General features: G+C 62.1%; 71 protein-coding genes and 3 pseudogenes (2 of these 74 cut by a window edge). 46 read left to right on the top strand and 28 right to left on the bottom strand.

Annotated elements, in window-relative coordinates; translation table 11 throughout:
• From HU752_RS18355 to dctM, 4 genes are all read left to right on the top strand, one after another.
• Positions 1 to 582, top strand: the 3' portion of a protein-coding gene (locus HU752_RS18355) for an HpcH/HpaI aldolase/citrate lyase family protein (protein WP_186683495.1). 231 nt of this gene lie to the left of the window's left edge; 582 of the gene's 813 nt are visible here — the last part of the coding sequence; its start codon lies off the left edge, out of view; it ends in the stop codon at positions 580 to 582.
• A 236-nt stretch (positions 583 to 818) separates the two neighbouring features.
• Positions 819 to 1,805, top strand: a complete 987-nt coding sequence (locus tag HU752_RS18350; protein WP_186683496.1) for a TRAP transporter substrate-binding protein — start codon at positions 819 to 821, stop codon at positions 1,803 to 1,805.
• 546 nt (positions 1,806 to 2,351) lie between these two features.
• On the top strand, positions 2,352 to 2,990 hold the full coding sequence (locus HU752_RS18345; protein ID WP_186683497.1) for a TRAP transporter small permease: 639 nt from the start codon (positions 2,352 to 2,354) through the stop codon (positions 2,988 to 2,990).
• The gene (dctM, locus tag HU752_RS18340; RefSeq protein WP_186683498.1) at positions 2,990 to 4,273 is read left to right on the top strand and encodes a C4-dicarboxylate TRAP transporter large permease protein DctM; all 1,284 of its coding nucleotides are present in this window, start codon (positions 2,990 to 2,992) and stop codon (positions 4,271 to 4,273) included. The genes HU752_RS18345 and dctM overlap by 1 nt, the downstream gene beginning before the upstream one ends.
• 98 nt (positions 4,274 to 4,371) lie before the next feature.
• Here dctM and HU752_RS18335 read toward each other — a convergent pair whose 3' ends face one another.
• From HU752_RS18335 to HU752_RS18325, 3 genes are all read right to left on the bottom strand, one after another.
• Positions 4,372 to 4,821 (bottom strand): hypothetical protein, encoded by a 450-nt coding sequence (locus HU752_RS18335; protein WP_186683499.1) that lies wholly within the window; start codon positions 4,819 to 4,821, stop codon positions 4,372 to 4,374.
• A gap of 374 nt (positions 4,822 to 5,195) precedes the next feature.
• Complete coding sequence (locus HU752_RS18330; RefSeq protein WP_186683500.1) at positions 5,196 to 5,615, bottom strand: cupin domain-containing protein; 420 nt, start codon at positions 5,613 to 5,615, stop codon at positions 5,196 to 5,198.
• A 45-nt stretch (positions 5,616 to 5,660) separates the two neighbouring features.
• Positions 5,661 to 5,939, bottom strand: a complete 279-nt coding sequence (locus tag HU752_RS18325) for a putative quinol monooxygenase (protein ID WP_186683501.1) — start codon at positions 5,937 to 5,939, stop codon at positions 5,661 to 5,663.
• Between the two features lie 283 nt (positions 5,940 to 6,222).
• Between HU752_RS18325 and HU752_RS18320 the strand changes: the two genes are divergently transcribed.
• The gene (locus HU752_RS18320; protein ID WP_186683502.1) at positions 6,223 to 6,855 is read left to right on the top strand and encodes an FMN-dependent NADH-azoreductase; all 633 of its coding nucleotides are present in this window, start codon (positions 6,223 to 6,225) and stop codon (positions 6,853 to 6,855) included.
• A gap of 8 nt (positions 6,856 to 6,863) precedes the next feature.
• Here the strand turns inward: HU752_RS18320 and HU752_RS18315 are convergent, their stop codons facing one another.
• Positions 6,864 to 7,187, bottom strand: coding sequence for a hypothetical protein (locus HU752_RS18315; protein ID WP_186683503.1), 324 nt, complete (start codon positions 7,185 to 7,187; stop codon positions 6,864 to 6,866).
• 171 nt (positions 7,188 to 7,358) lie between these two features.
• Between HU752_RS18315 and HU752_RS18310 the strand changes: the two genes are divergently transcribed.
• The 3 genes from HU752_RS18310 to HU752_RS18300 are packed head-to-tail and all read left to right on the top strand — an operon-like array spanning position 7,359 to position 9,599.
• The gene (locus HU752_RS18310; RefSeq protein ID WP_186683504.1) at positions 7,359 to 8,069 is read left to right on the top strand and encodes an STN domain-containing protein; all 711 of its coding nucleotides are present in this window, start codon (positions 7,359 to 7,361) and stop codon (positions 8,067 to 8,069) included.
• Entirely contained in the window at positions 8,066 to 8,611 is a 546-nt protein-coding gene (locus HU752_RS18305) for a sigma-70 family RNA polymerase sigma factor (RefSeq protein WP_186683505.1), read from the top strand. The genes HU752_RS18310 and HU752_RS18305 overlap by 4 nt, the downstream gene beginning before the upstream one ends.
• A 37-nt stretch (positions 8,612 to 8,648) precedes the next feature.
• Complete coding sequence (locus tag HU752_RS18300) at positions 8,649 to 9,599, top strand: FecR family protein (protein ID WP_186683506.1); 951 nt, start codon at positions 8,649 to 8,651, stop codon at positions 9,597 to 9,599.
• A gap of 111 nt (positions 9,600 to 9,710) precedes the next feature.
• On the opposite strand, the gene HU752_RS18295 is transcribed toward HU752_RS18300, so the two are convergent.
• The gene (locus HU752_RS18295; protein ID WP_186683507.1) at positions 9,711 to 10,319 is read right to left on the bottom strand and encodes a PulJ/GspJ family protein; all 609 of its coding nucleotides are present in this window, start codon (positions 10,317 to 10,319) and stop codon (positions 9,711 to 9,713) included.
• Positions 10,316 to 10,771, bottom strand: a complete 456-nt coding sequence (gene gspH, locus HU752_RS18290; protein ID WP_186683508.1) for a type II secretion system minor pseudopilin GspH — start codon at positions 10,769 to 10,771, stop codon at positions 10,316 to 10,318. Before gspH ends, HU752_RS18295 begins: the two co-directional genes overlap by 4 nt.
• Positions 10,772 to 10,952: 181 nt before the next feature.
• On the opposite strand from gspH, the gene HU752_RS18285 reads away from it, so the two are divergent.
• The gene (locus HU752_RS18285; RefSeq protein WP_186683509.1) at positions 10,953 to 11,384 is read left to right on the top strand and encodes a type II secretion system protein N; all 432 of its coding nucleotides are present in this window, start codon (positions 10,953 to 10,955) and stop codon (positions 11,382 to 11,384) included.
• Here the strand turns inward: HU752_RS18285 and gspI are convergent.
• Complete coding sequence (gene gspI / locus HU752_RS18280; protein WP_186683510.1) at positions 11,344 to 11,757, bottom strand: type II secretion system minor pseudopilin GspI; 414 nt, start codon at positions 11,755 to 11,757, stop codon at positions 11,344 to 11,346. The genes HU752_RS18285 and gspI overlap by 41 nt on opposite strands.
• 408 nt (positions 11,758 to 12,165) lie before the next feature.
• On the opposite strand from gspI, the gene gspG reads away from it, so the two are divergent.
• From gspG to gspF, 7 genes are all read left to right on the top strand, one after another.
• Complete coding sequence (gene gspG, locus HU752_RS18275; protein WP_186683511.1) at positions 12,166 to 12,615, top strand: type II secretion system major pseudopilin GspG; 450 nt, start codon at positions 12,166 to 12,168, stop codon at positions 12,613 to 12,615.
• Positions 12,616 to 12,623: 8 nt separating this feature from the next.
• Positions 12,624 to 13,598 carry a type II secretion system minor pseudopilin GspK gene (gspK, locus tag HU752_RS18270; protein WP_186683512.1) on the top strand — a complete coding sequence of 325 codons (975 nt, stop codon included), beginning with the start codon at positions 12,624 to 12,626 and terminating at the stop codon, positions 13,596 to 13,598.
• Positions 13,595 to 14,749 (top strand): type II secretion system protein GspL, encoded by a 1,155-nt coding sequence (gspL, locus tag HU752_RS18265; RefSeq protein WP_186683513.1) that lies wholly within the window; start codon positions 13,595 to 13,597, stop codon positions 14,747 to 14,749. Before gspK ends, gspL begins: the two co-directional genes overlap by 4 nt.
• Positions 14,742 to 15,284, top strand: coding sequence for a type II secretion system protein M (locus tag HU752_RS18260; RefSeq protein WP_186683514.1), 543 nt, complete (start codon positions 14,742 to 14,744; stop codon positions 15,282 to 15,284). Before gspL ends, HU752_RS18260 begins: the two co-directional genes overlap by 8 nt.
• Complete coding sequence (gene gspD / locus HU752_RS18255) at positions 15,281 to 17,677, top strand: type II secretion system secretin GspD (protein ID WP_186683515.1); 2,397 nt, start codon at positions 15,281 to 15,283, stop codon at positions 17,675 to 17,677. Before HU752_RS18260 ends, gspD begins: the two co-directional genes overlap by 4 nt.
• A 205-nt stretch (positions 17,678 to 17,882) precedes the next feature.
• Positions 17,883 to 19,289: a type II secretion system ATPase GspE gene (gspE, locus tag HU752_RS18250; protein ID WP_186683516.1), complete on the top strand. Its 1,407-nt coding sequence runs from the start codon at positions 17,883 to 17,885 to the stop codon at positions 19,287 to 19,289.
• A complete protein-coding gene (gspF, locus tag HU752_RS18245; RefSeq protein ID WP_186683517.1) occupies positions 19,289 to 20,500 on the top strand; it encodes a type II secretion system inner membrane protein GspF in 1,212 nt (403 codons plus the stop codon). Before gspE ends, gspF begins: the two co-directional genes overlap by 1 nt.
• 323 nt (positions 20,501 to 20,823) lie before the next feature.
• Here the strand turns inward: gspF and HU752_RS18240 are convergent, their stop codons facing one another.
• Together HU752_RS18240 and HU752_RS18235 are read right to left on the bottom strand one after the other, a co-directional pair.
• Entirely contained in the window at positions 20,824 to 23,916 is a 3,093-nt protein-coding gene (locus HU752_RS18240; RefSeq protein WP_186683518.1) for a multidrug efflux RND transporter permease subunit, read from the bottom strand.
• 2 nt (positions 23,917 to 23,918) lie between these two features.
• Positions 23,919 to 25,076 (bottom strand): efflux RND transporter periplasmic adaptor subunit, encoded by a 1,158-nt coding sequence (locus HU752_RS18235; RefSeq protein ID WP_186683519.1) that lies wholly within the window; start codon positions 25,074 to 25,076, stop codon positions 23,919 to 23,921.
• 154 nt (positions 25,077 to 25,230) lie between these two features.
• Between HU752_RS18235 and HU752_RS18230 the strand changes: the two genes are divergently transcribed.
• Together HU752_RS18230 and HU752_RS18225 are read left to right on the top strand one after the other, a co-directional pair.
• Positions 25,231 to 25,932, top strand: coding sequence for a response regulator (locus tag HU752_RS18230; RefSeq protein WP_186683520.1), 702 nt, complete (start codon positions 25,231 to 25,233; stop codon positions 25,930 to 25,932).
• Between the two features lie 4 nt (positions 25,933 to 25,936).
• Complete coding sequence (locus tag HU752_RS18225) at positions 25,937 to 27,235, top strand: ATP-binding protein (protein WP_186683521.1); 1,299 nt, start codon at positions 25,937 to 25,939, stop codon at positions 27,233 to 27,235.
• A 180-nt stretch (positions 27,236 to 27,415) separates the two neighbouring features.
• On the opposite strand, the gene HU752_RS18220 is transcribed toward HU752_RS18225, so the two are convergent.
• Positions 27,416 to 28,273 (bottom strand): LysR substrate-binding domain-containing protein, encoded by an 858-nt coding sequence (locus tag HU752_RS18220; RefSeq protein WP_186683522.1) that lies wholly within the window; start codon positions 28,271 to 28,273, stop codon positions 27,416 to 27,418.
• Between the two features lie 245 nt (positions 28,274 to 28,518).
• Here HU752_RS18220 and HU752_RS18215 point away from each other — a divergent pair, with 245 nt between their 5' ends.
• The 7 genes from HU752_RS18215 (at position 28,519) to metC (ending at position 35,820) form a co-directional block, all read left to right on the top strand.
• Positions 28,519 to 29,352 carry a transporter substrate-binding domain-containing protein gene (locus HU752_RS18215; RefSeq protein WP_186683523.1) on the top strand — a complete coding sequence of 278 codons (834 nt, stop codon included), beginning with the start codon at positions 28,519 to 28,521 and terminating at the stop codon, positions 29,350 to 29,352.
• Positions 29,353 to 29,548: 196 nt separating this feature from the next.
• Positions 29,549 to 30,271, top strand: a complete 723-nt coding sequence (locus tag HU752_RS18210) for an amino acid ABC transporter permease (RefSeq protein WP_186683524.1) — start codon at positions 29,549 to 29,551, stop codon at positions 30,269 to 30,271.
• Complete coding sequence (locus HU752_RS18205; RefSeq protein ID WP_186683525.1) at positions 30,261 to 30,950, top strand: amino acid ABC transporter permease; 690 nt, start codon at positions 30,261 to 30,263, stop codon at positions 30,948 to 30,950. The genes HU752_RS18210 and HU752_RS18205 overlap by 11 nt, the downstream gene beginning before the upstream one ends.
• Positions 30,937 to 31,755, top strand: a complete 819-nt coding sequence (locus HU752_RS18200) for an amino acid ABC transporter ATP-binding protein (protein WP_186683526.1) — start codon at positions 30,937 to 30,939, stop codon at positions 31,753 to 31,755. Before HU752_RS18205 ends, HU752_RS18200 begins: the two co-directional genes overlap by 14 nt.
• Positions 31,756 to 31,784: 29 nt before the next feature.
• A complete protein-coding gene (locus HU752_RS18195; protein ID WP_186683527.1) occupies positions 31,785 to 32,381 on the top strand; it encodes a cysteine dioxygenase family protein in 597 nt (198 codons plus the stop codon).
• Positions 32,381 to 33,037 (top strand): glutathione binding-like protein, encoded by a 657-nt coding sequence (locus tag HU752_RS18190; RefSeq protein ID WP_186683528.1) that lies wholly within the window; start codon positions 32,381 to 32,383, stop codon positions 33,035 to 33,037. Before HU752_RS18195 ends, HU752_RS18190 begins: the two co-directional genes overlap by 1 nt.
• Before the next feature lie 26 nt (positions 33,038 to 33,063).
• Positions 33,064 to 35,820, top strand: a complete 2,757-nt coding sequence (gene metC, locus HU752_RS18185) for a cystathionine beta-lyase (RefSeq protein ID WP_186683529.1) — start codon at positions 33,064 to 33,066, stop codon at positions 35,818 to 35,820.
• 142 nt (positions 35,821 to 35,962) lie between these two features.
• On the opposite strand, the gene HU752_RS18180 is transcribed toward metC, so the two are convergent.
• The 3 genes from HU752_RS18180 to HU752_RS18170 all read right to left on the bottom strand — a co-directional run bounded on the left by HU752_RS18180 (position 35,963) and on the right by HU752_RS18170 (position 44,903).
• Positions 35,963 to 40,018: an immunoglobulin-like domain-containing protein gene (locus tag HU752_RS18180; protein ID WP_186683530.1), complete on the bottom strand. Its 4,056-nt coding sequence runs from the start codon at positions 40,016 to 40,018 to the stop codon at positions 35,963 to 35,965.
• Positions 40,019 to 40,078: 60 nt separating this feature from the next.
• Positions 40,079 to 41,023 (bottom strand): YncE family protein, encoded by a 945-nt coding sequence (locus HU752_RS18175; protein ID WP_186683531.1) that lies wholly within the window; start codon positions 41,021 to 41,023, stop codon positions 40,079 to 40,081.
• A 340-nt stretch (positions 41,024 to 41,363) separates the two neighbouring features.
• Positions 41,364 to 44,903: a YncE family protein gene (locus tag HU752_RS18170; RefSeq protein ID WP_186683532.1), complete on the bottom strand. Its 3,540-nt coding sequence runs from the start codon at positions 44,901 to 44,903 to the stop codon at positions 41,364 to 41,366.
• Positions 44,904 to 45,518: 615 nt separating this feature from the next.
• On the opposite strand from HU752_RS18170, the gene HU752_RS18165 reads away from it, so the two are divergent.
• From HU752_RS18165 to HU752_RS18155, 3 genes are all read left to right on the top strand, one after another.
• The gene (locus HU752_RS18165) at positions 45,519 to 47,228 is read left to right on the top strand and encodes a hypothetical protein (protein WP_186683533.1); all 1,710 of its coding nucleotides are present in this window, start codon (positions 45,519 to 45,521) and stop codon (positions 47,226 to 47,228) included.
• Positions 47,229 to 47,586: 358 nt separating this feature from the next.
• Positions 47,587 to 49,524, top strand: a complete 1,938-nt coding sequence (locus HU752_RS18160) for a hypothetical protein (protein WP_186683534.1) — start codon at positions 47,587 to 47,589, stop codon at positions 49,522 to 49,524.
• 219 nt (positions 49,525 to 49,743) lie between these two features.
• A complete protein-coding gene (locus tag HU752_RS18155; protein WP_186683535.1) occupies positions 49,744 to 52,017 on the top strand; it encodes an autotransporter outer membrane beta-barrel domain-containing protein in 2,274 nt (757 codons plus the stop codon).
• Positions 52,018 to 52,568: 551 nt separating this feature from the next.
• Here the strand turns inward: HU752_RS18155 and HU752_RS18150 are convergent.
• Complete coding sequence (locus HU752_RS18150) at positions 52,569 to 56,393, bottom strand: hypothetical protein (protein WP_186683536.1); 3,825 nt, start codon at positions 56,391 to 56,393, stop codon at positions 52,569 to 52,571.
• 125 nt (positions 56,394 to 56,518) lie between these two features.
• Entirely contained in the window at positions 56,519 to 57,442 is a 924-nt protein-coding gene (locus HU752_RS18145) for a hypothetical protein (protein WP_186683537.1), read from the bottom strand.
• A 333-nt stretch (positions 57,443 to 57,775) separates the two neighbouring features.
• Between HU752_RS18145 and HU752_RS18140 the strand changes: the two genes are divergently transcribed.
• The gene (locus HU752_RS18140; protein ID WP_186683538.1) at positions 57,776 to 60,685 is read left to right on the top strand and encodes a hypothetical protein; all 2,910 of its coding nucleotides are present in this window, start codon (positions 57,776 to 57,778) and stop codon (positions 60,683 to 60,685) included.
• Positions 60,686 to 60,901: 216 nt separating this feature from the next.
• Here HU752_RS18140 and rarD read toward each other — a convergent pair whose 3' ends face one another.
• Positions 60,902 to 61,783, bottom strand: coding sequence for an EamA family transporter RarD (rarD, locus tag HU752_RS18135; protein ID WP_186683539.1), 882 nt, complete (start codon positions 61,781 to 61,783; stop codon positions 60,902 to 60,904).
• Positions 61,784 to 62,720: 937 nt separating this feature from the next.
• Positions 62,721 to 63,671, bottom strand: coding sequence for a class I SAM-dependent methyltransferase (locus HU752_RS18130; RefSeq protein ID WP_186684746.1), 951 nt, complete (start codon positions 63,669 to 63,671; stop codon positions 62,721 to 62,723).
• A gap of 391 nt (positions 63,672 to 64,062) precedes the next feature.
• On the opposite strand from HU752_RS18130, the pseudogene HU752_RS18125 reads away from it, so the two are divergent.
• The 9 genes and pseudogenes from HU752_RS18125 to drt2 form a co-directional block, all read left to right on the top strand.
• A pseudogene (locus HU752_RS18125) lies at positions 64,063 to 64,644 on the top strand (DNA/RNA non-specific endonuclease); the annotation flags it as partial.
• Between the two features lie 158 nt (positions 64,645 to 64,802).
• Entirely contained in the window at positions 64,803 to 65,534 is a 732-nt protein-coding gene (locus HU752_RS18120) for a DNA/RNA non-specific endonuclease (RefSeq protein WP_186684748.1), read from the top strand.
• Positions 65,535 to 65,544: 10 nt separating this feature from the next.
• The gene (gmtY, locus tag HU752_RS18115) at positions 65,545 to 66,969 is read left to right on the top strand and encodes a gamma-mobile-trio recombinase GmtY (protein WP_186684750.1); all 1,425 of its coding nucleotides are present in this window, start codon (positions 65,545 to 65,547) and stop codon (positions 66,967 to 66,969) included.
• Positions 66,970 to 66,986: 17 nt separating this feature from the next.
• Positions 66,987 to 70,046 carry a gamma-mobile-trio integrase GmtZ gene (gmtZ, locus tag HU752_RS18110; protein ID WP_186684752.1) on the top strand — a complete coding sequence of 1,020 codons (3,060 nt, stop codon included), beginning with the start codon at positions 66,987 to 66,989 and terminating at the stop codon, positions 70,044 to 70,046.
• On the top strand, positions 70,043 to 70,720 hold the full coding sequence (gene gmtX / locus HU752_RS18105; RefSeq protein ID WP_186684754.1) for a gamma-mobile-trio protein GmtX: 678 nt from the start codon (positions 70,043 to 70,045) through the stop codon (positions 70,718 to 70,720). Before gmtZ ends, gmtX begins: the two co-directional genes overlap by 4 nt.
• Before the next feature lie 356 nt (positions 70,721 to 71,076).
• On the top strand, positions 71,077 to 71,715 hold the full coding sequence (locus HU752_RS18100; protein WP_225920018.1) for an antitoxin Xre/MbcA/ParS toxin-binding domain-containing protein: 639 nt from the start codon (positions 71,077 to 71,079) through the stop codon (positions 71,713 to 71,715).
• Positions 71,716 to 71,955: 240 nt separating this feature from the next.
• Positions 71,956 to 76,989 (top strand): AAA domain-containing protein, encoded by a 5,034-nt coding sequence (locus tag HU752_RS18095; protein ID WP_186684756.1) that lies wholly within the window; start codon positions 71,956 to 71,958, stop codon positions 76,987 to 76,989.
• Positions 76,989 to 78,428 (top strand): hypothetical protein, encoded by a 1,440-nt coding sequence (locus tag HU752_RS18090; RefSeq protein WP_186684758.1) that lies wholly within the window; start codon positions 76,989 to 76,991, stop codon positions 78,426 to 78,428. The genes HU752_RS18095 and HU752_RS18090 overlap by 1 nt, the downstream gene beginning before the upstream one ends.
• 680 nt (positions 78,429 to 79,108) lie before the next feature.
• Positions 79,109 to 80,392, top strand: coding sequence for an antiviral reverse transcriptase Drt2 (drt2, locus tag HU752_RS18085; RefSeq protein WP_186684760.1), 1,284 nt, complete (start codon positions 79,109 to 79,111; stop codon positions 80,390 to 80,392).
• A 184-nt stretch (positions 80,393 to 80,576) separates the two neighbouring features.
• Here the strand turns inward: drt2 and HU752_RS18080 are convergent, their stop codons facing one another.
• On the bottom strand, positions 80,577 to 81,557 hold the full coding sequence (locus tag HU752_RS18080; RefSeq protein WP_186684762.1) for a hypothetical protein: 981 nt from the start codon (positions 81,555 to 81,557) through the stop codon (positions 80,577 to 80,579).
• Positions 81,558 to 81,756: 199 nt separating this feature from the next.
• On the opposite strand from HU752_RS18080, the gene HU752_RS18075 reads away from it, so the two are divergent.
• The 4 genes and pseudogenes from HU752_RS18075 to HU752_RS18060 all read left to right on the top strand — a co-directional run bounded on the left by HU752_RS18075 (position 81,757) and on the right by HU752_RS18060 (position 85,261).
• Positions 81,757 to 82,005, top strand: a complete 249-nt coding sequence (locus HU752_RS18075) for a hypothetical protein (protein WP_186684764.1) — start codon at positions 81,757 to 81,759, stop codon at positions 82,003 to 82,005.
• A 20-nt stretch (positions 82,006 to 82,025) separates the two neighbouring features.
• Positions 82,026 to 82,361 carry an IS66 family insertion sequence element accessory protein TnpB gene (tnpB, locus tag HU752_RS31790; RefSeq protein ID WP_186684766.1) on the top strand — a complete coding sequence of 112 codons (336 nt, stop codon included), beginning with the start codon at positions 82,026 to 82,028 and terminating at the stop codon, positions 82,359 to 82,361.
• A 61-nt stretch (positions 82,362 to 82,422) separates the two neighbouring features.
• Positions 82,423 to 83,796, top strand: a pseudogene (tnpC, locus tag HU752_RS18065) (IS66 family transposase).
• 319 nt (positions 83,797 to 84,115) lie between these two features.
• Positions 84,116 to 85,261 (top strand): YiiX/YebB-like N1pC/P60 family cysteine hydrolase, encoded by a 1,146-nt coding sequence (locus tag HU752_RS18060; protein ID WP_186684784.1) that lies wholly within the window; start codon positions 84,116 to 84,118, stop codon positions 85,259 to 85,261.
• On the opposite strand, the gene HU752_RS18055 is transcribed toward HU752_RS18060, so the two are convergent.
• Positions 85,258 to 85,671 (bottom strand): hypothetical protein, encoded by a 414-nt coding sequence (locus tag HU752_RS18055; protein WP_186684786.1) that lies wholly within the window; start codon positions 85,669 to 85,671, stop codon positions 85,258 to 85,260. The genes HU752_RS18060 and HU752_RS18055 overlap by 4 nt on opposite strands.
• Before the next feature lie 123 nt (positions 85,672 to 85,794).
• Between HU752_RS18055 and HU752_RS18050 the strand changes: the two genes are divergently transcribed.
• The 3 genes and pseudogenes from HU752_RS18050 (at position 85,795) to HU752_RS18040 (ending at position 87,687) form a co-directional block, all read left to right on the top strand.
• The gene (locus HU752_RS18050; protein ID WP_186684788.1) at positions 85,795 to 86,220 is read left to right on the top strand and encodes a hypothetical protein; all 426 of its coding nucleotides are present in this window, start codon (positions 85,795 to 85,797) and stop codon (positions 86,218 to 86,220) included.
• Between the two features lie 499 nt (positions 86,221 to 86,719).
• Positions 86,720 to 87,022, top strand: a pseudogene (locus HU752_RS18045) (DNA/RNA non-specific endonuclease); the annotation flags it as partial.
• A gap of 326 nt (positions 87,023 to 87,348) precedes the next feature.
• Positions 87,349 to 87,687 carry a hypothetical protein gene (locus tag HU752_RS18040; protein ID WP_186684790.1) on the top strand — a complete coding sequence of 113 codons (339 nt, stop codon included), beginning with the start codon at positions 87,349 to 87,351 and terminating at the stop codon, positions 87,685 to 87,687.
• A gap of 60 nt (positions 87,688 to 87,747) precedes the next feature.
• On the opposite strand, the gene HU752_RS18035 is transcribed toward HU752_RS18040, so the two are convergent.
• The 8 genes from HU752_RS18035 to HU752_RS18000 all read right to left on the bottom strand — a co-directional run bounded on the left by HU752_RS18035 (position 87,748) and on the right by HU752_RS18000 (position 114,067).
• Positions 87,748 to 92,826, bottom strand: a complete 5,079-nt coding sequence (locus HU752_RS18035; protein ID WP_186684792.1) for a dermonecrotic toxin domain-containing protein — start codon at positions 92,824 to 92,826, stop codon at positions 87,748 to 87,750.
• 112 nt (positions 92,827 to 92,938) lie between these two features.
• Positions 92,939 to 93,850 (bottom strand): M35 family metalloendopeptidase, encoded by a 912-nt coding sequence (locus HU752_RS18030; RefSeq protein ID WP_186684794.1) that lies wholly within the window; start codon positions 93,848 to 93,850, stop codon positions 92,939 to 92,941.
• Complete coding sequence (locus HU752_RS18025; RefSeq protein ID WP_186684796.1) at positions 93,837 to 98,093, bottom strand: dermonecrotic toxin domain-containing protein; 4,257 nt, start codon at positions 98,091 to 98,093, stop codon at positions 93,837 to 93,839. Before HU752_RS18025 ends, HU752_RS18030 begins: the two co-directional genes overlap by 14 nt.
• A gap of 127 nt (positions 98,094 to 98,220) precedes the next feature.
• Positions 98,221 to 103,434, bottom strand: a complete 5,214-nt coding sequence (locus HU752_RS18020) for an NEL-type E3 ubiquitin ligase domain-containing protein (protein ID WP_186684798.1) — start codon at positions 103,432 to 103,434, stop codon at positions 98,221 to 98,223.
• A gap of 123 nt (positions 103,435 to 103,557) precedes the next feature.
• The gene (locus HU752_RS18015; RefSeq protein ID WP_186684800.1) at positions 103,558 to 107,421 is read right to left on the bottom strand and encodes a dermonecrotic toxin domain-containing protein; all 3,864 of its coding nucleotides are present in this window, start codon (positions 107,419 to 107,421) and stop codon (positions 103,558 to 103,560) included.
• A gap of 1 nt (position 107,422) precedes the next feature.
• Positions 107,423 to 112,399 carry a dermonecrotic toxin domain-containing protein gene (locus HU752_RS18010; protein ID WP_186684802.1) on the bottom strand — a complete coding sequence of 1,659 codons (4,977 nt, stop codon included), beginning with the start codon at positions 112,397 to 112,399 and terminating at the stop codon, positions 107,423 to 107,425.
• Between the two features lie 121 nt (positions 112,400 to 112,520).
• Positions 112,521 to 113,195, bottom strand: coding sequence for a polysaccharide lyase family 7 protein (locus HU752_RS18005; protein WP_186684804.1), 675 nt, complete (start codon positions 113,193 to 113,195; stop codon positions 112,521 to 112,523).
• A 206-nt stretch (positions 113,196 to 113,401) separates the two neighbouring features.
• On the bottom strand, positions 113,402 to 114,067 hold the full coding sequence (locus HU752_RS18000) for an O-methyltransferase (RefSeq protein ID WP_186684806.1): 666 nt from the start codon (positions 114,065 to 114,067) through the stop codon (positions 113,402 to 113,404).
• Positions 114,068 to 114,148: 81 nt separating this feature from the next.
• Between HU752_RS18000 and HU752_RS17995 the strand changes: the two genes are divergently transcribed.
• Complete coding sequence (locus HU752_RS17995; protein ID WP_186684808.1) at positions 114,149 to 114,790, top strand: TetR/AcrR family transcriptional regulator; 642 nt, start codon at positions 114,149 to 114,151, stop codon at positions 114,788 to 114,790.
• A gap of 3 nt (positions 114,791 to 114,793) precedes the next feature.
• On the opposite strand, the gene HU752_RS17990 is transcribed toward HU752_RS17995, so the two are convergent.
• Positions 114,794 to 115,343, bottom strand: partial view of an MFS transporter gene (locus tag HU752_RS17990; protein WP_186684810.1) — the final stretch only. 980 nt of this gene lie beyond the right edge of the window; 550 of the gene's 1,530 nt are visible here — the last part of the coding sequence; its start codon lies beyond the right edge, outside the window; it ends in the stop codon at positions 114,794 to 114,796.

The raw sequence follows: 115,343 nt of genomic DNA, 5'->3' as shown, positions 1-115,343 counted from the left end.
GACCTGGCCTTCTGCAAGCAGCATCCCGGTGTGGTGGGGGTGCTGCTGCCGAAGGTTGAGAGCGCGGTTCAGGTCGAGGCGGTCGCCGCGGCCGGCAAACGGGTCTGGCCGATCATCGAAAGTGCGCGTGGGCTGCTGGCCCTGGCCGAGATCGCCGGCGCCAGGGGCGTCGAGCGCCTGTCCTTCGGTGGCCTCGACCTGGCCCTGGACCTCAACCTCCGCAGCGGCTCGGAGGCGGCCCGGTTCGCCCTCGACCAGGCTCGCCTGGCCCTGATCATCCATTCCCGGGGCGCCGGGCTGGTGGCGCCGCTCGACGGCGTGCACCCGGCCATCGACGATCCCGAGGGGCTGCAGCGCTCCATTCGCCATGCCTATGAAATGGGCTTCGCCGGTGCCCTGTGCATACACCCCCGGCAAGTCCCGGTGATCCATGCCGCGCTGACGCCCAGTGCCGAAGACCTGGCCTGGGCCCGGCGGGTCGTCGACGCCGGCAGTGATGGGGCCGGGGCTTACCAGGTCGATGGACAGATGGTCGATGCCCCGGTGCTGTTGCGCGCTCGGCGCCTGCTGGGGTTGTTGTAGGCGCCATCCCTGCCGATCGGCGGTGTCTGCCTACCGGTGAATGAGAGGGCACCGCACCGACGTTGGCCGGTCACGACCCCTAAGATGCAGATTCCCCAGGCATCCGCTGTTTGCGTACGGCGTCTATCCGGGTGGCGTTCGGCCTGGCCGAACGCAGGTACTCAAAATTCGAAATTCACGACACGCGTTGCTTTAGGCAACCTGCGATGAAAGACAACAATAAGAAGGTAACCCCAATGCTCAAGCTCACACGGGCGCTGTTCTGCGCCGCTACCCTGATGACCGCCAGCCTCGCCCAGGCGGCCGACCCGATCATCATCAAGTTCGCCCACGTGGTGGCCGAGAACACCCCCAAGGGGCAGGGCGCGCTGCTGTTCAAGAAACTGGCCGAGGAACGCCTGCCGGGTCGGGTCAAGGTCGAGGTGTACCCGAACTCGTCGCTGTTCGGTGACGGCAAGGAGATGGAGGCGCTGCTGTTGGGCGACGTGCAGATGCTGGCGCCGTCCCTGGCCAAGTTCGAGCAGTACACCCGGCAGGTGCAGATCTACGACCTGCCGTTTCTGTTCAATGACCTGGCCGCCGTCGACCGCTTCCAGGCCGCCCAGGGCAAGGCGTTGCTGACCTCGATGCAGGACAAGGGCATTCTCGGCCTGGCCTACTGGCACAACGGGCTGAAGCAACTGTCGGCGAACAAGCCGCTACGGGTGCCGGCTGACGCCCGTGGGCAGAAGTTTCGTGTCCAGGCTTCCAGCGTGCTGGAAGAGCAGTTCAAGGCGATCCGTGCCAACCCGCGCAAGATGAGCTTTGCCGAGGTCTACCAGGGCCTGCAGACCGGCACCGTCAACGGTACCGAAAATACCTGGTCGAACTACGAGAGCCAGAAGGTCAACGAAGTGCAGAAGTACTTCACCGAGTCCAACCATGGCCTGATCGACTACATGGTCATCACCAACAGCAAGTTCTGGGGTGGCCTGCCAGCGGATGTGCGCAGCGAGCTGGAAAAGATCATGGGTGAAGTCACCGCCGAGGTGAACCGCCAGGCCGAGGAGCTGAACCAGGGCGCCAGGCAGAAGATCGTCGACGCCAAGACCAGCGAAATCATCACCCTCAGCGCGGAGGAACGTGGCCAGTGGCGCGAGGCGATGAAGCCTGTGTGGAAGAAGTTCGAAGGTGAGATCGGGGCCGACCTGATCGAGGCGGCGGACAAGTCCAACCGGCCCTGATCACCGTTCGGCGACGCGGAGCGTCACCGGATGCATCCCCACGCGGAGCGTGGGGACGATCCAGCCAGGGGCCACGCTCCACGGGGCCGGCTGCTCCGGTGGCCCCACGCACTGCAAGGGCCGGCTGCTTCGGTGGCTCCCGCGCACTGCAAGGGCCGGCTGCTCCGGTGGCCCCACGCACTGCAAGGGCCGGCTGCTCCGGTGGCCCCCGTGCACTGCAAGGGCCGGTTGCTTCGGTGGCTCCCACGCACTGCAAGGGCCGGCTGCTCCGGTGGCCCCCATGCACTGCAAGGGCCGGCTGCTCCGGCGGCTCCCACGCACTGCAAGGGCCGGCTGCCCAGGTGGCCCCCATGCACTGCAAGGATCGGTTGCTCCGGTGGCTCCCATGCACTGCAAGGGCCGGCTACTTCGGTGGCTCCCCCGCACTGCAAGGGCCGGTTGCCCCGATCGTTCCCACGCTCTGCGTGGGAATGCAGCCCGTGACGCTCCGCGTCACCGTAACGCGATACCCGATCCAATCCCTTTTTCTCTTGCGGAGTCCTGTCTATGCCAACGCAATCCCTGCGGCGCATCTGGGAGCATTTCGAGGAGGGCCTGATCGCCTTCCTGCTGGCCGCCATGACCCTGGTGACCTTCGTCTACGTGATGGCCAACAACGTCTATACGCTGTTCTTCAACCTGGCCGACCGCTGGGCCTGGAGCAGCGGCTTCTTCAACACCCTGGGCGACGCGACCATGACCGTGGCCCAGGACATGACCTGGAGCGTGGCCCTGACCAAGGCCATGTTCGGCTGGCTGATTTTCTTCGGCATTTCCTATGGCGTGCGTACCGCCGGCCACCTGGGGGTGGACGCGCTGGTCAAGCTGACGCCGCGCCCGGTGCAACGCTACCTGGCGCTGCTCGCCTGCACCTGCTGCCTGGCCTATGCCGGGCTGTTCATGATCGCCAGCTACAAGTGGCTGAGCGCGGTGCTGATGGCCGGCATCGGCGCCGAAGACCTCGACCAGTTCGGCATCAAGGTCGGCTACATCGTGGTGATCGTGCCCATCGGTTTCGCCCTGGTGCTGATCCGTTACCTGGAAATCTTCTACCGCATCTTCACCCGCCGCCAGAGCGGCCTGGGCCTGGCCGATGAGGCCGGCGAGGCCAGCAAGCTGGCGAATGAGCACAAGGAGCAGCACTGATGACGGTTCTCTGCCTGTTCCTGCTGCTGTTCACCTTCATGTTCCTCGGTGTGCCGATCGCGATTTCCCTGGGCCTGTCAGGCGCCGTGTCGATCCTGCTGTTCAGCCAGGACTCCCTGAGTTCGTTGGCGATCAAGCTGTTCGAAACCTCCGATGCCTACACCTTCCTGGCGATCCCGTTCTTCCTCCTGTCGGGGGCGTTCATGACCACCGGTGGGGTGGCCAAGCGCCTGATCGACTTCGCCAACGCTTGTGTCGGACACATTCGCGGGGGCCTGGCGATTGCCGCAGTACTGGCCTGCATGCTGTTCGCCGCGCTGTCCGGTTCGTCACCGGCGACGGTGGCGGCGGTGGGCTCGATTGCCGTGGCCGGCATGGTGCGTTCCGGTTATCCAAAGGAATTCGGTGCCGGGATCATCTGCAACGCCGGGACCCTGGGGATCCTGATTCCGCCGTCGATCGTGATGGTGGTGTACTCGGCCGCGACCGAAACCTCGGTCGGCAAGCTGTTCATGGCCGGGGTGATTCCCGGGTTGCTGCTGGGCCTGATGCTGATGGTGGCGATCTACATCGTGGCGCGGATCAAGAAACTGCCGGCCCAGCCTCGGGCCACGTTCCGCGAGTGGCTGACCGCTGCCCGCCGCGCGTTCTGGGGCCTGCTGTTGCTGTTGATCATCCTCGGCGGGATCTACAGCGGCCTGTTCACCCCGACCGAAGCGGCGGCGGTGGCGGCGGTGTATTCGGCGTTCGTCGCGCTGTTCGTCTACAAGGACATGAAGCTCCGCGACTGCCCGAAAGTGCTGATGGAGTCCGGTCGGCTGGCGATCATGCTGATGTTCATCATCGCCAACGCGATCCTGTTCGCCCATGTGCTGACCACCGAGCAGATTCCGCAGCAGATCACCAACTGGGTGGTGTCCGAGGGCCTGACGCCGATCGGCTTCCTGCTGATGGTCAACGTGGTGCTGCTGGTGGCGGGCAGTTTCATGGAGCCGTCGGCCATCGTGCTGATCCTGGCGCCGATCTTTTTCCCGATCGCGATGAAGCTGGGGATCGATCCGATTCACCTGGGGATCGTCATGGTGGTGAACATGGAGATCGGCTTGGTGCATCCGCCGGTGGGACTGAACCTGTTCGTCACTTCGGCAGTGACCGGGTTGAGCCTGGGGCAGACCATTCGGGCGGCGTTGCCGTGGTTGATGATTCTGCTGGCGTTCCTGATCCTGGTGACTTACGTGCCGGTGATTTCGTTGGCCTTGCCGCACTGGTTGGGGATGCCGTAGGGCTGTCGGAGCCATGCCCGTCATCGAGGACTGCGGACCTTGATGACGGTGCTTTTCGATCGTACAACAGGGGTGTTCAGGGCCAGGAAGGCACGGTTTCAATCTTTCCCTCGGACTTCGAAAGGCCTGATTTCGACCCGGTATTCCTCACCGCCCACGGCTTGTGTTTCGAATATCAGGTCACCGGAGATGAAAGGGGCGGGGGTGTTTTCATAGATGACCAGATGGGCACGTCTTGCCGGATAAACCCACTCGGGTTGGCCCGGGATGACGACCATGTAGTGGATGTCCCTGATCCGGTCTCCGGGAAAGTCGTATTGCCCGGCTGGCAGGAACTCCTCGCTCATTGTGAAGCTTACGGTGTAGCGGATTCCATTTTCCGTGGCGTTGCCCGTGATACGGGTTCCTCCCATATCCCGGTGAATCTGGTGGATGTTGAGCAGTATCCTGTTTCCGCTGAGTGCGATGACTTCGACATGCATGAATCCCGTGGCTTTGTGGGGGTTTGGCGAGGTGTGGTCGTGAGAGGTCTTTTGAGTGGTGGGCATGTCGGTTTCTCGGAAGCTGAGGTGGTGAGGGGACTGCCTGAGGAGTCAGCTTCCGATGCTTTGCCTGGGTTGACTACTGTCAGAAATGACAGTTTTGGTGACCGTTGGTCGGAGGCGGGGCTTTAATGGGGGATAGCTGTACATCTCCATTTGCGTGTTCAGCCGATGGGGTGGTTTCGCCCCTCCACCCAGCCTGCCGGGAACGGCGCCGGTAGATCAAGAGCAAGATCAAGCGCTTCGCGGGCAAGCCCTGCTCCTGCAGGTTGGCGTCGTACCCAGAGACGGCATACGGTACCGATGTTTAGGGGCAGGGTTGGTCGGAACGCCGCATCGCCGCGAAAGCGATATGACGTTCACCGCAACACTCTCGGGGCTTACGGGTTCAGTGGGGTCAGCACCGCATCCTTTTCATCCATGAACATGAAGACCAGCAGTTTGGCCGGCTTGCTGTTGCTGGCGTTCTTCGAGACCAGGTGCTCGGAGCCCGCCGGTTCGTACCAGGACTGGCCGGCCTTGTAGGTGATCGCCGGACCGCCCTTGACCTGGGAGGTGATTTCACCCTCCAGCACGTAGGCCATGGCCGTGCCCTGGTGGCGGTGGGCGGCGGAGGCCTGGCCGGGCAGGTAGTCGACGGTGAGCATCATGGCTTTCTTGCCAGGGGCGTTGAGCAGGGCCTGGTCCTGCAGGACGGTGATCTTTTCCTGGCTGGCGCCGGCTTCATGCGCCAGAGCGCCGAAGCTGGTCAGCAGTACGGCAGTGGCCAGGGCGGTACGGAGGACTTCAAGGGTTTTCATGGTCGTTCTCGCAAGCTTCAGTGAAAAAGGGAGCTGTCAGGGCGTTCAGTGCTGCAGGTCGATACGGCAAGCCAGCCTTGCGCCGAGCAGGTCGATGAAACCCTGCAGGGCCGGTAGCTGGAAGTGCGCCTGCAGCGCAGCAGGGGATTGCCAGCGGCCGGTGACGGTCCACTCGCCAGGTGTGTCGGCACAGGTCACCACGTAGTCCACGCAACCGTTAGCCTGGCGCAGGTTCTCGACCAGTGTGCCCAGGCGCTGCCCGAGTTCATCGCTGCGTCCCGGGACGGCCTTGAAGTGAATGATGTTGATCACCTGGACTGACATTGCCGAATCTCCTGTGTCACGAGCACCCCGACAGCGGGGTGGCGTGAACAAGAGTAGGGGCGGCAGGCGAGGGGGCCTATAGCCAATTTCCGGCAAAAACCACGGGCCAATCGCCGTGGCTTTGGCCTGCAAAAAAAAGCCCGAATTGGCTACCTGAAATTGTCTGGCGAGGCTTTAGGCTGCACGCCGTTCCGGTTCGACTCACCGCGGCTCGACCTTAGGCTTTCGCCAAGGGGCCGGATCGAGTCAAACCCATCCCGTCTGTCCCGAGAGGTCAATCGCCATGAAACTGATGCACGTAGACGCCAGCGCCAAGGGCGACTGGTCCAACTCCCGCACGCTGTCGCGCTTTTTCATCGAGCAACTGCGCGAGCAGGGTGTCGACCTGACGGTCGATTACCTGGACCTGAACATCGATACCCCGCCGCATGTCACCGAGGCGTTCGCTGCGGCCACCTATACCCACCCGGACGCCCGTACTGACGAGATGAAGCAGACCCTCGCGGCTTCGGATGCCCTGTGTAAACGGGTGATGGACGCCGACGCCTGCCTGTTCGCCATGCCGATGTACAACTGGTCGATGCCTTCGACCTTCAAGACTTTCATCGACAGCATCACCCGCACCGAGTTGACCTACCTGAACACCCCGGAGGGCATCGTCGGCCAGTTGACCCGGCAAAAGGTGCTGTTTCTGACCAGTCGCGGTGCCGACCTGCGTCCGGGCAACCCGATGGCCTGGATGGATGCCCTGACCCCGGCGCTCAAGGCCGCCTTCGCCTTCATCGGCGTGCAGGACCCACAGTTCGTCGATGCCCAGCCGCTGCTGTTCTCCGCCGCCGAAGCCCGCCTGGAAGCCCTGGAGCGGGCACGCATGGAGTTGGCACAGGTCGCCCGGCAGTGGGCCCAGCCGGCCTGACGGTCCGGTTACTGACCCGAGACCGGACGCTGGGGCTTGACCGAACTGCCGAAGGTATTGCCCATGCGGATGCGGGTGGCGGCCGGCGTGGCCAGGCCCGCCTGGTTCGCTGGCTTCCTGGTGATGTCCGGGTTCATCGCTGCCTGATTGCGACGCTTGGCTTCGGTGTTTTCCGGACTGCTCATCTGCTGGCTCAGGCAGTGGTAGTCCGGCGCCTTGTAGCCGTCGACGCTGACTTCGACGCAGCCGCTCGGTTCGCCCTGTGCGGCGTGAACCAGGCCGGGCAGGGCGGCGAGCAGAAGAACACTGGATAGACGTGAAAGAGCTTTCATGAGGGCCTCCTGGCTGACCTCGCGACTGAGGTTCTGGTGCCCTGGAGTCTAGTGCAAAGCCCGTCCTGCCTGGGTGATGGTTTTTTTGCGACGTCCGTCATATCAGATTCATAAACAGCCCTCAGGATGACGGTTTTCAGGGATACGTCAGCCGTGCAGGGACTTCGATCCGTGACCGTGAGTCTGTCGTTTTTTCGCCTGGTTCTGAGGGGGATCGCCCTGGTGGTGCTGCTGGTTGGCCAGTGGCCGGTCTGCTTGGCAGCCGAGCCACTGAAGGTCGACCCCCAGGCCCGTGTTGACCTCGATATCGCCGCCCAGGACCTGGCCGGTGCGCTGGATGCCTTCAGCCGCCAGACCGGGATGGCGGTGCTGGTCGACCGCGACCTGACCCGTGCCCGCCGTTCCCTGGCGGTGCACGGCCGCTATCGGGCCGGCGAAGCCTTGGCCCTGTTGCTCACGGGCAGCGGGCTGATGGCGCGTTATGCCCGGGCCGATGCCTTTACCTTGCAGGTGGCCCAGGTCAGTGAGTCGCCGACCAGGGGTGCGCCCGGCAAGGGCGGGGCGCTGGCCGGTAGTTATGCACGAGCGATCCAGCAGGCCATCGAACAGGCCTTGTGCGCCGTGCCCTTGACCCGCCCCGGCACCTACCGGGCGGTATTGCAGGTCTGGATCGGCCATGACGGTGCCCTGCAGCACAGTCGACTGGTCAGTTCGACCGGGGATGTTCAGCGTGATGGGGCGCTGGTCGAGCGTTTGCGTACGGTGCGGGTCGATCGCTCGGCCCCGTCGTCGCTGCGCCAGCCGGTGACCCTTCTATTAATGCCGGATTCAGCAGGAACGAGCATGGATTGCACAGAACGAAAGGGAGCCGCTGGGGTATGAAGAATATCGGGCACAGTCCGATGGTCCGGTTGTTCCTGACCTCCTACGACGATTTCAAGCTGCGCCTGCGCCGCCGCCTGGGGTCGGAGGAGTTGGCCAATGACGTTCTGCATGAAACCTACCTGCGGGTCGACCGCATGGAAGCGCCGCTGAATCTGACCCAGCCCAATGCCTATCTGTATCGGATGGCCCTGAACATCGCCGCCGACCGGCGCCAGGCCGATGCGCGCCTGCTCACTGGCGAAGAGGTCGAAGAATTGCTGCAACTGAGTGACGAGGCCCTCGACCCGGAACGGGTGGTCGGTGGCCAGAAGGAAATCCAGTCGTTGCTCAGCGCGTTGTACGAACTGCCGGCCCGGCGCCGGCGGATCTTTATCGCCGCCCGCCTGGAGGAGGCGCCACACCTGGAGATTTCCCAGCGTTTCGGTATTTCCACGCGCATGGTCGAGAAGGAACTGAAGGCCGCCCTGGGGCATTGTGCTGCCCGTCTTGAAAGAAAAGTGATTCAGCGGTTCGGTCCCGGGGCGGGAAAACAGTCTTAGTCATACATCAGCGAAATCTTCGTGAGTACCTGTGCGCTTGAACACGACTTCCATTACCCCATTGCGGGTCGGCCCGACCGCCCGCTTGCAGAGCGAAGCCCGGGATTGGCTGATTCTTCTGACCTCTGGCCAGGCCACCGTCGCCGATGCGCGGGCCTTGCGCCAATGGTGCGAACAGAGCCCCGAGCACGCCCAGGCCTTTGAGCAGGCCAAGCTGCTGTGGCAGTCGCTCAAACCGGCGCTCGAACAACTGCAGCATCCACCGCGTGCCCGTCATTTCGGGCGCCGCGCATTCCTGGGCGGGGCGATTGCCGCGTCGGCGGCGTTTTTCCTGGTGCGAGCCACCGTGCCGGGTGGTTTCTCCGGTCTGGGTGCGGACTACAGCACCGAGGTGGGGGAGCAACGCCGCATCGACCTGGCCGCTGGCGTCAGCCTGGAACTGAACACGCAGACCCGGATCAATCGGCTGCCGTCGAGCGATGGTGACGCACGGATCGAGCTGGTCAGCGGTGAGGTCGAGGTGCTGGCGCGGGCCCAGGCCCCGGTCAAGGTGCAGGCCGGTGGTGGTCTGTTGACCGCCGAGCAGGCGCGCTTCAACCTGCGCAACCTCGATCAGAGCGTCTGCGTCACCTGCATCGAAGGCAGCCTCACGGTGGACGTGCTGGGTCGCCGTTTCCGCCTGGAAGGCGGCCGGCAGCTGGTGTACGACTCCCGCCAGGCCAGTGAGCCGCAAAGCGTCGACCCGAGCGCGGTGATCGCCTGGCGCAACAAGATGCTGGTGTTCAACGATGCGACCCTGGCGACGGTGATCAGTGAGATCAACCGCTACCGGCCGGGGATGCTGGTCCTGCTCAACAGCGAGTTGGGCAAGCGCAAGGTGCAGGCGCGCTTCAGCCTGGATCAGCTGGCCGGTGTGGCGTTGCTGATTCGTGATGCCTACGGGGCCAAGTGCACCGAGTTGCCGGGTGGGGTGGTGTTGCTCAGCTGAGTCCGCTGCTCTGATGTGGGAATCACGCAATCCATTGTAGGAGCCAGCAAGCCGGCTCCTACAGGTGCTGTGTTCAGCTCCAGTTCCAGGTCTCAGGTGCTGGGTATCGATTCACTCCAACGGTCCTAGCACCTGCCGATAGCGCTCCACACCTTGCGGCGTGTTACGCACCAGGCTGATCTCCAGCCCGGTCGGATTGTCCCGGTGATTGCCACTCAGTTGTCGCCAGCCCTTGCCCGGCTGCCACACCCGTAAATCCATCGAAGTCACCTGCTCCAGAACGGCCACGCCGTCCTTCGGCGCCGGAAGCGGAAACGTCGTGCGCGCCGCCGCCACGGAGCGGTACAGGGTTCCGCCTTTCAACCACCAGCGGACCCGCTGCAGGCGGCCATCCTGCTCGGGCGAGGTGCGAATCAGGTCCAGCCGAAAGCCCTTGCCCTCGGCGCTGCGCACGCTCAGCGCGGCCGGCGCGCCCGAGGGGCGCGGTTCCTGGTCGGGGCGGGGTGGCTCCACCAGTTCGATGCTGGCGCGCAGCGCCACATCGCGTTCCAGTTGGCCCAATGCGGCCAGCAACTGATGGGTCTGCCCGCTGCTGCGCCTGAGGTGTTCGTCGGTACGATTGACGCTGTCCAGGCCACGCCAGGCAATGATGCTGACCACCGCCATCAGCATCAGGGCGATCATCACCTCGATCAGGGTAAAGCCGGCCTGGCGCTTCATTGCACGCGCACCTCGCCGTTGGCACTGCGCACCACGCCGATGCTGTGCTGGCCGTCCGAGAGCGACAGGCGCATGGGCGGGGCAATCCACTCGGCGTCGAGCACCAGGGTCTTGCCCCGGTCCAGTTGCACCTGCATCGGCGTGCTCTGCCAGCGGGTCGGGCGCAATTGGGCGTCGCCGTTGAACTGCTCCTTGCCGCCCTGGCCATCGGTGCGGATGAACTTGTAGCCCTTGCTGTCACTCAGCCAGAGGATCGGCCGGCCATCGGCCCGGGCCTCGGCCTGGGCCACCTGGATCGCCTGGGCCAGGCGTTCTGCATCCTTGCGCAGCAATTGCAGCGGGTCGGGCCTGATGCTCAGGCTGATGGCGGCGCTGGCGATACCGACGATCACCAGCACCACCATCAGCTCGATCAGGGTGAAACCCGCCTGGGCGGGGTGTGGGGCATCCATTCGACAGACTCCTTGTGTCTGGCTTCATGCTGCATGGCAAAGATGATGAGCGTGTGAAATAAAAACGTGAGAATTGCCAGGTAGGCTGGTGGGGTCGTGGCCGGGCTCGCCCTTGCGCACGGCCTGTGGACTGCTGTCCGCCAACCCTGTTGCGCCGATCGATGAAAAAGGAGCCTCAAGCATGCAATGGACCCCGCGCTTCGCCCCTGTGCAGATTGTCCAGTCGGCCGCCTTGCTCGCCGCCCTGGCCGGTGTGCTGGTCTGGTCGACGCTGTTGCTGACCCCGGCGGTGTCCCAGGTCCCCGAGGCCCAGTTGCCGGTGGCCGCGGCACGTAGTGACAATCCGGCCCTGCAGTGGTTTTCCAACCAGCCGGCGCGACTCGACATCAAGGTCTCCGGAGTGATGGCCAGTTCCCGTGGCGCGGTGGCGATCCTCAGTCTCAACGATGGCCCGCCCCGCAGCTTCCTGGCTGGCGAGCGGTTGGGGCAGGGGGTAAAACTGCTGTCGATCGAGCGTGACGGCATCCTGATCGAGCAGGGTTCGCAGAAGCTGCACCTGGCGGTGACCCGGCTCAGCGAAGTGCCGTTCCTGCCGAAACTGACCCGGCCTTGAGGGCCGGCGGGCTCATCAGGGTTTCCAGGCGCGCCAGCGGCGGACCTTCGTGGCGCCGGTCCGATACCAGGATCTCGACCCGTAACAGCCCTGGGTTTCCACCTGGGCCGATGGTCTGGTCGCAGCGCAGGGCCAGGCGGCCCTGATCGCACTCGAAGGATTGGCGGCCATTGCCCAGCCGGCCCTCCAGGCGCAGTTCGGCCAGCCGGCTCTGGGCGGCCAGCAGGGCCACGGAGCGGTCGCGCAGCATGCCATTGCTCTGGGTCATCAAACCGGCCACCCGCACCGCGGCGGACATCGCCACGGCAATGATCGTCAGCGCCACCAGCACTTCGATCAGGGTGAAACCTTGTTGGCGGGAAGGGCGCTGCATGGCGGTCTCGAAGCCGGGAATCGAGTCAGGACACTAGCGCGCTTGTTTGACCGCTTGCTGACCAAAGCTCCCGAGCTTTTCGCCTGGCGGGGTGTTCCAGGGGGCTTGCGAGCCCATTCGCGGGTAAGCCGCGCTCCTACGGATATTGGCAAGGGTGTTGTGGCGAGCGGGCTCGCCCGCGCCGGGGCGCGCAGTGCCCCTGAAACCTGCCAGTGCGTTGCATCAGGGCTCATGCGATCGCAGGGTTTGCGTCTGCTTTGCAGCCGAGCGCCAGCCAGCCCGTTCGCCACGACGCCTGCACATTCATCAGCGTGACCGCCATCGGATTCACCCGAGGATTTTCAATATCGGTGACATATCTTCTTGCAACAATCCGCCGCGAATCGAATCAAGCCAAGGACTGTCGAGATGGATATCGCGCGCATCAATTCCCGTTCCAGAGGTCGCCGGGCTCAGCAGGGATTCACGCTGATCGAGATCATGGTGGTGGTGGTCATCCTCGGGATTCTCGCCGCCATGGTGGTGCCCAAGGTCCTCGACCGGCCTGACCAGGCGCGGGTCACCGCGGCCAGGCAGGACATTGGCGGGTTGATGCAGGCGCTCAAGCTCTACCGCCTCGACCACGGCAGCTACCCGAGCCAGAACCAGGGCCTGAAGATCCTCGCCGAGCGTCCGGCCAACGCCAAGGACAGCAACTGGCGCTCCTACCTGGAGCGCCTGCCCAACGACCCGTGGGGGCGTCCCTATCAGTACCTGAACCCGGGCGCCAACGGTGAAGTCGACGTGTTCTCCCTGGGCGCCGACGGCAAGCCGGAAGGCGACGGGGTCAATGCCGATATCGGCTCCTGGCAGTTGTAGTCGCGGCCATGAAGGCGCGTTCGCCGAGAGCGGCGAAGCAGGAGGGCATGGCGATCATCAGCGCGCTGCTGATTGCCGCGGTGGTGGCGGTGATTGCCGCCGGCATGCTGAGCCGCGAAACCGTGTTTACCCGCAGCCTGGAAGCCGAGCAACTGCGTGTCCAGGGTTCCTGGCAGTTGCGCGGTGGTCTTGAGCTCAGTCGCCAGGTGCTCTGGGAGGCGCGCCAGCGCGACCCCTTGACCCATCAGGCCCAGGCCTGGGCGCAACCGATCCAGAGCGCGCGCGGCGGCCGGTTCGACGGGCGCCTGGAAGACGAACAGGGCAAGTTCAACCTGCGCAACCTGGTGAGTGATGAGCGCATCGATGCCGAGCAGATGGAGGGCTTTGCCCGTCTGTGCGAGATGATCGGTGTCAAGTCGGTGGTCGCCCAACGCATCGCCCAGCGGGTCATCAGCTCCTACCCACGCCTGCAGAACCCCGAGCGCCAGGCCAGCGGCGCCTTGCAGGGCACCTTCGACAGCGGTCGCCTGACCTCGCCGGGGGCTGCCGACAAGCCGCTGCCCGCTACCCGGCCGATGCTGCGCAGCCTGGATGACTTGAGAAGCGTCGACGGCGTGGACGACGAAACCCTGGCCCGCCTGGCCCCGCATGTGACCATCCTGCCGGCCAATACCTGGATCAACGGCAACACCGCCACCGCCGAAGTGCTGGCCTCACAGGTTCCCGGGCTGTCGCCGCAGCGCGCCCGGGGCCTGATCAGCGAGCGTGACTCCGGGCAGTGGTTCATCAACCGGGGCGACTTCGTCAACCGCCTGCGCATGCCGCAACTGGTGGTCGCCGACATCAAGGTCGGTATCACCAGCGAGTGGTTTCTGTTGCTCGGCCAGGCGCGCAACGATCGTCGCCGGGTCAACCTGACCGCCTTGCTGCATCGCAGTGAGCTGGACATGCCCCAGGTGATCTGGTCACGGGTGGGCGTATGAGTCTCTTGCGTATTGCCTTGGCGCCGCTTGCGGCGCTGGACCTCGACAGTCCGCTGGCGTTCGCCCGACTCGACCGTCAGGGCCAGCTTGGCGAAACCGGCCGTGCCAGCCTGGCCCGGTTGGGGCAGGCCAACAAGGGTGGCACTGTGGAGTGCTACCTGCATCCGCAGGACAGCCTGTTGGCCAGCCTGGAATTGCCGGCATTGCCGCCGGCGAAGATCCGTGCGGCGGTCGACTGTGCAGCCCAGGCGCTGATCCTTGGTACCAGCGACTCGATGCACATCGCCCATGGTCCAAGGGATGCCGACGGTCGCGTACCGGTCGCCTGGTTGCCGCGCGAGGCTCTGGAGCGACTGGGTGCCTTGCTGCGCCAGGCCGGTTTGTCCCTGCGCGGCCTTTACCCGGCGGCCTATTGCCTACCGGTGATTGGCGCCGAACCGGTACTGGAGGTGCGTGACGAGCATCTGCTGATTCGCCTCGGGACGGACCTGGCCGAAGTGCACCCGGATGTTGAACAGGCCCTGGCGCAGTTACAGGCGCGTGGCGAAGTGCTGCATTGGCTCGGCGAGCCGCCCTCGACGCATCCGCTGCTGCAGGCCCTGCCGGCCGATCGCCGCTGGACCGGCAAGGTGCCGGCATGGGGTCTGCACCGTGCGCTGCGCCAGCCGGGCGCAGCCTCCGGCAAATGGGGCCGGGCAATCGCTTGCTGCGCGCTGGCCGTGCTGGTCTGGGGCGTGGGCCTGAACCTCTATGCGGCGCGGCAGGCCGAGCAGGGCGAACAACTCAAGGCGTGGATGGTCCAGCGGGTCAAGCAGGCATTCCCGGCCTTGCCGGTGGTGCTCAATCCCCTGCAGCAGGCTCGCCAACAACTGGCCCAGAGCCAGGCCGGTGGCGACAGCGATTTCTCCCGGCTGGTGCGCCAGGCCGGCCTGTTGATGCCGTTCGTGGTCGGTGGGGTGCAGGGCCTGGCGTTCGAAAAGGGCGAGTTGCACCTCAAACTGCTGCCGGATAACCGCAAGCCGGGCGCCGCTGCCACCTGGCAGGCCGAACTGGCTCAGGCCGGGGTGCTGGCGAGTGCGTCGGCCGAGGGCTGGACGCTCAAGGCCCAGGCCGAACAGGGACAACCGGCGGCGGAGGCTGAAAATGAGTAACTCCAGGTTGGTTCATTACCGGGCCCGCTGGCAGGCGCTGTCAGCCCGGGCGCAGGGGTACTGGCGCGGTCTGGTGCCCCGGGAAAAACGCATGGTCATCGGCATGGCCATCGGTGTTTCGGCACTGCTGGTCTGGACCGTACTCATCCAGCCGCCGCTGAAGAAGCTTGATTACTGGGCGGCCGAGACGCCCAGGCTCAGGACCCAGGCCCAGACACTCGAGGGCCTGCTGCAGGGCATTGCCCGGCCGGCCGGCGATGACCTCGAGGCGGGGCTGCGCGCCAGTCTCGAAGCCGGCGGGTTGTCCGGGCATTACCAGTTGCAGGGTAGTGGGGAAGGCTGGTTGTTGACCGTCGAGGATGCCCCGGCCGATGCGCTGCTGGACTGGCTGCTGGGCAAACCCCGTTCATTCACCCTGGATGTGGTCGAGGCCCGCCTGCAACGGACGGCCGCGGCCGAACCCGAAGGCTCGGCGGGCAGACTGTCGGGAACCGTTCGCATGGATCAGGCGCTTGGCGCTAAGGAAGCTTCATGAAGTGGTCAGGCTCGTTGTATGGGTTGCGCTGCCGGCAGGCGGCGGCGCCGTGGTTGCTGTTGGCATTGACCGCCTGCAGTAGCGGCATGACGCCGCAGGCGCCGTTGCTGGCCGAAAGCGAACTGGGACGGCCATTGGGCTCGACCGGCAACAGTGGCGATGTCGTGGCGGACCGGCAGCGTGCCCAGGCCCAGGTCGAACAGCATCGGCGTGTGCTGCATCCGGTCGGCAGTTCGGCACGTGCCGGCAGTACGACGAGCAAGACGATCGCGGCCAGCAATCCGTTGGGCGACCAGCCGGTGCAACTGAATTTCGTCGACGCCGATATCCAGGCGGTGGTGCGCGCCCTGTCGCGGTCCACGGGGCGCCAGTTCCTGGTCGACCCGCGGGTCAAGGGCAACCTGACCCTGGTCTCCGAAGGTGAAGTGCCGGCGCACCGGGCCTACGACATGCTGCTGTCGGCCCTGCGCATGCAGGGTTTCAGTGTGGTCGACGTCGGCGGTGTCGCCCAGGTGGTGCCGGAAGCGGACGCCAAGCTGCTCGGCGGTCCGGTCTATAGCGCCGACAAGCCGGCGGAAAACGGCATGGTGACGCGAACCTTCCGCCTGCAATACGAGAACGCGGTCAACCTGATCCCGGTACTGCGCCCGATCGTCTCGCCGAACAACCCGATCAACGCCTACCCGGGCAACAACACCGTGGTCATCACCGACTACGCGCAGAACCTGCAACGGGTCGCCAGCCTGATCGCCAGCATCGATACTCCGAGCGCCATCGACACCGATGTGGTGAGCATCCAGAACGGCATTGCCAGCGATATCGCCAGCATGGTCTCGGAGTTGCTGGAGAACCAGGGCAATGACCCGACGCAGAAGATCAGCGTACTGGGTGATCCCCGCTCCAACTCGGTAATCATCCGCGCCAGCAGCCCGGAGCGCACGCAATTGGCGCGGGAGCTGATCTACAAGCTCGACAACGCCCAGAGCAACCCGAGCAACCTGCACGTGGTCTATCTGCGCAATGCCCAGGCCGGCAAGCTGGCCCAGGCCCTGCGCGGCCTGCTCACTGGCGAAAGCGACAGCAGCGGCGAGGGCGACCAGACCCGGGCCATGCTCAGCGGCGGTAGCAATAACAGCAACAGCCAGAATAGCCAGAGTGGCAGCCAGACCAACAGCACCAGCCAGACCGGTAACAGCGCCAGCGGTAGCAACTCGCTCTACGGCCAGTCCGCCCGCAACGGTTCCAGCCAGGCTTCCGGCACGGGGCAGGGTAACGAGCAGAACGTGGCGTTTTCCGCCGGCGGCGTGACCATCCAGGCCGACGCCACCACCAACACCCTGCTGATCTCCGCCCCGGAGCCGCTGTACCGCAACCTGCGCGAGGTCATCGACCAGCTCGACCAACGCCGCGCACAGGTGGTGATCGAGAGCCTGATCGTCGAGGTCAGCGAGGACGAGGCCAACGAGTTCGGTGTGCAGTGGCAGACCGGCAACCTCGCGGGCAATGGTGTGTTCGCCGGGGCCAACCTGGGCAATACCGGCATCGTCACCACGGCCAAGACCAGTATCGATGCCTTGCCCCAGGGCCTGAACATCGGGGTGGTACGCGGCGCCGTGGACATTCCCGGGATCGGTCGGGTGATGGACCTCAAGATGCTGGCCCGGGCCCTGAAGAGCAAGGGCGGCTCCAACGTGCTGTCGACACCGAACCTGCTGACCCTGGACAACGAAGTGGCGAGCATCTTCGTCGGCCAGACCATTCCCTTCGTCAGTGGCAGCTACGTGACCAACGGCAGCAATTCGAGCAACAACCCGTTCCAGACCATCCAGCGCGAGGAAGTCGGGCTCAAGCTCAACGTCCGGCCGCAGATTTCCGAAGGCGGTACCGTCAAGCTCGACGTGTACCAGGAAGTCAGCAGTGTCGACGACCGCGCCACCGTGACGGCGGCTGGTACCGTGACCAAGAAGCGGGCGATCGACACCAGCATCCTGCTCGACGATGGGCAGATCATGGTCATGGGCGGCCTGCTGCAGGACGGCTACACCCAGAGCAATGACGGCGTGCCGTTCCTGTCGAGCATCCCCGGGATCGGCGCACTGTTCCGTCATGAGCGGCGCGACAGCAACAAGACCAACCTGATGGTGTTCCTGCGGCCCTACATCATCCGCGACGGTGCGGCCGGGCGGGCGATCACCCTCAACCGCTATGACTTCATCCGCCGTGCCCAGGGCAGCCTGGTGCCGGAACGCAGCTGGATGATGCCGGACATGCAGGCCCCGCAGCTGCCGGCCGCCAGCGAAGCGATCCCCGGCTCACGACCTGTGCCGGTGCCGCAGACCCCCAGGCCGATCCGTGCGGTGCCGGTGTCGCTGAACGAGCGGCAGCAGCCATGAGCCCCCTTCAAACCGCAACGGCCAGCCCCACTGTGTGGCGAGCGGGCTTGCCCGCGCTGGGGCGCGCAGCGGCCCTCAAACCAGCGAATGCGGTGTGCCAGACAGGGCTCGATTGCTGGGTTTACGGCTGCTCTGCAGCCGAGCGCGGGCAAGCCCGCTCGCCACAAGGGTGTGATAGCGTCGTTCAACAGCGGGAGGCTTCACAATGAGTGCGTTGCCGTACGCCTGGGCCAAGGCGCAGCGGGTGGTGCTGGCCGACGGTGTGCTCACCGCCTGTCCCTCGACCCCTGGCTGGGCCATCAGCGAGGTGCGGCGGCAGTTCGGCCCGGCGCGGCTGGAACGGGTGCGTGACGAGGAACTCGACAGCCTGCTGACCAGCGCGTATGCCGACACCGGCAGCGCCGCGGCGGTGGTGGGGGCGGCGGAGAACGAGGTGGACCTCGACCGGCTGATGCAGGACATGCCGGAAGTCACCGACCTGCTCGACACCCAGGACGGCGCCCCAGTGATTCGCATGATCAACGCCTTGCTCACCCAGGCGGCGCGTGACGAGGCCAGCGATATCCATATCGAGCCGTTCGAGACCCATTCGGTGGTGCGCTACCGCGTCGATGGCACGCTGCGCGACGTGGTTTCGCCGCGCAAGGCACTGCACGGCGCGCTGGTGTCGCGGATCAAGATCATGGCGCAACTGGACATCGCCGAAAAGCGCCTGCCCCAGGATGGGCGTATCGCCCTGCGGGTCGCCGGCCGGCCGATCGACATCCGGGTTTCCACCGTGCCCACCGGCCACGGCGAGCGGGTGGTCATGCGTCTGCTGGACAAGCAGGCCGGGCGCTTGCAGCTGGAAACCCTGGGCATGGACCCGGACGTCCTGGCCCGGCTCGACCACCTGATCCGCCAGCCCCATGGCATCGTGCTGGTCACCGGTCCCACCGGCAGCGGCAAGACCACCAGCCTCTACGCGGCGCTGGCTCGGCTCGACGCCAGCACCAGCAATATCCTCACCGTCGAGGACCCGGTCGAGTACGACCTGCCGGGCATCAGCCAGATCCAGGTCAACGCCAAGATCGACATGACCTTCGCCCTGGCGCTGCGGGCGATCCTGCGCCAGGACCCGGACATCATCATGATCGGCGAGATCCGCGACCTGGAAACCGCGCAGATCGCCGTGCAGGCCTCGCTGACCGGTCACCTGGTGCTGGCGACGCTGCACACCAACGATGCGGTGTCGGCGGTCAACCGCCTGATCGACATGGGGGTGGAGCCGTTCCTGCTGGCTTCGTCGATGCTCGGCGTGCTGGCCCAGCGGCTGGTACGGCGACTCTGCCAGCACTGCCGTCAACCCGACCCGGCCGCGCCCGGCACCTGGCGTCCGGTCGGCTGCAGCGCCTGCAACCACACCGGCTACAGCGGCCGGACCGGCATCCACGAACTGTTCTGCATCGACGATGACGTGCGCACCCTGATCCACCAGGGCGCTGGCGAGCAGGCGCTGCGCCAGGCGGCACGTGCCGCCGGCATGCTGAGCATGCGTGAAGATGGTGAGCGCTGGGTTCGTGCGGGGGCGACGGCACCGGAAGAAATCCTGCGTGTGACGAGGGATGCCTGATGAATCGCTATCGCTTCGAAGCCGCCGATGCCCAGGGCAGGATCGAGTCCGGCCACCTGGAGGCCGACAGCCAGGGCGCGGCCATGGCCACCTTGCGCGGGCGCGGGCTCACCGCACTGTCGCTCAAGGCCGAGGGTGGCGACAGTGGCGAGACGGCCGCCGGGCTGTTCAGCGCGAAGCTGTCGGACAACGACCTGGCCTGGGCCACCCGCCAACTGGCCAGCCTGCTCGGCGCCAGCCTGCCGCTGGAGGCGGCCCTGAGCGCCACGGTCGAGCAGGCTGAACGCAAGCACATCGCCCAGGCCCTGAGCGCGGTACGCGCCGACGTACGCGGCGGCATGCGCCTGGCCGAGGCACTGGCCAAGCGGCCCAGGGACTTTCCCGAGATCTATCGGGCGCTGATCGCCGCGGGCGAGGAGTCCGGCGACCTGGCCCAGGTCATGGAACGCTTGGCCGACTACATCGAGGAACGCAACAACCTGCGCGGCAAGGTGCTCACGGCGTTCATCTACCCGGCGGTGGTCGGGCTGGTGTCGGTGGGCATCGTGATCTTCCTGCTCAGCTACGTGGTGCCACAGGTGGTCAGTGCCTTCTCCCAGGCCCGCCAGGACCTGCCGGGGCTGACCCTGGCGATGCTCAATGCCAGCGATTTCATCCGCGAGTGGGGGGTGTTGTGCTTTGGCGGGTTGGCGGGGGCGTTCTGGGGCTGGCGCCTGTATCTGCGCAAACCCGAAGCGCGGCTGGGCTGGCACAGCCGGATCCTGCGCCTGCCGATGGTCGGGCGCTTCGTGCTGGGGCTCAATACCGCACGGTTCGCTTCGACCCTGGCGATTCTCGGTGGTGCCGGCGTGCCCTTGTTGCGGGCGTTGGAAGCGGCGCGGCAGACGGTCTCGAACGAGCGCTTGAGCCTGAGTGTGAGCGAGGCCACGGCACGGGTGAAGGAGGGCGTGAACCTGGCGGCGGCGCTGAAGGTGGAGAAGGTGTTTCCACCGTTGCTGATCCACCTGATCGCCAGTGGCGAGAAGACCGGGGCCTTGCCACCGATGCTGGAGCGGGCGGCGCAGACGCTGTCGCTGGATATCGAGCGGCGGGCGATGGGCATGACCGCGCTGCTCGAACCGTTGATGATCGTGGTGATGGGTGGGGTGGTGCTGGTGATCGTGATGGCGGTGTTGTTGCCGATCATCGAGATCAACCAGCTGGTGCAATAGCCGGGATGGGTGGTGCCTGGGTGGGCCTCTTCGCGGATAAACCGGAGCGCCGGACCGCCGGCTCCCACGGGTTTCGTGTAGTACACAAAACAGGCGTACGACTCGATCCACTGTGGGAGCCGGATTTATCCGCGAAGGGGCCCTCGGATTCAGCGAGAGATCATCCGATCGTTCCCATGGGTACTGCGGGAACGCGAAGAGGCGCGGATAAACCGGAGCGCCGGCTCCCACAGTGTCAGCGCCGTTCGCAGGATCCATGCACTGCGCGAGCGCTTGTGGGAGCCGGATTCATCCGCGAAAGGGCCCTCAAGTTCAGCGAAGGATCAGGATGCCTTGCGCCGAACCCGCTTCATCACCACCACAAAGAACACCGGCACGAACACCACCGCCAGTGTCGCGCTGATCATCCCGCCGATCACCCCGGTGCCGATCGCCTGCTGGCTCGCCGAGCTGGCCCCGGTGGCGATCGCCAGCGGTACCACGCCGAGAATGAATGCCAGCGAGGTCATGATGATCGGCCGCAGGCGCAGGCGCGCCGCCTGTACCGTCGCTTCCAGCAGGTCATGCCCCTCGTCGTACAGGCTCTTGGCGAACTCGATGATCAGGATCGCGTTCTTCGCCGACAGGCCGATGATGGTGATCAGGCCGACCTTGAAGAACACGTCGTTGGGCATGCCGCGCAAGGTCACCGCCAACACCGCACCGAGTACCCCCAGCGGTACCACCAACAGCACCGAGGTCGGAATCGACCAGCTCTCGTACAGCGCCGCCAGGCACAGGAACACCACCAGCAGCGACAGTGCCAGCAACATCGGTGCCTGGGCGCCGGACAGGCGCTCCTGCAGCGACAGGCCGGTCCATTCCATGCCCAGGCCCCGCGGCAGTTGCTGCACCAGGCGCTCCATCTCTTCCATGGCCTGGCCGGTGCTGTAGCCCGGAGCCGATTCGCCGGAGATGGAAATCGCCGGGTAGCCGTTGTAGCGGGTCAGTTGTGCCGGGCCCTGGGTCCAGCGGGCCTGGACGAAGGCCGACAGCGGGACCATCTTGCCGCTGCTGTTGCGCACGTGGATCTTCAGCAGGTCCTCGACCTGGGCGCGCTGGTCGCCCTCGGCCTGGATCACCACCCGCTGCATGCGGCCCTGGTTCGGGAAGTCGTTGACATAGGTCGAGCCGAGGGCGGTGGAGAGAATGCCACCTATGTCGGCGAACGACACCCCCAGGGCATTGGCCTGCTTGCGGTCGACTTCCAGTTGCACCTGTGGCGCTTCGGCCAGGGCGCTTTCACGGACGTTGGCCAGTACCTTGCTCTTCTTCGCCGCATCCAGCAGTTCGGTGCGCGCCTGCATCAGCACCGGGTGGCCGACGCCGCCGCGGTCCTGCAGGCGGAACTCGAAGCCGCTGGAGGTACCGAGGCCATCCACCGGGGGTGGCAGGATGGCGTAGGCCACCGCGTCCTTGAGCTCGGTGAAGGCATAGTTCGCCCGCTCGGCGATCGCGGCCGCCGAATCCTCGGCGCTACGCTGCGACCAGTCCTTGAGGGTGGTGAAGGCCAGCGCGGCGTTCTGGCCACTGCCGGAGAAGCTGAAGCCGAGGATCATGGTGGTGTCGCCGACACCCGCCTCGGTGGCATTGTTGGCCTCGATCTGTTCGACCACCTTGACCGTGCGGTTCTTGCTCGCACCCGCTGGCAGCTGGATATCGGTGATGGTGTAGCCCTGGTCCTCGACCGGCAGGAACGAAGCGGGCAGGCGGCTGAACAGCAGGCCCAGCAGCGCCACCAGGAGGCCGAACAGCAGCATGTAGCGGCCGCTGCGCTTGAGCGCACTGACCACCCAGCCCTGGTAGCCGTCGCTCATCTGCTCGAAACGGCGGTTGAACCAGCCGAAGAAACCGCCCTTGGCATGGTGCTCGCCCGGGGCGATCGGCTTGAGCAGGGTGGCGCACAGCGCCGGGGTCAGGGTCAGGGCGAGGAACGCCGAGAACAGGATCGAGGTCGCCATCGACAACGAAAACTGCTGGTAGATCACTCCCACGGAGCCTGGCATGAAGGCCATCGGGATGAACACCGCCACCAGCACCAGGGTGATGCCGATGATCGCGCCGCCGATCTGGCCCATGGCCTTGCGGGTGGCTTCCTTGGGCGGCAGGCCTTCATGGGCCATGATCCGCTCGACGTTTTCCACCACCACGATGGCGTCGTCCACCAGGATGCCGATGGCCAGCACCATGCCGAACATGGTCAGCACGTTGATCGAGAAGCCCAGGGCCAGCATGGTGGCGAAGGTGCCCATCAGCGCCACCGGCACCACCAGTGCCGGGATCAGCGTGTAGCGGATGTTCTGCAGGAACAGGAACATCACCGCGAACACCAGCGCCATCGCCTCGAGCAGGGTGTGGACCACCTTGGTGATCGACACCTTGACGAACGGCGAGGTGTCGTAGGGGATCTTGTACTCCACGCCGGCCGGGAAGTAGCGCGCCAGTTCGTCCATCTTCGCCCGCACCAGGGTCGCGGTCTTCAGGGCGTTGGCGCCGGGCGACAGCTGTACGGCGAAGGCCGTGGTCGTCTTGCCGTTCAGGCGCGTCGAGAACTGGTAGTCCTGGCTGCCGATTTCCACCCGGGCGACATCGCCGATGCGCACGGTGGAGCCGTCCGGGTTGGCCCGCAGGACGATGTCGGCGAACTCCTGGGGCGTCGACAACTGGCCCTTGACCAGCACCGCCGCGGTGATTTCCTGGGTCGACGGGCCCGGCAGGTCGCCGATGCTGCCGGCCGAGACCTGTGCGTTCTGTGCCGCGACGGCGGCGTTGACATCGGCGGCGGTCAGGTTGAAACCCACCAGCTTCTGCGGGTCGATCCAGATCCGCAGGGCACGTTCGGCCCCGTACAGCTGGGCCTTGCCGACACCGTCGAGACGCTTGATCTCGTTCATCACGTTACGCGCCAGGTAGTCGCTCAGCGCAGTTTCATCGTACTTGCCGTCAGTGGAGGTGAGGGTTGCCAGCAGCAGGAAGCCGGCGGAAACCTTCTCCACCTGCAGGCCCTGCTGGGTCACGGCGGCGGGCAGGCGCGGCTCGACCGCCTTGAGACGGTTCTGCACGTCGACCTGGGCCATCTCCGGGTTGGTGCCGGGCTGGAAGGTGGCGCTGATGGTGGCCGTGCCCAGGCTGCTCTGCGACTCGAAATACAGCAGGTGGTCGGCGCCGTTGAGCTCCTGCTCGATCAGGCTGACCACGCTCTGGTCGATGGTCTGGGCCGAGGCGCCGGGGTAGGTCGCGACGATCTCGATCTTCGGCGGTGCGACGTTGGGGTATTGCGCCACCGGCAACTGCGGGATGGCGAGGATGCCGGCCAGCAGGATGAACAGGGCGACCACCCAGGCGAAGACCGGGCGGTCGATAAAGAAGTGCGGCATGCTCACTGTCCTTTGGACTGGGCGAGGGAAAGGGGGCTGTCATCGATCTCGACCGGCTCGCCGGGACGGGCGTGCTGCACGCCCTCGACGATGACCCGGTCGCCGGGCTTGAGGCCTGCGTTGACGATCCAGCGGTCGTTTTGCGCGGCGCCGAGGTCCACCGTCTGCAGGCTGACCTTCATCTGGGCGTCGACCAGCAGCACCTGCGGTACGCCGGCGCTGTCGCGCTGGATCGCCCGCTGCGGGATGCTGATGCCTTCCCGGTTGACCGCCTGCTCGACGCGCACCCGCACGAAACTGCCCGGCAGCAGGTCGAGTTCCGGGTTGGGGAACTCGCTGCGCAGGATCACCTGGCCGGTGCCCGGATCGACGCTGATGTCGGTGAACAGCAGCTTGCCCGGCAGCGGGTAGGCGCTGCCATCGTCCTGGATCAGCGTGGCCTTGGCCTGGTTCTGCCCGACCTGTTGCAACTGGCCGGCGCGGAAGGCGCGGCGCAGGTCGTTCAGTTCGCGGGTCGACTGGGTCAGGTCGGCATGGATCGGGTTCAACTGCTGGATCAGCGCCAGGGCGGTGGTCTCGTTCTGGCCGACCAGCGCGCCTTCGGTGACCAGCGCGCGGCCGATGCGCCCGGAGATCGGCGCGGTAACGGTCGCGTAGCCCAGGTTCAGCTTGGCCCGTTGCACCGCAGCCTGATTGGCCGCCACATCGGCGGCTGCCTGGCGCGCGGCACCCTGGGCGTTGTCGTAGTCCTGGCGGCTGATGGCATTGCTCTCCACCAGTTCGCGGTAGCGCTGGTGCTGCAGCTTGGCCTGGAACGCGTTGGCCTCGGCTTTCTGCAAGGCGGCGACGGCGCTGTCGAGGTCGGCCTTGAACGGCGCCGGATCGATCAGGAACAGCACATCGCCCTGTTTGACGTCGCTGCCTTCCTGGAACATGCGCTTGAGCACCACGCCGGCAACCCGGGCACGAACCTCGGCGATACGCGGCGCGGCAATGCGCCCGCTCAGCTCGCTGCTGATCGACAGGGGTTGGGTGTGGATGGTCTCGACCCGGACCTTGGGCGCAGGCATGGCCTCGGGCTCGCCGGCAGACTGGTCGCAGGCGGCCAGCGCCAGGGTCAGTGCCGACAGGCAAAGCGGGGCAAACAGCTTCTTCAACATAATCAAGTCCCAATGATGACCCCGGCATGCTACGGGTGGCCGTCAATGGCCGCTGTGAAGCAATGTAGGAGGTTGGTGAAAAAGTGTGAAGCATATGCTCGCGCACGCGTAAGGGCGTATATCCTTTACCTTTTCCTCCATTTCGTAGTTATTTATGCCGACGATTCTCCTGGTCGAAGACGACACCGCGCTTGCCGAATTGATTGCCAGCTATCTGGAGCGCAATGGCTATCAGGTCAATGTGCTGGCCCGTGGCGACCAGGTGCGCGAGCGTGCCCGGCAGAATCCGCCGGACCTGGTGATCCTCGACCTGATGCTGCCGGGCCTCGATGGCCTGCAGGTGTGCCGCTTGCTGCGCGCCGACTCGGCGAGCCTGCCGATCCTGATGCTCACCGCCCGCGACGACAGCCATGACCAGGTGCTGGGCCTGGAAATGGGCGCCGACGACTACGTCACCAAGCCCTGCGAGCCACGGGTGTTGCTGGCGCGGGTGCGGACCCTGCTGCGCCGCAGCAGCCTGAGTGAGCCGCAGGTGGCCAGCGACCAGATTCTCATGGGCAACCTGTGCATCGACCTGTCCGAGCGCACCGTGACCTGGCGTGACCAGCAGGTGGAGCTGTCCAGCGGTGAGTACAACCTGCTGGTGGTGCTGGCCCGGCATGCTGGCGAAGTGCTCAGCCGCGACCAGATCCTGCAGCGCCTGCGCGGTATCGAGTTCAACGGTACCGATCGTTCGGTGGACGTGGCGATCTCCAAGCTGCGGCGCAAGTTCGACGATCACGCCGGCGAGGCGCGCAAGATCAAGACCGTCTGGGGCAAGGGCTACCTGTTCAGCCGCTCCGAATGGGAATGCTGAGTCGATGTTCAAGATCCTCATCCGGCTGTACCTGATCACCATCGTCACCTTCAGTGCAGCGATCTACCTGGTACCCGACCTGGTGGTCGGTCTGTTTCACCAGCGCTTCATGGACTACAACATCGACCAGTCCCGCGGCATGCAGAGTCTGCTGGTCAAGCAGTTCCAGGCCGTCCCCAACGAGCGCTGGCCGGCGCTGGCCGTCGAGCAGGACAAGAGCTTCGCACCGTTGCGGGTGTCGCTGATCCGCATCGATGACATCAGCTTCAGCGAGCCGGAGCAGAAACGCCTGCGCCGTGGCGAGAACGCCATCCGCATCGGTGACTGGGGCGCACCGGACCTGGTGGCTTCGCCGCTGGATGGGCAGTTGGCGGTCCAGGTGCAGATACCGCCGGACCCGATGGACGTGAAGCTGCTGTACTGGAGCATGAACGTACTGGTCGGCGCGGCGCTGCTCGGTTGCCTGCTGTTCTGGCTGCGCCCGCACTGGCGTGATCTGGAGCGTCTCAAGCAGACCGCCCGATACATCGGCCAGGGCCAGTTGCACGAGCGGACGCGTATCTCGCCGCGCTCGAACATCGGTGAGCTGGCCCAGGTGTTCGACACCATGGCCAACGACATCGAATGCCTGCTCAACCAGCAGCGTGACCTGCTCAATGCCGTGTCCCATGAGTTGCGTACACCGCTGACCCGGCTCGACTTCGGCCTGGCCCTGGCGCTGTCCGACGACTTGCCGCCGGCGACCCGTGAGCGTCTGCAGGGATTGGTGGGGCATATTCGTGAGCTGGATGACCTGGTGCTGGAACTGCTGTCCTACAGCCGCCTGCAGAGTCCCGGGCGTACGCCGGAGCGGGTGCTGGTGCCACTGCACGAGTTCGTCGACAGCATTCTGGGCAGCTTCGATGAGGAGCTGGAAGCGCCGGAAATCGTGCTCGATGTGCTGATGCAGGGCCCCCAGGAGCATTTCTCGCTCGACCCGCGGCTGACCGCCCGGGCGGTGCAGAACCTGCTGCGCAATGCCATGCGCTACTGCGAGCGGCGGATCCAGGTGGGTATCCAGGCAACGGCCGAGGGCTGCGAGTTCTGGGTCGATGATGATGGGATCGGCATCCCCGAGCAGGAGCGCGAGCGGATCTTCGAGCCGTTCTACCGCCTGGACCGCAGCCGCGACCGAGCCACGGGTGGTTTTGGCCTGGGCCTGGCGATCAGCCGGCGCGCGGCCGAGGCCCAGGGTGGGACGTTGACGGTCGAGCAGTCGCCGCTGGGCGGAGCCCGATTCCGCCTCTGGCTACCCGCAACCTGATCGCTCCCACGCCCCGCGTTTGATCGTTCCCACCCTCCGCGTTTGATCGTTCCCACGCTCCGCGTGGGAATGCCTCCCCGGACGCTCAGCGTCCGCCCCTGGTGACGCGGAGCGTCACGGGCTGCGTTACCACGCGGAGCGTGGGAACGATCGGTGGTGGAGGGCAGGTCGGAATGAAACCTAGCGTCCCTGGCTCGCGCGGATCAGGTCATAGGCCCGGCGCACCAGCGGGTTGACCGTATTCGGCCGGATCCACAGGTGGTAGGTCACGTCCGGCAGGCGTGGCAGCCCGTCCTTTTCACCCAGCACCCGCATGTCCGGCCCCAGCAGCTCCATGCTGCGCGGCGTCACGCCCAGTCCCGCGCGGATCGCTGCCTTGATGCCGATCAGGTTCGACGCCAGGTACGCCTGGCGCCAGGCAATCCCCTCGCGTTCCAGTGCCTCCATGGCATAGCGCCGATAGATGCTCGGTTCCTCCACCAGGATCAATGGCAACGGCTCGCTCGGGACATGGATGTACTGCGCCGAGCAGATCCACCAGACCGGCGAGGTACGCAGGGCAAAGCCCTGCAGGCGCGAATCCTCGCGGGTGGAAATGACCATGTCGATCTTGCCCCGGTGCAGGTCCTCCATCAGGTACGGACTGCGACCCACGTCGATCTCCAGGCGCAGGCGCGGGGCCGAGCGGGCGATGTGGCTGAGGATCGGCGGCAGGATGGTGTCGGCGATGTCATGCGGCGAGCCGATCCGCAGCACCCCGCTCAGATGGCTTTCCTGCAGTGAGTTGAGTACCTCATCGTTGAGCGACAGCATCTGCCGGGCATGGCGCAGCAACTGCCGGCCGGGCTCGGTGAGCTGTTTCTGCCGCCCCTGTTTCTGGAACAGGCTGACCCCGACCTGATGCTCCAGGCGCTGCATCTGCTGCGTCACCGACGACTGGGTACGGGCCAGGTGCTGGCCGGCTTCGGCGAAGGTGTGATGGTCGACCACCGCGACAAAGGTGCGCAGCAGTTCCAGATCGAGGGTGGGCGAGGGCATGGGGCGGCTCGGAATCATATCAGGGGCTATTTGCAATAGATTACGGATTCTTATGTGTATGGCGAGATAAAAATCTCTTTCCCTCGCTGAGTGCCTGTAAACAGGGGTTATTCCATTTTTTAAGAAAATTAATAACCAGAAAGTTATAACAATATTAGATATTTGAATTTCCGTTCGCCGAGGCCGCTCCCTAGCATGCGGGGCAACGAGGTCGGGAGACGCCGACCGCCACCGAGGGGAAATCCATGCCATTGTCGCGCACACCGATCCAACGCTTCCTGCCCACCGTGCTCGGGGCCCTGCTGGCCTTTGGCGCGAGCGCTGCCGCCCAGGCCGACGCCACCCTCGACAAGATCCAGCAGCGGCACAAGCTGGTGGTCGGCGTGGTGCTGTCCGGCGGGCCGTTCGGCTCGATCGATCCGGCGACCCAGGACCCCAGGGGCCTCAATGTCGACCTGGCCAACGCCCTGGGCAAGGATCTTGGCGTAGCGGTCGAGCTGATACCGGTGCTGCCGGCCAACCGCGTGCAGTTCCTGCAGCAGGGCAAGGTTGACCTGTTGATCGCCAACATGGAGTGGACCCAGGAGCGTGATGCGCTGCTCGGCCATGTCCCAACGCCGTTCTACAAGATCGGTGGCACGGCGGCGTTGCCCAAGGACAGCAGAATCACCCGCTGGGAGGACCTCAAGGGCCAGTCGGTGTGCACCTCCCAGGGCAGCAGCTACGTCAAGCCGCTGAGCGAGTTGGGTGCGGACATCAAGGCGTTCAAGAGCTCCTCCGAATCACTGCTGGCCCTGCGTGGCAACAACTGCGTGGCCGCCGTGCATGACTCGACGCTGATCAACCCGTTGCTGGCGAGCAACCCGGAGTGGAAGGACTATCGCGCGCTGACGCCGGATCTCAACCCGGCGCCGTCGGTGATCTGGACCCGCACCGGCGAGACCGACACCCAGAAGCGTCTGGACAGTGTGGTGCAGGGGCTGCATCGCAGCGGCTGGCTGATCGAGGCCGAGACCCGCAACCACATCGCCCCGGCGTCGCCGGCGCTGGTGGAGTTGCATGACAAGTTCAAGGGTTGAGTCATTCAGTTAAAGGCTGGGGAGTTTGCGGGCCTCTTCGCGGATGAATCCTGCTCCCACAGCCTTGTGGCGCTCACAAGAGTTGTGAACACCGCTAAACCTGTGGGAGCCGGATTTATCCGCGAAAGGGCCATCCCTGCCATCCCATACCCCAAGGACACGCCCTAATGCCCACATCCCCTGAGCACCATCCCTGATGGAAATCTTCGTACAGTGGGCCGCCACCCTCGGCCTCAACTACCGCTTCCTGCTCGACGCCTACCAGCGCGGCAGCCTGGTCGACGGTGCCTGGACCACCTTGCTGCTGTGCGGCTTCACTCTCATCGGCAGCCTGCTGGCCGGCTTCGTGCTGGCGGCCATGCTCACCAGCGGCAACCGCTGGCTGGCCCGGCCGGCGCGGATCTTCGTCGAGGTGACGCGCAATACGCCGACCCTGGTCCAGCTCTACTGCGCCTTCCTGGTGCTGAACATGCTGTTGACCCAGGCCGTGGGCGCGGCCAACCCGCTGACACCGTTCGCCTGGGTGGTGATCGTGATTTCCCTGCACAAGGGCGCCTTTCATGCCGAGGCCCTGCGCGCCGGGATCGAGGCGGTACCGCCGGTGACCCTGGAAGCGGCCAGCTCGCTGGCCTTCAGCCGGCGCCAGCTGTTGTGGAACGTGCAGTTGCCGCTGGCCCTGCGTTTCGCCTTGCCGGCGCTGGTCAACAATCTGATCGACCTGGTGAAGATGACGGCCGTGGCTTCGGCCATTGCCGTGGGCGACATCACCTACGCCTCGATCATGATCTGGACACAGAGCGACAACGTGCTGGAACTGATGATCCTGATCCTGGGTTTCTTCGGCCTGCTGAGCTTCATCGTCAACTGTGTCGGCCGCTACCTCGAAGCGCGCCTGAGGATGCCCGGCTATGGCCATTGAAACATCACTGGCGGAATCGCTGCTGCGCTGGACCCCGGCGCTGGTCACGGGTTTTGGCCAGAACATCCTGATCAGCCTGCTGGCGATCGCCCTCGGCTCGCTGTTCGGCCTGCTGATCGGCGCCCTGGGCCTGTCGCCCCTGCGCCTGTTGCGGCTGCCGGCGCGGCTGTGGGTGCAACTGTTCCGCAATGCGCCGTGGCTGGTGCTGATCTACTTCACCACCTACGTGTTCCCGTTCGAAATCCACCTGGGCAGCTACTACGTGCCATTTCCCGACTGGGTGAAGGTCACCCTCGGGCTGGCGTTGCCGGCCAGTGCCAACGTGGCCGAGATCTTTCGCGGAGCGATCGGCTCGATCCCGTCGACCCAGTGGGAAGCTGCGCGGTCGCTGGCGTTCAGCCGCGCCCAGCTGTTTCGCTCGATCATTCTGCCGCAGTGCTTCAAGCGCATGCTGCCGCCGTGGATGAACCTCTACGCCGTGATCACCATGGGCACCGCCCTGGCTTCGCTGGTGGGCGTGCATGACCTGATCGACACCGCGCAGATTGCCAGCAATACCATCAACCGCACCGCGTTCACCGTCGTGATCTACTTCAGCGTGCTGGCGCTGTTCTTCGCCTATTGCTACCCGATCTCCCGCCTGACCCAACGCCTGGAGCGCCGTTATGCCTTCTACTGAAACCCTGGTCAGCCTGCGTGACCTGCACCTGTCGTTCGGCGCCAGCCCGGTCCTCAAGGGCATCGACCTGGATGTGCAGCGCGGCCAGGCGGTGTCGATCATCGGCCCGTCCGGCTCCGGCAAGTCGACCATCCTGCGGTGCATCACCGGGCTGCTCAAGCCCCAGCGCGGCAGCATTCGCGTCGGCGATACCGAGGTGCACCGCCTGCAGCGCGAGGCCGAGCTGATCGAGTTGCGCAAGCGGGTCGGTTTCGTTTTCCAGCAATACAACCTGTTCCCGCACCTGTCGGTACTGGAGAACCTGCTGATCGCCCCCTGCAAGGTGCTCGGTCGCAGCCGCGCCGAGGCCGAGCAACAGGCCCGGCAACTGCTGGCCAAGGTGCGCATGGAGCACAAGGCCGATGCCTATCCCGGCCAGCTGTCCGGCGGCCAGCAGCAGCGCGTGGCGATCGCCCGCACCCTGGCGATGCGCCCGGAGCTGATCCTGTTCGACGAGGTGACGTCGGCCCTTGACCCGGAAACCGTCGGTGAAGTGCTGACGGTGATTCGCGAGTTGACCGAGGAGGGGATGACCTGCGTGCTGGTCACCCACGAAATGCGCTTCGCCGAGGAGATCAGCGACGTGGTCTATTTCACCGAGAACGGTCGTATCGTCGAGTCCGGCAGCGCCGGGCAGATCTTCCAGCAGCCGCAGAGCGAACGGACCCGCGAATTCCTCCGGCATGCCCTCGGCGACAACCGTCGCCCGCCAGCGGCCGACCCGTTCCGCCTGACCAATATCAGCCCCTTCAGCCTGTCCATCTGACCGTGATCCACCCTATAAGGAACTTGCCCATGAGCACTACCGAACGCGCCCACGTGATCGAATCTTTCCTGGTGAAGATCCGCGCCATCCACCAGCGCGGCGTCGACCGCGCGGCCCTGGAGCAGATCGTCGCGCTGCTGGAGGAACTGGCCGAGCGCCGTGACCTGTTCAACTTCGACAGCTTTCCTGCGCCGGTGGCGGGCGAGGGCAATACCGCGTTCCGCTACCGCCTCAACGACGACGGCGAAACCCCGACCCTGTACCTGAATTCGTTGTTGCCAGGCAAGAACACCGTCGCCCACAACCACGAGACCTGGGCGGTGATCAGCGCCATCGAGGGCCAGGAGCTGAACCGCGTCTATGCCCGCCGCGACGATGGCAGCGATCCGACCCGCGCGGTGCTGGAGCTTGCGCGCGAAGTGGTGGTGCAGCCGGGTACCTCGATCGCCTTCCTCGGCGAAGACCTGCACAGCATTCGTGTCGATGGCGAGCAGGCGACCTTGCACTTCCACCTGTACGGCCGGCCGCTGGAGTCCCTGGAGGGCCGCTACGGGGTACAGGACGATGGCACGGTGCTCAACTACAACAAGTCGCAGATGGCGCCTTCGATCAAGGCCTACGCCTGATGATCGACCTCTACTACTGGCCGACCGCCAATGGCCTCAAGGTCGGCATCCTGCTCGAAGAACTGGGCCTGGAGCATCGCCTGCAGCCGGTGAACATCCGCACGGGAGAACAGCGTGAGGCGGGCTTCCAGCGCATCAGCGCCAATGGCCGGATTCCGGCGATCGTCGACCACGCGCCGACCACCGGCCGCGAGCCGCTGAACCTGTTCGAATCCGGGGCTATCCTGACTTATCTGGCGGACAAGGCCGGGCGTTTCCTGCCGGCGGCCGGCAGTGTCGAGCGCCAGCGGGTACAGGAGTGGCTGTTCTGGCAGGTCGGGCACATCACCCCGTACCTGAGCCAGTGGCAGCTGTTCCGGGAAAAGGCCCCGGAGCCGATTCCCTTCGCCCTCGACCTGCTGCAGGCCGAGGCGGCGCGACTGTACAACGTGCTGGAACGGCGCCTGGGCGAGTTCGACTACGTGGCCGGCGACTACGGCATTGCCGACATGGCGATCTTTCCTTGGATCCAGCCGAGCCGGCAGGGCTTCGACCTGGCCGACTACCCGGCGATCGCCGCCTGGCGCGAGCGGATCAAGGCCCGCCCGGCGGTCCAGCGCGCCTATGCCCGTGGCCGCGAGCTGGCATCGGCTGAGCGCTCGCTGGTGCTGGAATGACTTCACTAACCCGAGACGAGGCTTTCGTGAGCACAACCCTGACTCCGGCGCAGTTGCAGACGTGGCTGTTCGATGGCCGGGAAATCGCCCTGTTCGACATCCGCGAGCACGGCCAGTACGGCGAGGCGCACCTGTTCCACGGCGTGCACCTGCCCTATAGTCGCCTGGAACTGGAGGTTCGGCGCCTGGCCCCGAACCCGGCGGTGCGCCTGGTGATCTACGACCAGGACGGCGGCGAGCTTTCGCTGCGCGCGGCGCAGCGCCTGGCCGAGCTGGGCTACAGTCAGGTACACCGCCTCGAAGGCGGCGCCAACGGCTGGCAGGCGGCCGGCCTGCAACTGTTCGCCGGCGTCCACGTGCCATCCAAGGCCTTTGGCGAGCGGGTCGAAGAGGCGTGCCACACGCCGCACATCGGCGCCGCTGAACTGGCGGCCTGGCAGGCCGACGGCCGGCCGCTGGTGCTGCTCGATGGCCGGCCGTTCGACGAATACCGCAAGATGACCATTCCCGGTTCGATCTGCTGTCCCAATGGCGAACTGGGCTATCGCCTGCATGACCTGGTACCGGACGAGTCGACGCCGGTGGTGGTCAACTGCGCCGGCCGCACCCGCAGCATCATCGGCGCGCAGACCCTGATCAACCTGGGCGTGAAGAACCCGGTCTATGCCCTGGAGAACGGTACCCAGGGCTGGTACCTGGCTGACCTGCCACTGGAACACGGCAGCACTCGGCGCTACCGTGACGAGCAGGCGCCGGCAGGTGTCGAGCAACAGCGCGCTGCCGCGCGGAACCTGGCCCGGCGCGCCGCCGTGCCGAACGTCAGTGCCGAGCAGGTCGCCGCCTGGGCTGAAAGCGCCGAGCGCAGCCTGTTCCTCTGCGACGTGCGCAGCGCCGAGGAATTTGCTCTTGGCAGTTTGCCCGGCGCGCAACACACGCCGGGTGGCCAGTTGATCCAGGCCACCGACCTCTACATCGGCGTGCGCCAGGCACGGTTGGTGCTGTTCGATGGCGATGGCGTGCGTGCGCCGATCGTCGCCAGCTGGTTGCGGCAACTGGGCCATGACGCCCAGGTGCTGGAAGGTGGCTTGCACAGTGGCTTGCGCTTGCCGCTGCCGGTCACTGCGCCGGCACCCGAACTACCGACCATCAGCGCCGCCGAACTGTTGGACGCCCTGACTGAAAATGCCGTGGCGCTGATCGACCTGCGTCCGGGCATGAGCTTTCGCAGGCAGCATGTAGCCGGCTCGCAATGGTCGATCCGTCCCTTGCTGGCAGCCCAGGTGGCAGAAGAAACCCGGCCGCTGGTGCTGCTGGCGGATGATCCGGCGGTCGCCCGCCTGGCGCTGCAGGAGCTGCCGCCGGCGCAACAGGCCACCGCGCGACTGCTGGCGGGGGACCTCGCCAGCTGGCAGGCGGCCGGGCTGGCGCTGGTCAGCGACGCGGCGGCCTTGCCCGATGAACGTTGCATCGACTTCCTGTTCTTCACCCACGACCGCCATTCCGGCAACAAGGACGCGGCACGCCAGTACCTGGCCTGGGAAACCGGACTGCTGGGGCAGATGACCGAGGCCGAGATCGCCAGCCTGAGCCCGTTGCAACCGGCTGCCGCCGTCGATGTGCGCACCCGCCTGGTCCAGGCTGCCCGCACCACCGGTGGCAATGGGGCACGGGCGGTCAACGTGCCGGTAACGCGCCTGAGCACGGTGCTGTTCGACAACGTTGCGCAGATGCGCGAAGCCCGGCGCCGACGCGACCACGAGCAGGTCCTGAGCTACGGCGCCCGCGGTAATCCCACGGCCTTTGCCCTGGAAGACCTGGTGACCGAACTGGAAGGCGGCCACCGTACCCGCCTGTTCAGCACCGGACTGGCGGCGGTGGCGCAGGCCCTGTTGGCCTACCTGCGTCCGGGCGACCATGTGCTGATCACCGATGGCGTGTACGGACCGGTGCGTCAGCTGGCGAGGGAGTTTCTCGGACCGTTCGGTATCGAGGTCGAGTACTTCCCGGCTGATGGTCAGGACCTCGAAGCCCGGCTGCGGACCAACACACGGATGGTCTATTGCGAGGTACCGGGTTCGTTGCTGTACGAACTGGCCGACCTGTCGGCGATCGTTGCCCTGTGCAAGCCGCGCAACATCCTGGTGGCGGTCGACAACACCTGGGGTTCGGCCTACCAGTACCGGCCGCTGGCACTGGGCGCGGACATCTCGATCATGGCCCTGACCAAGTACCTGGCCGGCCACAGCGATGTGGTGATGGGTAGCGTCTGCACCACCGAGGCCGCCTGGCCGGCACTGGCACGGATGAGCGACAGCTTCGGCAACACCGTCAGCCCGGACGATGCCTACCTGGTGCTGCGTGGGGCGCGGACCCTGGCGGCACGGCTGGAGGTGCACCAGCGCCAGGGCCTGGAAATCGCCCGGTGGCTCAAGGCGCAGCCGCAGGTGCGGCAGGTGTTCCACCCGGCCTTGCCTGAGCATCCGGGGCATGCGCTGTGGCAACGCGATTTCAGCGGCAGCAACGGCCTGCTGTCGTTCGAATTCGCCGAGGCCGACAAGCGCCAGGCCGAGGCCTTCATCGATGCCCTGCAGGTGTTCGGGCTGGGTGCTTCGTGGGGGGGGTATGAAAGCCTGGTGACGCTGGCCGACCTGAGCGACCGGCAGTTCCCGGTGTCGGCGCGCAAGCCAGTGATTCGCCTGCATATCGGCCTGGAGGCGGTGGCTGCGCTGATCGAGGATTTGCAACGCGGGTTTGCTGCGCTCCAGAACCCGGTGAAGGACTGACCGTGTGGCAAGGCACAATACGGTGCCTTGCCACGCAGCGGTTTCAGGTGGACCGCGAACCTTCCTGCTACACCGCAACATCCCGGCCGCGTTCGTCCAGGCGAGGACGGCGCAGGTGAATCCGCCGCCTGCCCGATAGAACCTAGGACTGAATGGCAACCACGAGCGATTCAAGAATCTCCGATCGTGAAGACTGGCTGCCGGTCGCGACATTGAGTGTCTTTCGAATGGTTGCCGAGGCCACATCGGTTGACCAGTAATAGTTCGATCCCATTGGCCAGTGGCTGCCCCACTCGCGATTCATACCGTTCAACTCCGCCAGGCTCGGCAGCCGGTAGCCAATGTTTTGCGCCGCCGAAACCGCATTCTTGTAGTTACGGCCGCCCAGCCCCTGGCAGAGGGTGACTTGGGTCCAGGTGATGTTGTAGGACTTGGACTGGCCATTGGCATCGGTCACCTGGATAGTGGCCGTGCCACGACCGCGAACCACCACCGAACCACGGCTGTCGACCGTGGCAATCCTGGTGTCGCTGGAGGTGTAGGTGTAGGGCGTGCGCCCACCGCTGGCCTGCCGCTGGAAGGAGTTGGCCGCGTTGACCAGGGGGTAGCGGTCGGGGTTGCCCGGAATGACATAGACCCGCTCGCTCTTGGAGACGGCTCCCTCGTCGAAGTTCAGCACCGGTATCACCGTGAAGGTGCGTGCCGCCGACTCCGGGTTGCTGCCGTAGATACCCCGGGCCCTGATGACATAGCGCTTGGTCGTCACCGCGAGTGCGGTCGTGGACCAGTCACCATTGCCATTGGCCGTCACGGTGGCCATGGGGTTGCTGCTGCCTTCGTCACGGATTTCGACCCGTTGGTTGGCGACTGCGCTACCGGTCAGCGTGATGGTCGTGGTGGCGACGTTGTCGTTGTTGTAGATCTCCTTGCCCGATGCGTCCTTGACTGTCCTGATCGTCGGCGCCGCCAGCACCTTGATGGTGAAATTGCGCACGTTGGAATAGACATTGCCGCTGTGGTACAGCGACTTGGCATAGAACCTACGGGCACCCAGGGGGCGGTCACGGGTGGTGAAGGTCCATTCCCCAGTGGCGTCGGCGGTCGCATTACCCAGGTCTTCGGCCGTTGCGCCGGAACCGTCTTCAATACTCACCTGCTGGTGTTTGCTGGCGGTTCCGGTCAGGGTGAACACCGTCTCGGTGGTGGTATCGCCCTCGCCGATGGTGTTGCCTTGTGGGTCCTTCACCGAGGTCAGGGTGGGTGTCACCAATGCCGTGACGGTAAAGCTTCGCGCCAGCGACTCCGGATTGCTGCCATAGAGGCCTCGAGCCGTGATCGTGTAGGGCTTGGCCGTCACCGTCAGCGCCAGCGTGTGCCACTCGCCATTGCCGTCGGCGGTGACGGTGGCCAGGGGTGTGTCGTTACCCTCGTCAAGGATTTCGACGCGTTGGTTGGCGGCGGCGGTACCGGTGAGGGTGATGGTCGAGGTGACGACGGTGTCACCGTTGTCGATATCCCTGCCAGAGGCGGTCTTGATCGATGTGATGCTGGTTGAGTCCAGTACATTGACGACGGTGAAGGCTCGTACCGGGAACACGATGGCGTCCCCCTCGTTGCTGCCGCCTCCGAACACCACCTTGAACACCACTCTCAACTGATGGCCGTCGACCAGTTGCCGCAGCCAGGTGGCGTGTGCCGGTGTGCTGGTGATCACCTTGCGCAGGTATTTCTGGTTGAACTCGGTGCCGTTGATCGCCGAGGCGGTCCAGATGGCCAGGCGAAGGGTCGTCCCGCTCGAATTCTCGCTTTCCAGCGACAACCAGACCTTGTCGCCTTGACGATAGAACGGCCAGGCATTGACCCTGAACGTGACGCTACCCCGCACATCGACCGCGTTTCCCGTCGCTTCCTCGATCTGCAACGGGGGCAGCGGGTTACCCCCAGGGATCTCGTCGAAGCTGAGCACGCGTAGATTCAAAGGTTTGGAGGGTAGGGGCAGTTCATCGCGGGTGACTTCGTAGCGCAGGGTGACGAACCGTCCGATGTTCGCCGCGACGGTGCGGCCGGTCACCGCGAAATCGACATACCCCTGGGTACTGTTGCCCGGCTTGGGAGCTATGACGGGGCTGCCGCTGTCACCGGGTGTGCCTTCCCAGTAGACCTGGATATTGTCGGAGTTCTTCATGTCCAGGTAACGCACCCTGATCGTGGCCACGTTCTGGGCATTGATCGGGTTGAGCAGGTCACCGGGGGCGCTGGCCTCCAGTACCTCGGGGCGGGACAGATCGAGCGTTTCGCCGACCCTCAGTGAACGTACATGGGAATAGAGCACCGTATTGCGGCCGCGCTCGACGAGGTAGGAGGCCCTGACCGAGCCGCCTCGGTTGGCATCCACGTATTGGCGATCGATGGGGAAGGGAATATCGGTATTGAGCCACTGGCTGGTTACGTCGAACTGGCGATAGGTGAAGCTGCCCCCCGGCTTGCTGCCCCGCCAGTAAACGTTGAGCCGGTCGTCCAGTTCCAGGTTGGCGGTCTTGGGAACCACGACAGTGGCGCCGCGTGTCGCCGCTTCCGGATCGAGTATGCCGCCAATGGCTTCGGGGACATTCGGTACGGGCAGCGTGGCGGAGGCCTCGCCGACCTGGAGCAGGGTGTGCCGGGATTCACGCACGCCCTCGGCATTGCCGACCTGATAGTGCAGTTGTAGCGTACCGCCATTGAGACCCGCGATATCCAGGTCCGGACCATGGCGCAGGTAGAACATTACCGGGTCCTTTTCACTGCCGGCCATCTTGAAGAAGTGCCAGAATTCCAGTTCGTCATTGGCCTTGGTGCCCAGCAGGTAAAGGTCGACGCGGTCCGTGAGGTTCTGTCCGGTATAGGGCGTGATTTGTACGGTAGCTTCCACAAGGGTGGGATCGAGAAAGTCCCCGATCGCTTCCAGTACCAGGGGGCGTTCCAGGCGGCTGATCAGGCTGCCGACGATAGCCAGGCGGGTCACTTCCGACGGCTGCGGTTCCTCGCCGCTACGAATGCGCTCGTAGCTGAGCACCGCCGTGCCGCCGACCAGTTCGCGGACGATCGCGTTGCGCAGGGGCAGGCGGGTGTTGCGGCCAATCTCTTCGTCGGGAATCGGGTAGTTGATCACCTCGCGCACGGCGGCGTTGTCTGCCGTACGACCTTCGAAGGTGATCCGCAAGGCGTCCCCTCGCTCATAACCCTGGCGAACCTGGGTGACCACGATGGTGGCGTCGTTGTCCTCGCCCAGCTCATCGTAGTCGAGGGTGTCGAACTCATCGCCCAGGTGGGATTCGTCGATGTAGGCATAGGCCAGGCGGGGTCGGGTGTCGTTGCCGATATTGACCTTGAGCACGGTCTGCGGCGACCACTTGACCGAGTAGTTGCCGCATTGGTCGATGGCTTCGTATTCGAGCACCTTCTGGCCGTCGCCGACCTTGAGCCAGGTTTCGTAGTAGAGGGTCATGGTCAGGGGGAGCCGATTGTTGGCCTCATCCCAGGTGACCCGGTGCACGGGCTCGACCAGCACGCCGCCGATGAACAGGCGGATGCGGTCATGTTCGGCCATGCGCCAGCTGTGCGGGGCCGATTCGTCCAGCGGGTAGGGCTCGATGGTCACCGGTACCCCACGCTCGGCGCTGTCGCGGTCGACGCCGTAGTCGATGATGAACGGCGGTGGCAATGGCGGGGCCATGCCTTCATGCCAGGGTGTGCTGGGAACCGGATCGTAGGGGCCGGCGGGAGCAATGGTGTCGACCATCAGGCTTTGGCGCCGGGTTTCCTCCTGGTTGCCGCCGTTGACACGGGTCAGGCGAAAGAACACGGGTTGGATCACCCCGTCGGGCAGGCGGGCATGGGGAATGAACAGGGGGATGCGCTCGCCGTTCAAGGCCTGGGAGGCAGTGACGTGGGTGAACGCCACGGGGAACTCGTCGTTGCCGCAGAACAGTTCGACGAAGTCATCTTCTTCCTGCTCCAGGTAGGGCAGCAGGAAGCACAGCAGGCCGTGGGGGTAATAGGTATCGAGGGCACCCTTGTTGATGCCGAGGTCGGCACCGATCACCGGGCGCTGGCCGTAGACCTCGATGGCCAGGTCGCTGAAGGGGCGTCGCTCGGGCTGGGGGTCACGCTCGAAGGTAGGGGCCGGAAAGCGCAGGCTGGAGACGAGATCGTTCATGGCGAGATCCTGTGTGATCGCAAGCTGGGAATCGGCTCGATGAGTCGTGTCGCATTTGTCTTAGAGTGCAACCACCCACAGGTGGCGACCGTTGTAGTTGCTCACGTAGGCCCTGCTGCCGTCCGCGGTGACGGCAAGGCCTCGCGGGTCGCTGAAGCCGGGGGCAGTGGCCGAGACCTGCTCGTGCCGGGTGTCGATGACGGCCAGCCGGTTGTTGTACAGCGCGACGTAAGCCTCGTCGCGGACAGGATTGAAGGCGATCGCGTGGGGGGACGCCTCGACGTTCAGGGTCCTGCTGTGCGAGTAGTCGCGGGTATCGACGATCGAGACCGTATGACCGGTCTGGTTGGAGAGGTACACGCGGGGGCGATGCGGGTCACAGGCCAGGTCCTCGGCCTGCTCTGCCATGCCGTGCCGACTGATCGCTTGATGGCTGGCCGTGTCGATGACCACCAGGTGGCCGGGGTTGAGGTTATCGATCGCATAGAGTCGTGTGCCGTCGTGACTGAGGGCCAGGTTGACCGCCGCATCCATTTCGATGGTGGCCAGTTGCGGGTACGGCGCGGTGGTGCTGTAGGCCCCCACGAAGCCCGGGCGCTGGCAGGCCACGTAGAGAATGGAGCCTTCCAGGTTGGTAGCCAGGCCATGGGGGCGCTGGTTATCGGCGAGGGTGCCGACCAGCGAATGATCATTCAGGTCGACGATCGAGACCGCCTCCGAGCTGCCGCCAGGGCCGTTGCTGCCGACATAGAGGTGCGATCCATCGGGGTGGATCGCCAGGTACCAGGGGTGACGGAGGCCGGTAATCGTCCGGGTGACCTGTTGGGTTGTCGTGTCGATCACGGAAACCGAGTTGGCCCCTGCATTGGCGACATAGGCCAGCTGTCCATTGGGGTGCAGGACCACACCGACAGGATTGGCGCCGACCTCGATGTGGGCAATGATCTTGATGGCGCGGTCGGGGACGTGATTCTGATCGGTAGGGACTGGCGGCAGGGTGTTCATGTCGAGATCCTGTGTGATCGCAAACCGGAAACCGACCCGACAACCCCTTAGGCAAGCCGTGAGGGCTATTGAACTGCGCACGCCGGAAGAAAGAACCTGTCAGAAATGACAGTGGCGACGAGTGGTATAAGGGCAGGACCGTGGGCGCTCGACGGCTCGCGGTTTTCAAAGCCATGTCGAGGAGGGCTTTCGGGGCGGTCGGGGGTGGAAGGCCTCGAAGAGGGCCAAGGATGACTACCGTCGACCTTTAAGTTGCCAGGGCAAGGTTTGGAGGTACTCGATACCGGTCTGTCAGGCTGACTGGCATCGAGTATTGGAGCATGGGCCTGTCAAATCTCGCTCAGAGCGCTACGACCGATACGCTGTGGCTGTTGTTGTTGGTCACATAGGCCCTGCTGCCATCGGCATTGATGGCGACACCCATCGGGTTGTTGAGACCGGAGATGTTGCTCAGTACCTGCTCGCTTTGGGTGTCGATGACACAGAGAGAGTTGGAGGGCGACCACAGAGCAACGTATGCCTTCTTCTGGGTCGGGTGGAAGGCAGCCGTATACGGGGGACTATCGAGTTGCAGCGGTTTTACATCCGAGTAGTCATTGGTGTTGACAATCGAGATCGTGCTGCCCGTTCGATTGGATACATAGACGCGAGGATGGTGTGGGTCGCAGGCAATACTGTAAGCGTTGCTTGCCATTACCCTGTACCAGGCAACCGATGTATGGGTCTGGGTATCAATGAGGTACATGGCGCCGGGAGTATTGTTGCTGATGGCATATAACCGTGCGCCAGTATTGCTCAGAGCGAGGCCGACCACATGGTTGATGGCTATGCTTGCGAGCCTTGTGTACGGAGAGGTGGATCGGTAGGCATAAATGAAACCTGAAGCGGCTACGTACAGCGTGGAACCGTCCAGATTCAGGGCCAGCCCTTGTGGAGAGATGGGGCCATTAATGTTGCTGATAATCGAGTGGGTACTCGTGTCGATCACAGTGACCGAGCTTGGACTGCCTACCGTGCCGAAATTACTGACATACAGAGGTGACCCACTGGGGTGAATAGCCAGTCCCCAAGGCTTGTTTAACCCCGTGATCGTCTGGATGACTCTGTTGGTTGTCGTGTCGATCACTGACACCGAATCGGATGAGTAGTTACTGACATAAGCCCGCAGCCCATCCGGACGCAGGACCACATTCATGGGGGAACCGCCAACGTCAATATGAGCGATGATCCCGGCCGCACGGCTGACGGTGTAGCTCGGTTCTTCAAAAGGGGTGGCGGTGTCAAGAGAGTTGCTGCCATCCAGTGATACCAGCACCTGGACGCTCAGCGAGCTCCTGTCGGCCAGACTGCCCAGGTAGTCGCTGGGTATGCTGTGTTCGATTTCTCTGTTGAGTTCGTCGCCGCTGACAGGGGTTCCATTGCGCAGGGTGAGATCAATCGTGCCTCTGAGGTAGATCCACAACGCCTGTCCTGCGCGCTTGAAGGGCCAGGCCTTGATGTGGACACGATGGGCACGCGCGGTGTCGATGACACCATTCGTCGCTTCAGGGACACTGACCAATCCCTTGAGCGGATTGCCGCCAGGGATTTCCTCGAAGTTCATCACCTTGACCGTGAGCTCGGCAGACTTGGTTGTCTTGCCCCCACGTGTCACCTCGTAGTACACCGTGAGCGAGTGGCCCAGGTTGGCGGCGACAGCGCGGTTGTCACTCAGCGTGAAATCCACTTCGTCTGCGCTGGCCGCGCCGGGTTTGGCGGGAATCTCCGGTGTACCCAGTCCCGGCCTGCCAATCCAGTACAGCTTGATATCGTCGCTGGCCTGCATGCCATCGTATTTCACCCGGATGCTGACCACGGGTGGATTGACGACTTGCATGGGATTGATCGTCGCAGTGTCCGGCCCGGTGACGGTGCTCTGGTAGATGTAGGCCACTGGCAGATCCAGGGCGCTGCCGACCCGCAGTGGCACGGCGTGGGACAGACGCCGGCGGCTGTTCTCGCGTTCGACGGTGTAATAGACGCTGGCCGAGCGATCCAGGTTGGCAATGACGTACTGGCGCGGGATGGTGTACGGCAGGTCCACACCGATCCAGCCGCCAATAACCTTGATGGGAGCTGGGGTAAAGCTTCCGCCGGGTGCGGTGCCTTCAAAGTGCACGGTGACGGTGTCATTGGCCTGGATGTCGGGATGCTTTCTGACGAGCACCTTGAGATCGAACGGCGAGAGCGCCGGATCGAAGACGTAGTCGGGGGGTGGCGCCTCTTCCAGGAAGGGCTCCGGCAGGCTGGCGACCGGATCGCCGACGTCGAGATCGATATCGTCGGAGGTGCGTGTGCCTTCGGTGTTGGTGACCTGGTAGTAGAGCCGCAGTGTGCCACCTTCGAGTTCGGCGATCTCGCCACCCGGACCGTTGAGTAGGCGAAAGGTCACTTTCTGGTCGTCACTGCCGGCCCTGTCAGTCAGTTCCCGGTAGTAGCTGCTGCCGTTGGCACGAGTGCCCTCCAGGATCAGCACGACCCGGTCATCATGATCCTGGCCCAGGTAGGGCAGTACGTCGACGGTCAGGTATTGAACGTCGGGCGGCAGGATGTTACCTGGGGCATCGTGCACGACAGGGGCCGGTAGACCAGGGCTGACAGGCGTGCCGATCACACCGACGAGCACGCTGCGGGAGCGGCGGTTCGGCATGCCGGCGCGGATACGCTCATAGCTGATCTCGGCCCGGCCATTGATCAGTGGCTGGATATCGATGAAAGGCCAGGGCACTTTGGCTGCACGCCCAATAATGGTGACCGGTTGTTCATAAGAGCGGATCACCGTGATGTTGTCTGTCGTGCGCCCTGCGACCTTGACGCGCAGGATATCGCCCTGCACGTAGTCCTCGCGGGTGACCGCGATGACAATGGTGGCCTCCTTGCCGTCAAGCTTGTCGGCATCAAGTATGTCGTCTTCGTTCGACTCCTCGACATAGGCTTCAGGTAGCAGAGGTTCAGCCCCATCATCGAGTCGCACCTCGAGAATCTGTGCCGGCGACCAGCCATCGGAGTAGTTGCCAACCTCGTCGATCACCTCGTATTCGCAGACGTGGGAGCCGCTGCCGACTTTCTTCCAGTCGCCGGTGTTGACCATCACATCGATCGGGTCGCGATTGTTGGGCGCTCCCTCGCCATCGGTGACGCGGTGTTCGATGATGACGCCGCCGATGCTCAGGCGGATACGATCGCGTGGGGCCCGGTGAGTGTTGGCGGGTAGGTCTTCGACCGGATAGAAGTCGATGGTGACCGGAACCGGCGTGCCGATATCGCCCTCGCCAACGCCGAAGTCGATCAGGTCCCGAGGGAAAATGGGTTTGGCGAGGTTTTCGTTCTGGAAGGTGCTGGCGACGGGGTTGCGGCCGCCGGGGCGAACGGTGTCGACCTTGAGCTTGAACCTGCGTGTTTCTTCCGGATTGCCGCCGGTGACGCGGGTGACCTTGAAGAACACCGGCTCGACCGAGCCATCGGGCAGCCGTGTGCGCGGGATGTAGAACGGGATCTGCAGACCTTTTTCCGCTTCCGTCCAGGAGACCGTATGGGTACCGACAGGAACCAGCGTGTCACGACAGAACAGCTCGATGAAATCGAGTTCGTTCATCTCCTGGTACGGGTCCAGCAGACACAACAGGCCCTTCTCGCGGTGGTTGTCGAGGGCCGCCAGGTTGATGCCGCCGTCGAAGCCCTGCACCGGCGTGGTCATGCCGGGAATGAATAGCGTCAGGTCGCTGAAAGGGCGGCGTTCGCGGGGTTCGGGTTGTGACAGGTCGAAGGCGCGTGGCTGGCTGATGCTATCGGGCGTCGGGGCGCTGTCGGGCAGGGGCAGGTCTGGAGCGAGATCGTTCATGTCGATGTCCTGTGTCATCGCAGAGGGAGTTCGACCCGACAGCCCGTGAAGCGAGTCGTGGGGAACATTGAACTGCGATGACCCGCAGAAAGAACCTGTCAGAAATGACAGTGGCGACGGGCGGTTGACTGTCAGGGTGCGAGGTCGCCATTGGCCGGTGTTGAAGTGGAGGGCAGGGTGCTTTCTTTCGGACGTAAGGCAGCCCGACCTGTCATTTCTGACAGTATCCAGCCCAGGGCTTTGCTCCTTAAATGTTCCCACGGTCTTGCTGCCGGGCCCTTGGCCCAGGTGCAGTCGGCGAGCGCCCGTCGACCACTCGCCGAGGAATGAAAAATGTCGAAACCCAAGTCCAAGAAAGGCACATCAAAAGCCTCAACGCTGGCAGCCCAGGCAGACATGCCAGATGCCCAGAGGGCCAAGTCCGGGATCCTGGAACTGGACTCTCCGACGGTGCCTGGCGGCTTGCCCCTGTTGCCCGATGAAACCGCCTACACCATCCCTTTGAGCCAGCAACTGCAACCGTTGGTCGTCAGAATAGAACGGCCCTGGACTGACCCCTTCCATAATCAGTCAGTCACCACAAGGATCGATCTGAAGTGGGGCGCGGAAACGGTGGTGCCCCATCATGAGATCGTGGGGCCCTACGATCCCAATACGCTGTTTCCCTATTTCTGTTTCATCCCTGCCCATTACATGACCAACCCCGGTTTTCGAGTGATCCGCTATGAGGTGAGCAACCCGCTGATCGGTTCGGATGAATCGAGTCCGACGTTCGTGAACATCGACCAGACCGCACCCAACCAGGGCAATGCCGGACTGAGGCTGCGTTTCGAGGATGAGGTGGAGGCCGATGGACTGAGCGACGAGTACCTGACCGATCATGGCGGCGCTCCAGTGGTCGTCCCTCGCTGGTCGGACCTGCATATCGAGGACACGGTCATCTTCTACTGGTCGAAGACGCCACGGCTATCGAGCAGTGATGACGATGAGGATGAGGCACACACCCTGCAAATCACTTACGCACACTGGGTGGATGAGAATGCACCGATCGAGGCGACGATCCCCGAGGCGGTCATTCGTGCCAGCGGCCCCGGTCGGCGTTACGCCGGCTATCGCCTGAAGGACCGTGCCGGCAACGGCGGCGGGTTCTCGGCACCGACGCCGATCGAGGTCCTGACCGTGGCGGCTCCCGGCGACCTGGAAAAACCCTGGATCGAGGAGGCGCTCGATGGCCTGATCGACCTGGCTGATGCCCGCTTGCCGCTGAAGATGAAGATTCCGTTCATCGACGGCGCGTCGGCAGGCGATTGGGTGATGCCTTACTGGAACGCCCAGGCATTGCCTTCGTTCCAGCTCGCGGATGTGAATACCTGGCCGATACCCCGTGATCTCAGCTGGACCGTGGTGTCCTCGGGGGGCTTCGATGCGCCGGTCCCCACGCGCATCCATTACTTGTATCAGAGGGGGACACAGCAACCCAAACCCTCCGATTCATCATTCTTCCTGGTCGACCTGACGGTGGCCGGCCCCGCGCCCGAAGGGCCGGACCCGATCAACCGGTTCCTCGACCCGGTGACGGTCAAGGGCGTGACGGGTGACAACATCGTCACCTCGGCCGACAGCAACCGACACCTGAAGGTGGAGGTGACGCTGTTCGACAATCCCAAGCCGGGGGAAAGGCTGGAGCTGATGTGGGGCAGTGACGCGGAGCTGGCCCGTACCTATACGGTCCAGCAAGGTGATGTCGCCGGCCAGTTGCTCGAGCTGTTCGTACCCTGGCCGGTGGTCGAGGGCGTGGGCAGCCATCCGCGGTTGCCGGTCTATTACTGGACCGACAATGGCGTCAACCGACAGCGCAGCCGCGATACGCTGGTGAAGGTGGCCATTACCCGGATCGAGGACCTGCTGGCGCCGGTGGTGGTCGATGCCGACGCCAGGAACACCATCAATTGCGAGACGGTGCCGCGCCCCTGGGAAGGCATTCGGGTACACGTGCCTGCGGACCCGCGTTTTGCTCCTGGCGACACCGTCACCCTCTACTGGAAAGGCTACAGCACCACCAACGGGGCAGGGGCGCCCATCCCGGGCTCGGAAGAAAGCTTCCCGCGGATACTGAGCCCGGAGGAGGCCCGCGACGGTGTCGACATCACCGTCCTGCCGTTCAATCCACTCATCACCTTGCCGGGGCTGGTGACGCCACGCAACGGCTCGGCGGTATTGCAATACTCCCTGAGCAAGCAGGACGGCAGTTATGGCGACTCGAAGAAAAAGATGATTGCCGTTTCGCTGATCCGGCCCTCGGGCGAACGGTGCCTGGGCGTCTAGCCCGCCTGGTTCGACAGCAGCGATGAAGTGTTCCCGCGTGGTGGCCGGGTAGTGCTTTACCACGCGGGGCGACCCGCTGAGAACCGTTGATAGTCTGTTTCGAAATAGCCGGATCGCACCCTGATGCCCGGGTCTTTTTAAAAGGCATTTTTGACCCGCTTTTGCCGCGATGCACAGTTTTGCGGTTTGCGCACCTGTCAAAACTGACAGGATGTGCGCGAGCCGGTTTCCCGATTTAATAGGTTCACCTTGATCGATGTACGGCGGCATTGCCCGAAGGGGCGTCCGGTGGTGAAGGCGCGAACAGGGCGCCTGGATGGCCGGGCGACCCGCCGTGACATTGATGGAGTGGATGAACATGCGAACCAGCAAGAAACATCTGGAGGCAGAGCGCCAGAGAACGCAGTACCTGACGAGCAGAAACACTTCGGCCATACGAGCGCCGGTGGAAGTGGAGATCGACCCGCTGCGGCCGAGCAATCTTATGCCCGATATTCCGAATGGTCAGAAAGGGCTTTTGAGCAAGGCGGAGTTGAATGCCAATGGTTTCCAGTTCGAGATCGACCAATGGTACACCAATGAACTTCCAGGGCAGGACACACTGACCCTCTACTTTCAAAACGTTGCTCTGGAGCCGGTGATCAAGATCAACCGGCCGTTGGCGGGCCAGTTTCCCCTCAAGCTCAATATTCCGAAAAACCGTCTGGGAGGGGATGGCCTCAAGAAAGTGCACTACCATGTAGTCACTTTCACGCAGCAATACGGGACTGCGACGCCGGTCGAATTCACGGTGGACCTGTATGATCCCAACGCCCTGGGCACGCCCGACGCCGCCGAGCTGCCCCCGGAAATAGGTCATGTGCTCACCGGTGAGTACCTGGATACCCATGGTGGGGTTGAAATCACCATTCCGCCCTATGCCGATCCCTGGCCTGGCGACCGTTGCGAGTTTTTCTGGAGCTATTTCGATGGCCAGCCGATTCAGGTCGAGGATCTTCCCGGCGATGGCCAGCCCTATACGTTCACCATCGACGCCGCCAAGATCCGCAGCCAGCCGGATGGTGAGCGGCTGCTGACCTACAAGTTGTGGGATCGAGCCGGCAATGACAGCAAGCCCGCCACGGTCTATCCGCTGAAAGTGATCAGCGAGCCGGAACCCGCCAACCTGCAGCCTCCTCGCGTACCGCTGGCCCCAATCGACCTCAAGGATGCCCAGATTGGCGTGACGGTGGAGATCGACCATTACGACAACGCCATTCCCGGCTTGGACACCATTGTGGTCAACTTCAATGGCAAGCCATTGTTCAAGCCACTCGACCGTCCCTCGTTCCCCGTATCGATCGATGTGCCATGGGAAGTGCTCAAGTCTGGCGGGGTCACAGGGCCCTATCAGGCGCCGGTCAGCTACAAGATCGTTCGTGGAACCGATGAGTATTTCTACACGCCGCCCATTACTGTCGAGGTGGATCTGAGCACGGCTGGCGGTGGGGACGATCCCAGTGGTCCGGGGCCGATCAACGACGACCTCGATCCGCCCCTGGTCATTTCCTCGACGGGTAAGGACAACGAACTGGGGCAGGAGGATATCAACGAGGATGCCAAGGTCACTTTCGCCCTGTATGACGATGTCCAACTCGGCCATCAGGTACAGGTGTATTGGGGGGGAGTAGAGGCTCTTTCGCCTGCCCATACCATCAACCAGGATGACCTGGATCGCGGGCACTTTGAACTGACGGTACCCTGGAGTGTCATCGACACGGTGAAAAATGGCGAGCATGAGGTCTATTACACTCTCAATAACGGTCTCAATGACAATGAAACCGAGTCGCCAAGAACATTGGTGAAGGTCAATATCTTCGAGATTGGCGATCTTGCGGACCCGCAATTTACCCGATTCATTGAACTTGCACCGGGACAATACCTGATCAACTGCACGAACCAACCCTACAATGGCGTGCCCATTCGGATTCTGGATAGAGCCAATATAGAAGCTGAGGATACAATCACGATCGAGTGGCGTTTGCTTCAGGGTTTTTCGGGCGATACCGAGATCGGAGCGGCCAGCGGAACTTTCCTGATCACGGTCAAGCAGGACCATGCTAATGCGGGGCACCCAGGCGAGTTGTTCACCGTGCCTTACTCGCCCTATGTGGAACTGGGTGGATTCGAATCCAGGATCCGCCTGTATTACCGGCTGGAGAAGTCCGATGGATTCAATGGCGGCACTTCCGACATCATTGAAGCCTACCTTTTGCAGCAGGAGCTGGATGGCGGTGGCTGCAGGATATCGTCCTAATGGCTGAATAGGGGATTTGGCAAGGGAGCACAAGTACTCGATACTGTGCTCCCTTTTTGTTTTTTGATAATTCTTAAGGAAAATCACTTCGCGATGTAGAGAAAAATCCTACATGAACCTTTCTTTCATACCTGTACTTTGACGCCTCTCGAAGCCGGTGACCAATACTCGGCTTTATGTAACGGGATGTTCTCCCATCATGTCAGGTAAGAGGTTGGTATGTTTAAAGGTGTAAATAAGGATTTCAAATACTCTCGATTGTTTAGTGCAATAAAGTTTCTTTCGGTTGCGCCATTTTCCCTGGTGGGCGGCTATGCGATGGCGGGTCTGATCGATGGCCGGGAGGAAACCATCAGCGCGGGTGATATGCTTGACCGCTATGAACTCAGGAACGGCGCCACCCTGAATGTACTTGAAGGTGCCTACACGCTTGATATCCAGGCGCGCGGCTCAACGCTGAACATCACCGGGGCCGGGGTGTCTTCCAACGCGCAAACGGCTATTGCCCTCTACGGTAGTTCGGCCAATATCGCCAACTCGACGGTTTCCAGCCGTGATGCCACCGGGCTGGTCCTGGGCAACTTCATGGGCGTACCCAACAGTGGGTCCACGGTGAGCGTGCATAACAGCACCATCAGTGGCGGGGCGGGAGGTGCCTTCATCGGTGCCGAGAGCGAGCTGTTGCTTTCCGGGTCGCGGGTGACCGGAACCGGTGCTTCCAGTCACGGTGTCCAGATGATGGGTGGGCGCCTGACGGCCATCAACAGCACCATCACCGGAGGGGCCAATGGCATTTTCATGTCCCCCGATTTTGAAACGGACAACGGTTCCGCGCTGCTGCTGGACGGTACCCGGGTGGAAGGGCTGACGGGCGCCGCGTTAAAGGTGTTCGCAACGTCCACGACGCCCACCACGGCCGAGATCGATGTGCGCAACGGTTCGACCCTGGTCGGCGGCAACGGCAACATGCTGGAGCTGGAGAACGGCGCCAATGCCAACATGCGGGTGAGCAACACGGCCCTGACCGGCAATATCCAGGTGGGCAGCGCCAGTACCCTGGACCTGACCTTGAACGGCGCCAGCATGACCGGCGATATCGTCAAGGACGCCAACGGCACCGCCCACGTGGCGCTGAACAACGGCTCGATGCTTACCGGTCGGATGGACAACGCCGACACCGTGGCGATCAACAGCAATGCGTTGTGGGTGATGACCGACCACCAGAGCATCGGTGACCTGACCCTGGGCGGCGGTAACGTCCAGTTCGGCACGCCGGGCGAGTTCTACCAGCTGGACGTGGAAAACCTCAAGGGCAGCGGCACCTTCATCATGACCGCCGACTTCGCCAACCTGCACGGGGACTTCCTCAACGTCACCGGCACGTCCGAGGGCTCGCACAAGCTGCTGATCAGCAGCAGCGGCGCTGACCCGCTGTCCGGCGACCGTCTGCTGGTGGCGCGTACCGCCGATGGCGGCGCGAACTTCAGCCTGGTGGGTGACTGGCTTGACGTGGGCACCTACTCCTACCAGTTGATCGGTGACAACGACAACAAGGACTGGCACCTGGACCCGAGCACCAAGGTCATCAGCCCGGGCACCCGTTCGGTCCTGGCCCTGGCCAACGTCGCGCCGACCGTGATGTACGGTGAAATGAGCTCGCTGCGTTCGCGCATGGGTGAACTGCGTTTCAACGGTGGCCAGAGCGGTGGCTGGATGCGCACCTACGGCAACAAGCACAAGGTCGATGCCGGTAAGGGCGGCGCGTACGACCAGAACCAGCAGGGTCTTTCCCTGGGGGCAGACGGCCGTGTCGGTGACAGCCAGTGGCTGGCCGGTGTCATGGCCGGTTACAGCAAGTCCGACCTGAGCCTGGGCCGTGGCACCACCGGCATGGTCAACAGCACCTACATCGGCGGCTACGCGACCTGGCTGGATGCGCAGAGCGGCTACTACTTCGACGGCGTGGCCAAGCTCAACAGCCTGCACAACAAGTCGTCGGTGGCGCTCAGCGATGGCCGCAAGGCCAAGGGTGCCTACAAGGACCTGGGCACCTCGGTGTCCGGCGAGTTCGGTCGCCATATCAAGCTGGACAACGACTACTTCGTCGAGCCGGCGGTGCAGGTGACGGCGATGGCCATCCAGGGCCGCGACTACAAGCTGGACAATGGCATGAAGGCGGAAAACGGTCGTACCCTGTCGCTGCTCGGCAAGGCTGGCGTGACCGGTGGCCGCAACTTCGACATCGGTGACGGTCGCGTGGCCCAGCCTTACATTCGGGGTGCCTTCGTGCAGGAGTTCGCCAAGAACAACAAGGTGCAGGTCAACGACAACACCTTCCACAACGACCTGTCGGGTTCGCGGGTGGAGCTGGGGACCGGTGTCGCGGTGTCGGTGTCGGACAAGTGGCAGGTGCATGCTGACCTGGACTTCAGCAAGGGTCAGAAGATCGACCAGCCCTGGGGCGCGAATGTCGGAGTGCGCTACAGCTGGTAAGCGTACGGCAAGCAGTGAAAAAGAGAGGCCTCGGCCTCTCTTTTTTTTGATCGTACCCATGCTGCGCGTGGGAGAGATCGAGGGTACCTGGCCCGTGAGTACGGCTTGGCAGCGTGTCACAGGACGATGTCAAGGCACCAGGGGTTGCTGGGGAGGCAGTGGGTCACCGGGTTTGCGCGGTACTGGCGCATCCTTGCCTGGACAAAAGTCAGGGCCGCAATCGCTCTCGCCATTGATGGGCGCACCGGGGCGTCCTCTGACATCCTGGTTGTTCTTGCACCGGTATTGGTATTGCAGGTAATCACCGTTGAAGAGCTGGCAGTAATAATAAACACCACATCTTGTGGAGGACTTGAACCAGCCGACCTGTCTGCACGTGTCATCCGCGTTTGGGGTTGAAGGTGATTGGACACATGCCGCCAGTAGTGCAAAGAGCGGCAGGATCATTGTCTTGCCTGAAAACAGTCCAGTTGGGCTTGTCATTTTTATGTCCTTGAAACCTTTCGCAGGTTTCGATCGTTTCATCAGGGTTATCGAGCACAGCCTGTGGTTCATCGGTAGAACTTGAAGAAGTCGAAGAAGAGGTATTCGTCGCTCAGGATCTCGACATGGTTGATCGGTGCGCCTGGCGTGGCGGTGAATTCGATGAGATCGTTGACGAAACCGCTGGCGGGCTTGGTCAGGGTCTTGCTCTCCAGGAGCGTGTCGCCCGTACCGAGGAAACGAACGGTGAGTGCCTGGTTTCGTTGGCTGCAGGTGAAGCTCACCTTGCGGTAGGTGGCCTTGAAGGTCAGTTTGACTCTCTGGTCGTTTTTCGACGCCTGGGGCAGGTTGTAGTTGACCACCAGCGCCGGGCCTTCCAGAAAATCGGGAACGGGATAGTCGTAGGTATACACTCCGCATGTCCTGTTTCTGTCCGTGCTTTCCAGCAGTTGGATTGCCATGCTGCGGCTGATGTCGAGCGTTTCTCCTCGGGTGATGAACTGGTTGGCCATGCCATCGAATTTCTCTTCGAGGGCAAAGATCGGGTCGGTCTGGTTGAGCACGTTGAGGCGCAGTGGGTTGAAGACCTGGGCATTGGCTTCCTGGTTGCCGCCACCCAACACCACCTTGAAGACCACGTTCAGCGAGCTGCCATCGGGGAGGGCACGCAGCCAGGCCGCGTGCGCCTGGGTGCCGGTGATGACCCGGCGCAGGTACTTCTGCTGGAACTCGGTGGCATTGATCCTGGAGCCGTTCCAGATACGCAATGTCGAGCTGCCGCTTTCCAGTATCAGCCACACGTAGTCGCCTTCCCGAAAGAACGGCCACTCGTTGACCCGAAAGGTCACGCTGCCATTCACATCGATGATGCCGTTGCGGGCCTCTTCGATCTGCAGGGCGGGCAGCGGATTGCCCCCGGGAATCTCGGCGAAGCTCAGCACGCGCAGCGACAGCGAGCTGTCGGAGGGGCGGGTCACGCCGTCGCGGGTAACCTCGTAGCGTACGTTCACGGTGCGGCCGATGTTGGTACCCACGGCGAGGCCGGGTACCGTGAAGTCGACATGGCCCAGGCTGGCATTGCCGGGCTTGGGGGCAATGCTCGGACTGCCGCTGCTGCCTGCCACGCCTTCCCAGTAGACCTTGATGCTGTCGGTATCGCGCATGTCGTAGCGCACTCGCACGGTGGCCTGCTGCCGGGCATTCATCGGGTTGAGCAGGTTACCGGGTGCGGTAGCTTCCAGCACGCTGGGAGGGGGGAGTTCGACAGGCGCCGGTTGGTTGAGCACGTTGAGATTGAGTGATGGGAAGGATTGGGCATCGACCTCGCTGGCGCCCCCACCGAAGGCTACCTTGAACACCACGCGTAACGGGCTGCCATCCGCGAGGGACTTCAACCAGTCAGCGGAGGCGGGTGTGCCGGTGATGACATGGCGCAGGTACTTCTGCTGGAATTCGGTGGCCGTGACCTGGTGCCCGGTCCAGATGCGTAGCGTCGAACTGCCGCTTTCCAGCGTCAACCATACCCGTTCACCCTGGCGGAAGAACGGCCATTCGTTGACGCGGAATGTCACGCTGCCGTTGACATCGATCCGGCTGTTCTGCGCTTCTTCGATCTGCAGGGAGGGCAGTGGGTTGCCTCCGGGAATCTCGGCGAAACTCAGCACGCGCAGTTGGCGCGACTGGGAGGGTAGCGTTATTTCATCGCGAGTGACTTCGTAGCGCAGGGTGACGAACCGTCCGATGTTCGCCGCGACGGTGCGGCCGGTCACCGCGAAGTCGACATACCCCTGGGCGCTGTTGCCCGGCTTGGGAGCAATGGCCGGGCTGCCGGTGTCACCGGGTGCACCGTCCCAATAGACCTTTATGTTATCGGAGTTCCTCATGTCCTCGTAACGTACCCGGATAGTGGCCACGTTCTGGGCGTTGATCGGGTTGAGCAGGTCACCGGGTGCGCTGGCTTCCAGCACTTCGGGCGGGCGCAGGTCCAGCGTTTGTCCGATCCTCAACGACAGTACGTGTGAATAGAACACGGTATTGCGGTCGCGCTCGACGAGGTAGGAGGCCTTGACCGAACCACCACGGTTGGCATCCACGTATTGGCGATCGATGGGGAAGGGAATATCGGTGTTGAGCCAGCCATTCACGTCGACCTGACGGTAGCTGAAGCTGCCCCCCGGCTTGCTGCCACGCCAGTAGACGCTGAGCCGGTCGTCCAACTGCAGGTTGGCTTCCTTGGGTACCACGACACGCACGCCACGTATTGCGTCTTCCGGGTCGAGTACGCCGCCGATGGCTTCGGGGACCTTGGGCACCGGCAGGGTGGCGGAGGCCTCGCCGACCTGGAGCAGGGTGTGCCGGGATTCACGCACGCCCTCGGCATTGCTGACCTGGTAGTGCAGTTGCAGCGTACCGCCGTTGAGGCTGGTGATGTCCAGGTCCCGCCCCGCCTTGAGATAGAAGTACACCGGCTCCTTGTTGCTACCGGCCATGGTGAAGAAGTGCCAGAACTCCAGTTCGTCATTGGCCTTGGTGCCCAGCAGATAAAGGTCGACGCGGTCCGTGAAGTTCTGTCCGGTGTAGGCGGGGATCTCGACGGTAATCTCCAAGGTGGTGGGATCGAGAAAATCGCCTACAGCCTCCAGCACCAGGGGTTGGGTCAGGCGGCTGGTGAGGCTGCCGACGATAGCCAGGCGGGTCACTTCCGACGGCTGCGGTTCCTCGCCGCCACGAATGCGCTCGTAGCTGAGCACCGCCGTGCCGCCGACCAGTTCGCGGACGATCTCGTTGCGCAGGGGCAGGCGGGTGTTGCGGCCAATCTCTTCGTCGGGAATCGGGTAGTCGATCACCTCGCGCACGACGGCGTTGTCTGCCGTACGACCTTCGAAGGTGATCCGCAAGGCGTCCCCTCGCTCATAACCCTGGCGAACCTGGGTGACCACGATGGTGGCGTCGTTGTCCTCGCCCAGCTCATCGTAGTCGAGGGTGTCGAACTCATCGCCCAGGTGGGATTCGTCGATGTAGGCATAGGCCAGGCGGGGTCGGGTGTCGTTGCCGATATTGACCTTGAGCACGGTCTGCGGCGACCACTTGACCGAGTAGTTGCCGCATTGGTCGATGGCTTCGTATTCGAGCACCTTCTGGCCGTCGCCGACCTTGAGCCAGGTTTCGTAGTAGAGGGTCATGGTCAGGGGTAGCCGATTGTTGGCCTCATCCCAGGTGACCCGGTGCACGGGCTCGACCAGCACGCCGCCGATGAACAGGCGGATACGGTCATGTTCGGCCATGCGCCAGCTGTGCGGGGCCGATTCGTCCAGCGGGTAGGGCTCGATGGTCACCGGTACCCCACGCTCGGCGCTGTCGCGGTCGACGCCGTAGTCGATGATGAACGGCGGTGGCAATGGCGGGGCCATGCCTTCATGCCAGGGTGTGCTGGGAACCGGATCGTAGGGGCCGGCGGGAGCAATGGTGTCGACCATCAGGCTTTGGCGCCGGGTTTCCTCCTGATTGCCGCCGTTGACACGGGTCAGGCGAAAGAACACGGGTTGGATCACCCCGTCGGGCAGGCGGGCATGGGGAATGAACAGGGGGATGCGCTCGCCGCTCAAGGCCTGGGAGGCAGTGACGTGGGTGAACGCCACGGGGAACTCGTCGTTGCCGCAGAACAGTTCGACGAAGTCATCTTCTTCCTGCTCCAGGTAGGGCAGCAGGAAGCACAGCAGGCCGTGGGGGTAATAGGTGTCGAGAGCGCCCTTGTTGATGCCGAGGTCGGCACCGATCACCGGGCGCTGGCCGTAGACCTCGATGGCCAGGTCGCTGAAGGGGCGTCGTTCGGGCGTGGGGTCACGCTCGAAGGTCGGGGCCGGAAAGCGCAGGCTGGGGACGAGATCGTTCATGGCGAGATCCTGTGTGATCGCATGCTGGGAACCGACCCGAAAACCCGTTAGGCAAGCCGTACGGGTTATTGAACTGCGCGTAGGGGTAGAAAGAACCTGTCAGAAATGACAGTGGCGACGAGTGGTCAGCCCTTGTTTCTTGTCGACCAGCTGATGTGCTGCGTCGGTATGCCCAGGGCCCGCAACTTCCGCTCCACCGGCGCCAGGCACGCTCCTCCATCGGGTTTGTAGTGACCCGAGGCGTCGTTGACCATCGCAATCATGTCCACCATGCCACTGCCGCTCCGGGTTCGCTCGATCCGGAACTCCCCGGCGCAGACCACCGGTTTGCCGCTGCCCAGTTGGCTGTGCCGGACGTAGTCCGCGGTCTGTCGGTGTTGCCAGAGTCGATAGATGATCGCGCCCTCGGGGGTGAAGACCCAGGTGTAGCTGTCGTGCTCGCCGTTGGGGACCAGGGTTTCGCAGTGACGATCCTTGAGTTGCTGGCCGATCAGTTGGCCGTTGCGCATGCCCACCAGTTGCCCGACCCCGTCGATGGTCGCCGGGTCGTAGTTGCGCCAGGACTTGAGGTCGGCGATGTAGGGCAGCCAGGTGACCGGGTAGGTGGTGTCGCCGTAGTGGGCGGGGGCGTGCCGGGTGTCGCGCCAGGCGCAGGGGGCGATGCTGCCGCTCCAGACCGGATGGACCACCGGGCTGGGAACGTCCAGCCAGCGGTTGATGTGGCCCAGGGAATCATTGGTGTAGTGCCCGTTGACGGTGAGGATGATCGATTCGAGCTTCCAGGCGTCGCTGGACAGCGGATGAGGGGCGGGCTCCTGGTACAGATAGACCTCGCTCAGGTCGCTCAGGCAGATCGGGGAACTACCGAACATGTCGGTGATGTCGATCTCGAGGGTCTTGCTCTGGCCGCGGGTCGGTCCATCGAAGAGCTGGACCGCCCGGCTTGGCGAGTTCAGGGAAATCAGAATCCGGTCGTCCGTCCCCGCGTAGTAGTCATCGGCCACCTTCACGGTGACGCTGAGCTGATGCACCGGCTCATGTTCGGACACGGGGCCGGAGGTGCTGGCTGTGTGTTGCGCAGTTTGTTGAACGGAAGTCTCGGGCATGTTACTGGGCTCGGCACTGAGGATGGGAGGGACAGAGCCTAGGCAAGTGCAGCGTGGCTGTCGGTCGTATCGATCGTTGTGCGATGGGCGCAAGTGCGCTGCGCCTTGCGCGACCTGGCGGTGTGGGTCGTAGGGCCTTGCGCCTGCCATCTATCGGTTGGGCGGCACGAACTGTCATTTCTGACAGTAGGCAGCACGCGCCGGTTGGGGCATAACGATGCTCAGGCGTTTTCGGGCAGTGCCTACTCATCCATCGTTCGCGCAGGAGTCTTCCTGATGAGCCCTACCAAACAGGCCGCCCTCGACCTTGCCAAACCCACGCTGTTGCAGGCCGAGGGTTCCAGCCTCGACCCTTCCGTAGTCGCGCCCGAGGGCACGCCCGTCGAGGTGCGCTATGACGATATGCGCGCCACCGACCTGATCCAGCTCTGTTGGCCGGGGCTGCCCCCCGACGAGGAGTTTGCGCCGATTGCGCCGCAGTACGGCAGTGTCGATGGCCACCTCACGTTCCTGGTGCCCTATGACTACGTGGGGTACTGGGTCGATGGCGTGGTGGCGTTTTTCTACAACGTGACACGGGATGAAGAGGTGACGCCGTCGCCCATCGCCACGGTGATCATTACCTGGCCCAGGCCGCTGCCGGAACCGGTCGTCCCGCAGGTCGTCGAGGGCACTCTGTACACCTCGGCCCTGCAAGGTGATGAGTTCACGTTCCGGGTGCCGCGCTGGCCATTCATCAACCGGCTGAATCGGGCCTGGCTGGACTGTCATGTCACGACGCCCGAGGGGCGTCGTTTCACTCTGTATCCGGTGGTGGCGCAACTCCTGACCGAAGAGGATGTGTTGCGCGGCTGGGAACGCCATTTCTCAACGCAGTTGTTATCGGATGTGCCCTCCGGCAGCCAGTTGCTGTGGGTTTTCCGGGTTGCGTTCAGAGGGCAGAACGAAGCCGGGATTCCCCGGTTGTTCCCGTCCTTGAGCCTCAAGCTCGACCGTGCCGCTCTACCGACGCCCGAAGTGGTGGAGGCCCCCGATGGCCTGCTGGACCTGGGTACGGTCAACGGCGACCCGCAGTGCTCGGTGGCCGCATGGCCCTTCGCCCGACCCGGCCAGCCGATGTGGCTGCACGTGACCGGCGTACGCCCGGACGGTTCGCCCTACCGTTTCGATGTCCTGCGCGGCGAACCCTATTCGCCACCTTCGCCGTCGCCGGTGGAGCTGTTGGTGCCGCTGCCGCGCGATGAGCTGGAGCAGTTGCGCGATGACAGCCTGTTCGAACTGCACTTCGCCGTGAACCGCCATGAACCGGCCGATGAAGGCACGGCGGTACGCTTTCCGGTCGCTGGCGTGCGGCTGTACCTGGACGCTCCGGAACTGATCGAGCCCAGTGTGCTGGAGGCGGTGGATTCGGTCCTCAACCCGATCAACGCCGAAGCGGGGGCGACGCTGCGGGTCGCTTATGAAGGCATGAACGACGGGCAGATGATCCAGCCGTTCTGGCAGGGGGCTCCCGGCGCGGGGACTCCCGCCCTGGCGCCCAAACCGGGGAGCCTGGAAGGCTACGTCGATTTTGTCGTGCCCGCTTCGGCGGTGGCGGCCAACCTCGGCGGCAGTGTGTTGCTGGGCTACGAAGTCACCTGGCGGGGGCAAACGCTTGAATCGCCGCAGCGCTCGCTACAGGTGCTGGCGCTTGAGGGGCTGCCAGCCCCCCAGGTCACCGAGGCGACAGAGGGTGTGCTGGACCTGAACACCTTCGACGGCGATGCCCAGGCTACGGTGCAACCCTGGCCCTTCATTGCCCAGGGCCAGGCCTGCTGGCTATGGGTGACAGGCCATGCGGACGACGGTACGCCACAGGTGCTCAGTGTGCTGGAGGGTGAACCGCTGCCCGCCACCGGGGTCGACGAGGGCATGATCGCCAGCATACCGCGCCAGGCCTTGATGCAACTGGCCGATTGTAGCCGGATCGACGTGCACTTCGCGGCCAACCTCGATGGGCAGGTGGATGAAACCACGGCCGTCGAGTTTCCATCCCTGACGCTGCACCTGGCGCTGCCCGATCTGGATTTGCCCGAGCCCACGGTGCGCGAGGCGGTGGGTGGGGTCTTGAACCCTGCCAATGGGCAGGAGGGCGTGACGGTACGGGTGGAGTACGAGCGGATGAGTGTTCGCCAGACGATCGAGCTGTGCTGGCAAGCCCCCGATGGCAATTGCCTGGCGATGGTCGCGCAACGCGGGAACGCCGTTCTCGGGTATGTCGACTTCCATGTGCCGCGCGAGGCGGTGATTGTCGGCATGGGCAGGACCGTGCCGCTCAGCTATACGGTGACCAGTGCCTGCAAGGAGGCCACGTCGCGCACGCTCGAACTGAAGATCCTGCTTCCCGCCCAGTTGCCGACACCCGTGGTGGCGCAGGCGACCGCGGGGGTTCTGGATCTGCGCACCTTTGCCGCGGATGCCGATATCCGTGTACCGCGCTGGTGGTTCATTCTGCCGGGGCAGAGGGTGTGGCTGCGGGGAGTGGGCACGTTGAACAATGGCGCACCGGGTGCCATCGATGTCATCGTGGGTGAGCGGGTGACGGTACAGGACGTGAGTGCGGGCCTGCATCGCCTGTTGCGCCGTGCACCGTTGGCGCAGTTGCGCGATTTCAGCAAGTTGACGTTCACCTGCAAGGTGACGGCCGATGGCGGTGACCGTGAGAGCGAGGCGATTGTCTTCCCAACGCTTTCACTCACCTTGCGCAAGCCGTTCCATGACCTGACCGATTTCATCAACTTCAATTGGAATGGTTGGGCCAAGGGACCGGCAGCGGTCGATCCGCGTGACCTGGTGATCAGGAACGAGAAGGGTGATTGGTTCCTGTGGAACTACACCTATACCGAGAAATCGGCAGGGGTCATCCTGGGCAAATCCTTCACGCTGGAGCGTGGGCACCAGTATGAGTTTGATGTCGAGGTGCAACGGGCCAATTCCAGTCCGGCAGTCCCGAGGCTGTCGACGACAGTCGATGGGATAACGCTGGGCGGTCCCGTGAATGTGGTAAGCCCCACGGTCTGGGTCAACATCAAGGGCACGTTCACGGCGAGAACGGCCAATGTGCTGCTGGAGATCGTCAGCCATGTGGCCACGGGGCAGGGCAACGACTACAAGCTGAAGCATTTCGTGGTCAGGGAAGTCTACTAACCCCAATCGGTCAACGATCGGGTGCAGGCCTCTTCGCGGGCAAGCCCTGCTCCTGCTGGAGCAGGATGTACACCGGTCTGGTGCACGATACCGCCGCGTAGGCGCGTGGCTTGCCCGCGAAGAGGCCTGCAAGCCTTGCCGACATCTCCCGGACTCCCCACAAGCCCCTGCGTCGGAACACAAGGTCCGCCGGGCCGGGCAGGTGCATCGTGGTGGCTACGCCCGGCGCTGTCTCAGCAGCCGCTTGACCCCTTCGAGCACCAGTACCAGCACCGCCAGCCAGATCGGGATGTAGGTCAGCCATTCGCCCGGGGCGATGCTTTCGCCCAGCAGCAGGGCGACGAACACCAGCAGCACCGGCTCGACATAACCGAGCAGGCCGAACAGGCCGAAGGGCAGCATGCGGCTGGCCAGCAGGTAGCAGATCAGGGCGGCGGTGCTGATCAACCCCAGCCCCGGAATCAGCGCATAGAGCGCCGGGCGCTGGTCGACCACGGCGAAGCCCTGTTCGCCGCTGTGCACGAACCACCAGGCCACTGGCAGCAGCAGCGTCATGTCGAACCACAGGCCGCCAAGGTTGTCGGTACCGGTCCGCCGGCGCAGCACGAAGTACACCGGGTAGCCGGCCGCGACCACCAGGGTGGTCCAGGACACCCGGCCGACCTGGTACAGCTCGTTGAGCACGCCGCCGAGGGCGAGCAGGGCGGCCAGCACCTGCAGTCGCGAGAGCTTTTCGCCGTAGACGATACGGCCGGTCAGCACCATGGTCAGCGGCAGCAGGAAGTAGCCCAGGGACACGTTCAGGCTGTGGCCGTTGAGTGGCGCCCAGAGGAAGATCCACAACTGCACGCCGAGCATGGCCGAGGAGGCGATCAGCTTGAGCAGCAGCAGGGGCTCCTTGATGATGCGGGCAATGATCGTCGGAACCCGTTTCCAGTCACCGGAAATCAGCATGAACACGGTCATGCAGGGGACGGTCAAGAGCATGCGCCAACCGAAGATGTCCTCGCCGTTCAGGGGCGAAAGCAGGGACGTGTAGAAATACATGACGGCGAACAGGCAGGACGCCGATACCGATAAAACGATGCCTCTGGACACAACAGCCTCGCGGGTGGGCAGATAGATGAATGATCGTTCCCACACTCTGCATGGGAATGCAACCCGTGACGCTGTGCGCCACAAGAGCGGACGCTGAGCGTCCCGAGAGGCATTCCCACGCGGAGCGTGGGAACGATCAGTTAAGGTTTTTGGGTCGCGCTTTCTTGTAGTCATTGTGGTCGACAATTCATGATCGTTCCTACGCTCGGCGTGGGAATGCAGCCCGTGACGCTGTGCGTCACAAGAGCAGACGCTGAGCGTCCCGAGAGGCATTCCCACGCGGAGCGTGGGAACGATCAGTTAAGGTTTTTGGGTCGCGCTTTCTTGTAGTCATTGTGGTCGACAATTCATGATCGTTCCTACGCTCGGCGTGGGAATGCAGCCCGTGACGCTGTGCGTCACAAGAGCGGACGCTGAGCGTCCCGAGAGGCATGCCCACGCGGAGCGTGGGAACGATCGGTTAAGGTTTTGGGTCGCGCTTTCTTGTAGTCATCGTGGTCGACAGTTCATGATCGTTCCTACGCTCTGCGTGGGAATGCAGCCCGTGACGCTGTGCGTCACAAGAGCGGACGCTGAGCGTCCCGAGAGGCATGCCCACGCGGAGCGTGGGAACGATCGGAGTACATGATGGCGAACAGGCAGGACGCCGATACGGATAGAACGATGCCTCTGGACACGACAGCCTCGCGGTTGGGGCGGATTTAAAGGTTCAATGGTGGTGTCTTATCACAATTGTGGCCGACACCTTGTGCGGTGCACAGGGCTGTTGTGGCGAGCAGGCTTGCCTGCGCTGGGCTGCGGAGCAGCCCCAAACCCCATGACCTCGCTGTGCCTGGCACTACGAGTCGACTGGTTTTAGGGCTGCTCCGCAGCCCAGCGCGGGCAAGCCCGCTCGCCACGTAGTGTGCGGCCGGCAAGAACGTGTTCTGCCCGACATTCAGTCTGCGCTAGTGTGTAGACGGAACACCAGGGCCTTCAGGCCGCCGTTGGCGTCGTTGTCGGGAAACTCCGGCGGGTTCTCCAGCCGCTGCTCGAAGCGCAGGCCCGGCGCTTCCTGGGTCACGCCCTCGATGAGGAAGTCCGGGCCGATCGACGGGTCGTTCATGCAGGCCAGCACCGTGCCCTGTGCCGCGAGCAGCTCCGGCAGGCGGCGCAATACCCGCTGGTAGTCCTTGGTCAGCAGGAAGCTGCCTTTCTGGAACGACGGCGGGTCGATGATCACCAGGTCGTACGGGCCGCCATTGATCACCTTGCCCCAGGACTTGAACAGGTCGTGGCCGAGGAACGCCACCTTGCCCAGGTCGTGGCCGTTGAGCCGGTGGTTGTCACGGCCACGGCTGAGGGCCGCGCGCGACATGTCCAGGTTGACCACGCGCTCGGCCCCCCCCTCGATGGCCGCCACCGAGAAGCCGCAGGTGTAGGCGAACAGGTTGAGTACGCGCTGGCCGCGAGCATTGGCACGGACCCAGTCGCGGCCGTAACGCATGTCCAGGAACAGGCCATTGTTCTGTTTGCGACCCAGGTCGATGCGGTACTTGAGCCCCCCTTCGACCAGCGTCCATTGCTCCACGGCCTCGCCCAGCAGCCACTCGGTCGGGCTCAGCGGCAGGTAGCGGTGTTGCAGCAGCAGGGCCTGGGCGCCGCTGCGATCCCAGGCGTCGCTGCGGACCAGGTTTTCCAGCCGCAGCTGGAGGTCGTCCAGTTGCGCCGGCGAAGGCTCCTTGAACAGCGACACCAGCACCAGCCCCTGCAACCAGTCGACGGTCACCTGTTCCAGGCCCGGCCAGCAGCGGCCACGGCCATGGAACAGCCGGCGGGTTTCCTCGGGCGGGTTCGCCAGGGCGTCGAGCAGGTGGTCGTGAAGGGTGGACAGGGCTTGCGGATTCATCGGGGTAACGTCGGCAGCTTCAAAGGGCCGGCAGTTTAACGCCATAAGCGCGGAAAATCGTCGGGTTTTCCTCGCTAAATACTGTCAGTCTGCCAGCTTTTCGCTGATTCCTACGCTCGTGGAAGTATTTTCTTGTCCTTTGTTCGCTGTGGATGGTAGAAGCCTCGCCGAGCCCTGAGCAGTGGCCTGTGTGGCTAATTCGCATACTCAACTTCGGCCCAAGTTTTAGCCAGGCTGCGTTGCCATTCCTTGCCGTAGCCCGGCTACGACTCGTCATGGCGCCTTGCCTGGCAAACCCTTGGACTCGAATTTGCGTATCCCAATTAACCGTACAGACCACTGGAGGGCTTTGTAGGACTTTTTTCGACCCTCCCGAGTAAAGAAGCGACGCATGAAACCAGGCAAGTTAGCAGTCGGTCTGTCAGCCCTTTTGTTGTTGACCAGTGGCGCCGTGCAGGCGCGCAGCGTGCTGGATCTTCTCGACCCACCCGCGCAACACGAAAAGCAGGGCCATCGTTCCGGCTCCATCAGCCAGGGCGCGGCCCTCGACCTGTATTCCAGCCAGCAGCGCCAGGCCTCGTTCGACGGCTGCGCGCAGCTGTTCCCCAACGCCCGGCCGATCAACCTGGGCAGCGTGCCGGCGAGCATGAAACCGTTGGCACTGTGTTCCGATACCTTCGCGGTGTTGTACTCGCAAACCAGCAAGACCCCACTGGTCGTGGTCGAGCGCCTGAATTCGGCGCAACTCAAGGACGCCAAGGGTGAGGAGCGCACCAACCAGTTCTACCCGGACCCGCGAATTCCCAAGGGCGGCCGCGCCGAGCTGAGCGACTACCGCGCCCAGCACCCGGCGGTCGATCGTGGGCACCAGGCCCCGGCGGCCGATGCGCCGACGCCGAACGCCATGGCGCAATCGTTCGCCTTGTCGAACATGGTGCCGCAGGACCCGACCAACAACCGCAAGATCTGGAACGTCACCCCTAACTAATACTCTTAATATAGGATTAATAGCTGTTTTTTCTTCTCGAGGGTGAGTCTTTCTCTATTGTTTTTTTGACTTTATGGTCAAGAGATTATTCTGCTCACCATGTAAATTACCCCGATTACTATATACTTTTAATGGTTGTGAATATGAAGAAGAATATTTCCGCTCTTTTCCTGGCTTTCTTTCTACTCGCTCCTGTTGGGGCGCATGCGGCTTTTGATGCGTGCCGCGATCAATTCCCAGGGAGGGTTGTTCCCCAAGTTTTAAACATGGCAAAGCTGCACGAAATATGCTTTGACTCTTTTGCAGTGTTGAGCTCAGGAGAGAGCAAGACTCCGGTCTATACAGTGGAACGACTCAATCGTGCTCGACTTGCCGCTGCGAAGGACGAAGAACGCACAAACAAGTTCTATGAGGATGCGCGACTTCCTTCGGCTGAGCGAGCTTCACTGGATGACTACAGAGGTTCTGGCTATGATCGTGGTCACATGTCTCCGGCGGCCGATATGCCTTCACCCGGTTCGATGGCCCAGAGTTTCTCCTTGGCCAATATGGTGCCGCAGGCACCTGAAAACAACAGGGGGGTTTGGGCGCGTCGGGTTGAAGCGGCGACCCGCCATTACGTCATGCGGGCCCAAGGCGATGTTTATGTATTCACTGGTCCGGCTTTTGAGGGGCAGGTCAAGACGATTGGTCGTGGGCATGTCTGGGTGCCGACGCATCTGTTCAAATTGGTTTATGACCCGAATGCTCAGCGTGCCTGGGCCTACTGGGTTGAAAACAAGGATGATGCAGCGGTTACCAAGCCCATATCCTATCGTGAATTGGTTAATCACATCGGTATTGAACTCCTGCCGGGTGTTCAATTGAAAGGATAGCCTTGACTACATGCGTTCATTACATGGACATTCCCACCTTTGCCTCGTAGTCGCTGATTCGGAGCGAAGTGGGAAGCTCATTCATCTCATCGTGGCCAGCGGGACTCCCGTCTGGCCACTTTTCCATTATTTCCAGGCTAGAAACCTCGACTTCTCCACCGAAGCAACCTACGCCCAGGCCATCGGGCTCTTCATCGATTTTCTAGCGGCGAAGGCTAGTGAGTTTGCTGAGGTAGGGGATCGCAGCCGGCTATTCAATTCGTTTGCTCATGCACTTCTCTACGGCACGATTCGAGATGGCGATGATTCTACGGGGCTTTGGTGGCATGCCCGTAAGCAGCAGCGAGTCAATCGACTGGTGGGCTTAGTCTGCGAGATAAGTGATTGGCTTCACCAGCGCTACGACAATGTGGCTATAAATCCCTTTAGCCGACCTGCCTCGGTAGCCGAGCAAATTGCTTTCTGGCGCCGCTGGAACACGTCAAAGGCAGCATCCCTGCTGAACCATACCAAAAGTCGAGGGGCCGCCTCCGGTAAGGCTAAGACCGCGCGGACTGTGGTCTTGCCGGTAGACGTCCCAATAGTCGCCGATGGCGCGCCGGCATTTCTTGAAGACCATATCGAGCGTCTATTGTTTGAAGGTTTTGTGCGCAGTGGTGCCCATTCCCAAAAGCCACCCTGGCTACGGTGGAACATCCGGGACATTCTTATAACGCTCCTGCTGCACTACGGTGGGTTGCGCGTCAGTGAGCCTATGCACCTCTGGGTGGATGATGTTTTTATTGACCCATCCAATCCCAAAGCTGCCCGGGTTCTGGTTCATCATCCATCCGATGGCATCTACGAACACCCGGACCCCATGACCGGAAGGACCATTTGCAGCACAAGAGCTGACTACTTGCAGGTCAAATACAATCGGCTACCGTTAACTGAGACGACAGGAAAAGGGCATGCCGGTTGGAAGAACTCCCTGCTGACCCACCGAGCACGCAATGCTTTTGAAGTGTTCTGGTTTCCTCAGTCAATCGGAGAGCTGTTTCTGTCGTTGTATCGTACGTACATCCAGCAGGTGCGGCCTTTTTCGTTGAACCACCCATATCTTTTTGTTACGCAGGACGGAGAGCCCGTTGGAGTGGGAAGCTTCAGCAAAAGCCATTCGAGTGCTGTTAGACGCATTGGGCTGGAGCCGGTCAAGGAGCTGGGAACCTCCCCCCACGGTCATCGGCACGCATATGGTCAGCGGCTAAAGAAAGGAGAGCTTTCTACGAAAGAAATTCAGGTCGCCATGCACCATGTGTCACCTCTTTCTCAAGATGTTTACACCCAGGCAAGCTCTGCAGACGTATGGGAAGTCATCAAGACAGCTACGCCAAAGCTGGCTGCTTCTGGCCTGCCATTTAACAGCCATGCGTTGCTCTTACCTCCGTTTAAGTAATTATGACTGAGGTCTCTATGTTCAGAACCGCGCAATCCTATCTCTCCGGGCGTACCGTCCACGTAAATACTTCTGCCGAGTTTGCCGTTCCACCAACATTTTCTGTTGAGCAAATGCGCTGCTGTGCAAGCGTCATTGAGCAGCACATCCGAGACACGCCCACAAAATCTCGCCACACCCAGGCCCTCCGGAAAAACTTAGCAGATCTATCTGATATTGATATGCCGGTTCAGCTCATGGCGCTTGTGCATAAGCTGCTTTCGTATTTGGATCGAAAGCCCAATCCGCATGATGTTGTGCATGTCCGAGAGGTGCTTCTCAAGCTATGGCACTTTGATTTGTTGGCATGGCCATTGCTGCCGAATGAGCACACAAAGGCCTTCAAAATTACAAAAAAGTGGGGTTGGGAACCTGATCGGCAAGAAATGTTAGATAGCCTGGCCGGCCTGGAGACCAATGAAGAAAGCAGCTGTTTACGAGTCCGTGGTGTTATGACTTTAGCGATGGCATCGGCGGGTGCTCGTGATATTGGCGACTTTACACCCGAGGTGGCTGGGGATTACTTTGACGCAGTGCTCGACGTAAAAATGCGATCACGCATCGTGCTAGACGTCATTTCGCTTCAGTATCTGAAATACGGTTCCACAGTCGTCCATGTGTTGAAAGATTACGGCTCATTCGGCCGTATGCCAGTTCGGGGCGATGACAAGTTTCAATGGGCACTGAAAAAAGACGTTACCTTGGCTGAGTGGGTTTTACTTGCATCCGAATTTATGGCGACTATTTCATCGAATCCCGCCAGCTATCGGGTGCCGCTCAACAAATTTTTCGATTTCTTAGTGGATAACGCTGAGGTAACTCGTGTTCCAGAAAAATATCTGCATCGAGACTATGTGGCTCCGGCTTTGTTTCGGCTTGCTAATGAAGGCCGTGAGTCGTCTTTTTACTCCTTTTTCGACTACATATTGGAGACACGCTGTGTCTCCGAAGATGACTACGGGTACAAGGTGCGTTTGCCTGGATTTTATAACCCGATTGAAGTGCGATCACGACCAAGTCGGGTTGCCGAAACACATCGGGAAGCCATGCCCACGCGCTTTGTACGGATGCTTCACGATATTTTGGTCGCTGACGATTTCGCTTGGGCCCGAAAATTCGGAGAAGCTCGTTGGAACGGCCATGGCGGGGACACCTTTAGGTGGTATAATCCTGATACGGGTCTTTACGAAGATGTGTGGTCCCCCGTCCGAGCCATTGCGCTACTTGTGAAACTGCTGTTACCCGCCCGTACGTTTCAGATTCGTATGCTCGATAGCGGTGAGGCGGATACCGATGAGTATGACCTAGCCTCCAATAGCTGGCTAAAGAACACAGGGCACTTGGCACCCACTGGTAAAAGTTCTGTAGCCAAGGGGGTATTTGCCCGGCACCGAGATAAGGATGGGCAGGAGTTTGTGTTCCTTCGGTTTAACACCAACAAAACAGCGGATCAAAATAAAGCCAGTGCTGAGGCTGGCTACATCATGCCCTGGCAGCATGCCGAAGTAATTCAACTTCTTACGACTTTGCGGGAATGGCAGAAGAAGTACAACCCTATAAATGCCCCGACGCGGTGGCAAGACATCAAAGATGGCAGTATCTCTACGCGATATACGACTGATTCATTGGCGGCCAAAGGCAGTAATTGCTTCCTTTTTCGAGAACCTTGTCTGCCGCGTCGCGACCAACCCGTGACCGATGCCCGATTGAATACGCTGTGGCGTAACTTAAACTTGGAGCTTGAGCGTCGACTAGCGGCAGCCGGCGAATTGATGCCGGATGGATCGTCGATTGTGCTTGTCGACAAAACTTCGGCGAGCAGGCCCGTTTATGATTTGCACTCTTTGCGAGTAACCCTGATTACGGCCCTGGCCGAATCTGGAGGAGTCCCCCCTGAAGTGCTCATGAAGGTTGTGGGTCACGCCAGCGTCATAATGACGATTTACTACATGAAGTTTTCGCCCACCCATATTTGTGAGCAACTCAATGCGGCTGAACTTAAGTTACATAGCCAGGAACAAATGAACTGGCAAGCGTGGTTGGCCAATCGGACCCGGGAAACTTTGATCAGTGCCGTTGCGTACACCTCGACGACCGCCTTGGACGCCATGACGACCAGTTCTGCAACATCCTGGGTCATCCGGGACCACGGGATTTGCCCTGTTGGGTGCAATCGATGTCACGAAGGCGGTGAAGCTATTGTCGATACAAAGGCTTATCAAAAATGGGGCCCTGTACCAGGTGCTGCCACCAATTGCGTACGTTGTCGATTTTTTATTACCGGTCCAGCATTCTTACTTGGGTTGCAGGCTTACTTTGATAATGTTGGCTACAAGCTGAAAGAAGCGAGTGAGCGATACCAGGTAGCTAAAGAAAAGTTTGAGGCGCTGGAGGCTGTCAGCGTGGTAAAGTATGGCAGAGGTACTGCAATCACAAAGCAGGAAGTTCATCAGCTGTCTGTTGCTGCCAGCCACTTCGATCAGCGAACCAACGAGGTCGATAATCTAGCTCACTCCTGGCATGCAACTTATCGCTTGATTCAACAATGCTTACACATTGTTCGGACAAGCAAGGAACAACCTGTGCTGGGCAACCAGCAATATGCGCTGGTCGCTGTCGGGGGATTGTCCAATGTCGAAGCGGTTCTGGAGCAGGCTTCAGAGTTCGAGCAGGTAGACCGTATTTGTCAATCCGCCGTTTTCTTTGAAGGCATTGATGCTACAACGCCCAATCTAAAACGCATGCGTGCCTTCGATGCCATGCTCAAGCGTAACGGGCTCAGTCCCGTATTTGTTGATCTGGACGAGCAGGCGGCACTGGAGGCCGGCAATCAGATGGCGGCCTTCATGTATGCCAGACTTGGACGGGATTCCACTAATGCGTTGATGGCAGGAAAAGAGACATTACGGCGGTTGGGTGTCGAGGCTGAAATGAGTCGTAAATTGGAGTGCATTGTTCCGCTATGGCGATCTCCAGAATCGGATGGCGCCATGTTTTCGCTAGGGACACCGGTAATTGTTGAAGGAAATGCTGAATGACTACGTTACCTAGATTACCTGAAGCGCAATTTGCAGATGCGCTGTGCTTAGTCCAGTCACTGAAACGTGAAGCGGTTCGTGAGAACAAGCGCAAGAACTTAGATTTGTTGTGGCAGGTTTTGGAAGATCTGTGGCAGGAGGGGGGGCGAGACTATGGAGTGGCCGAAGTTGGGCGCAAGCTTACCCAGGCCGGCGGCCCCAAAACACAGTCTCTGCGGAATGAAGGTGGCCGGGACTTTCGGCAGGTTATAGAAGCATTTGCAGTATGCGCAGGTGCGCGGGGATGCGCTCGGCTAATTCAGAGTCGCTCACAGCTTGAGGCTGCCGTGGAATCCTTGTCTGACCCAGCAGCGCGAGCCATGTTCCGTCAGGTCGTTGCCGAGAACAAGCTCTACAAAGCCCAGAATGATCAGCTCCGGTCTGCCTTTAAGGCGCTGTCAATCAGCCCGCCTGATGATACAGCGCAATCCAGTGCAGCGACCCCATTCATGCCGGCGTCTTTGCCGCCACTGACGACACTGGAACTGGAGCTATTGAAAAAAAACCTGAGCCCTGAGCGATTCGAAGAAAATGGCTGGCAGCTCGTGGGGGGCGGTGTTGTTGACGATGCGGGAGTTGTTGTGCTGTCTCCTGGCTTTATGGAAATTATGACTAAGCTATTTGTGTCGTGCTGAAACCTGAATTTTGACGCAGCTGTCATCTTCTCAAAGTGGCCTGGGCGGTTAATCCAATAGTTTATCTTCTATTAGGCTTAGCTTCGTCTTATGCGCTGAACTAATAAGGTCTCTGCCGTTTATTCTACTTGAACGGCTTGGCTGAATGCTCGTTATGAGCCTCGACAAATTGGCTGATAACTGCTTTCAGGTCGACGACTCGGGTGGAGGTGCCTGCTACAGCGCTACTCTTTCCAGTCGTGCAAACCAGACTTCCACTGCGTCTGGCCAGGACGTGCTGGTCGGTGCTACCGTGCGTCCGGGGCATGGCGAGAGCATAATGATGTCACCTCCACACGACGCGAGGACAAACCATCATGAGTGAGCGCGAGCGTTTCACGGTCAAATGCCGCTATGCAACGGACGAAAGTGGTGAGGTGTACATTCATCTTCCGGCGGAGCTGCTGCGGCGCGCTGGCTTGGCCGTCGGTGATAGTATGAATATTGAGGTTGTCGACGGCGTTGCTGAGCTGCGGGTGTTAGCGAGCGTTCCGGCATGTTCCTGGTCATTGGGCGTGGCTTTACGAGAAGAGACTCACAGAGCCTACCGCCAGGCTTTAGAGGCATATCTACAGATACCAGTTGCCGCTTCGGAGCATGCCATTCACTCGCTGATTGAGGCGGGTTTCTCCATCGCGTGTATGCACGCTCTGTGTGAGCGAGGAATAATTCTCCCGGCTGAGCAGGAGGGGGTGATCTCCGGTAAGACGCTATTAGTGCGAGGGAAGGAGAACCCTAGTTTGAGTCCAGATGAAAGCGATCGGTTGTTCCGAATAGTGCATATTATTGCAATGTCGGAGGCAATCTTTGGCGATCATGAGAAGGCCAGAAGGTGGCTTTCCAAGCCGAAAACGCAGCTCAATGGCAGGAGCCCTAGGGAGCTGCTTTGGAGCTGCCCAGGAGCATATCAGATAGAGCAGATGCTTATTCGTTTAGCTGAGGGTCTGTACAGCTGATCGTGCTGCTCTGTATCCGATGCCCCTAAGTTCACCTACTGCGTACTAGTTCCGTACACCGACTGTTCGCGAGTCAGACAAAGCCGAATGCGTTGAGTCCTAGATAGCGAACACTGTGAATCGGGGGATCTTAGAACGTATCCTAAATCGCCAAATTATCCAATCTTGGATTTCAATACGCCATCATTTACATTAATGTATGGCAGATTGACTCCACTATGAAAACGTTTCGGTGATTACATGGACGTACGCTACTGGGAAGGAGGTCTCCTTTCTTTTGAGATCGATGCTATCGACAAGATGGCCAAAGCATTCGGGCCCAAAGAGCTTCCTCCGGAACAGGGGGTAGGATCCACGAAAGGGAAGTCGTTTGACGTTCTGAAGCAATTGAAGAAATCTGAGGCAGGCAATGGCGTATGGCCTTGGCGCGGCTACGCAGGCTTTCGTTTTGCGAACTCTCGTGGCTCAGATGGGGAATTCGATCTTGTAATCGTCACCCATAGCCTCGTTCTTGTTGTCGAGCTTAAGCACTGGCGCGGCGAGATCACCAGCCACGGGGGTAAATGGCACCAAGACGGGAAGGAAACAGAAGTCTCGCCGGTAGACAAAACCCGCCGGAAAACCTTTGAGCTGAGGAAACGAATTAAGGGGCTGAAGTCTCAGCTGCCTAACGGGAAAGAGCCCTGGATCGATTTCTGCATTGTGCTCACCGGCAAATGCACCTTGAATCTTCCTGAGGTCGAGATGCAGCATGTCATGCTGCTGGACGACTTTCTGGAAATGGCCGACCCTAAACGGTTCAAAGACCGATTCAACGCGCGCCCGAACATCGGCTTAAATGAGCATTTCGGCTTCTTCGATGGCATCATCAATGAAGGCACGGTCAAGCCCAAAGAGCTTGTTGTCGATGACTACCGGGCTCAGTCGCAAGCGGTGTTCACACACCCTACAGAAGTCTATCGAGAGTACGACGCGGTCAATATCCATAACAAGGATGACCGTGCGATGGTCCGGCTCTGGGACTTTTCGAAGCTCGATGACACCCGTGCTCGAACGGCTGAAGGACGGTACCGAGTCCTCTCGCGCGAGAGGGATGTCATGGTCTACCTCCGTCTGCGCGATCAGGAGTTGATGCATCGTTGTGCGCGTCCCAAGCGTAATGCCAGCCCAGATAGTGTCACCGAGCAATATGCAGAATTGCTTGAAATGCCGGACGGACATTACCGCCTAAACGAGTTTATCAACCGCTTTGTGGAGCGGATGCCTGCGCTTGAGCGCGTCCGGCTTTTTAAAACCCTTCTGGCCCAATTTGCCGGACTGCACGGATTTAACATCGCTCACCGTGACTTGGGTGACCACAGTGTGTGGTTCTCTCCATCGTCATCGATCGCTCTTTCCAACTTCATCAGCGCCTATTACCAGCCTGTCGGTACTCTCGGCGATTTGCGTACCCTGCTGAGCATCGGTGCTATCGCGCTCCCTGAAGACCAGGACACCGCGATGGAAGGCAGTACGCCATTTCGTCGCGATGTCTTCGCGCTCGGGCTGATGGGTTGGCATCTGCTTCAGGCCCGTCCAATGCCTCTGAAGCTCGACGTCGCCTACGTAGCAGGTGTTCAAGCTGAGGTTGAGTCGTCAGAGGAGTGGCCTGCCAAGGTACTTGTACAAGCGTTGCGGAATGATCCAAAGGAACGATTCGATCACGCCAGCGCATTTCAGCAGGCTTTGAGCGAGTCTACGCCGGACAACTCTGCCAGTTTTGAGTTTGATAACCGGCGCTTGGACGTTTTTTCTACTGATCTAAGGCTGAGCTCCGCTTACCGTGAGGACTATGACCCTATCGCCGACACGGCTGAGAAATTGATTTATCGATCCGGCCCCCTGGTCGTGAAATCATGGCCGTCGATCAATGCCCGGGCCCCCAAGGATGGCCAAGGGCCGATGTTGATGGCTTTCTTTGAAGTCCTGGAGCAGTTGAAAGGCAGCGGTTTCGCCTTTCTGCCAAAAATTGAACACTTTGGCTATGACCGCAGTGGTAACCCATTTTTGGCTCAGGAACATGTCGATGGTGAGCACTGGGATGAGCTGAAGGAGTTGTCGATTGAAACCCGTATTGTCGTCGCCCATGGGCTCATCGAGGCAGTTGACGGGTTACATGGCCAGCAATTGAGTCACGGGGATCTGCATCCACACAACGTCAAAGTCAATGTTGGTTCCACTTCTGAAAACACTCAGGTTTACCTACTCGACTGTCCGGATTTCTCGGCGTCAGGCGCGTCACCGATCAATACTCGCTACAGCCCCGTATTGGAAAACTGCACCCCAGCAGAGCGAGACAACTTTGCTGTAATGCGAATGGTGTTTGAGCTCCTGGACATGGATTGGGAATCGCCGTCGCAGAATGATGTTTCCGCTCTGAGAGCCGCTGTCGCGCATGAGATGGACACGGAATCCGGCTTTCTTTCCCTGGAGCGCTTCAAGGATGCTCTAGAAGCCGCTTTCACTCCTGCAAAAACGATTGAAACCGTTTCTGTCGTCCTACGAAACAGAAGTGGAGAGGCATTTGAGATTCTGCCTGACAACGGGAAAATATCTGTTGTTGTGAAGCCCTACCAAAGAGCTCCCACCAAGGCCCTGGAGGTTACGTTCGCAGGTATCGGCGGGCAGTTATTGACGGAGTTTAATCCTGCTTCCAAGCAGTTTGTAAATGCGTTCAGGGCCATTCAGGAGATGCGAGTTCCGGCCTACCTGGCGCGTCAGGCAAGCCACCACATAGAGGCGCGGTTCAGTGTTTCGGGCGGTACCAGCGTTAATGTTTATGAGCTAACCAAGCTTCTAGCCAAAGACGAGGCATTTTTAAGCCTCGCTGCACAGGTACATGACGCGGAAGTGCGTAAGCAAGCGGCGATTGAGGAAGGTGAAGGCGTTGGGGACTCGATTACCGGTGAGGACGAGGACAACGGGCTGGCCGTAGATGAGGCGCAGCTAGAAGCTGTGAAAGTGCGGAGTTTCCCTGTCAGTCAGATATGGAAAACTATCACCTCTACCGAACTTGAGGCCCAGCCCTCTTTCCGTGTTTCCGAAGAACCACACTTCCACAAGGATGGCGTAGGACTTTTGATTCCCTACGCCATGGATGCGAAGGCCCTTGAGGGTTTTGAGGCGGGAGACAACATCCGACTGATCCTCAGAGACGGGCAGAAGGATATTGATATCGGTGAGATCAACCTGGGTATGAGCGTGCGTGATGCAGTCTACGTGCTCGCCTCCAGTCGTTCGAAACGCGTGCAGGCTGACTCCCAATTGTTTCTGCAAAGCCGGCAAAACAAGACATCAATGACGCGTCGTCGTGGTGCGATGGAGCGGATTTTGAACCGGCAGTCAGTGCTGCCTGATTTGATGGATTACTTCGACGAAAAATGCAAACTGGTACCAAGGCGGTATGCTGAAGAGCCCACCGATGCAGACTTTGCAGTGTACGAACGCGCCACTGCTAGTGGCACGGTCGTCGGACTGAACGAGGCCCAGCGAGCCGCATTTACGCAACTTATCACTACAGGCCCCGTGGGCCTTTTACAGGGACCTCCAGGGACAGGTAAGACAGAGTTTATCGCGGCCTTCATCCATTATCTGATCAACAAGGTCGGGGTGCGAAATATCCTCCTTGTCAGCCAGTCTCATGAAGCTGTCAATACTGCAGCAGAACGGATCCGCGCGCACTGCCGTCGATTGGACACCGAGCTGAACGTTGTGCGCTTCAGTAACCGTGACCAGGTTGTCTCTGAGGAGCTATTGGACGTTTACTCTCGCAATATCGTCGACCGCCAGAAAAATGGGTTTAGCGCTGAACTTAAGGAGCGCGTGGGTTTCATGGCTTCGTCGCTGGGTTTGAGTAAGGCTTTTGTCCAGACGATGGTCGATGTGAATCAGCGAGTGTTTCACTTGGTCCGATCGCTGAAAAAGCTGGACGAGGAAATTTTGCGCGCTCAGGGAGACGGATCAGAACGAGTGGCTTTGCAAGCGCTGAAGTCCTCTCTTATGGGCGAGCTGAATCTAAATGCCAGATTGTTTCTTGGCGAGCTGGGTGAGGGCGAAAGTAAACCCCAAGAATTGCTGGAGCGAATCTATGATCACGTACAAACGGTTCATGGAGTGCGGCCTCCGGAATTCAAACACTGCCTTGACCTGATCCAACTTTCTCATGAGTACGTTGAGCGCCTGTCGAGCAACAGGGCCAATTATGATGAGTTCCTGATGAGGTCTAGAACATTGGTTTGCGGTACCTGTGTGGGGATCGGGCTACAACATCTCAAGCTTGCAGAAACCCATTTTGATTGGGTCATCATCGACGAGGCTGCTCGATCGGCGCCGAGTGAATTAGCGATCGCCATGCAGGTGGGCTCTCGGGTTCTACTGGTCGGCGACCACAACCAACTACGTCCTACGTATGAGGAAGAACATAAGGTAGCTATTGGCCGTTCCCTAGGCGTTACCACCAGCTCAGCTGAATTCCAGCAGGTCATGCGCAGCGACTTTGAGCGAGTGTTCCAATCCCAGTATGGGCGTGCCACTCGGGCGACGCTTAATACGCAATATCGAATGCTCCCAGCGATTGGCGATCTGGTTAACGAGATCTTCTATGACATCGACCTTGAGAACGGCTACAGACCAAGTCCTGCCTATTTTTCACAAAAGATTCCTGAGTGCCTGTCTCATGTGGTCACTTGGATCGACACCAGCGAGTTAGGTAAGAAAGCCTACGACAGCGGCACGCTGAGCCTGTCTAACAATGCAGAAGCGGATGCGATCATACGGTTGTTGGAAGAAATCGCAGAGGACACCGAATTTTGCGCAGGCATGGCTATGGAGATGGCCGAGTCGCAAGAGCCTCCAATCGGGGTCATCTGCATGTATCTCGATCAGCGAAAACTAGTGAGAAAGAGATTCGCCGAGAAAATCTGGTCGGAGGAGTTCCGCAAACTGGTAAAAATCGAGACCGTCGACAGTTATCAGGGCAAAGAAAACAACATCATCATCGTCTCCCTGACTCGGGCCAAAGCGGATCAATCACCTGGCTTTTTGGCGACCCCGAATCGTATCAACGTCGCAATGTCACGCGCGATGGAGCGGTTAGTCATCGTAGGCAGTTTGAGAATGTGGAGCGGCAGGAACGCGAGGCTTCCATTGGGTCAGGTAGCCAGCTTTATCCAGATGAAACAGGACATGATCAATTATTGCATCAAACCAGTGACGCCGGCCAGGAGGGTTGTCTGATGGAGCTTAACCCAGTTGTTCTATTCGAGCTGGACGTCGTGGTGCCTGCGCAACAGTTCCGTATTGAGTACACTCTTGTGGATAAAGGGGGACTGCCAGTCGTACCGGAATTTCTTCTGCGGCTGCTCAAGATTTCGGCGCTGCTGCCAGCTGAAATCGCCAATTATTTCGGGTTTACGGCTCAAGAGCTCAGTTTTGCAATTACACCCTTTCTGCAAACAGGGGAGCTTAAAACTCGCCCTGATGGACGAATAGAGCTGACCGATAAAGGCCGGGGCTTGTTTGCCGGCAAACATGAGTCACCGATTGTGAAGCGTAAGGAAGAGCGCGAGCAGATGTTTGTGTTTGAGCTCCTGGCGTTCACTTGCCTTGGAAGAAGCCTTGGAGATGCCGACTCCAGACGTTGCCTGGAATTGCAGGCGCCAAGCGATACGCTTTCCGAGTCCGGTGCGAAAGCCGTCGGTGCGTTCATGCGTCAGATTTACGACATCCATCGCGCTGGTCACCTGGGCGGGCAGACGCAGGATGCGGGGCCGCCGGAGCTCTATAAGGTCGCAGGCGTTCAAAAAGTAAGGGATGGCTGGGAGAAGATAGAAGAGCGTGTAAGCATTGATCCCGACTCTCGGCAGGTACGCTTTGTTGCGAAGGAAGGCCTACGCGAAAACGAGATCTATATGCGTCAGCGTACGGAGCAGTTGAGCCGCATGCTGGGTAGAGCAAACCTCGATCAGGTTCTTCAGCTCGCCGACATCCTGGGAGATTCGGATGCTTACGACTTTGTGTCTTCAAACGGTATGGACCTTTCTGCCCTGTACCACAGCGCCAGTGCCGTTGCGCGGGTAAGAGAATCTTCCGGGCTGCGACTTTTTGGATCTCTTCAGTTGCAGCAAAACTGGGATAGGGTTTTCTCAGTGTTGCGCAAACATCAGAAGGCGCTTCAGAGTGAACCGCAAGCCACCCCGATTAGCCTATCCTGGCTGGCACCGGCCTCACATGAACTCTGGGGGCGCTCGGCCAGGCACGCTCAGCTTTGCAGTGCATTTTCTGAACTCTCAAAAACAAAAAGCAAGGGGGGCGGTAGTGATGGAAAACCGGTTTTCAACGCTAAGATTTTGATCCCTGTTTCTGCCAGCGATGATTGGCCAGCGATCAAGCGCGCAAAAGCCGACTGCAACAATGCCAGACTGCTTCTGTGCGGCTTTGTTGAGTCAGAGCAACTGGCACCGCTTGAGGCGTTGGTCATTCACGGAAAATGCGCAGTCGTGATTTATCACTTGGTTTTGCCGACGTTGTATCCGGTGCCTATCCCATTCGGATTCATTACGGAGGATGCTGCCAAGATCCTTAATGTTGAAAACCTGATAAACCGCACGATGAACGAGTACGTCACAGGTAATACGCAGCGTTACCTCGGTAGCTTCGAGCGCCCCGCCGCCTGAGAGCCGCGACTGGGAACGTTCGCAGCTGTGGAGTATCCGACGCACAGGGGCGGCCCGTCATGGCCGTCGACACCACGGCTGAATAACTCATTCGGCATGTCGGACGTTGGCCGTGGCTACAACTTGATTGAGGCCAGCCCCTTCGTTCATCGCCCTCGTCAATGAGTCGCATCAGGGCGTCGCGCAGTTCGCTCGATACCGGCGTGCTGGCGTCACTCAATCTCTTTACATGGGCAAAATCGCGGCGGGACTTTTTCAACAGAATCGACTGGTAATAGCCCTTAATGGATGTCTGCTACTGGAACTGGCACAGCAGTGATTCTGATAAGCTCTATTAAGGATGGTGGCTGATTCAGCCAGATTTATGCTAACCTGCCTACGCTTCTGGTATAGACCCGAAGGTGCATCACAAGCTGTCAAGCCCCAAGGCGGCATCCCAGGTGTAACTACCCAGGGTGACCAGCAATGCGGCCAGCAGCCCTCGGATACTTATCTTCATAGGTACTCCAAATGTGACGCTGACACTATACGTCGATCCTAGCAATCGCGGCGAAATCGGGACTGGGTGACTGAGACCGATTGGATAATGTGAGGAACATTTGGGTTTATCCGGCCAGGCGGCTTGAGGACTGCCGCCATCCTAAGCCTGGCCGGTTGGCTCAAAACAAGGATGTATTCTGATGCCAGAAAATTGGTACAAGTCTCGGGGCTATCTGCACTTTGATCGTCCGATCAACCAGTCAGCGGCACTAGAGATAGTCTCAAGTCCTAAGTCTGTTGCTAAGCATGCCTTTTACCCGTTCATTCGCTATGTCGCGCAAACACAGAAAGTGTTTTTCGACAAAAGCATCGGGAAGGTGGTCAAAAAAGACCCTAAGCAAAGGCCCATTTCCTATGCCGCACACGTCGATAGCCATATTTATTCGTACTACTGCGATCTGCTGAACCAGGCCTACGAGGACCATCTGGCGAAGGTACCGTGGTCGTCTGCGGTTCTGGCGTTCAGAGCGCTTAAAAAAAGCAATATCGATTTTGCTCTCGACGCTTTCCTGGATGTTGCGGCGCGGGAGTCCTGCTGCGTCATCGCCATCGACATCAAAGGCTTCTTTGACAACCTAGACCATGCGCACCTGAAAATTGCCTGGCAGGCTCTGCTAGGCACCAGTCATTTGCCCAACGATCACTACGCGGTGTATCGATCCCTGACCAAATATTCGTTCGTCTATAGGGATCAAGTCTACGAAGCGCTGGGGCTCTCCAAGAACAATCCCAAGCATGGCCGCAAGCGAATTTGTGAGCCGCATGAGTTCCGGTCCCAGGTTCGAGATTGTGGTCTGGTCGAGACCAACCAGGGCAAAAAGGGTATCCCTCAAGGCTCCCCCATCAGCGCTATGCTGTCCAATGTCTACATGATGGGGTTCGATGAGCAAATTCACACTTATGTCGAATCCTGCGGCGGTGCCTACTACCGCTACTGCGATGATGTGCTGCTGATCGTGCCGCTGGAGAAGGAGGCAGAGGCCAAGGCCCTAGTCGACCTACGCGTCAATGAGATTGGCTTGGAAATCCAGACTGCCAAGACCGAGACCTGCAAATTCACACGATCAGCCAGGGGATTGAGAACCGACCGACCGCTACAATATCTGGGCTTCATCTTTGATGGGGCCAACATTTACCTGCGCTCATCGTCACTAGCTCGCTATCAGGACCGTGTAAACAGAGGCATCTGGCTGGCAGGAAAATGCATGGATAAGGTCAACGCCAAGCGAATTGCCAGAGGGCGGTTGCCTCGCTCGATGTTCCTGAAGAAGCTGTATAAGCGGTACTCCTATCTGGGCCGGAGAAACTTCATCTCCTATGGTTATCGGGCCGCCAGGATCATGGGCTCTTCCTCGATCAAGAAACAGCTCAAGCCACATTGGAACAGGCTTCGCGAGCGCATTTCTGATGCCCAAGGCGAATGACAACCCACTAGAAGAATTGAAAGAGTGAACCATGGTGAATAGGCCCCGCTTCTCTAGCGGCCCCCACCTAGCGGCTGCTTCTGGCCGAAGTTGGTGAAAAAAACTACCATCGTTGTGTTGAAAAAAGTAACGCTTACCTAATATTTTCTGGATTTCAAAAGTTGTAAAAGCGCTTCAAATAAATTCAATTATAAGCGGTAAAATCTGCTGCTTCGGGCTTGTCTGCGGTAATACACCACATGCCGTGATCATAACTATTCACAAAATGCTCTGCGAATGCTATTTGCATTTCTGGAACATCACGAACACGCACACCACCGTGAATGCTTTGCCCTCCATTAACATTCATCTGCCCCCATGTGAAAATACCGGAGCAAAGCTCGTAGGCAAATGGCATCTGCCAAATTAAGGGTTGATATCCAGTATGAACAATGTTACTGCACCAGTCGTAAACATTTTTTATGAGCGTGAAATCGTAATCAACAAACTCAAAAAGGTCAGGCCTGGCGATCATAAACGAATAGTGAAATCCATGCTTTAAGCGGGGGCGATTACCATTCCTGTCACGAATGGTTACTGATATAGCTCGGTCAAATTTCAGTTCCAATGCTTGCCGCAGTACAAATGCAGATGCGGTTTGAGCCTCTTTGTGGAATGATGCGATTATATTTTCCCCATGTGTACCAGAGCAAACCAAGGCTTGTGAAAAGTTATATAGATGATATGTCTCTGTGCGTATGGATTTGCCGCCCGAGAAAAACACGTATTCTTTATTTTTTTCTTGCTCTAAAAATTCTACAAAATACTTAAGGTCAAATAGATAATCGTTCAGCACATTTTTATACAGTCGCATTATATTTATTGCATCTTCGGGCTCCTCCTCAAGGCGAAAGCTAAGCTCGTCGAAAACTTCTTTCAGTTGAGAGACCCCGATTTTTAAATTGACTTTACAATAGCAACGAAAATCACTGATTGTGAAAGACTCTTTGGTAGAGAATACTTTTTCACTTATAAATAATCTCGACCATTGCTTTCGAGAGTGCTTGTTGCATAGTTCTTGCATGTGCTGCACAAAGTTTTTAATCGCACTCAATGCGTCGGAAACAGAATCTACGTTATTCAGCTCTAAATCCTGAAGTGTTTTCAAAAAAACCTTAACTGGCATGAATTTGCATTCCTTAACAAAAAACCACTGAAAAATGATCGTTCGCACAGCACCTGAATTGTCCCACATTTCGTAGTCGATACTGACAGCTCTTGGCCAAAATTAGCCCCAGACCGACCGGACGCTTTGGGTCGACTCCTGCCGGTCAAGGCGCACCCATTGCGCTGGTCAAGTCGAATGCAAATGGATGGTCAAGTCCATGCAATTACGCAAAGTCGTCCAAGAATGCGAGCAGCGCGGTATTTCCGTGGTGGCTATTGCGATGAGGCATGGAATCAATGCCAGTGTCGTTCGGACCGTGTCCCAGGCAGTCGCGTTGCCAGCGTTCATCCCGTTAAAAGTCGAACCGAAACGCAAGACCGAAGCGCTGACGATCATTGAATTACCGCTTGCTCAGCAAGCGCTCACGGTGAAGTGGCCAACTTCCGATCCCGAAGGTTGTGCCTGACTCATCCGTGGACTCGCCCAATGATCCGCATCGATGCCATCTGGCTCGCCACCGAACCCATGGACATGCGCGCCGGCACTGAGACTGCGTTAGCCCGGGTGATTGACGTGTTCGGTGCGGCGAAGCCGCACTGCGCTTATCTGTTTGCTAATCGCCGCACCACTCGCCTGAAAGTCCAGGTGCGTGACGGGGGCGGTGTCTGGCTTGCCGCGCGTCGGCTGCATCAAGGAAAGTTTGATTGGTCGGGTATACGTCACGGCCCGCAAGTTGAACTCGATATTGAACAACTTCAAGTCCTGGTATTCGGCCTGCCGTGGCAGCTGGTCGGTTCAAATGCCGCAATCACGATGCTCTGATACCCACCATTCACCTATAGGCTGATCGCCGCTGAGTGCTGGCTTTGGCACAATCGGCGACATGACCTCGCTCCCTGATCTTGACCACCTGACTCCCGAACAACTGCGCGCTCTGGCGCCGCAGTTGATACAGCGTGTCGGCGTGCTCGATCAACAAGTGGAGGCGATGAGCAAGCAGATCCATCACGACAAAACGCTTATCGATAAGCTGAGCCACGAGATCGCCCAGCTCAAGCGCTTCAAGTACGCTAAGCGTAGCGAGCAGATGAGCCTGGAGCAGGCCAGCTTGCTCGACGACCTGATCGATACCGATATCGCGGAGATCGAGGCTGAGCTTCAGACATTACAAATAGTCCCGGCAACGACTGAGGTCAAACAGAAGCCCAAGCGCACCGCGTTGCCAGCGCAGTTCCCACGCACGCTGATCCATCACGAACCTGACAACACCGAGTACGAGTGCGGCTGTACGCTCAAGCGCATCGGCGAAGATATCAGCGAAAAGCTCGATTACACGCCGGGCGTGTTTACTGTCGAACGTCATATTCGTGGCGAGTGGGTCTGCGACAAATGCGAAACGTTGATCCAGGCGCCGGTACCGGCACAGGTGATCGACAAAGGCATTCCGACAGCAGGCTTGCTGGCCCACGTCATGATCGCCAAGTTTGCCGACCATTTGCCGTTGTATCGTCAGGAGGCCATGTTTGGCCGCGTCGGCCTGGCTATCCTGCGCCCGACGCTCGTTTAGTGGGTTGGCGCTTGCGGCGTGCAGTTGCAGCCCTTGGTTGAGGCGCTGCGCGAGGTCGTGCTTGTGCAATCGGTTGTGCATGTCGATAAAACGTCGGTGCAGATGCTCATGCCCGGGGCCAAGAAAGCCCATCGCTCCTACGTCTGGGCCCACGCCGTCAGCCCGTTTTGCGAAACCTCGGCAGTGTTCTACGACTTCAGTGTTAGCCGTGCCGGCGATCATGCGTGCAACTTCCTGCGATACTGGAAGGGCAAGCTGGTCTGCGATGATTTTGGCGGTTACAAGGCCAGCTTCGAACTCGGGGTGACCGAAATCAGCTGCATGGCACATGCGCGGGTGATTGCCCAGCGCGATATTATGCACAACGGTTCGGCCATCGGCAAAGCGCTAGATTAAAGCCTGAAGCGCTGGGCGGCGCTGTCGCGCTACCTCGATGACGGGGCTGTACCCATTGACAATAACTGGTGTGAGAACCAAGTAAGGCCCTGGGCGCTGGGGTGCAAGAACTGGCACTTCGCTGGGTCGTTGCGCAGTGGCAAACGTGCGGCTGCGATCATGAGTTTGATCCAGTCGGTGCGGAACAACGGGCATGACCCGTATGCCTATCTCAAAGATGTGCTGGCACGTCTGCTGACGCAACGGGCCAGTGAGCTTGCGGAGTTGCTGCCGCATCGTTGGTGTCCGGCTTAGTCGTGCAAGACAGTTTGCCCGTACGCTTACCTTTATTGCCTAATACGAATAGATACACCATCAAAACAAGCGCTGGCCAAATGCTTAAGGTTGAACGCCGATCTGTCTGGGGTTAGTAGACCACTACAGTAGAAACATTTTGTCGTAAAGTATCCAGCTTATGGCAGCTTGAGAAATGGCGTTTTGCCCTCATTTCGCTCATGTGCGCGGCCTTGTTTCCGTATTGAAGAATGTAGTGAGCCTCCGCCGGCAAGGGCGACTCACTCTTAACGCTTACGTCCATGGAGCTGCGACCTTCAACTTTATGAGGCGTAAACCGATGGAACAGAAATACACGATTGAGCGTTCGCTGCTCAAACGAGGCGACATCATCCTGACAGCAGAGAACACGTTGATCAGCAAAGGCGTGCGAGTGGGTACCGCATCACGATACTCGCATGCATCGATCTGGGTAGGAGGGACGCTGATCGAGGCGGTGCAAGCTGGTGTCTTTTCTAAGAACCCTCAGAGGATCATGCTGGATAAGCAGAGTCACGGTGTGGTGCTTCGGAGCCGAAAGCCTTTGGCCGAGGAGGAGCTCGATCAGATCTGTCGCTATGCACATACTCAGATTGGCTCTTTGTACGCTCTGGATGAGGCCACCCTCGCTCTTCCACGTCGCTTGATGAAGCTCGAGTCAACCAAAAAACAGTTCTGTTCACGGCTGGTTGCCTTGGCCTATACACAGATCGGATACGACTTCATCAATCTGGGCTCCCCCCACTACTGCACGCCGGGCAAACTCGCCAGAACGAAGGCTTTTCAGGTGGTGCCAGGGATAATTCGTGAAGCTCTACCCGGTGAGGTCGAGTTTGCGAAATCACACGACCCCATCAAGAAGAACGCGGATGATACCTTCGAGTGGTTGGCTAAGGTCAGAACTCTGGTCAAATCCAATCCAGAGCTTAATGCCATGTTCGACATCCAGACCGTAAATGATGTGGATGATCTTCTCGTTAAGCGGCCTGAGCTCGATGAAGTCGTGGTCGGCTTCCTGCACGAAAATGACTACCTCACTTATTTCAACCATGATATGAAAGTGAATACATACCGGTACAACCCGGACTTGATGACGTTCATGCTACGGAGGGCCCCCGATCCAGTTGGCTTCATCGAGAGAGAGCTCCAGAAAGAGTACAGCTTGGCTCAGCGCCATTCGCAGAACATTGATAACAGCATTCAGAACTACCTCTCGACTGGGCTGAACTACGTGATGGAGCACCTCAAGCTCTATCAAAATCTCATCAATGGTGTTTGGGTACGGCTCAACCACATCGCCATCGCATCCGAAACCGTCGGAATTACGCCGGTTGCGAATCGTGCTCGGGAACTGATGTCGGAGATCGAAGGGCCGATGGAGCGTGGCATGACGGTGATTAAAAATCCTCAATTTGGGCAGATGGCGAAAATGGCACTGCCTGCCTAGGTGAGTTGAGCGGTGGCCTGCTGTCCTTCAATCGTCTCTGTGTTCGGGTGTCTCAAAAATGTGCTGATGCAGCGGGCCAGCGACATTAGGCATTTGCTACCGCATCGGTCGGCGCCGGCCTGATTCACGCAAGGTGAGTTGGCCGGACGCCTACGAATGTTCTCCACCTCCAACTGTTGGTCGTGCACCACGCGGATTCCAGCTAAGCGCCTGCCGTAATAGCGATTCATCCGGGCATAGATGCTGGTGAATGACGTCAAGTTCGGCAGCATCCAGACCTGCTTCACATGTTTGTTAAGGTCGGGAGGAGGAAGAAAACGCGACAAGGCCTCGCCACCTTTTTCAAGCTGCTCGCTATATTCGACTTCAGCTTCCTGTACCACATGGGCAACGCCTTGCGCGATCTGCATGGTCGATCCGGTATAGCACCGATCTGTGGCCATGTCGCGTAGCCTGGCGAATGAGGCGCTTAGCGTGGTGTCACCGGGCGCCAGGCACGAGGTGACGAATGTATCAAGGACGTGCTCGGATGCGTGAAAGTACAGAAAGTCCGTCACCGTGTTCTTGATGAAGTGAAGCTGCACCGACTCGGGATAGCCAAGACACGTTGGCAAGAGTTGGAACGAGGTGATGCTGGTACAGATAAAAAAGCGCTTCTCGACCATCTCGATGAAAAGTGGAGCATGCTGGTCGAGCAAGGCGTGAATGACTTCGGCAGAGAGTCTTGGCTTGGCGGTCAGCGACTTCGATTTGAGTTCACCGGCAGGAGTGCGGTGACGGCTACGCAGCTCATTGATGCGGTCTTCCCAGTCATGACCGTCCTCAAGGCCAATCCCGGCCAAGGAAAATTAGGGCTGGCTCTTGAAGTCGTAAGTATTGCCGCTGTTGATCATGTCCCCACTGTGGCTGCTTTCGTCAATATAGACGGTGGTCATGTCTCGATACTGTACCTGGAATGATTCATCTTCGGATGTATATTGCATTTTGAATGCTCGCCCGACCAAATGCTATTAGTCGAGCGCTTGCCCAGGCTAAGCCTTGCTCAATGTGTACGGCTCGCCCTTTCTGGTTGTGGGTGTTCTTCGGAGTTTTCCAGCCTTCTCAGCAGACCGCCTAGATCACGTTGCCGCTGAAACTTAATCAACGTGTGCCCAAAGTCTTCTGATCCGTCGATTGGACGTTTTGCATTGCAGCCACGAGCCGACGCAATCGCCTCGGCCCGCTTGCAGGCGAAGAATTGGCAACTGATGGCCTTCAACTGCTAGGGATTGGTCTGTAGGCATTTGCGCGAAAGCCAGTAACTAGTCTTGGCACCGCAGAATTACCTTCCCACACTCAGATAAGAAATGCTCCGCGCTGACAGGAACCTGCAATCCTGTTAATAGTATACATCTTAATTAATATACTCTTTTTAAATTTCTGATTTTTATGATTTAGTATTATTTTTGGGGTAAAGTCCTCTGGAGCAAGGTCGAGTCGGACGTACGCAAGTTCGCCCAGCGGGCGGGTGGCAACGTGTATGTGTTCACCGGCCCGCTGTTCGATGACGCGCACGCGACCGTTGGCGACAACAAGGTCTGGGTGCCGAACAGGCTGTTCAAGCTGGTCTACGACAGCGCCTCGGGCCGTGCCTGGGCCTACGTGCTGCCGAACGCCGAAACCCGCATCGAGCGGCCGATGGACTACGCGACGTTCGTGAAGACCACCGGCCTGCGCTTGCTGGATAGCCTGCCGGTGTCGGGCTCGCTGGCCAAGGGCTGATTGCTGTAAGAAACAACCTTCAACACAATCCAAGATGTCCCACGCGAAACAGGCGTGGGACAATCTTGTTTGCGCCAAGGTGCCAGGGCTAGAGTCCAAGGGTCGCTGCCAATTCAGCGACTCGGGTTTTGCAGCCCGGATACGGAGGCGCACAGCGCCGCGAAAGCGGCATTTTTTTGCTCGTGTCATGGCGAGCTGTGCGCAGGAGGCTTCGGCCTACCGGGAGGTCTCCTCAAGCACCGGTCTGCAAACCTGCGCATGGCTTGCCACCTTCCGTCTTGCAGCGTGGGTGACAAGCTCCTTTCTTGCTTGAGGAGCTTTTCGCAATGACCAAGAAACTCACCCCCGATCCACCTTCACATCACGCCGCCTATTCGTTCGAACCCCTCACGACGACTCGCGCCAAACCCGTCGCCCCCGAGTCCTGCGGCCAACCCTCCCTGTTCGCGATCCAGCCGGGCGTCAACGCCTACGATGCGCTGACCCAGGTTTCCCGTCTGCTCGAAGCGGCGCAACTCAACGGCGACGAACTCAGCCTGCATACCGATCCTTTCGAACGTTCACTGTTCTGGAGCCTGTTGCACTCGCTGGAAATGGCGAGGGCGGTGGTGGATTCGCTGCTTGAAGGGGCTCTGGTCCCCGGCCAGCGATCACCTGTTGCCTGACTCGCCAACGGCACGGCGTGGCGAGCCGGCCTGTCCGCTCGCTACGCCGGGACCCAAGCCTCAGGCCGATGGTCGCGGATGCGGCCAGACCACATCGTCGGAAAAGATCGAGGTGTTGGGCGGGGCCGTGACGACCAGCCCTCCGGCCGCAGCCACCTGGTCGATCAACTGGTCGTAGACTGCACCGTTGTCATCGCCATCCCAGGTTCGGGCTTCGATCCATTCATCCCGTTCACCGGCCGCATCGTTGATCGCCTTCACATTGGCGGCCCGGGTCATGCTGGAGTTGACCAGCCAGATCCGTTCGGCGGGCAGGCCCTCGGGCGGTACGGAAATCTCGCCTTCGATGTCGTCGTTCGGAAACAGCTCATTGGGGCCGGTGCTGTTGAAAAACTCGTTCTCCTGGCCGGGTATCACCTCGATGCCACGGGTGTCGATCATGTACAGGAAACTGACGGTCTGGCGCAGCCGGCGAGGGCTGTAGCCACGCTCGTCGTCCGACTCGTGCCGTTCGCTGCTATCCGAATCGACCTCCATTTCGCTGTCGTGCGCTTCGCTCTCCATCTCCGTGTCCGAATCCCCCCGTCCCGGATAACGGTCGAACTGGCTGTTGTAGCGCAGTTGCCCCTTGCCGGGGCCGCCTCCCACGCCGTAGCTTTTGGCGTCGCTGAGGCTGAAGCTGGCGCTGAGCGCGTCCTCGGTGGTCGAGCGCTCTTCGCCGGGGCTTTCGCGGGCCAGCATGGTGTCGTCCCGGGCCAGTTCGAACGGGGTGCGATCTTCGCTACGGAACATGGCCGGGATGTCGGTGCGGTACAGGCAATCGCGGATATTGCGCTGGTAGCCGATCTTGAGCAGGAACGCATCGAGGAAGTCCTGGGTGTAGTAGTCGGGGAAGTCCCAGTCGAGCTGGAGCTTGTCAAACTCGAAATTGCGGATGTGCCGGATCTGCGGGACCACTTCCACCTGCAATCGGTCGAAGCGCTGCAGGTTGCCGGCGTCCTGCATCCGCAGTTTGTGCGCCTCGGCCCAGTCGGGCATTCGGCCGGTGTCCTGCAGGGCCTCTCTCAACTGGGGCCACTGGCTGGGCAGCAGGTTGTAGCTTTTGAGCAGTTGCGCGCGCTCCTGGGCGGTCCTTTCCGGAAACGCCCATTTCAGGTCGCGGATCAGCCGGGTTCTGGCTCGTACCGAAGGATCGGGATAGGCCTCGGCAGGGCTTTTGCCGGTGGCGGCGGCGCGGTTGCGAAACGTATTGATATCGTCGCCCTGGAGCCGGTAGTGCTCCCAGATCTCGCCGTCGGTCCACGACGGCAGGCGCTCGGGGGCGACCAGTTGGCCGGTGGCATCGAAGCGGCCGGTGGGGGGCGTCACCGGTGCCCAGGTGCTGTCACTGATCTTGAAGGCGAACAACGGGTCCGCGCCCTGATTCAAACGATAGTAGCCCTGGGTATCGGGCCCCTGGACGTTGGCGTAGCCATCCAGCAACTTGAGGTGGCGAATCCGTGGCTGGCGACTCAACGGCGCGGCCAGGTGCGGCAGCAGTGGGCTCGAGACCTCGAGCAATTCGACCTTGGGCAGGCTGCCGAGCAGTTCATCGAGCGTCGACCAGTCGTCCAGTTGCAGGTTTTCCAGACGCAGGGCGCGAACATGGTCGAAGTTGGCCGAAAGCGCGGGCAGGCGGCCCAGGTTGCCCTTGAGCTTGAGCAGCGGCAGGTTGTCGCTGCCCAGCTGGGTGACGTCTATCTCATGACGCCAGCAACGACTGATTTCGCTCATGGCCCGGCCCCTGTCGAAGGACTGGATGTTGGTTTGCGCTTCGCGTTGCCAGGCCTGCAGGGCGTTGGTCTGGGTGGCGTACTCGGTTTGCAGGGCCTCCAGCTTCGCCAGGGCTTCGTCCGGCCTCAGGGTGCTCAGGTCGTGCAGGACTTCCACTTGGGTCAGGGACAGGTTCGGATACAGCTTGCGCATCAGATAGTCCCGGCGTGTCAGCCCTTCGCCACGCCCGCTGAGCGGGTAGCCGACCCGGCCATCGGCCAGGCGCATGGGTGGTTTGAAACCTGGCGCGACAGGTGGCAAGTCCAGCAGTCGCGCGACCGCCTCGCGGGGCAGGGGCGGCAGGGCCCGTACAGCCTGTTTCAGTTGTGCACCCTGGCCGACATGGGGAAAGCCCAGGGCCGCGCGCTCGGCATCCGGCAGGGCATGCAGCACGCTGGCGTAGAGGTCATCCGGGCCGTGCAGTTCCTGGCCGTTGGCGTCATGGGCCTCGTACTGTTCGCCGGTTCTGACCAGCACCTTGCGGATCGGCGCCTTCTGCGGGCCAAGGCTGTCGAGCAGCCGGCCCGTCGGGAAGCGGTCGCGCACTTCCAGGCGGACCCGGCTCGGCCAGCCCGGCAGCTTGCGCAGCATCGTCAGGACGATGCGGTAGGCTTCGGACGGGTTGACCGAGTCGAGGTACAACAGCTCGTACTGGCGTGCCAGGCGAACATTGCGCAAGTAGTGTTGGGCCTCCCGAGCCAGGCGTAGCGGCAGGCGACCGCTGGCCAGGCGTTGACGTTCCGCGGCATTGGCACCACGCGCCAGTTCCTCCGTGAGCCGATCCGGCAGGCTGGGAAAATGCTGTTTCACCACGGCGGCGCCCGGTTCGCCGCGGCTGGCGGCCGTGCGGTAGCGGTAATGCGAATCGAACAGGTCCGTGCGCCGTTTGACCGCATCACCGGCCAGGCGGCGTCGCAGCGAGGCGACCCGGGCCGGGAGGCTGGTGGTGGACTGGCCGAACTCCTCGCGCAGCAGACCCCGGATTTCATTCTCGTCCAGCTTGCCGAGCACCTGCTGCAGCAGGCCGTCGGCATCCAGCTCTGGCCAGCGCACGTCGATACGCGGCACCTGGGCGTCGATACCCGCCGGATACTCCTGCAGGGAACGGCCCGAAGCGTTGAGCAGCCTGAGCACCCGGGTGCGCGGCCAGACCGGGTCGGTGGTCAGCAACTGCAGTTCCATGTGGAGTTCGTCGAGGCTCCCGCTGGAGATGCCACCGTTCTGCAGGCGTTGCACCAGGCGCCCCAGGTCCTGGTCGAGGGCAAAGCGCGTGACCGTGTCGCTGAGCAGGGCTGGCGCGCGCTCGAGGTTGTGGTGGGTGGCCCGCAGCACGTCGCTGTCGATACCGCTGATGTGCCGGATGCGCTGTGCCGTGGCCGTGTCGAGCCTGGCGGCTTCCGGCCCCAGGCGGCTGAACAGGCGCTCGTCGGTCCAGCCCAGCGGCTCGTCGAGCTCGTGCTTCCAGGCGCCGGCCTCATTGCTGCGAAACGCGGGCGCATAGGGGTTGAGCAGCTTGTCGGCCTGGGCGTGACGGGCGCGATAGTGACCTTGTCCATCGGGTTCCAGCCGGTAGTACTGGTCTTCCAGCAACAGGTAGCGATCATCCAGGTAGTCGTACAGGCCGAGTTCGTCGGGCTGGCTGCGCGCCGCCAGCCGAGGCTGGTGCCGGTAGGGCACGAGGTCGGGCTTCCACAGCCGGGATACGCCTTCACGCAGGCTGACCGGGATCAGGCTGTCGATGAAGGTCGAGGTATCGACATGCGGCAGGACCGCGCCGGCGGTGCCGAGGAAGGCCAGGTTCATCGCCACTCCGAGCAGGTGGGCCCAGGCCTGGCGAGTCTCGCCCGCTTCCCAGGCCTCGATGCCGGAATAGACCTCGTGCAGCATTCGGGTGCCCATGGCCAGCATCATCACCTGACCCAGGCCGGGGATGAACACCAGCAGGTTGAGCAGGTCCAGGGTCGCCTCGAAAAAACCCAGGAAACGCGCCATGCGGGCCTCGCGGTCCTCGTCGTCGGTGGGTACCGCCAGGGCCCGGGCATCGCTGAGCATCCGGCCGATCTTCAGTTCGCACTGGTCCTTGAGGGTCGCCTGCAGTGAGGGTTGGCTGCCGACCCGTAGCGGCCGTTCGACCAGGTCCAGCCCCACCTGCAGGTCGGGATCGACGCGGTAGTCGTCCCACATGTCATGGCGGTCCTTGGGGTCCAGGCGTTTTTTCAGCGCGCTGAAGAACGCCGCCTGTTCCCGTACCGGCACGAACTGGGCGAAGAAGCGCCGGTATTGCGCGTTGTGCAGGCGTGTGCGCAGCTGGATCATGAAGTGGGCGCTGGAGTCGTAGTGACGCACCGGGTGCAGGTCGTCGCCGGGGATGTAGACCACGCAGCGCCGCGGGGACGGCCCGGATTCGGCGCGCAGGAAGAGCATGTCGCTCAGGTCGACCCCGAGCATGCGCAGGCCGCCTGGCTTGACGGCATGGCCGTCCAGGCGGACATCGGTGTGGCCGGCCAGCCACTGCCCGAGCATCCGGTAGGCGTCGTCCGGGAGATGCTCCTGCAGGCGGGCCAGGTGCACCGCCTCGGCCAGCTGGTTGTGCAGGTGGGTGGTCCAGGCCTGGCGCACTTGAGCTTTGCGGGTGGCATCGTCGGGATTGAGCACCGCGTCGAGGTGCCGCTGGTAGCGTTGCCCCAGGTCGAGGGTGCGGCACAGTTGGGCAAAACGCTCCGGCGCCAGGGGCAGCGCGCGGTCCTTGTCATAGGCGGCGATCCAGACGTCGGCGGTGTTGTGGTCGTGGGTGATGAACTCGTCACCCTCGGCTGGGGGCTTGGCCGCCTCGTCAGCGGTGAAGTTGTGCAGCGCTGCGGCCAGCAGCGTGACATCCCAGTACCAGGTGCGCAGCCTGTGGTCGCCGGCGGGGAAATCGAACAGACCACCCAGGCTGGACGGGCGGCGCACCTGCATGCGACGCACGAAGTAGGTGTTGCGCACATCCATCTCCAACCCGATCTCTTGCTCGATCGCCCGTTGCAGCAGGGGGGCGGCGAAGGTCTCCAGGGGCGTGATGCGGCCGAGAATGCCCTCCAGTTGGTGCTGGCTGATGCAGCGTGCCAATTGGCTGCTTTCAAAGGCGCTGCGCAGCCCGGCATCGGCCTGGGTGTACCAGGCCGGTGTGGTCGGGGTGAGGCTGGCCAGTGGCTTGAGGCAGGCCGAGCCGGGCTGTGTCAGGGGGGCCGGCAGGCGGCTGGCGATGAAGGCCTGGTGGCGGTTGAGCGGCGGCACAGGGGAGACGGCGCCCTGGTCGGCGCCGGTTGTTGCAATCGTTGCGGTCATTGGACAGAGCCCGATTCGTGAGTCGAAGGGGCAGGGTAGGCGCCACGCGGGCAAGGCCTGCGGTAACTGTGCATGGCGCCAGGGGGCGGGGCGGCGGTCCACGCGCGTCCAGCTAGTCGAAGGGCTGGAACTCCACCGGCCGGCCCAGGTGAGTGATCAGCAGGGACAGGGAGTCGGCATTGCTGAGCAGGATATCGGTACGCTTGTCCGGGGCGGACAGGAAAATCTGTCGGGCATCGTCCAGGTCCCGGGCGCCGCTGAGGCTCAGGACCCGGCGTTTCAGGTCGCCTTCCACGTCGTACCAGCGATAATCGTACTCATCGACCAGCTTGAACAACTCGTTGGCGGGCGTGGTGGTGGAGAAGGCATGGTTTTGCAGTTCGTCGAGCACCTCGTGGCGGCGCCGGCCTTCCAATGTGCTGGTGTCGATCAGGTCGATGAACGGGTGGCTCGGGTTCAGGTAGGCGAAGTCCAGGGTATCGAGGGTGATATGGCTGATCTCGTGCAGCAGCACAGTGGCCATGTGATGCCCGTACGCGTCGAAGGTTCGTGGGCGTATGGGCAGGTACGCGTCCAGGTGGGGTTCGAAGAAGCGTTCGGTGAGGTAGATATTCCCGTCGTGTCGGCCCTGCAGGGTAAAGGCCTGGTTGCTGTGGTCCGGTCGCCGGCCGGTGCCCACCACATAGCGCGACGAGTTCGACGGGGCGAGCGAAGGCTTGAGCAACTCGCCCAGCATGAGTCCCAGGCGAAACTTGAGTTTGCGCACGGTGTTCTGGGTGACCTGGGGAATGTCGAGGAAACTTTCCAGGTAGCGGCGGCGCTTGTCGTCCAGGCGGTTGCCAGTGAACAGTCGGTCCAGGTTGCGCAGGCCCTCGTTCAGGTAGTCCACGGCCTGGCGGTGGGCGTGGCCGATCATGCGGGCACGGTTGGGATACAGCTGTCGGATATTGCCCATGCCACTGGCTTGGACACGCATTTCCTCGCGAATCGCTTGCCGGTCCAGGCAATGATCAAGCATCTTCATCACGGATCCCCTCGATGCAACGGTTGGGCAGGTCAAAAGTCCATTGGCCCTGGTCGTCCTGGTGCAGCCAGGGGCCCTTGGTGCTGTCGGTGACGACGCGCCAGCGCTGGTGTTCCTGGCGGACCTGGAAAACCCGGCCGTCGATCGCCACGAAGGTCTTGCGGGTGGCCGGGTCGGTGTAGAGGTCGCCGGCCCGGCTGGGGGTCATGTGTTCCAGGGCGACCTGCTGGGCCTGCAGGCCCAGCAGCAGGGCTTTTTGTCCAGGCGTCAGGCGCTGGGCGCCCCAGGGCGGCAAGGGAAAGGGTGATTCGACGGCACTGTCACGGGCCATCCGTGTCACCCCGGCCAAGTTGGACTGAACCCATCCCCGGCGCGCCATCGCCAGCTTGGCCAGGGTCATGACGAACTCCTCGATGGCCTCGCCCCAGCGGGCCTGCCAGGCCTTTTGTCCGGCGTCCTTGAGCTGTGAAAGGGATTGCCAGACCAGCCAGGGCAGGTGCGACCGGCCCAGCAGGGCGGTCGCGCCCTGGTGCAGCTCGCCCTTGAGCCAGGCCAGCGCCCTGTTCCAGAGCGAACCCTGTCCCGAGAGGTTCTGGCAACCGAGCATCTGCTTGAGCAGCCCGGTCACGTCCTGGTACAGCCGATGAAACAGGTTGCCCCGTAGCGGTTCGTCGCCGAGTGCCAGGGCGGTCTTGAACAGCTGCGAGGTGTAGTGCACCTGGCGTTCGCGGGGGAGCCTCTCCAGGACCTGTTGCTGCAGGTCGTGCGAGTTGCCGAGCTCGCCGAGCAGCGCCGCTTCGCTGGCGAATTCCTGGTACATCGCGCGTTCGCCCTGCGGGCAGAACAGGATGCAGGGACCTGGCCGGTTGCCGCGTGGGCCGATCAGGTAGAAACCGGCCACGCTGTCGGTAGCCGATGGAGAGCCGTTGATCAATTGCAATGGCTTGAGCTCGATGTGCTGCCCGTTCAGTGGCGGGCGGGCGACGCCATCCGGCATGCCCAGCAGGTGCTTGATGAAACCATGGGCCGTCTGCGACAGGGTACCGCGCAGGCGCTGCACGAAAGCCTGCAGCAGCCCCTGCCAGAAGCCGTGTCGGCTGAAAGCCGGGCGGCGGTGGGCGTTATACAGGACATCCGGCGACAGGAAGGAATCGAGCAGGGCGGCGTGGTGACTGCCGATGGCCGCTTCCTGGATCAGGCTTTTGATACGGTCGCCCGTGAGCGTAGCGGGCAATGCAGCGGCGACGCTGGCGAGGCTGATGGAGCGTGACTGCATGTCGTCGACGTGGCGCAGGGCGAAGTCGATCAGCGGTTCGCTGAGCGGCAAGGGCGCCTCGCGTGGCGTCAACCAGACGGTGATCTGCTGCGGGTCCAGCTTTTGCGTGGGAAAGTCCCGCAACAGCAGGCCCTTGAGCTTGTTACTGGCCGTATGGCGGATATCGGGAATGCCCTGGTGATAGTCGTCGGTCGTGGCGGCGTCCTGGCGATAGTGGTCGAGCAGGGCGGCCAGGGCGAATTGTCGGCTGGCGCTGGCGGCGCTGAGCCAGGACGGCAGGGCCAGGTGGGTCGCGGTGTCCTGCGCCGCCTGAATCGCCCGCTCCAGCATGGGCACGGTCGAGTGATCGTCCAGTCGGCCCTGCAGGTAGTGGTGCAGGTTCGCGCCGCGGTAGCCAGAGGTGACCGCCTGGCCCAGGTCGGCCAGGGCCTTGTCGAGCAGCGAGTTGAAGCGATTGTTCTGCAGGCTGTTCTGCACCTGTTCGAAGCCCAGGCTCGGGTAGGTTCGGCGGTTGTTGCGCTGATGCCGGACCAGTGGCAGATGCCCGGGCCGTTCGGCGTTGGTGGTGTTCTCCAGCAGGCAGAGGCGTTCGACCGGATCATGCAGGCGTCGTTGCAGCTCGATGTCGGCGTTGTACAACGAGTCGAAGGATTCGGCGCCCTGGGCCGGGGTCCACAGCAGGACCCTCCCGGCGTGCTCAGGGTCCAGGCCGCCGTGGGCGGTCAACAGGAAGCAGTTGTGCAGTCTGATCGGGACGGCGGCGATGTCATGTTGGTAGGTCAGGGCGTAGGCGTCCGGGATGAATCCGTGCAGGCCCGGGCGCTGGTCACGCCGGTCGCTGTCGAGCAGGTTGTCGAGCAGCTCCAGCGCACTGGCCTTCAGCGCCCCGCGCATTTCCTTGAGCTGCACTTCCTGGCGCAATCCGCGGCGGATGGCCTCGTGCAGGTCGCTGGACAGCTCGCCATAGATCGAGCGTTGTCGACGCAGGTAGTGGCCTAGAAAGTCCGGCAGCAGGGTGTTGACGATGCGGTTGAGCCCCTCGATACCCAGGTTGGAGATCCGCGACCACAGCCCGTTGGCAGTCTTGCTGAACAGGCCGGTGGCGTACTCCGCCAGTTCACCGACACCCTGCAGCAGCCGTTCGAGCACATGATCGATGACACGCTGCGAGGCCGTGGGTGCCACGCTGACGCTGCCGAACCGCGGCAGGTCCTTGGCATAGCGGTTGATGTAGAGATTGTCGGGCGACAGGTTGTGCAGCTCGGCGCGATTCAGCTCGTTGGACAGTTCGCTGCGGATGAAGGCCTCGAGGGTCGGGCGTTTTTTCAGTCCCTCGCTGAGCCGGTCCTTCAACTGGGTCAGGCTTGCCAATTGGTGCCTGGCGGTCTCCAGGGTCGGCCGCAAGGTCCTGGTCAGCGTGGGGGAAGCCGGCTTTTCACTGGGCGAAAGGTCCAGCCGGTGGCTCCAGCGTGTTCCCTTGGCGAGGGCGGCCAACCGGGGCGCGATCAGGCCGCGGATATCCAGTGCGCTCTCGAAGGCTGCCGGCAGCACCAGCGCCCCGTCGCTATGGCGATAGCGTTCCAGCACATAGCTCACGTTGTCCAGCAGCTTGGCGATGATGTTTTTGAACAGCGTGTCGAAAATCGACAGCTCGCCCGCCACCAGCGAAATGTCGATGATGGTTGTGTTCCTGAGCCCGGCGCGCTCGCGCAGGGACAGGCCCAGCAGCCAGTCCGGGTTTTTTCCGGGGTTTTGCAGGCGGGTCCGGACCGACTCCAGCAGGCTCTCCTGGCTGTGGAAGGTCTGCAGGCGCCCGGCCGCGTAGAGGAAGTAGTCGGCCATGCTGCCTCGCTCGTGGCGCACGACGAACGCATTGGCCGGCGAGCACGAACCCTGGCCGGTGGTCAGCGTCAAGGTGTGCAGCGTGACCGCATCGAGACGAGCCCTGTCCAGCGGGTAGAGCCCGCACAGCAGCGGATAGTCCTCGGCGCCGATTTCGTTGAGGTCCTGTTCCTGGTGCAGCAGTTCGGCCCGAAAGCGGGTACCCAGCGCATCGATGAACAGCTGTCGGCGTGGCTGTCCGATATCCAGAAGCGTTTCCCAGAACGCCTCGAGCCGGTTGTGCAGGTGCTGTGGCAACTGGCTGGAGAGGGTGACCAGGGTGTTTTCCCAGACGGCGGTATCCGGTGCCAGCGCCGTGTAGCCGGGAGAGACGAACTCGTGGGTCTGTCCGCCGGGCCACGCGCCTTGCCGGTAGCGTTCCAGGAGGGTTTCGCCCAGGGTACGGGTCGAGAGCGTGCGCAAGGGAAGCTGCGCCTGTGAGTCCGCGGTGCCCGGCGCCTGGTGAGTGATGACTTGCAGGGCCTTCAGGTTGGCCAGGGGAAAGCGCTTGCCCAGGGTACTGTCGAACAACTGGCCGAGCAGGGACTTGAAGCTCGGAAGCTCCAGCAGTTCGTCCAGCAGGTGCTTCAAGGTGGTGTCGAGGTAGTCCTCTATGACCTGGCGGCGCTCATCGAGCACGCCGCCGGCGATGGGACGTGTGATCAGGGCCGGTGGTGGCTCGTGGGGGATGGCGTTGCGGATGCGCAACGGGACGAAGCGCAGCAGTTCGTCGCGTTGAGCCTCGATGCCCAGGCGTTCACGGACTTTCGCCAACGCCAGTTCGCGTGAACCGAAACGTTCCAGGCCGAATGTCGGCGTGCTGAGGAACACCGCGTGCCCGACGCTGCCGCCGATCAGGAAGCTGCCGGCCAGGTCCGCCGTGGTGGCGCCCTGGGCGACAATGAGCAACTTGTCGACGTACATCGGTTCAGTGAGCGCTTCGCGGGCATCCTGGTTCGCCAGGTACAGGTTGCTCAGCCAACGGCGCTCGGCGGTGTCGATGGACAGCGCCTGTTCCTGGGCGCTGAGTGCGGTGCGCAGCTCGGCGGCCTGGGACAGCAGGTAAAGGGTGGGTTGATCTGACATAAGGGGCCTTCATGTGTCTTCGCGGCCCGACCTCGCGATGGCGGGGTCGGGTGGTTGCAATGAAGGTGACGCTACAGCGGCCAGGAGGGCGCTGGCGTTAGATAGTGCTATGCCGTCCCGGCACCGGCTACAGGCCGTGCTGGCGCCGCAGTGCTTCGGTCAGTTGCGCCAGGGTCCGCTGGTAGCTCCTGGCAATACGCTCGGCGTGACTCTTGTAGGCACTGTCGGTCATGGCATGGAAAAACACCTCGGTCTGCATCAGGTCGAGGGTTTGCGCCGACTGGCGGATGGTTCGTTGCAGCTGGTCCTTGCGCGCGCTATCGAGGGCATCACCGGTGAACCATTCGCGCTGGGCATCGAGCAGGTCGTCGAGGGCACCGATCCTGTCGTCGCGTTGCTGCCGGGCCTCCCTGAGTCGGTCCTGGCCGTACCGGGCCTGCAGGTAGTCTTCCCAGAATGGCTGTTCCAGCAGGTACCTGGCGGCCTCGCCGGGCAGGCGCTCCTCGGCGAGAATCGCCCGACTGGCCTGTTCCAGCACTTCCCGGCCGACGTCGGCTTCCTGGCTGTAGAGCATGCTGCGGGCCTGCCAGGGCAGATCGAGGCGATCGGCCAGGCCGATGCGAAAGGCCAGGTGGATCTCGGCCTCATGAACCGCTTGCGGCGTGTTCCGGCGGGCGTCGATCAACTGCCGTGCCTGTTGTTTGACCCTGGCCAGACGGGCCTTGCCGCGTGCCAGCCGCAAGAGCGGCAGTTCGCGCTGTTCGAGGGGCAGCGCCTGGGCCTCATGCAGCAGGACTTCCAGCCCCATGTCGTCGAAGGTCACGGTCATGCCGTCCTCGCAGGTATCGGCCTCGATCAGGCCGCCGCTGGTGTCGACGGCCCGGTTGGCCATCAGGAACAGCCGGTTGCGCAACGCTGTGTCCTGCTCGGCGGCCTTGACCATGCGCCAGACCCGTTCGAGCAACTCGGCGCGGTGCGCGCCGTTGTCCTGCGCATAGTCGGCGGAGTTCCTCAGGTCGGCCAGCACCTTGAAAAAGGCTTCGGACGCCTCGATGTCGTCGCTGGCCAGACGCAGCCAGGTGTCCCGTCGGCTTTCCTGCTCGGCGGTGTCCAGGCCTTCAAGCCAGGGCGAGCTGTCGCGGGGCACGGGAGAGGGCGTGCCCCAGCGGTTGTGGTACAGGCTGGCCTGCGAGGGCGGGCGCGAGTGGTTGCTGCCTTCCGAGGTTTCGTGGTTTTCCAGTAGCACTTCCATCCCCAGGTCGATGCCGGTCTGTTGGCGATAACGTTCGAGCCGTCGATGCAGGTAGGGCGGAATCAGGTTGGCGTCGAGGTTGATCGACAGGTTGAGCGGCTGGCTCGCAGCGCCTATCCCAAAGACGTCGTCCGGGACCTGGCTGATGCGGTTATCGCGCAGGTCCAGGCGACGCAGCTCGGGCAGCCGGTCATAGCCCTGGGGGAACCGGCTCAGGCCGGTGTTGCGCAGGTTGAGCAAGCGCAGCGCCGACAGCGGGCTCAGGTCGGGCAGCGTCGACAGGCCGGGATTGTTCCCCAGGTTCAGGGTCCGCAGGTGTGTCAGCTGGCTCAATGGCGTGGCGCTTGCGTCGGCAATGACGAGGTGGTTGCTGCGCAGATCCAGGTGCGTCAACCGGGTCAGGTGCGCCAGGGCTGCTGGCAGGCGGGTGAGCAGGTTGCCCGAGAGATTCAGGTGCAGCAGGTTGGGAAAGGCCTGGAGAAAGGCTTCAAGCGCCGGCGAGTCCTGCAGCGCCATCGAGCGCAGGTGCAGTTCGGCAACATGAGGGAAACGGGCGCCAAGGCCGGGCAGGCTATCCAGGGGATAGCCGGTCAGGATGAGTTCGTAGCCGTTCATGGACGTGCCCTGGTGGTCGAGGACGATCGGGTCGCCTTCGTTGTCGATAGCGCGATCGGTCTCATGGCGCCAGCAGCGCTTGATCTGTTCGGCAAAGTGCAGCCTGCCGTTGCCGACGGTTTGCGGTGACTCGTCGACCCAGGCCTGCAGTTCGTCCTCCAGGGTGCGGTATTGAGCCTGTAACGCTCGCAGTCGCGCGATCGCCTCGCCCTGGCTCAGGCTGCGCAGACCGTGCAGGGTTTCCACCTGCGACAGCGACAGGCTCGGGTACAACTCGCGGGCCAGGCGCCCGATGGCATAGGCACGTTGGGCACCGGCCACGGCGCGTCCGCTCAGGGCATAGCCGACCCGGCCGTCGGCCAGGCGCATCGGCGAGCGCAAGCCCGGCCGAATGGGGGGCAGCGCCAGGCGTCGGGCCAGTTCCTCGCGCGGTAGTGGCGGCTGGTCGAGCAGCGTCTGTTTCAGTTGTGCGCCCTGGCCGACATGGGGAAAGCCCAAGGCTGTGCGCTCGGCGTCGGGCAGCGCATGCAACACGGCGGCGTACAGATTGTCCGGGCCGTACAGTTCCTTGCCGAGGTCGTCGAGCGCTTCGTACTGGCCGGCATTTCTGACCAGTACCTTGCGGATCGGTGCCGAATCGGGCCCCAGGCTGTCGAGCAGCGGGCCCTTGAAGAAGCGGTCGCGTACTTCCAGGCGTACCTGGCTCGACCAGCCCGGCAGCTTGCCGAGCATCGGCAGCACCACGTGGTACACCTCGGCCTGGCTCAGCGAATCCAGATAGAGCGGCTCGTACAGGCGCGCCAGGCGCAGGTGGCGCAGGTAGTGCCGGGCCTCCTCGGCCAGGCGCAGCGGCACGCGACCGGCCGTGAGCCGTTGTCGTTCGGGGCCGCTGGCGGCCTGGGCCAGTTCCTGTGCCAGGCGGTCCGGCAGGCCGGGAAAATCGCGTTGCAAGATCGCCACGCCCGGTTCGCCACGGGCATCGGCGGTGCGGTGTCGGTAGTGTGATTCGAACAGGTCCTGGCGGCGTTTGACGGCATCCCCGGCCAGGCGCCGGCGCAGCGCCGCGACGCGGGACGACAGGCTGCTGGTGGCTTGTCCGAATTCCTCGCGCAGCAGGCTGCGGATTTCATGTTCCGCCAGGTGGCCCAGCACTTCCCGGAGCAGGTCATCGGCATTCAGGTCCGGCCAGTGCACGCCGATCCGCGGCACCTGGGCATCGCTGCCCGCCGGGTACTCCTGCAGCCTGCGGCCCGAGTCGTCGAGCAGTTCGAGCACCTTGCCCGCTGGCCATACCGGGTCGCTGGTCAGCAGTTGCAATTCCATGTGCAGCTCGCTGAGGGCGCCGCTGGAGGCTCCGCCGTTCTGCAGGCGTTGCACCAGCCGTCCCAGGTCGCGGTCGAGGGCGAAGCGGGTCACGGTGTCCCTGAGCAGGGCGGGTGGTTGGCCTGCGTTGCAGTGGGTGGCACGCAGGACATCGCTGTCGATGCCGCTCAGGTGCAGAACGCGTCGGGCGTCCCGGTCATCGAGGCTGTTGGCTTCGGGGCCGAGACGGCTGACCAGGCGTTCGTCGGTCCAGTCCAGGGGCTGTTCGAAGGCGTGGCGCCAGGCGCCGGCACCGTTGCTGCGCAACGCGGGGGCGTAGGGGTGGCGCAGCCGGTCGGCGCGGACATGCTGGGCGCGATACCGGCCCGGCCCGCGAGCATCGGGCTGCAGCAGGTAGTAGTGGTCCTCCAGCTGCAGGTAGCGTTTGTCGAGGTACTCATGCAGCCCGAATCGATTGGGCTGGGAGCGGGACATCAGCTTGGGCCGGTGTCGATAGGGCTTGAGGTCGGGTTTCCACAGCCGGGTGATGCCTTCACGCACACTGACCGGTATCAGTCCGTCAATGAACACCGAGGTGTCGAGGTGGGGCAGGACCACCCCGGCGGTGCCGATCAGCGCCATGTTCATGGCGACTCCGAGCAGGTGGGCCCAGGCCTGTCGCACCTCGCCGGCTTCCCAGGCCTCGATGCCGGAGTAGACCTCGTGCAGCAGGCGAGTCGCCGTGGCCAGCAGCATCACCTGGCCCACGCCCGGAATGAATACCAGCAGGTTGAGCAGGTCCAGGCTGGCGTCGAGAAAGCCCAGCAAGCGCGTCATGCGCGCCTCGCGGTCCTCGTCGCCGGTGGGCACGGCCAGGGCCCTGGCGTCGCCGATCATGCGGTCGATCTTCAGTTCGCATTGGTCCTCGAGAGTGGCTTGCAACGAGGGCGAATGCCCGATCCGCAGGGGCAGTTCGAACAGCTCCAGCCCGGTGCGCAGGCTGGGATCGACCGTATAGTCGTCCCACAGGCCATGGCGGTCGGCGGGGTCCAGGCGCTTTTTCAGCGCGGTGAAGAAGGCCGCCTGCTCGCGTACCGCAATGAACTGGCTGAAGAAGCGCCGGTAGCGGGCGCTGTGCAGGCGCGTGCGCAGATCGACCATGAAGTCCGCGCTCGAATCGTAGTGGCGCAGCGGCTGTGCGTCATCACCGGGGATGTGGACGATGCAGCGCCGTGGCGTCGGGCCGGATTCGGGGCGCAGGAACAGAATGTCGCCCAGGTCGACGCCCAGTATGCGCAGGCAGCCGGGATGCACGGGCTGGCCGTCCAGGCGCATGTCCGTGCCTGCGGCCAGCCAACCCACGAGCATCGAGTAGGCATCGTCCGGGATCTGTTCCTGCAAGCGGGCCAGATGCAGGGCTTCGGCCAGTTGGTTGTGCAGGTGCCGGGTCCAGGTCTGGCGGACCCTGGCCTTGAGCGCGCTATCGGTGGGGTTGAGCACGGCGTTGAGGTGTGCCTGGTAGCGTTGTCCCAGGTCGAGCTGGCGGCACAGGCGGGCGAAGCGTTCCGCCGGCAGGGGGAGCGCGCGCTCCTTGTCGTAGCTGGCAATCCAGACCTGGGCGGTACTGTGGTCCCGGGTGATGAATTCATCCCCCTCGGCGGGCGGTTTGCTCGCCTCGTCGGCGGTGAAGTTGTGCAGCGCCGCCGCCAACAGGGTGACGTCCCAGTACCAGGTCCGGACGTTGGGATCGGCATTGGCGAAGTCGAACAGGCCACCCAGGCTGGACGGACGGCGCACCTGCATGCGCCGTACGAAATAGGTGGCGCGCACATCCAGTTCCAGCCCGCTGGCCTGCTTGATCGCCTGCTGCAAGAGGGGGGCGGCGAAGGCCTCCAGTGGGGTGATGCGCTCGAGCAGGGCTTCGAGCTGATGCTGGCTGGTGCAGCGCGCCAGTTGGCTGGCTTCGAACGCCTCGCGCAGGCTGGCGTTGGCCTGCGAATACCAGGTCGGCGTGGCAGCCTTGATGCCGACCAGGGCCTTGAGGCAGGCGGAGCCGGGTTGGATCAACGGCGCCGGAAGACGGCTGGCGATGAAGGCCTGGTGGCGGCTGGGGGACGGTTGAACGGACGCGGTACCTGGTTTGGCATCGGTCGGCAAAGTGGTGGCAGTCATGGGGAAGGCCCGATTCGTGAGTCGAGGGGGCAGGGTAGGTGCCGGCCTTCCCCAGGCTGCGGTAGGTATGCATGCCGTGGCGGCCCGGACTCATCATCCGGGGCGCCGAGGCTGCCGGATGAGCTATCCGGGCTGGTCGCTTGCCGCCGGGGGCGTGTGGTACAGCGTCTGGATCTGCTCCCAGGTGTAGCCGTGGTTCATGCGCAGTTCTTCATCGATCCTGACGGTGCGGGAGGTGAACAGCGCGATGATGAAATAGCGGTTGCCCTCGAGACAGCCAACAGGGGCGCGGACCTCCACGGGAAAGGCCACCGCCTCGACGTTGTAACCGGCCTGGGCCTGGCGGACAGGTATCCCGTCCTCGTATTCGAAGATCGTGTTGATCCTCGAGAGGATGTTGTCGCCGGTGAGGCAAGGCCGCGCCGTGTGTGGCTGGCCGTCACGACAGCGCAGCAGTTCCAGCGATCGATCCTCCTGGACCCAGGTGGCGAAAGGGTCGCGTCGATGATGGCAGACCAGCAGTGGAATCAGCATGCCGCCATAGATGCCGAGCAGCTCGCCAGGGGCCATGGCATGCCGGGCGGTGACGTGGAAGCGGCCGATCAGGTGGCTTTCGTCGACGGAGCGAAGGTGCCGTGTGCGCAGGCGCCTGATACTCAGTTTGCTTTCATAGAGCTGCGCCACTTCCACGCCCTGTCCGAGATAGGGCAGCAACTGCTGTGCCCGTGCCAGGGACTGCGAGGCGCCCGTGGCACTGGAGTAGTGCAGCGCCGTAATGATCAGGGGCTGTCCGTCCAGGTCGCGCAGGGGGTAGCGGGCATTGTCGACCCGGTCGTAGGCCAGTGGCGAGTTCAGGCAGGACCGGTAGGACTTGGGCGCCAGCAGGCGTTGGCGCTGCGCTTCGGTGAACATCTTTTTCTGCAGCTTTGCATTGCGCGGTCCCTTGTCCTCCGGCACTGGCAGGCTTTGCGGTTGCACCAGCAGGCTGCGCTTGCGATCGGGATGATGAAGGGTCCAGCGCGGATCACGGGGACTTCTGCGTTGCAGCAGCGGCTGGTAGAAACCGTAGGGGTTGCCGGCATTGACCAGCCGCCAGCCTTCGGGGCTCCAGATGACCGGGTAGTAGCGATAATGCTCGAAAATGTAGTGCCGGTGGGCGTGATTGGCCAGTGGCCGAGGATTCAGGTTCCAGTAGATTCCATTGTCGCGCAACTGCAAGCCCGAGACCACGCGGCCGGGGACGGCGAACTGCACCGGCAGTGGCGCCGCGGTCGCGGTTATCGGTGGTTCGAGCAGCCGATCCAGGGTGCGTACGGCAGGCACCTGGCCGCGCAGCCGGCTGGCCTGCCTGAACAGGGCCCGCTTGAAATGGGCTGTGGTCTGGTCCACGTCCAGGCTGATTGCCTGTCGCTTGCTCAAGTCGCCCTGTGCCAGGTTGGGCAGGGCCCGCCAAAGCGCCGCATAAAAATCGTTCTCGGTCCAGAGTGTCTGCCCCTTGCGGTCCTGGATCTCGTAGAGGCCATTCCTTTTCCGCAACTGTCGGTAGTTCAGGCTGGTGTCGACGCCGATGCTCTGCACCGGCCGGCAGGCGGCGGGCTCGGCCTCCATGAGTTCGAGGCGTATGTCCTCGGGCCAACCTTCGAGGGTCTCGAGCAGCGCGAAGGCCAGGTGTTCGCTTTGTTGGGCAGACGGCCAATCCGGGTGAAGGCCTTCGAACACCCGGGCGATGCGGATCCCCTCCAGGGCCCGGGCGACCTCCTTGTCGAGGGTCGGCAGTGTCGTTGCAGTCTCTTCCAGGGCGTGCAGGGTGAAGTCCAGGTCGTCGAGGAAGCTCAGGGGCAGCTCGGGATGCGCGGTACGCAGAAGGCGCTGGCGGGCGGTGGCCGGCTGTTCGAGCTGTTGATACAGGTGCTCGAACAACCCGGGCAGCCACTGGGCTTGATCGATCTCGATCCACTGCGAGCCCTTGGGGTACTGGATGAACTTGCGCGACTGTTGTTTCCTGATACGCAGCGCCGTCTGGGCGGGCAGATCCGGCAGCAGACTGCCCAGGTAGGCCTGGATCGGCGGGCAGAGCTCGGTACAGAGGCTGGCCTGGGGCTGCTCGAGATTGGCACCGTCGATTTCGTGCAGCAGCCACAGACGCTTGAGGCTGTCGAGCAAGAGCGGTGGGGTACGCCGGCTGTGCAGGTGCAACTGTCGCAGCATGGGCAGGTTGCTGTTCGCCAGGGGCAGCAGGGCTTGCGCCAGCGGCGGGGGCAACTGTGCCGCGCGCGGCGATAGCCGGGCAATGAGCCTGGGTTCGGTCCACTGCATGACCTGTTCATGGATGGTCCGCCAGGCGCCGACACCGTTGTGCCTCAGGGGCGGCGCGTAGAGCGTTGGCTGGGTCGGGCTGAGAATATGCCAGTGAGCGGTCCTTTCGTTGTAGCGGACTTCATAGTACGACTGGTTCAGCAGCAGATAATGCCTGTTCGCCCACTCATACAGCCCCAGGGCGTTGGCTTGCCGTTGATCCTCGGGCAGTTGCGGTGTTACCCGGTAGTGGCCGGGCTCAGGTTTCCAGAGGCGGGTATGCCCCTGGCTGCGCACGCGGATCAGTTCGGGGAGCGAGCGGCCTTCGCTCTGCATACGGGGCGTGACCTGGCCGCCGGCTCGGGTTTCGACGATGTTGAGCAGATGCAGTGAACCGGCCAGCCGTTCGGCCGGGCTCCAGGTGTGGATGTCCTGGTAGAGGGTATTCGCGCCCAGAATGTCCTGCGGGTCCGAGAGGGTACGCTTGAACCGGGGGATACGGTCCTTGAGACTGGACAGCAGGTCCAGGCCGGCGAGTTGAAATTGATCGAGCAGTTGCTCGCGCTCGGCGGCGTTGACGTCTTGCGCCGAGGGCGCCAGCCTGCCCAGGTCGCTCATCAGGTGCAACAGCCGCAGGCGGTGGATCTCCTCGAACAGTTCCTCCTCGATCCAGGGGGTCAGGCTGATCAGCTTGGCGTGCGGCCCGGTGGAGGTGCGCATGGCCGCTTTCAGCTTTTCCAGCAACAACGGTTCCTGATGGTCGATGGGCAGCAGTTGGCTGACCCACTGTCGGGTGGCCGCGGACTGGAGATGGGCCGTCAGCGTCACCTGGAACATCAGCAGTGAGCTGTATTCCTGGATCGGGTACTCGGGGTGTTCGGGGAAATAGATGGCGCATCGTCCCTTGTCATCCTCCGGATCGGCAGCGAAATGAATCACGCCGGGCAACACCCAGTCGAGCAGCCTGACCCGGTGGCAGATCAGGCGTTTTCCATAATTCTGGTTATAGGGCAGTAGAAAGACCTCAAGTGCCCGGGCGCACTCATGGGAAAGGTGACCGCTCAGGTAGGCCATCTGCAATTCGGCATTGAAACGATTGTGCTGGTGCGTGATGAACAGTTGGTGCTTGTTCCTCGGTGCCAGCGGCTCGTTTGCCGGATTCCTGTCGTCGAGTGCATGCCTGAGGTGTTGCAGGTACTTGTGGCCCAGGTCGAGTTGCCGGCAACGCTGGGCCAACACCTCGGGCAGCAGCCTGCTCTTGAGGCCCCTGGCCTTGCCCGTGAGGTAAATGGCAGAACCACTGCCAAATGCGCCACTGCGGGTTTCCCAACTTTCGAAATTGTAGAGGGCCGCCTCCAGCAGGCTGTGCTCGGGGCTGGTTTCGTAGATGGGTTGCCACAGGACCGTGTCGCGATGCCAGCGCTTGTCGAGGGTGGCCAGCTGCATGTCGCGCAGTTCGGGATGGTCCGCCTTGAGATCCAGTTCCAGGATCGGCTCGGCAAAGGTGTCCAGGCGTTTGAGCGGAGTGAGGATTTCGTGGGCTTTTGCGGCGGACTGGTGGCAGATGATCAGGGTCTCGCGCAGTTTGGCGCGTTGCTGCGCTGTGGCGCCCTTGAGCCAGTCTGGCAGGCGGTGCCCGAGAAAGCGTGCGTGCGGCAGGCCGGGGGCGCGGGCTTGAAGTGCTTGAGTCATGTCAGGCCGCCTCCTGCCGGAGTTCCTGGAGGGCCTGCTCTGTCAGCCCTTCCAGCGCCTGCTCGTATTCACGGGCGATGGCTTCGTAGAGCGCCTGGTAGTCCGCGTCGGTCATGCTGCTGGCAAACACCTGTTGTTCGGCCTTGCCCAGGATCCGCGCCGCGTCCTGCATCGCCGACTTCAGGCTGGCCCGTTCGCCCGCCGGCAGGTTGCCGTCGGCGAACCAGCGCTGTTGGGCACTGTACAGATCCTCCAGGGCACTGCCCTTGTTGTCGCGCTGGGCTCTCTTCTCATCGAGTTCCTGCAGGTACTGCACGTCCAGGTAGTCTCTCCAGAAGGGCTGTCGTACGGCCTCCCTGACCCTGTCCAGCGGCTGTCGCTCCTGTTCGAGGATGGTCGAGTAGGCCGTTTCCAGCTGCTGCGCAGTGACGTTGGCAACGGTGCCATAGTGCATTTTGCTGGCCTGCCAGGGCAGTTTCAGGCGGTCGGCCAGACCGGTGCGATAGGCCAGGTAGATTTCCGCCTCGTCGGGCCGAAGTCCCTCGGCCTTGCGCCGATCGATTTCCGCCCGGGCCTGCCGGTTGACCCGGTTCAGGCGCGACCGGCCCTGGGCCAGTTCCAGCAGGCTGGCTTCGATCCGTTGCGCGGTTGGCTGGGCATAGGCTTCATGCTCCAGCACATCCAGGCCCATGTCGCTGAATACCACGGTAACGCCGTCCTCGCAGGCATCGGGCTCCGGGGCGTTGGCCCGCAGCAGCAGCTTCTCGCGCAAGGCGGTGTCCCTGATGGCCGCCCGGACCATGCGGCGGACCTTGTCCAACAGGAGGGGGCGCAGGGTGCTGTCCCGGTAGTCGGCGGAATTCCTCAGGTTCTGGATCACCCGGAAGAACGCTTCGGACTGCTCGACCGGCTCCTCGCTGGCCAGCAGCAGCCAGTCGTTGCGAAAGGCCTCCTGTTCGGCGAGGGGCAGCCCCTGCAACCAGACTTCCTCATCCCGAGAGATGGGGCCGCGCGGTGAGTGCGGGCTGTGCACCGGCTCCTCGTCGGTCGACAGGTAGTCCGCGTCCAGGTCGATCGGCAGCTCCAGGTTCAGGTCGATGTCGGTCTCATCGTAGTAATCGAGTACGGCTTCCAGGTTTTCGACGGGGTTGTTGAACAGATCGACCGTCCTGGCGACCCGCCGTCCTTCCTCGCTGGTGTTGAGCAACGCCGGTGGGACACGGGTCAGGCGGTTCGCGCGCAGGTCCAGCAAGGCCAGCCCACGCAAGCGTTGAAAGCCTGTAGGCCAGCTGTCGAGCCCGCAGTTGTTCAGGTAGATGTAGACCAGCTCGGTCATCGCCCGGAAGTCCGGTGCATGCCCCAGGTTGGGGTTCCTGCCCAGGTTCAGGTTTCTCAGCCGGGTGAGCGCGTAAAGGCGGCTGGCGCTGTCGGCGCTCAGCACGATGCGGTTGTTGCTCAGGTCCAGATGGGTCAGTTGCGTCATCGAGTCCAGTTGCGTGGGCAACTCATCGAGGATGCCGCCACGGATGCTCAGTTGCTGCAGGCGCGGGAAGCGCGCGAGAAAGCCGTCGACATTGCCCGGGGCATTCGGGAAGCCGTGTACGAGTGTCAATTCGCTCACATGGCTGAAGTCCGCCGAGAGGGTGGGCAGCGGCGTCAGGTCTGCGGTGGTGTAGAAGTTCAGCTGGGCGCCACCCAGGGTGGAACCGGTGGAGGGCTCCCGCCGCCAGCAGCGTATGAGGCTGTCTGCCAGTTGGCTGCGCAACTGCTGGTTGGCAATCGATCCTGGCGCTGCTGTCGCCCAGGCATCGAGGTCTGCGCACAAGGTGTGGTACTCGGCCTCGAGGTCTTCCAGACGGCGTACCGCCGCGCCTTCGTTCAGGCCTTGCAGTCCGAGGAATCGCTGTACTTCCTGCCAGCTGTGATCCGGGTACAGGCGTTCGGCCAGCTCGGTGAAGGCGCTCGAGCGTGAACCCAGGGATCGTGCGCCGGCCCTGCGGCCGCTGAGCGGATAGCCAAGCCGGCTATCGGCCAGGCGCATCGGTGGCCGGTAGCCGGGTCGGATCGGCGGCAGGCCAAGCAGTTTCTCCAGTTCCTGGCGAGTCGGCAGTGGCTGTCGCAGCAGGTACTGGCGCAGGCCCTCGGCCTGGTGGGTAGCGGGAAAGCCCAGGGCCTTGCGCTCGGCATCGGGCAGGGCGTGCAGGACGCTGGCATACAGGTCGTCGGCCGCGTGCAGTTCCAGGCCCTGGGCATCGTAGGTGTCGTAATGGCCGTCGTCGCGTACCAGGACCTTGCGCAGGCTGGCCGATTCGTCGCCGAGGCTGTCGAGCAGCAGGCCATTGAAGGTGCGCTCACGGATCTCCAGGCGAACCTGGCTGGACCAGCCGGGCAATCGTTGCAGCAGGCGCAGGATCAGCCGGTCACTGTCGGGGTTGTGCACGGACGGCAGGTAAAGCCCTTCGATGGCCCGGGTCAGGCGCTGGTTGCGCAGGTAGTGGCGGGCTTCCTCGGCCAGGCGCAGCGGCACGCGTCGGGACTGGAGCAACTGCCTGAGTTCGAGGGGCCGGGCGTGGCTGGCCAGCTCTTCGACGATCGCTGTCGACAGGCCAGGGAAGTCGCGCTGGATCACCGTAGCCGCGGGCTTTGACGCTTGGGTTCGATAACGATAGTGCGAATCGAACAGCGCCTTTCGGCGATGACTCGCCTGGGTCGCCAGCTTGCGCCTGAGGTTGGCGGTACGGGTCTGCAGGCTGAAGGGCCCGGCACCGAACGCCTCGCCCAGCAGGCTGCGGATCTCGCCCTCGTCGAGGTTTTCCAGCACCTTGTCCAGCAGGCGGTTGGCGTCGAGGCCGGGCCATTGCAGGTCGATGCGCAGAACCTGCGGCGGTTGGCCTGCCGGGTACTCCAGGATCTGGGCGCGCTTGCGGTCGAGCAGGCGCAGGACCTTGGTACGCGGCCAGACCGCTTCGCTGGTGAGCAGTTGCAGCTCCATGTGCAGTTCGTCCAGTGAACCGTCGGCGGCGACGCCGCTGTGCAGGCGGCGGATCAGGCGCGTCAGGTCCTGGTCGAGCTTGAAGCGGGTGAGGCTGTCCTGCAGCAGCGCCGCAGGCGCCTGCAGGTCCATGTGCATGCGTCGCAGCAGGCCGTCGTCGACGTTGCTGGCCTGCATGACCCGACCGGCCGTTTCATCGTCCAGGCTGGCGGCCTCAGGGCCCAATCGGGAGAATAACTGCGGGCGCTGCCATTGCCAGGGCCGCTCGAATTCCAGTTGCCAGGCTGCCTTGCCGTTATGGCGCAGCAGCGGTGCGTAGGCTTCGGCATTGTGCGGATGGTGCAGGTGGAAGCGGTTGACGCCGTTGTCGGGACCGACCCGGTAGTAGCGGCCTTCGAGGTCGAGGTAGGCCGCGTCCTGATGGTGGGTGAGGCCGGATGCATCGGGTTGAGCCCGTGCCCCCCCGGGTAGCCTGTGTTCGTAGGGGGCCAGGTCAGCTTTCCAGAGGGCCTGTCTGCCCGGTGCGGGGCGGATTGGATGCAGCCCCTCGATAAAGGCCGAACCTTCGAAATCGACCTGCATGGCAACACCCAGGCCGAGCACTTCAAGGTTGAGCAACACGCCCAGGAAACCGAGCACGGCCTGTTCCTGTTCATGGTGGCGCCATTGCTCGATACCGTTGAAGACCTGCGCGATCAGTTGGCCTCCCGCCACCGCGAGCATGGCTTCACCCAGGCCGGGGACCAGGAACAGCAGGTTTTCTGTCCAGTTCAGCAGTGAGACGAGGCGGGCGTGGCGAGTCTTCCTGTTCTCGTCGTCGGTGGGCACGGCGGTGATCCGCGCATCATCGAGACGCTTCACGGTTTGCAGGACGCAGAATTCATCCAGGGGCGAGTCGCCCAGGGCGCTCGGCTGCAGGTGCAGGTTGGCATGGCGGTCCGGCTTGCGCTGGTTCGTGCGGCGGTCCAACGGGGTCAGGCACTCGGTCAGCGCCTGGAAGAAGGCCGGCTGGCTGCGCACGTGCACGTAGCGCTTGAAGAATGCCTGGTAGGCGGGGTCGCGCAGCCGCTCGCGCAGCGCGTCATGCACGGCCTGGCGTGAGCTGTATTGCTTGACGGCGCGCAGCGGGTCGCCGGCGAGATAGAGCACGCACGGTGCGTCAGTGCTGCCCGGGGCGGCCAGGCGCTCGATCAGCAGGACACCCTTGAGCAGGGCGCCGTAGCCACCGCCGGGATTGCTGAAGTCGAGCAGGGTCAGGCTGTTGCAGGTGATCGGGCGGTTGTTCCAGGTGGGCGCCTGCGTCGAATCGAGCAGCCGCTGCAGCATCTGGTGGGCGGCTTCATCCAGGTCTCCCTGTAACAGGGCGATTTGCGCCTGCAGCGCCAGTTCGTCGCGCTGCTGCTGTTCGAAGAGTGGGCGATAACGACTGGGTTGGCCCGGTGCGGCAGACAGTAGAAAACCTTCGATGTGCTTCTGGTACTGGCCGCCGAGGTCGAGTCGCCGGGCCAGGCTGGCGAAGTCCGCCGGGCTGATCGCCTGCCTGAGCGGCACGCTGGTCGTGCGCAGGATGGCCGAGCCGCGGTCGAAACCGAAATGACCGGTTTCGCCGCTTTCGAAATTCTGCAAGGCCGCCTGCAACAGGCTCTGGGTGACGATGCTCTCCTGGCGTGGGCTGCCGAGGGTGGCGGCGGCCAGGATGTGCACGTGCCTGAGCCGGTCCCGGTGGACGTCCAGGCCCGATCCGTAGCGTTCCAGCAAGGCCTGGGCGAGCCGCGGCGCGGCAAAGTCCCGGACGCTCTTGAACCCCTCAAGGTGCCTGGCCAGGGCGGCTTTGGAAGCCTGGCTGCGCTTGAGGATCGTGGCGAACGCCTGGCGTCGGGCGAGGCTGGCGGTACCGAGCCAGGGCGGCAACTGGCTGGCGATCAGGCGGTGGTTGCGGGTCGAGCGCGCTGGCGCGGCGGGCGATGCGTCGGAGGCGTTGGGCATGGTCGATGTCCGGTTCGTTGTTCGATTCGGACACGCTAGGCGCCGCAACGCCTGGGACGGTGGTAGATATCCAGTGGGGAGGGCGGCGATCTGCTTTCACTCCCACTCCCCAGGCGATCACCTAGGTGTGGCTGATCTGCAGGTCACTGATGATGCAGATCGAGCCGTCCTCGGCCGGTGTCGAGTCGCTGAAGTCGATCTGGTTGTAAAGGCCTCCATGGAAATCGAACAGCTGTGGACTCCAGCTGGCATCCAGTTGGAGATCGCCGGACGTGCCCGATAGGCCATTGCTCTCGACGTACACGTTCACGGTACCCAGTGATGTTGCGTGAATCCTGACCCTGAACCGGGTGCCGAGTGGAACGCCCCTGAGCAGGGTGCTGTTCACCGGGTCGGGCTGGTTGTAGCTCTGGCGAAAGCCCATGGTGAGGTTGCCCTTGTTCCAGAACACCTTCACTGCGGGGCTGTCATCGCCCTTCACATGCATCTGTGAGACGACGACCTTTTGTGCGGAGTTGACTTTCGTCACGGTCATCTCCTGGTAATTGATGTGGTCGGTGGCGCTGGCCAGCGACCAGTAGATCGATTCCTTCCATTCACATCGCGTGCGGTGGGTGCTTTTGCTCGAGGCCCCCTTGGTCGGTGCGTTGAACTGCAGCGAGCCGTCCGGTAGCGTCTGGATCACGCTGGGAAACTGCGCGAGCGCCTGAGCACCATTGAGTTCCAGGGCAACGGGGTTGGTGGCGGAGGTTGCGACCGGAGTCGCGATCGTCAGATTGCTGATGTTTACAGTCATGGTTCATCTCCTTGACGATAAATATCATTGGCCTGGCACGATTGCCGGGTGACCTTGGGGGTTGCATGCCTAGGTTGTGACTGGTCCGCTGGCGATAAGCTCGAAAAAAACGACGTATGGACGACCGGCGGTCGCCGGTACTGCCCCGTTTTGCTCGCTCCCACGCTCAGCGTGGGAACGATCGAGGCGGGAGCACATGACCTGAATCAGCCCAGGCGCAGGGACAGCTCGACATCCTCGGCGAAGGGCACGGACAGATAACCCGAGTCACTTCCCCGCACCCGCTCCAGATACTCCGGGCTGTAGTCGGCGTTGTCGGCAACGATCAGCGCTCCCGGTCGCAGGCGGCTTTCCAGCAATGCCAGGATCTGTGGGTACAGGGCCTTGGCGCCATCGAGCAGAACCAGGTCGATCTGTTCCGGCAGGTCCGTCGCCAGCGTCTGCAAGGCGTCGCCCAGACGAATCTCCACCAGGTCGTCCAGTCCGCCGGCAGCGAGGTGTTTGCGTGCCTGCTCGACCTTGGACGGCTCGAATTCGCTGCTGATCAGCCGTCCGCCGCCGTTGTCGCGCAAGGCGGCGGCCAGGTGCAGGGTGGAGAGGCCGAACGAGGTGCCGAACTCGACGATGTGTCGGGCATTGCTGCTGCGTGCCAGCATATAGAGCAGGGTGCCGGTTTCCCGTGAGACAGCGAGCGGGAAGTCCTTCAATTGCGTGTACAGCTGCAGGTACTCGGTCTTGCTGCGCATCAGCCGCTCGCGCTCTGCGTTCGAGACGCCGGCGAAGGCGGCGCTGTTCATGGGCGAGCTCGCTTCAGCCTCGGTGAACAGGCGCTCCAGCAGGGCGGCGAGTGGTGCTTGGGTGAGGGTGCTCATGGGGTTTTCCTGGCGTGTTGGATGAGTGGTTATAATGCGAATGAACCTTCATATTTTCTATTCGCATTGCGAGCCATGCCCATGAGTGAACGCCAGAACCCGCGGATTACCTCGCGCAAGGAGCCTCGGCAGGCTCGTTCCAATGATCTGGTGGCAGCCATTCTGCAGGCGGCTGTTCAGGTTTTGGCGCAGGAGGGTATGCGTCGCTTCACCACGACGCGGGTGGCGGAACGGGCCGGTGTCAGTGTCGGTTCGGTGTACCAGTATTTTCCGAACAAGGCGGCGATCCTGTTTCGCCTGCAGAGTGACGAGTGGCAACAGACCAGCGAGATGCTCCACGGCATTCTCCAGAATCGCGAGCGTCCGCCTCTGGCGAGGTTGCGTACGCTGGTGCACGTGTTCGTCCGTTCCGAATGCGACGAGGCCGCTGTCCGTGTTGCCCTCAATGATGCGGCACCCCTGTATCGGGATGCGCCCCAGGCCCGTGAGGTCAGGGAGTCGGGGCGGCGCACTGTCGAGGTATTCATGCAGGAGGTCTTGCCCGAGGCTGCGACGGCAACCCGGGCATTGGCGTGCGAGCTGATCACCATGACCCTCGGTTCCGTGGGCAAGACCTACTCGGAGAGTCCACGCACCGAGGCTGAAATCGAGAGCTATGCCGATGCCATGGCGGACATGTTCTGCGCTTATCTGAAAGGTCTGGGAGCGCTTGAGGATAGCTGAGCGTCAGGCCGCCTGATCGAGTGTCGCTTCGTCGGCCTCGGTGTCCTCGGCGGCGCCCCTGTCCAGGAACAGGAACACCACCGCTGCGGTCAGCACCGTGATGAGGGTCAACACCCGGAGCAGGCTGCTGAACGCGGCGCTGTAACCGGCGGCCAGCACTTCGCGTCCGGTATCCGGCAGCCATTGCTCGGCCCCGGCGAGGTTGCCGGTTGCCAGGTGCTGCGCTGCGCCGACGACACTGCCCAGGCTGCCGCTCGCCACCCCGTCCAGATGGGTAGCGGTATAGGCCGACAGCAGTGCGGTGACCACCGCGATTGCCACGCCTTCTCCGGCCACCCGGGTGGTGCTGAAGATGCCTGTGGCCATGCCGGCACGCTCCTTGGGCACCACGCTCACCGCCATGCCGTCCATCAAGCCCCAGGGCAGGCTGATGCCGGCACCGATCACCAGCATCGGCCAGGCCAGTTCAGCACTGCCGCTGCCCACTGGCACCAGACTGAGCCAGTACAGCCCGGCAGCGCACACCAGCAGGCCCGTGCCGGACAAGGTGGAG

The sequence above is a fragment of the Pseudomonas vanderleydeniana genome, from assembly GCF_014268755.2.
In the GTDB taxonomy this organism is placed as follows: Bacteria; Pseudomonadota; Gammaproteobacteria; order Pseudomonadales; family Pseudomonadaceae; genus Aquipseudomonas; species Aquipseudomonas vanderleydeniana.
The sequence above is the reverse complement of the archived record's forward strand: the minus strand, read 5'-3'. Positions and strand labels throughout refer to the sequence as shown.

Excerpts from the sequence above, each read along its gene's own strand:
- HU752_RS18345 (WP_186683497.1), top strand. The coding sequence starts at position 2,352 with ATGCCAACGCAATCCCTGCGGCGCATCTGGGAGCATTTCGAGGAGGGC.
- tnpB (WP_186684766.1), top strand. The coding sequence starts at position 82,026 with ATGATCCGCATCGATGCCATCTGGCTCGCCACCGAACCCATGGACATG.
- HU752_RS18055 (WP_186684786.1), bottom strand. The coding sequence starts at position 85,671 with ATGCAGATCGCGCAAGGCGTTGCCCATGTGGTACAGGAAGCTGAAGTC.
- HU752_RS18330 (WP_186683500.1), bottom strand. The coding sequence starts at position 5,615 with ATGAAAACCCTTGAAGTCCTCCGTACCGCCCTGGCCACTGCCGTACTG.
- HU752_RS18120 (WP_186684748.1), top strand. The coding sequence starts at position 64,803 with ATGAAGAAGAATATTTCCGCTCTTTTCCTGGCTTTCTTTCTACTCGCT.
- gspE (WP_186683516.1), top strand. The coding sequence starts at position 17,883 with ATGAGTGCGTTGCCGTACGCCTGGGCCAAGGCGCAGCGGGTGGTGCTG.
- HU752_RS18010 (WP_186684802.1), bottom strand. The coding sequence starts at position 112,399 with ATGCCCAACGCCTCCGACGCATCGCCCGCCGCGCCAGCGCGCTCGACC.
- HU752_RS18155 (WP_186683535.1), top strand. The coding sequence starts at position 49,744 with ATGTTTAAAGGTGTAAATAAGGATTTCAAATACTCTCGATTGTTTAGT.
- HU752_RS18225 (WP_186683521.1), top strand. The coding sequence starts at position 25,937 with ATGTTCAAGATCCTCATCCGGCTGTACCTGATCACCATCGTCACCTTC.
- HU752_RS18285 (WP_186683509.1), top strand. The coding sequence starts at position 10,953 with ATGCAATGGACCCCGCGCTTCGCCCCTGTGCAGATTGTCCAGTCGGCC.
- gspK (WP_186683512.1), top strand. The coding sequence starts at position 12,624 with ATGAAGGCGCGTTCGCCGAGAGCGGCGAAGCAGGAGGGCATGGCGATC.
- HU752_RS18075 (WP_186684764.1), top strand. The coding sequence starts at position 81,757 with ATGCAATTACGCAAAGTCGTCCAAGAATGCGAGCAGCGCGGTATTTCC.
- HU752_RS18030 (WP_186684794.1), bottom strand. The coding sequence starts at position 93,850 with ATGAAGATGCTTGATCATTGCCTGGACCGGCAAGCGATTCGCGAGGAA.
- HU752_RS18325 (WP_186683501.1), bottom strand. The coding sequence starts at position 5,939 with ATGTCAGTCCAGGTGATCAACATCATTCACTTCAAGGCCGTCCCGGGA.
- HU752_RS18230 (WP_186683520.1), top strand. The coding sequence starts at position 25,231 with ATGCCGACGATTCTCCTGGTCGAAGACGACACCGCGCTTGCCGAATTG.
- gspL (WP_186683513.1), top strand. The coding sequence starts at position 13,595 with ATGAGTCTCTTGCGTATTGCCTTGGCGCCGCTTGCGGCGCTGGACCTC.
- HU752_RS18150 (WP_186683536.1), bottom strand. The coding sequence starts at position 56,393 with ATGAACGATCTCGTCCCCAGCCTGCGCTTTCCGGCCCCGACCTTCGAG.
- gmtZ (WP_186684752.1), top strand. The coding sequence starts at position 66,987 with ATGTTCAGAACCGCGCAATCCTATCTCTCCGGGCGTACCGTCCACGTA.
- HU752_RS18240 (WP_186683518.1), bottom strand. The coding sequence starts at position 23,916 with ATGCCGCACTTCTTTATCGACCGCCCGGTCTTCGCCTGGGTGGTCGCC.
- HU752_RS18005 (WP_186684804.1), bottom strand. The coding sequence starts at position 113,195 with ATGACTGTAAACATCAGCAATCTGACGATCGCGACTCCGGTCGCAACC.
- HU752_RS18350 (WP_186683496.1), top strand. The coding sequence starts at position 819 with ATGCTCAAGCTCACACGGGCGCTGTTCTGCGCCGCTACCCTGATGACC.
- gspH (WP_186683508.1), bottom strand. The coding sequence starts at position 10,771 with ATGGATGCCCCACACCCCGCCCAGGCGGGTTTCACCCTGATCGAGCTG.
- HU752_RS18305 (WP_186683505.1), top strand. The coding sequence starts at position 8,066 with ATGAAGAATATCGGGCACAGTCCGATGGTCCGGTTGTTCCTGACCTCC.
- HU752_RS18090 (WP_186684758.1), top strand. The coding sequence starts at position 76,989 with ATGGAGCTTAACCCAGTTGTTCTATTCGAGCTGGACGTCGTGGTGCCT.
- HU752_RS18320 (WP_186683502.1), top strand. The coding sequence starts at position 6,223 with ATGAAACTGATGCACGTAGACGCCAGCGCCAAGGGCGACTGGTCCAAC.
- gmtY (WP_186684750.1), top strand. The coding sequence starts at position 65,545 with ATGCGTTCATTACATGGACATTCCCACCTTTGCCTCGTAGTCGCTGAT.
- HU752_RS18040 (WP_186684790.1), top strand. The coding sequence starts at position 87,349 with ATGACCAAGAAACTCACCCCCGATCCACCTTCACATCACGCCGCCTAT.
- gspF (WP_186683517.1), top strand. The coding sequence starts at position 19,289 with ATGAATCGCTATCGCTTCGAAGCCGCCGATGCCCAGGGCAGGATCGAG.
- gspD (WP_186683515.1), top strand. The coding sequence starts at position 15,281 with ATGAAGTGGTCAGGCTCGTTGTATGGGTTGCGCTGCCGGCAGGCGGCG.
- dctM (WP_186683498.1), top strand. The coding sequence starts at position 2,990 with ATGACGGTTCTCTGCCTGTTCCTGCTGCTGTTCACCTTCATGTTCCTC.
- HU752_RS18195 (WP_186683527.1), top strand. The coding sequence starts at position 31,785 with ATGAGCACTACCGAACGCGCCCACGTGATCGAATCTTTCCTGGTGAAG.
- HU752_RS18170 (WP_186683532.1), bottom strand. The coding sequence starts at position 44,903 with ATGAACGATCTCGCTCCAGACCTGCCCCTGCCCGACAGCGCCCCGACG.
- gmtX (WP_186684754.1), top strand. The coding sequence starts at position 70,043 with ATGACTACGTTACCTAGATTACCTGAAGCGCAATTTGCAGATGCGCTG.
- HU752_RS18000 (WP_186684806.1), bottom strand. The coding sequence starts at position 114,067 with ATGAGCACCCTCACCCAAGCACCACTCGCCGCCCTGCTGGAGCGCCTG.
- HU752_RS18015 (WP_186684800.1), bottom strand. The coding sequence starts at position 107,421 with ATGACTCAAGCACTTCAAGCCCGCGCCCCCGGCCTGCCGCACGCACGC.
- HU752_RS18100 (WP_225920018.1), top strand. The coding sequence starts at position 71,077 with ATGAGTGAGCGCGAGCGTTTCACGGTCAAATGCCGCTATGCAACGGAC.
- gspG (WP_186683511.1), top strand. The coding sequence starts at position 12,166 with ATGGATATCGCGCGCATCAATTCCCGTTCCAGAGGTCGCCGGGCTCAG.
- HU752_RS18190 (WP_186683528.1), top strand. The coding sequence starts at position 32,381 with ATGATCGACCTCTACTACTGGCCGACCGCCAATGGCCTCAAGGTCGGC.
- HU752_RS18235 (WP_186683519.1), bottom strand. The coding sequence starts at position 25,076 with ATGTTGAAGAAGCTGTTTGCCCCGCTTTGCCTGTCGGCACTGACCCTG.
- HU752_RS18035 (WP_186684792.1), bottom strand. The coding sequence starts at position 92,826 with ATGACCGCAACGATTGCAACAACCGGCGCCGACCAGGGCGCCGTCTCC.
- gspI (WP_186683510.1), bottom strand. The coding sequence starts at position 11,757 with ATGCAGCGCCCTTCCCGCCAACAAGGTTTCACCCTGATCGAAGTGCTG.
- HU752_RS18200 (WP_186683526.1), top strand. The coding sequence starts at position 30,937 with ATGCCTTCTACTGAAACCCTGGTCAGCCTGCGTGACCTGCACCTGTCG.
- HU752_RS18315 (WP_186683503.1), bottom strand. The coding sequence starts at position 7,187 with ATGAAAGCTCTTTCACGTCTATCCAGTGTTCTTCTGCTCGCCGCCCTG.
- HU752_RS18210 (WP_186683524.1), top strand. The coding sequence starts at position 29,549 with ATGGAAATCTTCGTACAGTGGGCCGCCACCCTCGGCCTCAACTACCGC.
- HU752_RS18025 (WP_186684796.1), bottom strand. The coding sequence starts at position 98,093 with ATGTCAGATCAACCCACCCTTTACCTGCTGTCCCAGGCCGCCGAGCTG.
- HU752_RS18215 (WP_186683523.1), top strand. The coding sequence starts at position 28,519 with ATGCCATTGTCGCGCACACCGATCCAACGCTTCCTGCCCACCGTGCTC.
- HU752_RS18220 (WP_186683522.1), bottom strand. The coding sequence starts at position 28,273 with ATGCCCTCGCCCACCCTCGATCTGGAACTGCTGCGCACCTTTGTCGCG.
- HU752_RS18260 (WP_186683514.1), top strand. The coding sequence starts at position 14,742 with ATGAGTAACTCCAGGTTGGTTCATTACCGGGCCCGCTGGCAGGCGCTG.
- HU752_RS18060 (WP_186684784.1), top strand. The coding sequence starts at position 84,116 with ATGGAACAGAAATACACGATTGAGCGTTCGCTGCTCAAACGAGGCGAC.
- HU752_RS18335 (WP_186683499.1), bottom strand. The coding sequence starts at position 4,821 with ATGCCCACCACTCAAAAGACCTCTCACGACCACACCTCGCCAAACCCC.
- HU752_RS18095 (WP_186684756.1), top strand. The coding sequence starts at position 71,956 with ATGGACGTACGCTACTGGGAAGGAGGTCTCCTTTCTTTTGAGATCGAT.
- HU752_RS18020 (WP_186684798.1), bottom strand. The coding sequence starts at position 103,434 with ATGACTGCCACCACTTTGCCGACCGATGCCAAACCAGGTACCGCGTCC.
- HU752_RS18140 (WP_186683538.1), top strand. The coding sequence starts at position 57,776 with ATGAGCCCTACCAAACAGGCCGCCCTCGACCTTGCCAAACCCACGCTG.
- drt2 (WP_186684760.1), top strand. The coding sequence starts at position 79,109 with ATGCCAGAAAATTGGTACAAGTCTCGGGGCTATCTGCACTTTGATCGT.
- HU752_RS18295 (WP_186683507.1), bottom strand. The coding sequence starts at position 10,319 with ATGAAGCGCCAGGCCGGCTTTACCCTGATCGAGGTGATGATCGCCCTG.
- HU752_RS18130 (WP_186684746.1), bottom strand. The coding sequence starts at position 63,671 with ATGAATCCGCAAGCCCTGTCCACCCTTCACGACCACCTGCTCGACGCC.
- HU752_RS18205 (WP_186683525.1), top strand. The coding sequence starts at position 30,261 with ATGGCCATTGAAACATCACTGGCGGAATCGCTGCTGCGCTGGACCCCG.
- HU752_RS18180 (WP_186683530.1), bottom strand. The coding sequence starts at position 40,018 with ATGAACGATCTCGTCTCCAGCCTGCGCTTTCCGGCCCCTACCTTCGAG.
- HU752_RS18175 (WP_186683531.1), bottom strand. The coding sequence starts at position 41,023 with ATGAACACCCTGCCGCCAGTCCCTACCGATCAGAATCACGTCCCCGAC.
- HU752_RS18160 (WP_186683534.1), top strand. The coding sequence starts at position 47,587 with ATGCGAACCAGCAAGAAACATCTGGAGGCAGAGCGCCAGAGAACGCAG.
- HU752_RS17995 (WP_186684808.1), top strand. The coding sequence starts at position 114,149 with ATGAGTGAACGCCAGAACCCGCGGATTACCTCGCGCAAGGAGCCTCGG.
- HU752_RS18080 (WP_186684762.1), bottom strand. The coding sequence starts at position 81,557 with ATGCCAGTTAAGGTTTTTTTGAAAACACTTCAGGATTTAGAGCTGAAT.